Origin of the sequence: Agrobacterium sp. S7/73 (assembly GCF_019355535.1) — a bacterium.
GTDB lineage: Bacteria > Pseudomonadota > Alphaproteobacteria > Rhizobiales > Rhizobiaceae > Agrobacterium > Agrobacterium tumefaciens.
This window is the reverse complement of record NZ_CP072136.1, coordinates 1732980-1846392: the sequence shown is the minus strand read 5'-3', so window position 1 is coordinate 1846392 and position 113413 is coordinate 1732980. Positions and strand designations below refer to the sequence as shown.

General features: G+C 57.4%; 114 protein-coding genes, 3 tRNA genes and 1 other annotated feature (1 of these 118 running past the window's edge). Of the genes, 62 read left to right on the top strand and 55 right to left on the bottom strand.

The window, feature by feature from the left end; translation table 11 throughout:
• Positions 1-88: 88 nt before the first annotated feature.
• Both purN and purM read right to left on the bottom strand, forming a co-directional pair.
• Positions 89-763: a phosphoribosylglycinamide formyltransferase gene (purN, locus tag J5276_RS09125; RefSeq protein WP_065658060.1), complete on the bottom strand. Its 675-nt coding sequence runs from the start codon at positions 761-763 to the stop codon at positions 89-91.
• On the bottom strand, positions 760-1833 hold the full coding sequence (gene purM, locus J5276_RS09120; RefSeq protein WP_003512456.1) for a phosphoribosylformylglycinamidine cyclo-ligase: 1074 nt from the start codon (positions 1831-1833) through the stop codon (positions 760-762). Before purM ends, purN begins: the two co-directional genes overlap by 4 nt.
• A 296-nt stretch (positions 1834-2129) precedes the next feature.
• Here purM and J5276_RS09115 point away from each other — a divergent pair, with 296 nt between their 5' ends.
• The 4 genes from J5276_RS09115 (at position 2130) to ppx (ending at position 7817) form a co-directional block, all read left to right on the top strand.
• Positions 2130-3269 (top strand): AI-2E family transporter, encoded by a 1140-nt coding sequence (locus J5276_RS09115; protein WP_013635868.1) that lies wholly within the window; start codon positions 2130-2132, stop codon positions 3267-3269.
• Positions 3270-3271: 2 nt separating this feature from the next.
• Entirely contained in the window at positions 3272-4000 is a 729-nt protein-coding gene (gene hdaA, locus J5276_RS09110) for a DnaA regulatory inactivator HdaA (protein ID WP_003512460.1), read from the top strand.
• A 98-nt stretch (positions 4001-4098) separates the two neighbouring features.
• Entirely contained in the window at positions 4099-6297 is a 2199-nt protein-coding gene (locus J5276_RS09105) for an RNA degradosome polyphosphate kinase (RefSeq protein ID WP_075807550.1), read from the top strand.
• On the top strand, positions 6294-7817 hold the full coding sequence (gene ppx / locus J5276_RS09100) for an exopolyphosphatase (protein WP_112154961.1): 1524 nt from the start codon (positions 6294-6296) through the stop codon (positions 7815-7817). Before J5276_RS09105 ends, ppx begins: the two co-directional genes overlap by 4 nt.
• 47 nt (positions 7818-7864) lie before the next feature.
• Here ppx and J5276_RS09095 read toward each other — a convergent pair whose 3' ends face one another.
• From J5276_RS09095 to J5276_RS09060, 8 genes are all read right to left on the bottom strand, one after another.
• On the bottom strand, positions 7865-8497 hold the full coding sequence (locus J5276_RS09095; protein WP_112154960.1) for a DapH/DapD/GlmU-related protein: 633 nt from the start codon (positions 8495-8497) through the stop codon (positions 7865-7867).
• 187 nt (positions 8498-8684) lie between these two features.
• Positions 8685-8999, bottom strand: coding sequence for a hypothetical protein (locus J5276_RS09090; protein WP_112154959.1), 315 nt, complete (start codon positions 8997-8999; stop codon positions 8685-8687).
• A gap of 172 nt (positions 9000-9171) precedes the next feature.
• A complete protein-coding gene (locus J5276_RS09085; protein WP_111795778.1) occupies positions 9172-9519 on the bottom strand; it encodes a hypothetical protein in 348 nt (115 codons plus the stop codon).
• Between the two features lie 160 nt (positions 9520-9679).
• Positions 9680-11035: an esterase-like activity of phytase family protein gene (locus J5276_RS09080; protein WP_112154958.1), complete on the bottom strand. Its 1356-nt coding sequence runs from the start codon at positions 11033-11035 to the stop codon at positions 9680-9682.
• A gap of 149 nt (positions 11036-11184) precedes the next feature.
• Positions 11185-12213, bottom strand: a complete 1029-nt coding sequence (locus tag J5276_RS09075) for an adenylate/guanylate cyclase domain-containing protein (RefSeq protein ID WP_003512469.1) — start codon at positions 12211-12213, stop codon at positions 11185-11187.
• 185 nt (positions 12214-12398) lie between these two features.
• Complete coding sequence (locus tag J5276_RS09070; protein ID WP_003512470.1) at positions 12399-13013, bottom strand: hypothetical protein; 615 nt, start codon at positions 13011-13013, stop codon at positions 12399-12401.
• 137 nt (positions 13014-13150) lie between these two features.
• Positions 13151-14311 carry a ribonuclease D gene (gene rnd, locus J5276_RS09065; protein ID WP_003512471.1) on the bottom strand — a complete coding sequence of 387 codons (1161 nt, stop codon included), beginning with the start codon at positions 14309-14311 and terminating at the stop codon, positions 13151-13153.
• Between the two features lie 82 nt (positions 14312-14393).
• Positions 14394-15665 (bottom strand): MFS transporter, encoded by a 1272-nt coding sequence (locus J5276_RS09060; protein ID WP_003512472.1) that lies wholly within the window; start codon positions 15663-15665, stop codon positions 14394-14396.
• A 180-nt stretch (positions 15666-15845) separates the two neighbouring features.
• Here J5276_RS09060 and aspS point away from each other — a divergent pair, with 180 nt between their 5' ends.
• The 3 genes from aspS (at position 15846) to J5276_RS09045 (ending at position 21032) form a co-directional block, all read left to right on the top strand.
• A complete protein-coding gene (gene aspS, locus J5276_RS09055) occupies positions 15846-17633 on the top strand; it encodes an aspartate--tRNA ligase (RefSeq protein WP_003512477.1) in 1788 nt (595 codons plus the stop codon).
• 256 nt (positions 17634-17889) lie between these two features.
• Positions 17890-19344, top strand: a complete 1455-nt coding sequence (gene creD / locus J5276_RS09050; protein ID WP_162632959.1) for a cell envelope integrity protein CreD — start codon at positions 17890-17892, stop codon at positions 19342-19344.
• A gap of 76 nt (positions 19345-19420) precedes the next feature.
• Positions 19421-19476: a sequence feature (sul1 is cis-regulatory element that is thought to sense ions involved in sulfur or methionine metabolism; They are found in Alphaproteobacteria), on the top strand.
• 74 nt (positions 19477-19550) lie between these two features.
• Positions 19551-21032 carry a SulP family inorganic anion transporter gene (locus J5276_RS09045; RefSeq protein ID WP_003512483.1) on the top strand — a complete coding sequence of 494 codons (1482 nt, stop codon included), beginning with the start codon at positions 19551-19553 and terminating at the stop codon, positions 21030-21032.
• A gap of 43 nt (positions 21033-21075) precedes the next feature.
• On the opposite strand, the gene J5276_RS09040 is transcribed toward J5276_RS09045, so the two are convergent.
• The gene (locus tag J5276_RS09040; RefSeq protein ID WP_003512485.1) at positions 21076-22266 is read right to left on the bottom strand and encodes a hypothetical protein; all 1191 of its coding nucleotides are present in this window, start codon (positions 22264-22266) and stop codon (positions 21076-21078) included.
• Positions 22267-22496: 230 nt separating this feature from the next.
• Here J5276_RS09040 and parC point away from each other — a divergent pair, with 230 nt between their 5' ends.
• The gene (gene parC, locus J5276_RS09035) at positions 22497-24749 is read left to right on the top strand and encodes a DNA topoisomerase IV subunit A (RefSeq protein WP_209159379.1); all 2253 of its coding nucleotides are present in this window, start codon (positions 22497-22499) and stop codon (positions 24747-24749) included.
• A gap of 64 nt (positions 24750-24813) precedes the next feature.
• Here the strand turns inward: parC and J5276_RS09030 are convergent, their stop codons facing one another.
• The 5 genes from J5276_RS09030 to hemB form a co-directional block, all read right to left on the bottom strand.
• Entirely contained in the window at positions 24814-25203 is a 390-nt protein-coding gene (locus J5276_RS09030) for a type II toxin-antitoxin system death-on-curing family toxin (RefSeq protein ID WP_065688205.1), read from the bottom strand.
• Positions 25200-25421 carry an AbrB/MazE/SpoVT family DNA-binding domain-containing protein gene (locus J5276_RS09025; RefSeq protein WP_038490623.1) on the bottom strand — a complete coding sequence of 74 codons (222 nt, stop codon included), beginning with the start codon at positions 25419-25421 and terminating at the stop codon, positions 25200-25202. Before J5276_RS09025 ends, J5276_RS09030 begins: the two co-directional genes overlap by 4 nt.
• A 72-nt stretch (positions 25422-25493) precedes the next feature.
• The gene (locus J5276_RS09020) at positions 25494-26261 is read right to left on the bottom strand and encodes an arginyltransferase (RefSeq protein ID WP_065704982.1); all 768 of its coding nucleotides are present in this window, start codon (positions 26259-26261) and stop codon (positions 25494-25496) included.
• Positions 26262-26437: 176 nt separating this feature from the next.
• Positions 26438-26896 (bottom strand): RDD family protein, encoded by a 459-nt coding sequence (locus tag J5276_RS09015; RefSeq protein WP_038490628.1) that lies wholly within the window; start codon positions 26894-26896, stop codon positions 26438-26440.
• A gap of 115 nt (positions 26897-27011) precedes the next feature.
• Positions 27012-28025 carry a porphobilinogen synthase gene (hemB, locus tag J5276_RS09010; RefSeq protein ID WP_003512495.1) on the bottom strand — a complete coding sequence of 338 codons (1014 nt, stop codon included), beginning with the start codon at positions 28023-28025 and terminating at the stop codon, positions 27012-27014.
• A 181-nt stretch (positions 28026-28206) separates the two neighbouring features.
• On the opposite strand from hemB, the gene J5276_RS09005 reads away from it, so the two are divergent.
• From J5276_RS09005 to J5276_RS08950, 12 genes are all read left to right on the top strand, one after another.
• A complete protein-coding gene (locus tag J5276_RS09005; protein ID WP_003512497.1) occupies positions 28207-28644 on the top strand; it encodes a DUF6163 family protein in 438 nt (145 codons plus the stop codon).
• 234 nt (positions 28645-28878) lie between these two features.
• Entirely contained in the window at positions 28879-29388 is a 510-nt protein-coding gene (gene ldtR, locus J5276_RS09000) for a transcriptional regulator LdtR (protein ID WP_025593036.1), read from the top strand.
• A gap of 375 nt (positions 29389-29763) precedes the next feature.
• The gene (locus J5276_RS08995; RefSeq protein ID WP_112154957.1) at positions 29764-31095 is read left to right on the top strand and encodes a murein L,D-transpeptidase; all 1332 of its coding nucleotides are present in this window, start codon (positions 29764-29766) and stop codon (positions 31093-31095) included.
• A 210-nt stretch (positions 31096-31305) separates the two neighbouring features.
• On the top strand, positions 31306-32595 hold the full coding sequence (gene glyA, locus J5276_RS08990) for a serine hydroxymethyltransferase (protein WP_003512506.1): 1290 nt from the start codon (positions 31306-31308) through the stop codon (positions 32593-32595).
• Positions 32596-32607: 12 nt separating this feature from the next.
• Positions 32608-33087, top strand: a complete 480-nt coding sequence (gene nrdR, locus J5276_RS08985; RefSeq protein WP_003512508.1) for a transcriptional regulator NrdR — start codon at positions 32608-32610, stop codon at positions 33085-33087.
• Between the two features lie 2 nt (positions 33088-33089).
• Entirely contained in the window at positions 33090-34226 is a 1137-nt protein-coding gene (gene ribD / locus J5276_RS08980) for a bifunctional diaminohydroxyphosphoribosylaminopyrimidine deaminase/5-amino-6-(5-phosphoribosylamino)uracil reductase RibD (RefSeq protein WP_112154956.1), read from the top strand.
• Positions 34226-34837 (top strand): riboflavin synthase, encoded by a 612-nt coding sequence (locus tag J5276_RS08975; RefSeq protein ID WP_003512512.1) that lies wholly within the window; start codon positions 34226-34228, stop codon positions 34835-34837. The genes ribD and J5276_RS08975 overlap by 1 nt, the downstream gene beginning before the upstream one ends.
• A 262-nt stretch (positions 34838-35099) precedes the next feature.
• Entirely contained in the window at positions 35100-35732 is a 633-nt protein-coding gene (locus J5276_RS08970) for a LysE family translocator (protein WP_065658050.1), read from the top strand.
• A gap of 164 nt (positions 35733-35896) precedes the next feature.
• The gene (gene ribH / locus J5276_RS08965; RefSeq protein WP_025593086.1) at positions 35897-36343 is read left to right on the top strand and encodes a 6,7-dimethyl-8-ribityllumazine synthase; all 447 of its coding nucleotides are present in this window, start codon (positions 35897-35899) and stop codon (positions 36341-36343) included.
• A 4-nt stretch (positions 36344-36347) separates the two neighbouring features.
• Positions 36348-36845, top strand: a complete 498-nt coding sequence (gene nusB, locus J5276_RS08960) for a transcription antitermination factor NusB (protein ID WP_013635887.1) — start codon at positions 36348-36350, stop codon at positions 36843-36845.
• 21 nt (positions 36846-36866) lie between these two features.
• Positions 36867-38090: an MFS transporter gene (locus J5276_RS08955; protein WP_025593088.1), complete on the top strand. Its 1224-nt coding sequence runs from the start codon at positions 36867-36869 to the stop codon at positions 38088-38090.
• Between the two features lie 219 nt (positions 38091-38309).
• Positions 38310-40448, top strand: coding sequence for a sodium-translocating pyrophosphatase (locus tag J5276_RS08950; protein ID WP_035251686.1), 2139 nt, complete (start codon positions 38310-38312; stop codon positions 40446-40448).
• Positions 40449-40523: 75 nt separating this feature from the next.
• Here the strand turns inward: J5276_RS08950 and J5276_RS08945 are convergent, their stop codons facing one another.
• Positions 40524-41054, bottom strand: coding sequence for an outer membrane protein assembly factor BamE (locus tag J5276_RS08945; protein ID WP_065661135.1), 531 nt, complete (start codon positions 41052-41054; stop codon positions 40524-40526).
• A 270-nt stretch (positions 41055-41324) separates the two neighbouring features.
• Between J5276_RS08945 and J5276_RS08940 the strand changes: the two genes are divergently transcribed.
• The 16 genes from J5276_RS08940 (at position 41325) to J5276_RS08865 (ending at position 57197) form a co-directional block, all read left to right on the top strand.
• Positions 41325-41864: a ubiquinol-cytochrome C chaperone family protein gene (locus tag J5276_RS08940; protein ID WP_112154955.1), complete on the top strand. Its 540-nt coding sequence runs from the start codon at positions 41325-41327 to the stop codon at positions 41862-41864.
• Positions 41865-41872: 8 nt separating this feature from the next.
• Positions 41873-42436 (top strand): DUF177 domain-containing protein, encoded by a 564-nt coding sequence (locus J5276_RS08935; protein ID WP_003512527.1) that lies wholly within the window; start codon positions 41873-41875, stop codon positions 42434-42436.
• A gap of 99 nt (positions 42437-42535) precedes the next feature.
• Entirely contained in the window at positions 42536-43597 is a 1062-nt protein-coding gene (plsX, locus tag J5276_RS08930; RefSeq protein ID WP_003512528.1) for a phosphate acyltransferase PlsX, read from the top strand.
• Between the two features lie 4 nt (positions 43598-43601).
• Positions 43602-44573 carry a beta-ketoacyl-ACP synthase III gene (locus tag J5276_RS08925; protein ID WP_003512529.1) on the top strand — a complete coding sequence of 324 codons (972 nt, stop codon included), beginning with the start codon at positions 43602-43604 and terminating at the stop codon, positions 44571-44573.
• Positions 44574-44816: 243 nt separating this feature from the next.
• Positions 44817-45155: an integration host factor subunit alpha gene (locus J5276_RS08920; protein WP_003512530.1), complete on the top strand. Its 339-nt coding sequence runs from the start codon at positions 44817-44819 to the stop codon at positions 45153-45155.
• Between the two features lie 275 nt (positions 45156-45430).
• Complete coding sequence (locus J5276_RS08915) at positions 45431-45964, top strand: MerR family transcriptional regulator (RefSeq protein WP_003512531.1); 534 nt, start codon at positions 45431-45433, stop codon at positions 45962-45964.
• Between the two features lie 116 nt (positions 45965-46080).
• Entirely contained in the window at positions 46081-46809 is a 729-nt protein-coding gene (locus J5276_RS08910; protein ID WP_112154954.1) for a nuclease, read from the top strand.
• A 141-nt stretch (positions 46810-46950) separates the two neighbouring features.
• Positions 46951-47036, top strand: a tRNA-Leu gene (locus J5276_RS08905).
• 247 nt (positions 47037-47283) lie between these two features.
• On the top strand, positions 47284-49788 hold the full coding sequence (locus J5276_RS08900) for a heavy metal translocating P-type ATPase (RefSeq protein WP_162632962.1): 2505 nt from the start codon (positions 47284-47286) through the stop codon (positions 49786-49788).
• Between the two features lie 12 nt (positions 49789-49800).
• Positions 49801-50823 carry a 2Fe-2S iron-sulfur cluster-binding protein gene (locus J5276_RS08895; protein WP_112154952.1) on the top strand — a complete coding sequence of 341 codons (1023 nt, stop codon included), beginning with the start codon at positions 49801-49803 and terminating at the stop codon, positions 50821-50823.
• Positions 50824-50834: 11 nt separating this feature from the next.
• Positions 50835-51323 carry a Cu(I)-responsive transcriptional regulator gene (gene cueR, locus J5276_RS08890; protein WP_013635893.1) on the top strand — a complete coding sequence of 163 codons (489 nt, stop codon included), beginning with the start codon at positions 50835-50837 and terminating at the stop codon, positions 51321-51323.
• Positions 51324-51395: 72 nt separating this feature from the next.
• On the top strand, positions 51396-52340 hold the full coding sequence (locus J5276_RS08885) for an ABC transporter permease (RefSeq protein ID WP_209159380.1): 945 nt from the start codon (positions 51396-51398) through the stop codon (positions 52338-52340).
• Positions 52330-53235: an ABC transporter permease gene (locus J5276_RS08880; protein WP_065658047.1), complete on the top strand. Its 906-nt coding sequence runs from the start codon at positions 52330-52332 to the stop codon at positions 53233-53235. Before J5276_RS08885 ends, J5276_RS08880 begins: the two co-directional genes overlap by 11 nt.
• 141 nt (positions 53236-53376) lie before the next feature.
• Entirely contained in the window at positions 53377-54441 is a 1065-nt protein-coding gene (locus J5276_RS08875) for an ABC transporter ATP-binding protein (RefSeq protein ID WP_065661117.1), read from the top strand.
• Between the two features lie 12 nt (positions 54442-54453).
• Positions 54454-55464, top strand: a complete 1011-nt coding sequence (locus J5276_RS08870) for an ABC transporter ATP-binding protein (protein ID WP_003512539.1) — start codon at positions 54454-54456, stop codon at positions 55462-55464.
• A gap of 239 nt (positions 55465-55703) precedes the next feature.
• Positions 55704-57197, top strand: a complete 1494-nt coding sequence (locus J5276_RS08865) for an ABC transporter substrate-binding protein (RefSeq protein ID WP_112154950.1) — start codon at positions 55704-55706, stop codon at positions 57195-57197.
• A gap of 391 nt (positions 57198-57588) precedes the next feature.
• Here J5276_RS08865 and J5276_RS08860 read toward each other — a convergent pair whose 3' ends face one another.
• Positions 57589-57843, bottom strand: coding sequence for a heavy-metal-associated domain-containing protein (locus J5276_RS08860; protein ID WP_112154949.1), 255 nt, complete (start codon positions 57841-57843; stop codon positions 57589-57591).
• A 107-nt stretch (positions 57844-57950) separates the two neighbouring features.
• Positions 57951-59408 (bottom strand): TrkH family potassium uptake protein, encoded by a 1458-nt coding sequence (locus J5276_RS08855; protein WP_003512541.1) that lies wholly within the window; start codon positions 59406-59408, stop codon positions 57951-57953.
• 79 nt (positions 59409-59487) lie between these two features.
• Between J5276_RS08855 and ilvA the strand changes: the two genes are divergently transcribed.
• From ilvA to J5276_RS08840, 3 genes are all read left to right on the top strand, one after another.
• On the top strand, positions 59488-60762 hold the full coding sequence (gene ilvA, locus J5276_RS08850; protein WP_029658759.1) for a threonine ammonia-lyase: 1275 nt from the start codon (positions 59488-59490) through the stop codon (positions 60760-60762).
• A gap of 75 nt (positions 60763-60837) precedes the next feature.
• Positions 60838-61146, top strand: coding sequence for an HlyU family transcriptional regulator (locus tag J5276_RS08845; protein ID WP_013635901.1), 309 nt, complete (start codon positions 60838-60840; stop codon positions 61144-61146).
• A 117-nt stretch (positions 61147-61263) separates the two neighbouring features.
• Positions 61264-62529, top strand: coding sequence for a diguanylate cyclase (locus J5276_RS08840; RefSeq protein WP_025593206.1), 1266 nt, complete (start codon positions 61264-61266; stop codon positions 62527-62529).
• 42 nt (positions 62530-62571) lie between these two features.
• Here the strand turns inward: J5276_RS08840 and J5276_RS08835 are convergent, their stop codons facing one another.
• Complete coding sequence (locus J5276_RS08835; protein ID WP_013635903.1) at positions 62572-63189, bottom strand: FMN-dependent NADH-azoreductase; 618 nt, start codon at positions 63187-63189, stop codon at positions 62572-62574.
• A gap of 149 nt (positions 63190-63338) precedes the next feature.
• Between J5276_RS08835 and J5276_RS08830 the strand changes: the two genes are divergently transcribed.
• Both J5276_RS08830 and J5276_RS08825 read left to right on the top strand, forming a co-directional pair.
• The gene (locus J5276_RS08830; protein ID WP_112154948.1) at positions 63339-64307 is read left to right on the top strand and encodes a LysR family transcriptional regulator; all 969 of its coding nucleotides are present in this window, start codon (positions 63339-63341) and stop codon (positions 64305-64307) included.
• A 200-nt stretch (positions 64308-64507) separates the two neighbouring features.
• A complete protein-coding gene (locus J5276_RS08825) occupies positions 64508-65059 on the top strand; it encodes a DUF2087 domain-containing protein (RefSeq protein ID WP_111795789.1) in 552 nt (183 codons plus the stop codon).
• A 45-nt stretch (positions 65060-65104) separates the two neighbouring features.
• Here J5276_RS08825 and J5276_RS08820 read toward each other — a convergent pair whose 3' ends face one another.
• From J5276_RS08820 to J5276_RS08810, 3 genes are all read right to left on the bottom strand, one after another.
• A complete protein-coding gene (locus J5276_RS08820) occupies positions 65105-67093 on the bottom strand; it encodes a bifunctional 2',3'-cyclic-nucleotide 2'-phosphodiesterase/3'-nucleotidase (protein ID WP_003512549.1) in 1989 nt (662 codons plus the stop codon).
• A gap of 214 nt (positions 67094-67307) precedes the next feature.
• A complete protein-coding gene (locus J5276_RS08815) occupies positions 67308-67643 on the bottom strand; it encodes a PilZ domain-containing protein (RefSeq protein ID WP_003512551.1) in 336 nt (111 codons plus the stop codon).
• Positions 67644-67741: 98 nt separating this feature from the next.
• A complete protein-coding gene (locus J5276_RS08810) occupies positions 67742-68209 on the bottom strand; it encodes a DUF1203 domain-containing protein (RefSeq protein ID WP_111783150.1) in 468 nt (155 codons plus the stop codon).
• A 162-nt stretch (positions 68210-68371) separates the two neighbouring features.
• On the opposite strand from J5276_RS08810, the gene J5276_RS08805 reads away from it, so the two are divergent.
• Together J5276_RS08805 and J5276_RS08800 are read left to right on the top strand one after the other, a co-directional pair.
• Positions 68372-69256: a DUF4344 domain-containing metallopeptidase gene (locus J5276_RS08805; protein WP_013635909.1), complete on the top strand. Its 885-nt coding sequence runs from the start codon at positions 68372-68374 to the stop codon at positions 69254-69256.
• 54 nt (positions 69257-69310) lie between these two features.
• Entirely contained in the window at positions 69311-69955 is a 645-nt protein-coding gene (locus J5276_RS08800) for a dihydrofolate reductase family protein (RefSeq protein WP_112154947.1), read from the top strand.
• A gap of 138 nt (positions 69956-70093) precedes the next feature.
• On the opposite strand, the gene sseA is transcribed toward J5276_RS08800, so the two are convergent.
• The 4 genes from sseA to J5276_RS08780 all read right to left on the bottom strand — a co-directional run bounded on the left by sseA (position 70094) and on the right by J5276_RS08780 (position 74881).
• Positions 70094-71515, bottom strand: coding sequence for a 3-mercaptopyruvate sulfurtransferase (gene sseA, locus J5276_RS08795; protein WP_112154946.1), 1422 nt, complete (start codon positions 71513-71515; stop codon positions 70094-70096).
• Between the two features lie 16 nt (positions 71516-71531).
• Positions 71532-72269 (bottom strand): alanyl-tRNA editing protein, encoded by a 738-nt coding sequence (locus J5276_RS08790; RefSeq protein WP_003512557.1) that lies wholly within the window; start codon positions 72267-72269, stop codon positions 71532-71534.
• Between the two features lie 12 nt (positions 72270-72281).
• On the bottom strand, positions 72282-73319 hold the full coding sequence (locus J5276_RS08785) for a cysteine synthase A (RefSeq protein WP_003512558.1): 1038 nt from the start codon (positions 73317-73319) through the stop codon (positions 72282-72284).
• Between the two features lie 122 nt (positions 73320-73441).
• Positions 73442-74881 (bottom strand): deoxyribodipyrimidine photo-lyase, encoded by a 1440-nt coding sequence (locus tag J5276_RS08780; protein ID WP_112154945.1) that lies wholly within the window; start codon positions 74879-74881, stop codon positions 73442-73444.
• 189 nt (positions 74882-75070) lie between these two features.
• On the opposite strand from J5276_RS08780, the gene J5276_RS08775 reads away from it, so the two are divergent.
• From J5276_RS08775 to J5276_RS08765, 3 genes are all read left to right on the top strand, one after another.
• Positions 75071-75358, top strand: coding sequence for a DUF982 domain-containing protein (locus J5276_RS08775; protein ID WP_003512562.1), 288 nt, complete (start codon positions 75071-75073; stop codon positions 75356-75358).
• Positions 75359-75489: 131 nt separating this feature from the next.
• Positions 75490-76047: a methylated-DNA--[protein]-cysteine S-methyltransferase gene (locus J5276_RS08770; protein WP_111783320.1), complete on the top strand. Its 558-nt coding sequence runs from the start codon at positions 75490-75492 to the stop codon at positions 76045-76047.
• A 113-nt stretch (positions 76048-76160) separates the two neighbouring features.
• The gene (locus J5276_RS08765) at positions 76161-76604 is read left to right on the top strand and encodes a TIGR02594 family protein (protein WP_025593218.1); all 444 of its coding nucleotides are present in this window, start codon (positions 76161-76163) and stop codon (positions 76602-76604) included.
• Positions 76605-76673: 69 nt separating this feature from the next.
• Here J5276_RS08765 and J5276_RS08760 read toward each other — a convergent pair whose 3' ends face one another.
• On the bottom strand, positions 76674-76913 hold the full coding sequence (locus tag J5276_RS08760; RefSeq protein WP_013635919.1) for a hypothetical protein: 240 nt from the start codon (positions 76911-76913) through the stop codon (positions 76674-76676).
• Between the two features lie 169 nt (positions 76914-77082).
• Here J5276_RS08760 and J5276_RS08755 point away from each other — a divergent pair, with 169 nt between their 5' ends.
• Positions 77083-77475: a DUF2934 domain-containing protein gene (locus tag J5276_RS08755; protein ID WP_112154944.1), complete on the top strand. Its 393-nt coding sequence runs from the start codon at positions 77083-77085 to the stop codon at positions 77473-77475.
• Positions 77476-77681: 206 nt separating this feature from the next.
• Here the strand turns inward: J5276_RS08755 and J5276_RS08750 are convergent, their stop codons facing one another.
• Genes J5276_RS08750 through J5276_RS08735 form a run of 4 tightly spaced genes read right to left on the bottom strand, consistent with a single transcriptional unit; the run spans position 77682 to position 79543 of the window.
• Positions 77682-77894 carry a hypothetical protein gene (locus J5276_RS08750; protein ID WP_112178806.1) on the bottom strand — a complete coding sequence of 71 codons (213 nt, stop codon included), beginning with the start codon at positions 77892-77894 and terminating at the stop codon, positions 77682-77684.
• Positions 77891-78436 carry a hypothetical protein gene (locus tag J5276_RS08745; RefSeq protein WP_112178807.1) on the bottom strand — a complete coding sequence of 182 codons (546 nt, stop codon included), beginning with the start codon at positions 78434-78436 and terminating at the stop codon, positions 77891-77893. The genes J5276_RS08750 and J5276_RS08745 overlap by 4 nt, the downstream gene beginning before the upstream one ends.
• Positions 78433-79335, bottom strand: a complete 903-nt coding sequence (locus tag J5276_RS08740; protein ID WP_112178808.1) for a DUF5131 family protein — start codon at positions 79333-79335, stop codon at positions 78433-78435. Before J5276_RS08740 ends, J5276_RS08745 begins: the two co-directional genes overlap by 4 nt.
• Positions 79328-79543, bottom strand: a complete 216-nt coding sequence (locus tag J5276_RS08735; RefSeq protein ID WP_162632960.1) for a hypothetical protein — start codon at positions 79541-79543, stop codon at positions 79328-79330. Before J5276_RS08735 ends, J5276_RS08740 begins: the two co-directional genes overlap by 8 nt.
• 114 nt (positions 79544-79657) lie before the next feature.
• Between J5276_RS08735 and J5276_RS08730 the strand changes: the two genes are divergently transcribed.
• A complete protein-coding gene (locus J5276_RS08730; RefSeq protein ID WP_174011310.1) occupies positions 79658-82012 on the top strand; it encodes an SGNH/GDSL hydrolase family protein in 2355 nt (784 codons plus the stop codon).
• Between the two features lie 259 nt (positions 82013-82271).
• On the opposite strand, the gene J5276_RS08725 is transcribed toward J5276_RS08730, so the two are convergent.
• Positions 82272-83273, bottom strand: coding sequence for an FkbM family methyltransferase (locus J5276_RS08725; RefSeq protein ID WP_162691740.1), 1002 nt, complete (start codon positions 83271-83273; stop codon positions 82272-82274).
• A gap of 157 nt (positions 83274-83430) precedes the next feature.
• On the opposite strand from J5276_RS08725, the gene J5276_RS08720 reads away from it, so the two are divergent.
• From J5276_RS08720 to J5276_RS08705, 4 genes are all read left to right on the top strand, one after another.
• Complete coding sequence (locus J5276_RS08720; RefSeq protein ID WP_112200516.1) at positions 83431-84432, top strand: glycoside hydrolase family 19 protein; 1002 nt, start codon at positions 83431-83433, stop codon at positions 84430-84432.
• Entirely contained in the window at positions 84432-84686 is a 255-nt protein-coding gene (locus tag J5276_RS08715; protein ID WP_112200517.1) for a hypothetical protein, read from the top strand. The genes J5276_RS08720 and J5276_RS08715 overlap by 1 nt, the downstream gene beginning before the upstream one ends.
• Positions 84687-84833: 147 nt before the next feature.
• The gene (locus J5276_RS08710) at positions 84834-85286 is read left to right on the top strand and encodes a hypothetical protein (protein ID WP_112200518.1); all 453 of its coding nucleotides are present in this window, start codon (positions 84834-84836) and stop codon (positions 85284-85286) included.
• Complete coding sequence (locus J5276_RS08705; RefSeq protein WP_112200519.1) at positions 85270-85596, top strand: hypothetical protein; 327 nt, start codon at positions 85270-85272, stop codon at positions 85594-85596. The genes J5276_RS08710 and J5276_RS08705 overlap by 17 nt, the downstream gene beginning before the upstream one ends.
• Before the next feature lie 83 nt (positions 85597-85679).
• Here the strand turns inward: J5276_RS08705 and J5276_RS08700 are convergent, their stop codons facing one another.
• The 12 genes from J5276_RS08700 to J5276_RS08650 form a co-directional block, all read right to left on the bottom strand.
• Positions 85680-86825: a hypothetical protein gene (locus J5276_RS08700; RefSeq protein ID WP_112200520.1), complete on the bottom strand. Its 1146-nt coding sequence runs from the start codon at positions 86823-86825 to the stop codon at positions 85680-85682.
• Positions 86826-87163: 338 nt separating this feature from the next.
• The gene (locus J5276_RS08695; protein WP_174005635.1) at positions 87164-87334 is read right to left on the bottom strand and encodes a hypothetical protein; all 171 of its coding nucleotides are present in this window, start codon (positions 87332-87334) and stop codon (positions 87164-87166) included.
• Positions 87335-88183: 849 nt separating this feature from the next.
• Positions 88184-88657 (bottom strand): hypothetical protein, encoded by a 474-nt coding sequence (locus J5276_RS08690; RefSeq protein WP_162722907.1) that lies wholly within the window; start codon positions 88655-88657, stop codon positions 88184-88186.
• A gap of 275 nt (positions 88658-88932) precedes the next feature.
• A complete protein-coding gene (locus J5276_RS08685; protein WP_174005637.1) occupies positions 88933-90117 on the bottom strand; it encodes an AAA family ATPase in 1185 nt (394 codons plus the stop codon).
• A 331-nt stretch (positions 90118-90448) separates the two neighbouring features.
• Positions 90449-90976, bottom strand: coding sequence for a hypothetical protein (locus J5276_RS08680; protein ID WP_112200525.1), 528 nt, complete (start codon positions 90974-90976; stop codon positions 90449-90451).
• Positions 90977-91256: 280 nt separating this feature from the next.
• A complete protein-coding gene (locus J5276_RS08675; RefSeq protein WP_112200526.1) occupies positions 91257-92018 on the bottom strand; it encodes a hypothetical protein in 762 nt (253 codons plus the stop codon).
• An 82-nt stretch (positions 92019-92100) separates the two neighbouring features.
• Positions 92101-93314 (bottom strand): IS3-like element IS426 family transposase gene (locus tag J5276_RS08670; RefSeq protein ID WP_219256628.1). Its coding sequence is split into 2 segments (ribosomal slippage): positions 92101-92978 and positions 92978-93314, totalling 1215 coding nucleotides; the frame shifts between segments, so codons are not numbered across the junction.
• A gap of 310 nt (positions 93315-93624) precedes the next feature.
• Positions 93625-94524: a hypothetical protein gene (locus tag J5276_RS08665; RefSeq protein WP_112200527.1), complete on the bottom strand. Its 900-nt coding sequence runs from the start codon at positions 94522-94524 to the stop codon at positions 93625-93627.
• On the bottom strand, positions 94524-95285 hold the full coding sequence (locus J5276_RS08660) for a hypothetical protein (protein ID WP_112993232.1): 762 nt from the start codon (positions 95283-95285) through the stop codon (positions 94524-94526). Before J5276_RS08660 ends, J5276_RS08665 begins: the two co-directional genes overlap by 1 nt.
• An 85-nt stretch (positions 95286-95370) precedes the next feature.
• Positions 95371-95796: a tyrosine-type recombinase/integrase gene (locus J5276_RS30345; protein WP_236761829.1), complete on the bottom strand. Its 426-nt coding sequence runs from the start codon at positions 95794-95796 to the stop codon at positions 95371-95373.
• Positions 95793-96662, bottom strand: coding sequence for a DUF6538 domain-containing protein (locus J5276_RS08655; protein ID WP_236761493.1), 870 nt, complete (start codon positions 96660-96662; stop codon positions 95793-95795). Before J5276_RS08655 ends, J5276_RS30345 begins: the two co-directional genes overlap by 4 nt.
• 157 nt (positions 96663-96819) lie before the next feature.
• A tRNA-Asn gene (locus tag J5276_RS08650) sits at positions 96820-96894 on the bottom strand.
• 176 nt (positions 96895-97070) lie between these two features.
• On the opposite strand from J5276_RS08650, the gene J5276_RS08645 reads away from it, so the two are divergent.
• Positions 97071-97349, top strand: a complete 279-nt coding sequence (locus tag J5276_RS08645; protein ID WP_013635921.1) for a hypothetical protein — start codon at positions 97071-97073, stop codon at positions 97347-97349.
• A 3-nt stretch (positions 97350-97352) separates the two neighbouring features.
• Here J5276_RS08645 and J5276_RS08640 read toward each other — a convergent pair whose 3' ends face one another.
• Positions 97353-97997: an exopolysaccharide biosynthesis protein gene (locus J5276_RS08640; RefSeq protein ID WP_003512591.1), complete on the bottom strand. Its 645-nt coding sequence runs from the start codon at positions 97995-97997 to the stop codon at positions 97353-97355.
• 515 nt (positions 97998-98512) lie between these two features.
• On the opposite strand from J5276_RS08640, the gene J5276_RS08635 reads away from it, so the two are divergent.
• The 7 genes from J5276_RS08635 to J5276_RS08605 all read left to right on the top strand — a co-directional run bounded on the left by J5276_RS08635 (position 98513) and on the right by J5276_RS08605 (position 104257).
• A complete protein-coding gene (locus tag J5276_RS08635; RefSeq protein WP_003512594.1) occupies positions 98513-99100 on the top strand; it encodes a YqaA family protein in 588 nt (195 codons plus the stop codon).
• Between the two features lie 138 nt (positions 99101-99238).
• On the top strand, positions 99239-99793 hold the full coding sequence (locus J5276_RS08630; protein WP_065704727.1) for a dual specificity protein phosphatase family protein: 555 nt from the start codon (positions 99239-99241) through the stop codon (positions 99791-99793).
• A 312-nt stretch (positions 99794-100105) separates the two neighbouring features.
• Positions 100106-101200: an ABC transporter substrate-binding protein gene (locus J5276_RS08625; RefSeq protein WP_035198131.1), complete on the top strand. Its 1095-nt coding sequence runs from the start codon at positions 100106-100108 to the stop codon at positions 101198-101200.
• A 120-nt stretch (positions 101201-101320) separates the two neighbouring features.
• Complete coding sequence (locus tag J5276_RS08620; protein ID WP_065658284.1) at positions 101321-102370, top strand: iron ABC transporter permease; 1050 nt, start codon at positions 101321-101323, stop codon at positions 102368-102370.
• On the top strand, positions 102370-103191 hold the full coding sequence (locus J5276_RS08615; protein WP_112154943.1) for an ABC transporter ATP-binding protein: 822 nt from the start codon (positions 102370-102372) through the stop codon (positions 103189-103191). Before J5276_RS08620 ends, J5276_RS08615 begins: the two co-directional genes overlap by 1 nt.
• Positions 103188-103643 (top strand): pseudoazurin, encoded by a 456-nt coding sequence (locus tag J5276_RS08610; RefSeq protein ID WP_065658036.1) that lies wholly within the window; start codon positions 103188-103190, stop codon positions 103641-103643. The genes J5276_RS08615 and J5276_RS08610 overlap by 4 nt, the downstream gene beginning before the upstream one ends.
• A gap of 116 nt (positions 103644-103759) precedes the next feature.
• A complete protein-coding gene (locus J5276_RS08605; protein WP_112154942.1) occupies positions 103760-104257 on the top strand; it encodes a ferritin in 498 nt (165 codons plus the stop codon).
• A gap of 59 nt (positions 104258-104316) precedes the next feature.
• Here J5276_RS08605 and J5276_RS08600 read toward each other — a convergent pair whose 3' ends face one another.
• The 3 genes from J5276_RS08600 to J5276_RS08590 all read right to left on the bottom strand — a co-directional run bounded on the left by J5276_RS08600 (position 104317) and on the right by J5276_RS08590 (position 105166).
• Complete coding sequence (locus J5276_RS08600) at positions 104317-104520, bottom strand: hypothetical protein (protein WP_013635930.1); 204 nt, start codon at positions 104518-104520, stop codon at positions 104317-104319.
• Between the two features lie 170 nt (positions 104521-104690).
• Entirely contained in the window at positions 104691-104951 is a 261-nt protein-coding gene (locus tag J5276_RS08595; protein WP_003512603.1) for a hypothetical protein, read from the bottom strand.
• 138 nt (positions 104952-105089) lie between these two features.
• Positions 105090-105166: transfer RNA gene (locus J5276_RS08590), tRNA-Pro, on the bottom strand.
• 218 nt (positions 105167-105384) lie between these two features.
• Here J5276_RS08590 and J5276_RS08585 point away from each other — a divergent pair.
• Positions 105385-105921 (top strand): DUF1269 domain-containing protein, encoded by a 537-nt coding sequence (locus tag J5276_RS08585; protein WP_003512604.1) that lies wholly within the window; start codon positions 105385-105387, stop codon positions 105919-105921.
• A 96-nt stretch (positions 105922-106017) separates the two neighbouring features.
• Here the strand turns inward: J5276_RS08585 and J5276_RS08580 are convergent, their stop codons facing one another.
• The 6 genes from J5276_RS08580 to uppC all read right to left on the bottom strand — a co-directional run bounded on the left by J5276_RS08580 (position 106018) and on the right by uppC (position 111902).
• A complete protein-coding gene (locus J5276_RS08580) occupies positions 106018-106698 on the bottom strand; it encodes a hypothetical protein (protein ID WP_111789289.1) in 681 nt (226 codons plus the stop codon).
• A 230-nt stretch (positions 106699-106928) separates the two neighbouring features.
• A complete protein-coding gene (locus J5276_RS08575; RefSeq protein WP_003512607.1) occupies positions 106929-107078 on the bottom strand; it encodes a hypothetical protein in 150 nt (49 codons plus the stop codon).
• Positions 107079-107156: 78 nt separating this feature from the next.
• Positions 107157-108398, bottom strand: a complete 1242-nt coding sequence (gene uppF / locus J5276_RS08570) for a polysaccharide biosynthesis O-antigen ligase family protein UppF (RefSeq protein WP_065661100.1) — start codon at positions 108396-108398, stop codon at positions 107157-107159.
• The gene (gene uppE, locus J5276_RS08565; protein ID WP_112154941.1) at positions 108395-109948 is read right to left on the bottom strand and encodes a polysaccharide biosynthesis glycosyltransferase UppE; all 1554 of its coding nucleotides are present in this window, start codon (positions 109946-109948) and stop codon (positions 108395-108397) included. Before uppE ends, uppF begins: the two co-directional genes overlap by 4 nt.
• Positions 109949-110169: 221 nt before the next feature.
• Positions 110170-111312 carry a polysaccharide biosynthesis type 4 glycosyltransferase UppD gene (gene uppD, locus J5276_RS08560; RefSeq protein ID WP_112154940.1) on the bottom strand — a complete coding sequence of 381 codons (1143 nt, stop codon included), beginning with the start codon at positions 111310-111312 and terminating at the stop codon, positions 110170-110172.
• 17 nt (positions 111313-111329) lie between these two features.
• Positions 111330-111902: a polysaccharide export protein UppC gene (uppC, locus tag J5276_RS08555; RefSeq protein WP_003512614.1), complete on the bottom strand. Its 573-nt coding sequence runs from the start codon at positions 111900-111902 to the stop codon at positions 111330-111332.
• A gap of 209 nt (positions 111903-112111) precedes the next feature.
• On the opposite strand from uppC, the gene uppB reads away from it, so the two are divergent.
• Positions 112112-113413 carry the 5' portion of a polysaccharide biosynthesis protein UppB gene (uppB, locus tag J5276_RS08550; RefSeq protein ID WP_112154939.1) on the top strand. The gene runs 963 nt beyond the window's last position, so 1302 of the gene's 2265 nt are visible here — the first part of the coding sequence; its start codon is at positions 112112-112114; its stop codon lies off the right edge, out of view.

Below are 113413 nucleotides of genomic sequence, written 5' to 3'. Positions count from 1 at the left end.
GCGGGCATTAGAGGTGATTATGGTAAATGTTCGGTTTATTTAGAGGAAATACCACTTTAAGTATCGTTGTAATTTAGTGAAATATTTATCAGTAAACAGAAATCAGGCTGGGATACTCGGATTTACTTGCGTCGCCGCTGGAAATGGCTTTTCCACCTTCCATCCGCACCTTGCCTTCCGCAAGCTGCTTCAGGGCAAGTGGATAAAGCTGGTGTTCGACGGTGAGTATCCGCGCCGCCAGCGTCTCGGCCGTGTCGTCGGAAAGAACCGGCACCGCGCCCTGCGCGATCGTCGGGCCTTCGTCCATGCCTTCGGTTACAAAATGTACGGTGCAGCCGGAAATCTTCATGCCGCTGTCGATGGCGCGCTGGTGGGTGTGCAGGCCGGGGAAAAGCGGAAGCAGGGAAGGGTGGATATTGATAATGCGGCCTTCGTAGGGGGCGATGAAATCCCCTGAGATCAGCCGCATGTAACCGGCAAGACAGATGATATCAGGCGCAATCTCGCCAAGTGCGGCCAGAATGGCGCCCTCATGCTCGGCTTTGCTGGCATAGGTCTTGCGCTCGAAAACGAGCGTGGGAATACCGAACGCCTGTGCCTTTTCCAGCCCGCCTGCCGACGCCTTGTCCGAAATTACACAGGCGATCTCGGCCGGAAAATCCGTCTCCTGACAGGCCTTGGCAAGCGACACCATGTTGGAGCCGCTGCCGGAAATGAAAACGACGACACGTGCGCGGCCAGATCGAGAGGCGGCGCTCATCATAGGCTGAGGGCGCCCTTGTAGATCGTGCCGTGCGCACCCTCTTCGCGGGCGACCATGCGGCCGAGCGGGAACACGGTCTCGCCTTCCGCCGTCAGAGCATCGGTGACCTTGGCGGCATTTTCAGCCGAAACGACCACGATCATGCCGACACCGCAGTTAAACGTGCGCAGCATTTCTTTGGCTTCAACGCCACCGGTTTTTGCAAGCCACGAGAACACAGCCGGAACCTCGATCGCGTCGAGGTCGATCTCGGCGGCGAGATGCTTGGGCAGAACGCGCGGAATATTTTCCGGGAAACCGCCGCCGGTAATATGCGCCAGCGCCTTCAGCGCGCCGGTCTCGCGAATTGCCTTCAAAAGCGGCTTTACATAGATGCGCGTCGGCGTCAGCAGCGCTTCGCCAAGCTTCTTGCCATCTGCGAAGGGTGCCGGGGCGTCCCAGTCAAGACCGGAGATCGAAACGATCTTGCGCACCAGCGAAAAACCGTTGGAATGAACGCCGGAGGACGAAAGTCCGAGAATGACGTCGCCTTCGGAAATATCGCCGGCGGGCAGAAGCTGGCCACGTTCGGCAGCACCCACGGCAAAGCCCGCGAGATCATAGTCGCCATCGGAATACATGCCGGGCATTTCAGCGGTTTCACCACCGATCAGCGCACAGCCGGATTCGCGGCAGCCGGCAGCAATGCCGGAGACGATGGCAGCGCCCTGATCCGGGTCGAGCTTGCCGGTCGCGAAATAGTCGAGGAAGAACAGTGGTTCTGCGCCCTGCACGACGAGATCGTTGACGCACATGGCAACGAGATCGATGCCGACGGTGTCATGGAAATTCGCGTCGATGGCGATCTTCAACTTGGTGCCGACGCCGTCATTGGCGGCCACCAGAACCGGATCGTTAAAGCCTGCGGCCTTCAGATCGAACAGGCCGCCGAAGCCGCCGATTTCGCCATCCGCGCCGGGACGCCGCGTCGAGCGCACCGCCGGTTTGATCTTTTCGACCATCAGGTTGCCGGCGTCGATATCCACACCTGCGTCACTATAGGTAAGACCGTTCTTGCCCGACTGGCTCATCGCTCTCGTCTCCGCTGGTTCCTTTGGCGTCGCCATTCGCACGGGACGGGGCCTGATGCAAGGGTTTGAGTGGCAAAAGCTCCGGTTTTTAACGGCTTTGCGACGGTTTGACGTTTTGTGTGCCTCGGGCCTCTCGACGGCGATATGCGCAGCGCAGACTTGAAAACCCGTCGTCGTTGCACAGACCTGGCAACCGCCGTGTCTATCGCTGCCGGACCACCGGCCTTGACCATGTGCATATGCGCATCCTATCTCCATCATGGGCAATGACGGCACGGCGACAAGAGGATGAACGGATGCAACCCCATGTGAGCGGTACGAGCCTGCGCCGGCAGGTTTTTTTCTGGATTGGCGTGCTTGCCGTCTTTATCTTTTTCCTGATGGTCTTCAGCTCCATCCTCCTGCCTTTCGTGGCGGGCATGGCACTTGCCTATTTTCTCGATCCGGTTGCCGACTGGCTGGAGCGCCGAGGCCTGAGCCGGTTGATGGCCACCGTCGTTATCCTCGTCACCTTCGTGCTGATTTTCGCGCTGTCGCTCATTATCATCATTCCGCTGATTGCCGCCCAGGCATCCGAATTCATCACGCGCATCCCGCAATATATCTCGTCCCTGCAGCAGTTGATCGCCGGTGCGGACGCCAATCTGCTGCCTGACTGGGTGAGCAACCAGATCAATGCAGTGAAGGAGAATTTTTCCAAGCTGCTGACCGAAGGCGCGGGCTTCATCGGCACCCTGCTGACGCAGATCTGGAATTCCGGAAAATCGCTGGTCGATGTCATGTCGCTGCTGGTCGTCACACCCGTCGTCGCTTTCTACCTGCTGCTCGACTGGGACCGGATGATAGACAAGGTCGATAGCTGGATACCGCGCGACTACGTGCATACGGTCCGCCAGATCGCCCGCGACATGGACAGGACGATTGCCGGCTTCGTGCGCGGGCAGGGGTCGCTCTGCCTGATCCTCGGCGTTTATTACGCTGTCGGCCTGTCGTTGGTGGGCCTGAATTTCGGCCTGCTGATCGGCCTTTTCTCCGGCCTTATCAGCTTCATTCCCTATATTGGTTCGATGGTCGGCCTCATCCTTGCCGTCGGCGTCGCCATCGTGCAGTTCTGGCCTGATTATATCTATGTATTTCTGACACTTGCCGTGTTCTTTTCCGGCCAGTTCATCGAAGGCAACATCCTGCAGCCGAAGCTCGTCGGCAGCAGCGTCGGCCTGCATCCGGTGTGGCTGATGTTCGCATTGTTCGCCTTCGGTGCGCTTTTCGGTTTCGTCGGCCTTCTGGTCGCCGTGCCGGCGGCGGCAGCTGTTGGCGTGCTTGTCCGTTTTGCATTGTCGCGATATCTTGAAAGCGATCTTTACCATGGGCACGCCGCCAACCTTCCCTGGGAAGAACAGGAAACGTCCTCCGGCAAGGTTGACTCTCAGGGCTAACGATGACTGACCAAATCAAAAACGACAACGCCCGGTCGAAGGCCGAGCAGCTGCCGCTCGCATTCTCGCACCAGTCCGCTTCCGGAAGGGACGATCTTCTCGTGTCCGACTCGCTCAAGGCTGCCGTCAGCCTTGTGGATGAATGGCCGAACTGGCCTTCGCCCGTGGTGGTGCTGGCCGGGCCTCCGGGTTCGGGAAAATCGCATCTCGCCAATATCTGGAAAAATATCAGCAGCGCGCAGGATATCCACCCGCAAGCCGGTGTTGGCGCTGCGCGTCTTGCCGAAACCGGAGCGGTTCTGTTTGAGGATGCCGATCGCCGCGGTTTTGACGACACCGAACTTTTCCATGTCATCAACAGCGTGCGCCAGCACGGCACCACGCTTTTGATGACCAGCCGGCAATGGCCGGCTGCATGGCCGGTGACCTTGCCGGACCTGCGCTCACGCCTGAAAGCCGTGACTGTGGTGGAGACAGGCGAGCCCGACGAGGGTCTTCTGGCACAGGTTCTGGTGAAACTCTTCGCCGACCGGCAGCTTTATATGGATGACAAACTCATAGGCTACATCGTCAACAGAATGGAGCGTTCACTCGATACGGCGCAGACGATTGTGGACCGTATCGACAGGCTGGCGCTCTCGCGTGGAACAAGGATAACCCGTCCCTTGGCGGCGGAAGTCCTTAACGCGATGGGCGAAGGGACAAGGGGCAGCGGGCTGGAGGTCGATTGACTGTCACAGTTCCGTCGTCAAACTGTTATACGGGCAAGAGGGACGATCGCGGGATGCAGCAGGATCACGGGACGGAAAGTCAGGGGATGGTACAGGACATGGACGCTATTGTGCAGGACGACTTCAACAAGGTTCAGCCGATGACCGAGGGCGAGAACCTCTGGGACAGCCCCGCGCGCTTCATCAACCGCGAATTCTCCTGGCTCCAGTTCAATCGCCGTGTTCTGGAAGAAACGCTAAACACGGATCATCCGCTGTTGGAGCGGCTGCGTTTCCTGTCCATCTCCGCCGCCAACCTCGATGAATTCTTCATGGTCCGCGTCGCCGGCCTCGAAGGCCAGGTGCGCCAGAAGATTACGGTCAAGACACCTGACGGCAAGACACCAGCCGAGCAGCTGGAAGATATTCTGAAGGAAATCGACAATCTTCAAATGGAGCAGCAGGCTTCGCTTGCGGTTCTGCAGCAATATCTCGCCAAGGAAGAAATTTTCATCGTGCGGCCTGCCGCACTTTCCGAAGCGGATCGTACCTGGCTGGGCACCGAGTTCGAGGAACGTATTTTCCCGGTGCTGACGCCGCTGTCCATCGACCCTGCGCACCCGTTCCCCTTTATTCCGAACCTCGGTTTCTCGATGGGCCTGCAACTCGACAGCGTCAACGGCCGCGAGCCGATGACAGCGCTGTTGCGTCTTCCGACGGCGCTCGACCGCTTCGTTCGTTTGCCGGATGAGAAAAACGCCATCCGCTACATCACGCTAGAAGATGTGGTCGGCCTGTTCATTCACCGTCTTTATCCGGGCTATACCGTCCGGGGATTCGGCACGTTCCGCATCATCCGTGACAGCGATATCGAGGTGGAGGAAGAGGCGGAAGATCTGGTCCGCTTCTTCGAAAGCGCGCTGAAGCGCCGCCGCCGCGGTTCGGTTATCCGCATTGAGACCGACAGCGAAATGCCGCAGTCGCTCCGCCAGTTCGTGGTGCACGAGCTTGGCGTGCCTGATAATCGCGTTGCCGTTCTGCCCGGCTTGCTCGCGCTAAACACCATCTCGGAAATCGTGCGCGCACCGCGCGACGACCTGAAGTTCGAGCCTTACAACGCCCGTTTCCCCGAGCGCGTGCGTGAACATGCCGGCGATTGCCTTGCCGCCATCCGCGAAAAAGACATGGTGGTTCACCACCCCTATGAAAGCTTCGACGTGGTTGTGCAGTTCCTGTTGCAGGCTGCGCGCGACCCCGAAGTGCTCGCCATCAAGCAGACGCTTTACCGCACCTCCAACGACAGCCCGATCGTTCGCGCGCTGATCGACGCGGCGGAAGCCGGCAAATCCGTTACCGCGCTGGTCGAATTGAAGGCGCGTTTCGACGAAGAGGCGAACATCCGCTGGGCGCGCGATTTGGAGCGGGCCGGCGTGCAGGTGGTGTTCGGCTTCATCGAACTCAAGACGCATGCCAAGATGTCGATGGTGGTGCGCCGCGAGGACGGCAAGCTCAGAACCTATTGCCACCTCGGCACCGGCAACTACCACCCGATCACGGCCAAGATCTATACCGACCTGTCCTTCTTCACCTGCAACCCGAAGATCGCCCACGACATGGCGAATATCTTCAACTTCATCACGGGTTACGGCGAACCGGAAGAGGGCATGAAACTCGCCATTTCGCCCTATACGCTGCGTGCGCGCATTGTGAAGCACATCAACGAAGAGATCGAGCACGCCAAGCGCGGTGCGCCGGCGGCGATCTGGATGAAGATGAACTCGCTGGTCGATCCCGAGATTATCGATACGCTTTACCGCGCCAGTGCGGCTGGCGTGGAGATCGATCTCGTCGTGCGCGGCATTTGCTGCCTGCGCCCACAGGTTGCGGGTCTGTCGGACAATATCCGCGTCAAGTCGATTGTCGGCCGCTTCCTCGAGCACAGCCGAATCTTCTGCTTCGGCAATGGTTTCGGCCTGCCGTCCGACAAGGCGCTGGTCTATATCGGCTCCGCCGACATGATGCCGCGCAACCTTGATCGCCGCGTTGAAACGCTGGTGCCGCTCACCAACCCTACCGTGCACGAGCAGGTTCTTTCACAGATTATGCTGGGCAATCTCATTGACAACCAGCAGAGCTACGAGATACTTGCGGACGGAACGTCGAGGCGCATCGAGGTGCGTAAAGGCGAAGAACCGTTCAACGCGCAGCACTATTTCATGACCAATCCCAGCCTTTCCGGACGTGGTGAAGCCCTGAAATCAAGTGCGCCCAAATTGATTGCCGGGTTGATTTCTTCCCGCAAGAAACAGGCTGAATGACTCGATCAGAAGCACAGGGGCGGCTGACCGGCCTTGCCCCCGTTTCCGTCATAGATATTGGTTCGAACTCCGTTCGTCTCGTCGTATATGAAGGTCTTTCCCGCGCGCCCGCCGTGCTGTTCAACGAAAAGGTCCTTTGCGGTCTCGGCAAGGGACTGGCCCTCACGGGTCGGATGCATGAGGAAGGCGTTAGCCGGGCTTTGATGGCGCTGCGTCGCTTCCATGCGCTTTCCGAACAGGCGCAGGCGCAGCAACTCTACGTACTGGCGACAGCGGCAGCGCGCGAAGCGGAAAACGGCCCGGATTTCATCCGTGAAGCCGAAGCCATACTTGGTTGCGAGATCGAGGTGCTGTCCGGCGAAAAGGAAGCGCTTTATTCCGCCTATGGCGTGATCAGCGGTTTCCACGACCCGGATGGCATTGCAGGCGACCTGGGCGGCGGTTCGCTGGAACTCATCGACATCAAGGGCAAGAACTGCGGCGAGGGCATCACCCTGCCGCTCGGCGGCCTTCGGTTGTCGGAGCAATCGGATGGCTCGCTGGAGAAGGCGACGACAATTGCCCGCAAGCACGTCAAATCCTTCGCAAAGCTGCTGGCGGCCGGCGAGGGGCGTACCTTTTATGCCGTAGGCGGCACGTGGCGAAACATCGCCAAGCTGCACATGGAGATCACGGGTTATCCGCTGCACATGATGCAGGGATATGAATTGCCGCTGGCGGAAATGCTGAATTTTCTGGAAGAAGTCATCGTCTCCAGGGACAGCAAGGACCCGGCCTGGCAGGCGGTCTCCAAGAACCGCCGTTCACTTCTGCCGTTCGGCGCCATCGCCATGCGTGAAGTTCTAAAGGCGATGAAGCCGGCAACGATCGCCTTCTCGGCGCAGGGCGTGCGCGAAGGTTATCTTTACTCGCTACTGACGGAAGCGGAGCGGGATGCCGACCCGCTGCTGGTCACGGCCGACGAGCTTGCCATTCTGCGTGCCCGTTCGCCCGAACATGCGCGCGAACTGGCCGACTGGAGCGGCCGCACCTTTCCGGTCTTCGGCATCGAGGAGACGGAAGAGGAAAGCCGTTACCGGCAGGCGGCCTGCCTTCTGGCAGATATCAGCTGGCGTGCACATCCGGACTATCGCGGCCTCCAAGCGCTCAACATCATCGCCCACTCCTCCTTCGTGGCGATCACCCATCCGGGCCGCGCCTATATTGCGCTTGCCAATTATTACCGCTTCGAAGGGTTGAACGACAACGGCACCACACAGCCGCTCGCCGCCATGGCGGGTGACCGCCTGCTGGAACTAGGCAAGTTGCTCGGCGGCCTGCTGCGCGTCGTTTACCTCTTCTCAGCCTCCATGCCCGGTGTCGTCGATCACCTGAAATTCCGCAAATCCACCAATCCGGATCTGGATCTGGAATTCGTCGTACCACACGCCTATTGCGATTTTGCCGGCGAGCGTCTGGACGGACGCCTGCAGCAACTGGCGAAACTGACGGGCAAGCGGTTGGCGTTTGTGTTCGAGTAACGGGCAGACGCCGGCCATTTGGCACCGCAGGCAGTTGTGGGGCTATACTAGGACCAGCGCTGACAAACGGAGTCGATATCGCTTGATTGAAAGTCGGCTAGCCGCGCCATGATCGTCTCGAAGGGCCAGTCCCACCACGCGATTTTGGCAAGCTTCCCCGCCACGGTTTGCGAAAACCGCTCGCGAATGATCTTCGCGGGAACACCGCCGACGATGGTGTAGGGCGGCACGTCCTTGGTGACGACCGCGCCTGCTGCAAGCACGGCGCCGTCTCCAACCTTCACGCCCGGCAGCACGATGGCCCCGTGACCGATCCAGACATCGTGACCGATGACGGCGCGATCCTCCTTGCGGCGATCGAAAAAAGCGTCGTCGCGCACCGCCTCTGTAGCGTAATATTCCGGGCAGTAGCTGAAACGGTGCATGGACGGTCGGTCCATTGGATGGTTCGGTGCGCCAATCCTGACGTCCGCGGCAATAGCGCAGAATTTCCCGATTGTCGCATCACCGACAATACAACGGGGTCCGAGGTAGGAGTAATTCCCGAGTTCGACGTTGTGCAGAGAGGTATCGGCCAAAATTTCGCAGCAGCTACCTATGTTCGAGTCCCTTATGCTTGCCGTCGAATGGATAACTGTCTCTGCGAGCTTGGGGCGATTGAGTTGTGTGGTTGAGTGCATGCCTGTCTCCGGATTTCGGCCTGCGTAACCGGGGACTATGAAGGGCATATGACGTGAAATTGCGAAGGCAAGCCGATTAGGCCAGATATCCCTTTGAAATGCAGATCGTGTGCGCGCTTTGCGTGGAACGAAATCTGGCTTCACACAGCGCCGTCAGCCGCCGGAACCATCCGCAGTCGCAGCTTTTTTACTTCCAGTAATGGTCGGATATGTTTTGGGCATTCTGAATGATGTGACGCGCGACTTCGGGGTCTCCGCCCTCGAATGTGTCCGGGTCGGCCCCGCATAACAGCAGGAAAAGCTGCTGGTGAGCGACGGCGGCGAAATAGTCATGTGGCGGGGGCTGTATTTCCGAGCCAACGGCCTGGAGTTCCTCGGCGGCCTGTTTGCTGGCGCGCTCAAGCGCTGCGTGAATGGTGGCCATCATCGCCGCTTCCGTCCGTTCCAATATATCCTGAACTTGCTGCTCAGCCGGTGTCAGAACCGGGCAACTCTCACTCATCGAACGTCTCTCCTATCGGTGCGCCATTTAGCTCACCGATACTATCGCATGGATTGTGTCGGCTTTGCGGGAAAGACTAGATCGCAGTGTTGAAACTACACTCAATAGCTGATCGCCATGCCGGATTCGGTGGGGCAAAACCACAATCGACTGGCGCGCATGGGCAAACGGGTCAGCAGTGCCTCAGCGCCTTCCGGATACAGGCGCTGAGATAGGCATATTGCAGGGGCGTGGCCCTTGCCATCGCTTCCGTGCGGGTGGCGGGCCTGTCCTCGTAACCGACCGGAATATCGAACTGGGTGAAGGTGAAATCCCAGCGGGTGCCGTTGACGATATTGTAGAAATGGTCGGCGCCGCTAACGACGGTTTTGGCGAGGTCGCCACCGAAAATATCCTGCACCACAAGAGCTGTAACGCCGCCTTGCCCCCTGGCTGGGTTTTCTCTCGACCACAGGCTGCTGGTTTCGAGTGACCAGCTTTTCCTCAGGGCGTAATACAGTCGTTCGGCATTGTCCTGCATGACGGGTCTTTCCTGTTTCGGAACCGGGTTCCGGGTCAGGTTGGGTCGGTACAGTAACGGAGCGCCGCGCTTCCTTTTTCAGGCCGCAGGAACGCTCCGTTCAGTTGGAGATTGCGCCGATGCGCTGACGGTGCCGGAACGTATTCCGGCACCGTTTTCCTTACTTCGCGTCGAGAAGGTCCTTGACTTCCAGCAGGACGAACTCGTTGTCGTCAGCCTTGTCCAGCGCACGACCGGCCGAGAAGGGCAGGTTGTTGTCGTTGCCGACGATGATATGGGTGGCGTCGACACGGTCGACATTCTCGATGGTCACGAACGGCATGTCGTAGAAACCGTTGCCGCCGCCCTGACGCTTCCTGTTATCAGGATCGGAGATCTTCAGCAGATCGATATAGCCGATCTTGCGCGCCGCCTTGCCAGCATTGGCGTCGTTGAATTCGATCTTGTAGATGCGCTTGACCTTGGAAGGTACGGCAAAGCAGTTTACGTCCGGCTTTTTCGGGTCGGCGCAGGCCTTGTCGGTGGTGCCGGCGCCATTGTCACGCTCGATGACCAGCGCGGTGCTCTCGTCCAGCATGTTGAAATCGCCGATGGCTTCACCACCTTGCGCCAGCGGGTAGAGCCAGGTGCGGCCTGTCCATTCCTTCTTGGCGGTATCGAGCTCGATGATGCGAAGGGCGGTTGAGCCGTCTTCGGTCTTTTCGACCTGACCTTCGGCGGTGTAGAGCGGGCCTTCGAGAAGGCCGTAGAGCTTCGAGCCGTCCTTGGAGAGCGCCATGCCTTCATAACCACCTGATCGTTTCAGGTTGAAAGCGGGCATTTTCTGCGTGGGGTTGCCGGGCAGTGCCAGGGTCGGATGATCCGGGGACTTCACCTCGATATCGCCGGCCTTGGTGGCGATGACGTCGGTCAGCTTGCCGTCGCGGGTGAATTTCAGGATGTAGGGACCGAACTCTTCGCCCACCCAGAAGCCGTCGGCAACGGGCTGAATGGATTCGACGTCGAAGTCGGCGCCCGTCAGGTAACGTTTGGTCGAACCTTCCATGACGATGGGGAAGGGAGCTTTCTTGTCCGGGTCGGAAAGGAACACCGTCTCCAGCGCGTTGACCTTGCCGGCATCCCAGTCGAATTTGATGTGGTGGAGCATCAGCATGCCATCGCTGGAGTTGAGCTTCGAGCCGAAACCATTGTCGGAAAGGCTCCAGAAGCTGCCGTCTGCCATGGCCTTGATGCCGGAAAAGCCCTGCATGGCCTGGCCGTTGAACGGCATGGAGAGGCCGGTCGGGCGAACGCCATCCTTGCCGGGCACGGTGCCGAGACCCTCGGCGCGCTTGCGGTCGGCCGTCGTGAACTTGGCGGATGTCTTGAGGTATTCCGGCGCATCGGCAGGTGCTGCGATGATGGTGTTGGCGGGCAGAATGGCGTGCGAGACCAGCTTTGCCGGAAACTCCTGCTCTGCATGGGATGCGGTTGCGAGCGCAAGAACGGCGAAAGGTGCGAAAAGAATATGCTTCATGGTGGAGACCCCTCAATGCCTGTTGAAGACAGGACTGAGGCGATAGGGGTGCCACATGACAGGCAGGTGATTGCAGTTTGAAGCTTTGATGAATTTTGATGGCGGGCGGCCTCGGAAAACGAAGCTACCCGTTTGTTTTCAGGGGTTTTTCAGGCGGCTGGGGCCTGATATTGGCTGAGCGTACACACGCCGAGCGTCTGGCCGCGTCCCTTGACAGCATGTTCGCCGAGATATTCGCTGCGAACACCTTTGGGTAGCACCAGCTGATGGGCGAGATCGGCCGAAATCAGCACGGGATGGCCGAGCATCTTGCTCAGTGATTCGAGCCGCGAAGTGGTGTTCACCGTGTCGCCAAAATAGGTGATCTTGTGGTGATCGACGCCGATTTCGGCTGTTATGACCGGCCCGCCATGAATCGCAAAGCGAAGGCGCGGCACTTCACCGAAACGGGCGAGCCACATGTCGCGCTTGTCCTCGATGGTCGCCTGGATATCGAAAACACAGCGCACGCAGGCTGCCCGCCTTATCGCCATGTGATAGGGCCAGGTGATGATGGCCGCGTCGCCGATGTAGTCGTCAATGACGCCGCCATGTCTTCTGACGGGGGCTGCGTAGCTCGCGAAGATTTCGCCCAGAAACTCCTGCGCCTTCAGGTCGCCATGGGTTTCGGCAAACGAAGTGGAGCCGACGAGGTCGATGAAGATGAAGACGCGGTCTTCGCTGACTGGACGGCGATAGCGCCCGAGAATGAGATCGATGAAGATGTCACGGCCCAGCAGTTCGCGCACGCGCATGATGAAAACGATGATGCCGCAGACGATGAGGGTGAAGATCAGTGTCTGCACCTCGGCATGCACCGCCCGTTTCCAGGTGCCGGGAAATATGCCGCTAACCCACAGAATGGTACCGCCAAGCCCGAAGCCACAGAAGACGAGGACGGCATAGATGATGAGGCCCACGGCAATATAGGCCGGTGTCGGCAATGCGCTAACCTGCCGCGACAGACCGGGCAGCACGTAACCACGCTCGAAGGCGAGGATGGGCGCACAGGCGAACAGCGCATAGGTGGCGCCAATGAGCGCGCCGCCGCCATATTCCAGAAACGCGTAGGCCACGCCGCTGCCGGCCACGGCAACGAAGAGCACCACGTAATCCAGAATGGGCAGCAATTTTCTCATGTCGGTTCTTGATCTCGGGGAAGGGAAGCGTCGTGCCCCCGTCAGGCGAAGCTTCTGTTCAGGTCATATGCGACATTAATGTGGAAAATGCGCTGCAAAAAGTGACCATTCGGTAAGGTCACATGAAGGATTGGAAAGGCTGTTGCCCCGTTGCCGCAAAAGGGCTGTGCACCCGGGTCTACTACTTAATAGGATGTTCTGTAATAGACCGTTTCAAGCGGGGATTGCGGACGGTCGTCCGGCGAGCGGTTCGACCATGTGACGGGGAAGGCGGCAAAACGCAGCCGGTTGCCGTCTATCCATGCGCGGTCGAACAGGGTTTCTCCCTTGCTGGCAAAGGTGATGGCCGCGCAGGTCCGGCCATCGACATCGAAGGGAATATTCTCTTTCCAGCCAGTCAACCCGCAGCCGGTACCCTTCGGGTCGCCATTATAATGCTCGACAACCGCGGGGTCGTTGGGTGTCATGGCGATTGAGGTGACGGTATGGGCAAAGAGCATGCTGTCGTTGTCCTTCAGGCCACCATCTAGCGTGCCTTCGTAACGCACCTGCACCGTGGGCTGCTGGCAGCTGCTGCGGGCGTAAATCTGTGAGACAGCATGCATGCGGCCACCGCGTATGGTGATGCGCGTGACGATGCCGTGACGGTCGTTCTTGCCGATCTTAAGGCAATCGGTCGTCCATTCGCCCTGAAGATCGACCTTGCCGTCATCGGCGCGCGCTGACGTGGATGAAAGAGTAGGGAAAATGCCTGCGGCCGCGATAGATGCGGCCAACAGCAGAGCACGGGCAGGTTTCATGGAAATACCCTCAAAGCGAGACCATCTGCAAAGAGATGGACCGCGATGCGGGCAAAATTTGGGTTGGCGCAGGTCCAGTAAAAGCAGAGACGCTTTTGCGTCCGGACAATGCGCAAAACTGCGAGAGACGCGGGCGATCAGGCCTCGCTCACCGCCACATCAACCGCCTCGACCTTCTTGCCGGCGAAACGCAATGCCACTTCGCCATTGATGAGCTTCAGCGCCACATCGCCAAACAGTTCGCGCCGCCAGCCGGTCAGCGCTGCCACGGTGGCAGCCTCGCCCTCGGAAGCGATCTTGTCCAGATCTTCGCTGTTGGCGATGACCTTTGCTGCGACGCCGTGCTTGTCTGCCGTTAGCTTCAGGAGAACTTTCAACAGCTCCACAGCAGCGCCGGAGCCTTCCGGTGCGTGGCTGTGACGTGGCGCCTTCGGCATTTCCTCTTTCGGAAGTGCCAGCGCCGCATTCACGGTCTCGATGATGGCCGTGCCGGAGGAGGAGCGTTCCCAGCCCTTCGGGATGGTGCGAAGCCGCGACAGCGCCTCGGTGTCCTTCGGCTGCTGTTGGGCAATTTCGAAGATCGCATCGTCTTTCAGCACGCGTGAGCGCGGCACGTTGCGCGACCGCGCCTCACGTTCACGCCATGCTGCTACAAATTTGAGGATGGCGAGTTCAGTCGGCTTGCGCAGGCGCGATTTCAACCGCAGCCAGGCATCGTCGGGATGCATGTCATAGGTTTCGCGCGATTCCAGAATGTCCATCTCTTCGGTCAGCCAAAGCGAGCGGCCTTCACGCTCCAGCTGCGCCTTGAGCGCCAGATAGACATCGCGCAGATGGGTGACGTCGGCCAGCGCATAATCCAGCTGCTTTTCCGTCAGCGGGCGGCGGCTCCAGTCCGTGAAACGTGAGGATTTGTCGATCTGCACATTCTTGATCCTCTGGACCAGCTGGTCGTAAGAGATCGAATCGCCGAAACCGCACACCATGGCCGCGACCTGCGTATCGAAGATCGGGTGCGGAATAAGCCCGCCAAGATGATAGATGATTTCGATATCCTGACGCGCCGCATGGAAAACCTTCACGACATCGGGATTGGCCATGAGTTCGAACAGCGGCGTAAGGTCGAGACCCTTGGCGAGCGGGTCGACCAGTACCTCAAGGGTAGGGCTCGCCATCTGCACGAGACAAAGCTCGGGCCAGAAGGTCGTTTCACGCAGAAACTCGGTGTCGATGGTAATGAATTCCGATTTCGCCAGTTCCGTGCAGGCTTCGGCGAGGGCGGCAGTCGTTTCAATCATTGCAAATGGCCACTCGTGAAAATTATCCGTCTTACTTTCCCTTTGCCGGGCGCATGTCAATACAAAGCCCACTTTTGAAGGCTCAAGGATCGTTTTTCTCAGGTGGTTTTGGCGTCGGCCCGTCGTTTTTGGGTGGTGCAGGGGCGGCCAGCTTCTGAAAATAGGCCGAGGTGCGCAAAAGCGGGCGGAACCGCCAGTTCCGCTCCTCAACGGGTACTCCCTCGCGCACCCGTAGCCGGTATATGGTGTAGGCGATGAAAACGATCTGGATCGCGGCCGTGTAGCTGAACAGCGCTTTGGGACCGAACTGGTCGATCAGGACGGAGGCGAGCAGCGGGCCGACGGTTGCACCCACCGACCAGAAGAACAGCAGCCCGGCAGACACCATCGCATGTTCGCCCTCTTTGGCATGGTCGTTGCCATGGGCGGAACTCAGTGAATAGAGCGGCAGGGCAAAGGCGCCGAACACGAAGACGCCGATGATGTTGCTCCATTCGTCCGAGCCGGCGAACAGGGCGAGAAACAGACCGACAATCACGGAGCACGCCGTGGTAGCGAGAATGATGATGCGGCGGTCGTAACGGTCGGAATAGACGCCGAGCGGATATTGCAAGACCACGCCGCCGATGATGCCCGCACTCATGAAGGTGGCGATGGCGGTGACGGAAAGGCCGATCTGTTCGGCATAGATTGGCCCGATGTTGCGAAACGCCGCCATGCTGAGGCCGACAGCCACGCAGCCGACGACGGCAAGCGGTGAGATGCGCCACACCGCGAAAAGATTGAACGGGATCTGTTTCGGCGGCGCGGGGTTGGATTTGTCGGCAATCGAGATCGGCACCAGCGACAGCGTGAGCGCCATGGCGATCAGCGAAAACACCACGGGCCCGTCAATGCCGGCGACGGGAATGATATATTGGGCGAGCGTTACGGAACCGAGATCGACGAAACGATAGATGGACAGCGTGCGCGCACGGTTGGAATTCGTCACCTGCGCATTGATCCAGCTTTCGATCGCGGCGAAAAGACAGGCGACCGCAATACCGATGACGAAGCGCATCAACATCCAGAACAAGGGATGAAGGACAAGCGGCATGGCGATCGAGGCGGCCGATGCGACCGCCGCCATGGTGGCGAAGGTGCGGATATGGCCAATCTTGCGCAGAAGGCGCGTCACCGAAATGCAGCCGAGCGCGAATCCGATGCTGTAGGCGGCGCTGATGAGGCCGATGGTGCTGGCCGAAAACCCTTCGGACAGGCCCCGCAGCGCGATATAGGTTCCCTGCAGACCGTTGCCGCCAATCAGAATGCCGGCGGTGACGAGAAGCGGGATAAGAGGTCTGATCTGGCTCATTGCGGGCCGACTCGGTTTGGCGGGCTGAATAAGCACTATCTAAAGCGAAGGTGCGCGAAAGGACAGGCTGAACGCGACATTGTTGTGCTTTGCCTTGACAAATCGGGCTGGTCATGCGCTTTTCCGGCAAATTTCGACAGTGCCGCCCATCTGGCCCACGACACGCTCCAGGATATTAAAATGCATCGTTACCGCAGCCACACCTGTGCCGCTCTCCGCAAGTCCGACGTCGGCGAAACCGTTCGCCTTTCCGGTTGGGTTCATCGCGTGCGAGATCATGGCGGCGTTCTCTTTATCGACCTTCGCGACCACTACGGCATTACTCAGGTCGTGGCCGACCCCGATAGCCCGGCCTTCAAGGTTGCCGAGACGGTGCGCGGTGAATGGGTGATCCGCATTGACGGTCTCGTCAAGGCGCGGTCCGAAGACACCATCAACAAGGGCATGGCCACTGGCGAGATCGAGCTTTATGCGCAGGAGATCGAGGTTCTGGGCGTTGCTAAGGAACTGCCGCTGCCCGTCTTCGGTGAGCCTGAATATCCCGAAGATGTTCGCCTGAAGTATCGCTTCCTCGACCTGCGCCGCGAAACCCTGCACAAGAACATCGTCAAGCGCACGCAGATCATCTCCTCCATGCGCAAGGGTATGGGCGATCTGGGCTTTGCCGAATATACGACGCCGATCCTCACCGCATCCTCGCCGGAAGGCGCGCGCGACTTCCTCGTTCCCTCGCGCATCCACGAAGGCCAGTTCTTCGCGCTGCCGCAGGCCCCGCAGCAGTACAAGCAGCTTCTGATGGTGGCCGGTTTCGACCGCTACTTCCAGATCGCTCCATGCTTCCGCGATGAAGACCCGCGTGCAGACCGTCTGCCGGGCGAATTCTACCAGCTCGACGTCGAAATGAGCTTCGTGACCCAGGAAGACGTCTGGACCACGATGGAGCCGATGATGACGGCCGTTTTCGAACAGTTTGCCGAAGGCAAGCCGGTGACGAAAGAATGGCCGCGCATTCCCTATGACGAATCGATCCGTAAATACGGCTCCGACAAGCCGGACCTGCGCAACCCGATTGTCATGGAAGCCGTGACCGAACATTTCGATGGCTCGGGCTTCAAGGTTTTCGCCAACATGATCGCCTCCAACCCCAAGGTGCAGGTCTGGGCTATCCCGGCCAAGACCGGTGGTTCGCGTGCATTCTGCGATCGCATGAACGCCTGGGCGCAGAGCCAGGGCCAGCCGGGCCTCGGCTACATCTTCTGGAAGGAAGAAGAAGGCAAGGTTGCCGGCTCCGGTCCGCTTGCCAAGAACATCGGCGAGGAACGCACTGAGGCGCTGCGCCAGCAGCTCGGCCTTGAGGCGGGCGACGCCTGCTTCTTCGTCGCGGGCGATCCCGCCAAGTTCTACAAGTTTGCCGGCGAGGCGCGCACCCGTGCCGCCGACGAGCTGAACCTGATTGACCGCGACCGTTTCGAAATGTGCTGGATCGTCGATTTCCCCTTCTTCGAATACAACGACGAAGAAAAGAAGATCGATTTCGCCCACAACCCCTTCTCGATGCCGCAGGGTGGCATGGAAGCGCTGGAAGGACAGGATCCGCTCTCCATCAAGGCTTTCCAGTATGACGCGGTCTGCAACGGCTTCGAAATCGCCTCCGGCTCTATCCGTAACCAGTCGCCCGAGCTGATGGTCAAGGCTTTTGAAAAGGTCGGCCTGTCGCAGAGCGACGTGGAAGAGCGCTTCGGCGGTCTCTACCGCGCCTTCCAGTACGGTGCGCCTCCGCACGGCGGTTGCGCCTTCGGTATCGACCGTGTGGTCATGCTTCTGGTTGGTGCGAAGAACCTGCGCGAAATCACGCTGTTCCCGATGAACCAGCAGGCGCAGGACCTGCTGATGAACGCGCCGTCGCCGGCAACGCCGACCCAGCTTCGCGAGCTGGCGCTGCGCGTGGTTCCGTCCAAGAAGGACTGATCTCAACCGCCACGGGTTTTGAACAAAAGGGCTGGCGGCGACGCCGGCCCTTTCTGTTTCTGCAACGAACGTGGGAAAGTCACAATTTTACCGCGAGTTTAACGGAATTCCGAACGTAATCAGCCGGAATCCGATCCCAGTATAGTTTTGCGCTCATTTTGGGGACGCAAAGACCATCGGGGATTTTAAACTTGGGACAGCGCCGGCCGAACTTCGCTTGGGGTTGCGGCGCGATCATATTTATAAGGATTTCAGAATGGCACATGAATCGGAAAAAGATCTCGCCCCGGCCGGTGGGCAGATGCCGCCAGCCCCGCCTCGCAACGGCTTCGCCGTCAGCCTGCGCTCACCGGGCGCCAAGTTTCTGATGATCGGTTTCATATCGATGGTTCTGCTCGTACCGCTGCTTCTCGTCTGGGCGCTGACGGAAGAGCGCGCCTCGCGGGCCGAGGATGTTTCGGGCCGTATCGCCAGCGGCTGGGGTGGCGATCAGGTGGTGAACGGCCCTTATCTCGCCGTGCCTTTCGACGTGGAAAGACGCCGCGAGGTGAACGGCCAGAGCATCGTCGATCGCACGACCGAATGGGCGCTGGTCATGCCGGAAACGCTTGATGTCACGGCCGATCTGAAGACCGAGGAGAAGCGGCTGTCGATCTACAGCCTGCCGGTCTATAATGGCGACCTTGTCCTCAAAGGCCGGTTCGGTGCCGGCATCCTTCAGGATATCGCCCGCTTCTCCGGCACGCCCCGCCTCGACAGCGCCATTCTCGTTCTCAGCATACAGGATATGACCGGCATTCGCTCGAGCGCCGGTGTCAGGATCGATGGCGGTTCCGTATTGCCGTTCGATCCCGGCATGCGTGATATCTCTGTCATAGCGCCCCGCACGGGTGCGCAGGACATGTCCATCAGGTCCGATGCCGGCGTGCACAGATCGATCGAAAGAGGCCTTGTCGAGAAAGGCTTCGATTTCGATATAGCCTTCTCCCTGAATGGTTCCGGCAGCTTTGCCGTCGCGCCCGCCGGCCAGACCACCAGTTTGGCGGCCAAGGCCAACTGGCCGCATCCCGGCTTTGAAGGCCTGTTCCTGCCGGAGGAAAAGACCGTCACAGCCTCGGATTTCACGGCCAACTGGACAATCCCCTATCTCGCAAGGGGCATAGACCGCGTGGTCGAGAGTTCGCGCCTGCCGCTGACCGACAGCCTGATGAGGATCAACCTCGTCGAGCCCGTGAAATTCTACCAGATCATCGCCCGGACACTCAAATATTCGATAGGCTTCATCTCTCTGGTGTTCCTGGCCGTCTTCATCGTCGAACTGAGGGGCGGCAGCAGCGTGCACTGGATCCAGTACGTGCTGACGGGGCTGGCGCTGATCGTTTTCTACGTGCTGCTGCTCGCACTTGCGGAACATACGGGCTTCACCATCGCCTATGCTGCGGCGTCACTTCTGACAGCGCTCCTGATCTCTTCCTATCTCGGAAGCGCAACCCGTAGCCGCAAGAACGGGGTAGCCCTGTTCACGGTTCTGGCGGTGGCTTATGGGGTCATGTATCTGGTTCTGAATGAGGATGAATATGCGCTGCTGGCCGGCGCGTTGATATCTTTCATCGCCATTGCTGCCACCATGTTCGCAACCCGCAGGGTCGACTGGTCGGGAACCGGCCCAACCCAGCACAACACCAATATTGGTCGCAGCGAAGCCTCGTAAGGCGCATCGCCAGTATCGAAAGGCGGGCAGACAACTTGCTGCCCGCTTTTTTGCCGTCTATAGGTGGAGCATTCACCACGGACCCGGTGAAATTCCGGGTGGCTCTTCTGGCCGCCGATCCGCCAGACAACGCAAAGCACCGACATTCTTTTTCAATCTACCGGACACGTTTCCGGCCGGTGCGTCATACTTTGCGAAAAAATCAAATGAACAGATTTCAGACTTACAGACGTGAGTGGTTTTCCAATATTCGCGGCGATGTGCTTTCCGGCATTGTCGTCGCACTCGCGCTCATTCCCGAAGCAATCGGCTTTTCCGTCATCGCCGGCGTCGATCCGAAGGTGGGGTTGTTCGCTTCTTTCGCCATTGCCTGCGTCTGCGCCTTCACCGGTGGCCGTCCGGGCATGATTTCCGCGGCAACCGCCGCCACAGCCGTCCTGATGGTGACGCTGGTGAAGGAACACGGCCTGCAATATCTCTTTGCGGCGACCATCCTCATGGGTGTGCTGCAGATTGCTGCGGGCTTTGCAAGGCTCGGGCGGGTGATGCGCTTCGTCTCTCGCTCAGTCATGACCGGCTTCGTTAATGCACTGGCGATCCTGATCTTCATGGCGCAATTGCCCGAGCTGATAGGCGTGCCTGTCGCAACCTACGTCATGATCGCGGCTGGTCTTGCGATCATCTATCTCTTCCCGCTGGTCACGAAAATCATCCCGTCGCCGCTGGTCGCCATCGTCGTTTTGACCTGCGTGGCGGTGTTTTTTGGCATGGATATCCGAACCGTCGGCAATCTCGGCGAGCTGCCCTCGACGCTGCCGGTCTTCGCCCTGCCACAGGTGCCGCTGACTTTCGAAACGCTGCAGATCATCTTTCCCTATTCCGCAGCGCTGGCTGCCGTCGGTCTCCTGGAATCCCTGCTGACGGCACAGATCGTTGACGACATGACGGACACTGGCAGCAACAAGAGCCGGGAATGCATCGGGCAGGGGACAGGCAACATCGCTTCCGCGCTGATCGGCGGCATGGGCGGCTGCGCCATGATCGGCCAGTCGGTCATCAACGTCAGATCCGGCGGCAGGGGCAGGCTCTCCACTTTTGTGGCGGGCGCCTTCCTGCTGTTCCTCATTCTGGTGCTGGATGATCTTGTCCGCATCATTCCAATGGCCGCTCTTGTGGCTGTCATGATCATGGTTTCGATCGGCACCTTCTCGTGGCGTTCGATTCTCGATCTCAGCCGCAATCCACCGTCTTCCAGCATCGTCATGCTGGTAACGGTCGGGACCGTGCTGGCGACCCATGATCTCGCAAAAGGCGTGCTCGCAGGCGTGCTTCTCTCCGGCGTGTTTTTCGCGGGGAAGGTTTCAAAACTCTTCCACGTTCGTCCAGAGCTTGTCGCGGATGGTCGGCACCGCATCTACCGCGTCGATGGGCAGATTTTCTTCGCCTCGACGGAAAGCTTCATTGCCGCCTTCGATTTTGCCGAAGACGTGGAAACGGTCACCATCGACGTCACACAGGCGCATCTGTGGGACATTTCGGCTGTCGGTGCGCTGGACAAGGTCGTGCTGAAATTCCGCAAGACCGGCAAGACGGTCGAGGTGATCGGCGTCAACGAAGCGAGCGCCCATATGATCGACCGTTTCGCCCTGCACGACAAGCAGGATGGAGCGACAGCCCCACTCCACTGACCAGAAGTAAAAAGCCCCGGCGTAACCGGGGCTTTTTGTTGTGCTATTCGTTTGCCGTCACCGTGACGCCGAGCATTGTCGGCAGGGTGTTCGGCGCGCCCATTGCGGCGCCCATGATCATCGGGAAGGGAACCGGCTTTTCCGGTTCGGCCGAGATGGAGAAGCTCTTCGGATTATCGATATAGGCGTTGATCGCAGCCGACACCATGTTCTGCAATTCCGGAACGTTGAGCGAAGCCATCATGATGGGCGCCATGCCCTTGATGGTCTGGGAAAGCTGATCGCTGGTCATACCCTGCTGGCTTGCAGCGTAGTCGATGGCGCGCTTGGTGATGCTGGCATCTTCGAAGCTGATTTCGGCATTAACGAAGGAAAGCTGCTGCATCAGGCCGAGCATGGCAAGGCCCGCTGCCTGTTCCGCCTGTTCCTTGTTCGGATTTGCAGCCTGCGCCTTCACCGTCTCCTGCATCGATTTGATGAAGGCGAGTGTGTAACCGGAGAAACCGAACGACATGTTGAGACGGCCGACCTTGTCGAGGTCGATGGCATATTCCTCGACGTCTACGGTGCCGGAGGCAACTTCCCAGCTTCCGCTCATGGTCATGTTGCCGGAAAGGGCCTGCAGATTGAGCTTTTCAATTGCGTCCTTCGTGGCCGGATCGTTGACTTCGCTGAGATCGGCTTTGAAGCCGGATGCGTCGAGATCGAAGCCGATCGAGGCCTTGTCGTCGCTGACAGACATCGTTGCGCTGCTTTCCTCGAGCGAGAAAGCCTGCTTGCCGTCGATGGAGACGGAAATCGGACCGCTATGCGCCTCGTCGTAGAACATCAGCGCATCGATCGTGCCCGTCGTCGCATCTGCAGGGATGGTGAGACCTGACATGTAGATGTCGTTAGCCTTGATCTCCACGTTTTCCTGCTTGTAATCGACATTGTCGAAGCGCGCGTTCTTGATCTTGTAGCCGCCGTTGTTTTCCTCGACGCCTTCAAGGGTGACGTTGCCGACCGGAATTTTTTTGGCCGGATCGGCAGCCGCATTGAAGGTCACGCCGTTCAGCGTCACCGTGTCGCCGTTGACGGCGACGGATCCGGCGGCGATTTCACCGCCCTGCGCGGCGTAGGCGGCATTGATCTTTTTCAGAACGTCGTTGCCATCCAGTGCGAATGCCGGTGCGGAAAGCGCGAGAAGCGCGGCACTTGCGAAAAGAATCTGCCGGGTGGATTTCAGTCTCATAGTGTTTCTTCCCTCAATGTGCGGATGTGCACCGTGTTCTAAATGTGAATGGTGACATTTATATTCGCGATTATTCAAAGGTCTACAGGATTTAGATCGATTCGTATGACGGCGGCATTGCGGCATTCGCAACGCAGTTAATAAAAATCCTCACAAAAGGCATCGTTTCGTCCACAGCCGAGACCCCCGAATTCCTTGCCGGGAATCGGCATTTCCGCTAGTCAAGCACCATGGGAAAAAATCTTGTACCTCCGTCAGGCGGAGACGATAACATTCATCCGGTCGATTTGAAGGCGGCGCTTGAAGAACGCTACCTCGCTTACGCCTTGTCCACGATCATGCATCGTGCGCTGCCGGATGTGCGCGATGGACTGAAGCCGGTTCACCGCCGCATCATCCACGCCATGAGCGAAATGGGCATCCGCCCCAACTCGGCTTTCAAGAAATGCGCCCGTATCGTCGGTGACGTTATCGGTAAGTTCCATCCGCATGGCGACCAGTCGGTCTACGATGCGCTGGTCCGTCTCGCGCAGGATTTCTCGCAGCGTTATCCGATCGTGGACGGGCAGGGCAATTTCGGCAATATCGATGGCGACGGCGCCGCCGCCTATCGGTATACCGAAGCACGCATGACCGATGTGGCAGCGCTGCTGCTCGAAGGCATCGGCGAGGACGCGGTTGACTTCCGCGCTACCTATAATGAGGAAGACGAGGAGCCGGTCGTCCTCCCTGGCGCGTTCCCCAATCTGCTTGCCAACGGTGCCTCCGGCATTGCCGTCGGCATGGCGACGTCTATCCCGCCGCACAACGCCCATGAACTGTGCGACGCAGCTCTGCATCTCATCAAGCATCCGGATGCGACGGTTGAAAAGCTGGTGGAGTTCATTCCCGGCCCCGACCTGCCGACCGGCGGCGTGATCATCGAAAGCCGCGAGAATATTCTCGAAGCCTATAAGACCGGGCGCGGTGGTTTCCGCGTGCGCGCCAAATGGGAAACGGAAGACCTCGGACGTGGCGGCTATCAGATCGTCATCACCGAAATCCCGTTCCAGGTGCAGAAATCGCGGCTGATCGAAAAGATCGCCGAGCTGCTGCTCGCCCGCAAACTGCCGCTGCTTGAGGATGTCCGCGACGAATCGGCCGAAGACGTGCGTATCGTGCTGGTTCCGAAAAACCGCACCGTCGACGCGACGCTGCTGATGGAATCGCTGTTCCGTCTGTCCGACCTTGAAAGCCGCCTGCCGCTCAACATGAACGTACTGTCGCTTGGCAGGGTGCCGAAGGTCATGGCGCTGAACGAGGTGCTGAGCGAATGGCTGGCACACCGCAAGGACGTGCTGGTCCGCCGTTCCCGCCATCGTCTTGCGGCCATCGATCGCAGGCTCGAGATTCTGGGCGGCCTGCTGGTCGCCTATCTCAATCTCGATGAGGTGATCCGTATCATCCGCGAGGAGGACGAGCCGAAACAGGTGATGATGGCCAAGTGGTCACTCACCGATAATCAGGCCGAAGCCATCCTCAACATGCGTCTGCGCAATCTGCGCAAGCTCGAGGAATTCGAAATCCGCAAGGAGTTCGACGAACTCAGCAGCGAGAAGGCTGAAATCGAGGGGCTGCTCGCCTCCGATGAAAAGCAATGGCAGACCGTCGCCTGGGAAATCGGCGAGGTCAAAAAGAAATATGCCAAGGCAACGGAGATCGGCCGTCGCCGCACGCAGTTTGCGGATGCGCCGGATGCCGACATCGAGGCCATCCAGCAGGCGATGATCGAAAAGGAACCGGTCACCATCGTCATCTCGCAGAAGGGGTGGATCAGGGCGCTGAAGGGGCATATGTCCGATACGTCGGCTCTGACCTTCAAGGAGGGCGATGGCCCGAAGCTCGCCTTCCCGGCGCAGACGACCGACAAGTTGCTGCTGCTGACCACCGGTGGCAAGGCCTACACGCTCGGCGCAGACAAGCTGCCCGGCGGGCGTGGTCACGGCGAGCCGATCCGCATCATGGTCGATGTGGAGAACGATCAGGACATCCTGACGGCCTTCGTTCACGATCCGTCGCGCAAGCTTCTGCTCGTCTCGACTGGCGGCAACGGCTTCATCGTGGCCGAAAGCGAAATGGTCGCAAATACCCGCAAGGGCAAGCAGATCATGAATGTCGCCATGCCTGACGAAGCCAAGCTCGCCGTACCTGTTACTGGCGACCATGTCGCCGTCGTTGGCGAAAACCGCAAGCTTCTGGCCTTCCCGCTGTCGCAGGTGCCGGAAATGTCACGCGGCAAGGGCGTGCGCCTGCAACGCTACAAGGACGGCGGCGTGGTTGATGTGAAATGTTTCGCGCTCGCAGACGGCTTGAGCTGGTCCGACACGGCCGGGCGCCTCTTCACCAAGGTCGGTGAGGAATTGCGCGAATGGCTGGCAGACCGCGCCACCGTTGGCCGCACCGTACCGAAGGGCTTTCCGCGTAGCGGGAAATTTGGCGGGTAAATCCGTCCTCTCTCGATATAAACAGAAGAAGCGCCGCATATCGAAAGACGTGCGGCGCTTCCGTTTAATCGAGTGGGACGACGTGGTCGCGTAGAAAAAGATAAACGCCGTCCTCATCAATGTTGCCGGCAGCGACGTCGAGAACAAAAGCGATGACATCAGCTTGCTCGGCGTGGATTTCATGGCCGTTGATGAACAAGAAGGTGTAGGCCGCTAGAAACGCGGTTCGTTTGTTTCCATCTGAAAATGGGTGGTTGCGGGCTATCCCGTAAAGATAGGCGGATGCAAGCCTTAGAGCGTCTTCCTCACCGTAGGCGGCTTTGTGAAGGGGGCGTGCCAAAGCTGCCTCAAGTGCGTTCTCGTCTTTTAGACCTTGCAGGCCACCATGTTCAACAAGTTGTTCCCGATGTATTATTTCAATGGAAGTTCGGGACAGCCACTTAATTTTTTTCATTTTGCGAGTTCTCTCAGCGCCACATGGTATTTCTTCATGCCGCGCCGGGCAGCTTCAAGCTGCTCGCTCAAATCCGCTTGTTCAGGGACGAGTTCGATGTTCCCGGAGACTTCCCTTAGTTCAAGGGTATCACCCGTCTTGAGACCCATGCGATCCAGGACTTCTTTTGGGATGATAATGCCTTCGGAATTACCGATTTTCCGGATTGTGATGTTCATGACGCCAACTCCTGTTATAACCAAGTTATAACATGGTCGTCACGGTGAGACAATGCCGGTGTTGGACTGGATCTATTCGGCTGTCTCTACCGCAGGCAAATAAACCTCCCACCCACGCGGTGTCAGATGCTCCTGCGGGTGGTAGCGCGTCTTGTAGCCCATCTTTTCAGAACCATCGACCCAGTAGCCGAGATAGACGTGCGGCAGGCCGAGCGCGCGTGTGCGGGTGATGTGATCCATGATCATGAAAGTGCCGAGCGAGCGCTTTTCTAGATCGGGGTTGAAGAAGGAATAGACCATCGACAGCCCGTCGCTCATCACATCGCTCAGCGCTACGGCGAGAAGTTCACCTCGTTTGCTGGAATCGATGCCGGAGCCGGGCTCTCGCACACGGTATTCGATGATGCGGGTGTTGACGTGCGTGTCTTCGATCATGATCGCATAGTCGAGCGCCGACATGTCGGACATGCCGCCTGACTGGTGCCGATGGTCGAGATAGCGGCGAAACAGTGAGAACTGTTCGGTGGATGGCTCAGCGGCATGAACGGTGGCGACGACATCCTTGTTGATGGAGAGAACGCGCCGCATCGATTTCGTCGGCTGGAACTGTTCGGCAAGGATGCGCACGGAAACGCAAGCTCGACAGGTTTCGCACGCCGGGCGATAGGCGATGTTCTGTGAACGCCTGAAGCCGCCCTGGGTCAGAAGGTCGTTCATTTCCGACGCACGCGGGCCGACCAGATGCGTGAAAACCTTCCGCTCCATCTGGTTCGGCAAGTAGGGGCAGGTGGCCGGTGCCGTAAGATAGAATTGGGGAGAGGGCGTCGCCTGCGTGTTCATCGAACCGTGATCGCCTCCTGCGTCTGTTGTGAAAGCGCGCCGCGATTTCACGGGGTGCGGCGACGCTTCAAGCGACATGCATAATGTCACAGAATGGCAAAATGACGGAAAACGTCAACTGCACCATGCGCTATTTGCCTGATATGCAAGCCACGTTTTCGTGGCTTTCCCTTATATCAGTAGGTTCTGACCATGACGGTGCCGAGCAGGAAGTCGTGAACGAGGCGAGAGCGCTCCGTAAAAAGGCCTGCAAGCAGGATAAGCGGCGTCAAAACCGAGTTGATGATCCAGAAAAGCGCAATGTGCACGGTGGCCAGAAGGAAATCGATTCGCCGTCCGTCCATGCGCGCCATCGCGATGCCCATCGCCCGCATGCCGGGTGAGGCCTGCGACGGGCCGCTGAGCGTTACGCCGAAATAAAGCACCGCGACGATGACGAACAAGGCCGGATAGAGGAAGAAGCCGAGACCCAGCGTAATCACGCCGAGAAAGAAGACGATCACGGCGGCTGGAATGCACAGCAGGAGAACGATCGCGTAATCGATCAGGAACGCGAAGACCCGTCGGCTCAGGACGCCGCTATAGGCGCGCCAGTCGTCCGGTGCGACATAGGTAGGGTTCTGGTCGAGGTTCATCGGTCGTTTTCTCCTGAGAAGACATGACAGCTCGAAACGCGCTTTTCGTCAGGCAGCATTCCGTGTCAGCAAACAATATGGGAAGAAAACGACCGAATACAATAAGCGTCGGCTGTCAGCCCTTCGCGAGTTTGCGTGCGGCTTCCACTGCGAAATAGCTCAGAATGCCATCGCAGCCCGCACGCTTGAAACAGAGAAGCGTTTCCATCATCACGCGCTCGCCGTCGATCCAGCCATGCATGGCCGCTGCCTTGATCTGGGTATATTCACCGGACACCTGATAGGCGAATGTGGGCAGCCCGAAATTCTCTTTCAGCCGCCAACAGATGTCGAGATAGGGCAAGCCGGGTTTGACCATCAGCATGTCAGCACCTTCTTCCACGTCGAGCGCTGCGTCGCGGATTGCCTCCATGCCGTTGGCGGGGCTGATGTAATAGCTGTTCTTGTCCCCCTTCAGCAGTCCGGCCGTCGAAATGGCCTCGCGATACGGACCGTAATAGCCGGAGGAGAATTTCGTGGCATAGGCCATGATGCCGACGTTCTGGTGCCCGGCCGCATCCAGGCCGCGGCGGATGGCGCCGATGCGGCCATCCATCATCTCGGACGGAGAAATAATGTCCGAACCGGCATCGGCCTGAAGGATTGCAGCACGAACGACCTGGTCCACGGTCTCGTCATTGACGATTTCGTCGCCGCGCAGAATGCCGTCATGCCCATGGCTGGTGAAGGGATCGAGCGCAACATCGGTGATCATGCCGATATTCGGAACCGCTTTTTTGACCGCGATGGTCGCCTGATTAATGAGGTTGTTGGCCTCGAGCGCATTCGAGCCGGTCTCGTCGCGCAAGTCCATCTCGATATTCGGGAAGGTCGCAATCGCCGGAATGCCGAGATCGGCGGCTTCCTTCGCCGCTTCGACCAGCTTGTCGACGCTCATGCGGTTTACGCCGGGCATCGCCGGTATGGGATCGAGGATATTGCTGCCCGGTACGATGAAGACCGGCCAGATGAGATCATCGACGGTCAGGCGGCTTTCCTGAACCAGACGGCGAGTCCAGTCGGCCTTGCGATTGCGGCGCATGCGGCGATGGCCGGTGATCGCGTCGACCAGATGCGTTTTGTCCTGCATGTAAGAATGTCCTTCGTATCCCACCCAAGTCAGGAAAGCTGCATAACACGAAGCAAGCGCCGTGCGAATGCGACAATGTTTCCCCCTGGACTTCCCCGGTGGGCGAGGGTGCTTTGACAAGGCAAGCCGCCGAATTCAATATGGGCTGGTCGCCCGCCCGTCGAAACCGTATCTTCCGGCCATGGAACCTGATTCTCAACCTCTGCCGAAACGTCCGCTGACGGAAATCCTCTTTCTGGTCTTCATGAGGCTGGTCGCGGTTTCCTGTTTCTGGTTCGGCCTGCAATATTGGGCGATGCTGACGGGATATTCTCTCGGCGGGCATGGGCGGTTCGATATGCTTAACCTGCCATGGCGAGTGGCGGGTAGTGCGCTTGCGGTGATTTTCCCCGTCGCAGCGCTCGGTCTCTGGCTCGGCGCCTCCTGGGGGGCAGTCATGTGGGTCTTGGGTGCCGGCACCCAGATCGCCATGTATAAGGTGTGGCCATATATCTTCGGCGCCAACACGCTTGTACCCGTCATGCACGGTCTCGTGGCAACGATTTATATACTATTCCTGGTCGCTTTTTGGCTCGATCAGCGCCAGAATGAAGAGCGCGCAAGAATTGATTTACCATAAGAATAAAGCAATTCAGCCTGGTTTTCGGTCGAATTTTATTGCTAAGTCTTTGATTTGTAATGCAGGGTGATAAGTCAGTCCCGCTTCGCCACAAGTTTGACCCACTTGGGAAAATGCAGGTAAGCATTTGTTAATCGTAGCTTTTAAGTAGAATTTTATGCGCATTGATTAGGTTCTCACTCAAGGCGGGAGACAAACAAACACACCGCCAAACAAAACAGTGAGGCAGTCATGATCAATAGCAAAGCAAAGCCGCAGGCCGTTGTTGCCGACGCACATGAAGATACCATCCGTTCGCTCTACATGGAGTCGCTGCACCTGGTGGAACGTCTCCACCGCCGCCTCCTCGATGTCATCAAGGACGAGTTCGATCGTCAGGGTCGCGATGATGTCAACGCCGTTCAGGCGCTCCTGCTGTTCAACATCGGCAATTCCGAACTGACGGCCGGCGAGCTTCGTTCGCGTGGTTATTACCTCGGATCGAACGTCTCCTACAACGTCAAGAAGCTGGTAGACCTCGGTCTCATCAACCACCAGCGCTCGCGTGTCGACCGCCGCTCGGTCCGCATCAGCCTGACTGAAAAAGGCCAGGAAATCGCAGAAACGGTTGCTCACCTCTACGAGCGCCACGTCGGCTCGATCGAAAAGGTCGGCGGCATCGGCACCGGCGAGTTCTCCGAAATGAACAAGCTGCTGCAGCGCCTCGATCGCTTCTGGAACGACAGCATCGCATATCGCCTCTAATTCCGCGGCGGTTTCACTGTTAGCGCCGGGGGCATCTGTTTGCCTCCGGCTTGCGGATTCGTGTTCGAGGCGCCGTTCACCTGTGCGTGTCAAGCCCGTTCTCTTAGGTGCGTTTTCGCCCTGTTTTGCAGGCATACACAGCTTCGTGAGAAAAGGTCCGTGACACGAATTGGCCATATTGATATGGGACCCGCAAAGGTGAAGGAGCCGGCGGTTTCTCCTGCTGTCGTGGCAAGTCCCGACTGTTCTGCCAGACAATAGCGCCCAGACCATGGGTATTGAGCATTACCGGCCGGCAGACACGTTGTACGTGTTTGTTAATCATATTGATTTAGGCATTGTTGAGAATGCCGAAGAGAGTGGCTGGTAGGTAGAATGACAAAAAAATCCGTTTCCGAATCCGTATCGCGCCGTGCGCTTCTGCGCTCGGCTGTTTCCGTTGGTGTTGCCGCGCTTGCCGCGCCGGCCCTGGCGCAGAATGCGCTCAACGATCTCATGGGCTCATCGCGCCGCGGCAACTGGGATGACCAGTTCGACGCGAATTCGTCGCGTTCCGCCGTTGGCGTCGTTTCCAACAACCCGGTTCTCGGACGGGAAGCGCCTGTCTACATGCAGCAGGCGATCATGCAATATCAGCAGATCGTGCACAATGGCGGGTGGCCGGACGTACCCGTCACCCAGCAGCGTCTCCAGATCGGCGTTTCCGATCCTTCCGTTCAGGCGCTTCGCCAGCGATTGATGGTTTCCGGCGACTTGCCGCGCGAAGCTGGCATTTCCAGCGCCTTCGATTCTTACGTCGATGGTGCGTTGAAGCGCTTCCAGGCCCGCCACGGCCTTCCCGCCGATGGTGTCAGCGGCGAATACACGACCAAGGCGCTCAATGTTTCGGCCCAGATCCGTCTGGCGCAGTTGCAGACCAACCTCGTGCGCATCCAGTCCATGTCCGGCGATCTCGGCCAGCGTCACCTGATGGTGAACATTCCGGCCGCTGCCATCGAGGCGGTTGAGAATGAGCGCGTCGTCCTGCGCAACACCGCCGTCGTCGGTCGCGCCAGCCGCCCGACGCACGTCATCAATTCCAAGATTTACGAAGTCATCCTCAACCCTTACTGGACAGCGCCGCGCTCGATCGTCGAAAAGGACATCGTGCCGCTGATGCAGAAGGACCCGACCTATCTGGAGCGGAACAACATCCGCCTCATCGACGGCAAGGGGCAGGAAGTTTCGCCGACGGCGGTCGACTGGTTTGCGCCAAAGGCACCGAACCTGATGTTCCGCCAGGACCCCGGCAAGATCAACGCCATGTCCTCGACGAAGATCAACTTCCACAATCCGAACAACGAATATATGCACGACACGCCGCAGCAGGGTCTGTTCAACAAGCTGATGCGGTTCGAATCGTCCGGCTGCGTGCGCGTGCAGAACGTGCGCGACCTCACAAGCTGGCTGCTGCGCGACACGCCCGGCTGGTCGCGTCAGGAAATGGAACGCGTCATCGCCACCCGCGTCAACACGCCGATCAAGCTGGCGCAGGAAGTGCCTGTCTATTTCGTCTACATCACCGCATGGTCGGCGAAGGACGGCGTGGTGCAGTTCCGCGACGACATCTATGAAAAGGACGGCAACGCCGAACTGGCGCTCAACACCACCACCGGCATCGAACAGCCGGCTGGACCCGTCGACGACGACCTGTTGCCCCGCAACTGATCCGGCGCTGCCGTCAGGTTTCTATATTTAAGTGAAAGGCCGCACCCCGTCGGGTGCGGCTTTTTTCATTTTCGCTGCTGGTTTTGAAAAAACAGCTGCCGTTTTTTGTCGCAACGTCGCAGTTTGACGGGCAAATCTCGCTGCCCGTATTGCTCTTGTTCGGGCAGGGCGCTAAGACGCCATCGCATTACTGTTTCAGGAGCCTTCACCATGTCGAACACAGATGCTTTCTTCTCCCGTCCGCTTGCCGAAGTCGATCCGGATATTTTCGGCGCGATCGAGAAGGAACTGGGTCGCCAGCGCCACGAGATCGAACTGATCGCCTCGGAAAACATCGTTTCCCGCGCTGTGCTTGAAGCGCAGGGTTCGATCATGACCAACAAATATGCCGAAGGTTATCCGGGCAAGCGTTATTACGGCGGCTGCCAGTTCGTAGACATTGCTGAAGAGCTTGCCATCGAGCGCGCCAAGAAGCTGTTCGGCGTCAACTTCGCCAACGTCCAGCCAAATTCCGGTTCGCAGATGAACCAGGCCGTGTTCCTCGCGCTGCTCCAGCCGGGCGACACCTTCATGGGTCTCGACCTGAACTCCGGAGGCCATCTGACGCACGGTTCGCCGGTCAACATGTCCGGCAAGTGGTTCAACGTCGTGTCTTACGGCGTGCGCGAAGGTGACAACCTGCTCGACATGGACGAGGTGGAGCGCAAGGCCAAGGAAACCCGGCCGAAGCTTATCCTTGCCGGCGGCACCGCCTATTCCCGTATCTGGGACTGGAAGCGCTTCCGCGAGATCGCCGATGAAGTCGGCGCCTATCTGATGGTCGATATGGCCCACATCGCTGGTCTCGTTGCCGGTGGCCAGCATCCGTCGCCGTTCCCGCATTGCCACGTTGCCACCACGACGACGCACAAGTCGCTGCGCGGCCCGCGTGGCGGCATGATCCTCACCAATGACGAGGATCTGGCCAAGAAGTTCAACTCCGCCGTTTTCCCCGGCCTGCAGGGCGGTCCGCTGATGCACGTCATCGCCGCAAAGGCAGTTGCCTTCGGTGAAGCTTTGCAGCCGGAATTCAAGGATTACGCCGCACAGGTCGTCAAGAACGCCAAGGCGCTTGCCGAAACGCTGATTGAAGGTGGTCTTGATGTCGTCTCCGGCGGCACCGACAACCACCTGATGCTGGTTGACCTTCGCAAGAAGAACGCCACCGGCAAGCGTGCTGAAGCAGCTCTCGGTCGCGCCTACGTCACCTGCAACAAGAACGGCATTCCTTTCGATCCGGAAAAGCCTTTCGTCACCTCGGGTGTGCGTCTCGGCACGCCGGCCGGCACGACGCGCGGTTTCAAGGAAGCGGAATTCCGCGAAATCGGCAAGCTGATCGTCGAGGTTCTGGATGGTCTGAAGGTCGCCAACTCGGATGAGGGCAACGCTGCCGTTGAAGCTGCGGTGCGCGAAAAGGTCGTCGGCCTGACTGACCGTTTCCCGATGTATCCGTACATGTAAGGACGTAAAGAGATGCGCTGCCCATTTTGCGGTTCCGAAGACACACAGGTCAAGGACTCGCGTCCGGCGGAGGATAACACCTCCATCCGCCGGCGGCGCATCTGCCCCGATTGCGGCGGCCGCTTCACGACCTATGAGCGCGTGCAACTGCGCGAGCTGATGGTCATCAAGAAAAGCGGCCGCAAGCTGCCCTTCGACCGGGAAAAGCTGGTGCGATCCTTCGAGATCGCGCTACGCAAACGCCCGGTTGACCGGGACCGGATCGAGCGGGCCGTCTCCGGCATTGCTCGCCGTTTGGAAAGTTCCGGTGAGACGGAAATCCCCTCGGAAGAAATCGGCCTCCAGGTGCTTGAAGCGCTGAAGAGCCTCGATGACGTGGCCTTCGTACGCTACGCCTCGGTCTATCGCGATTTCAGTCATGCCGAGGATTTCGAGAACGTGATTGCCGAAATCAACGCCAAGATCGCCCGAGATACAGACGCCGGAGCATAGACGTGACGAGCCGCGCCGATGACGAAAAATTCATGGCCCGGGCAATCGAGGTTTCCCTGCGTCATCAGGGTCAAACCGAGACCAATCCCTCCGTCGGTTGCGTGCTCGTTAAGGACGGAAAAATCATCGCCGAAGCGGTGACGGCAATTGGTGGCCGCCCCCATGCCGAACGCCAGGCGCTGGAAATCGCCGGCGAAGCGGCGCGGGGCGCAACAGCCTATGTCACCCTTGAACCCTGCTCGCACTGGGGCAAGACGCCGCCCTGCGCCAATGCGCTGGTCGAATACGGCGTCGCCCGTGTCGTTGTGGCGGTTGACGACCCGGACGAGCGTGTTTCCGGTCGTGGTTACTCCATCTTGCGGGAGGCGGGTATTGTCGTGGAAACCGGCCTGCTGCGCGAACAAGGCAAGAGAGCGCTTGCGGGTTACCTCACACGCCAGCTGAAAAAACGCCCGCATGTGATTCTGAAGCTTGCCATTTCTGCCGATGGCATGATCGGCAGACAAGGGGAGGGGCAGGTAGCGATCACCGGTCCGCAGGCCAGGCACGCCGTGCATGAACTGAGAGCGCGCTGCGATTGCATCCTCGTGGGCATCCGTACCGCGATAGCGGACGATCCGGAACTGACCGTTCGAATTGCAGGTCTCGAAGATCGTTCTCCGGTCCGAATCGTGCTTGATCGCAAGTTTGAACTACCGTTGACGTCTAAGCTGGTGGGAAGTGCACGCGAGGTGCCGGTAATCGTCGCGGCGTTATCCCCCTCTGCACTGCCGGGTATCTTGCCCTCACGGGGGGAGATGCTCGGCAGGGCAGAGGGGGGTAGCCCCGACCACCGTCGCCAACAACTGATCGACGCAGGCGTCGAAATCCTTCAAGCACCAACCCTCGAGAACCTCCTTCACATTCTCGCTGAACGCGGCATGTCGGAACTTCTGGTCGAAGGCGGCGCTTTTGCCGCAAAATCGTTCCTTGAAGCCGATCTCGTGGACCGTATCATGCTGTTTGAAAGCCCGGTCGTGGTTGGTGAAGGCGGGATTGAAACGCCGCTCAGCCGTGCCGATATTCCGGGCGATTATGTTTTGGTCAGCGAAACCGCCTACGGGCCGGATCGCTGCTTCGATTATGAAAGGCCGCTTTGATGTTTACCGGAATTGTCACCGATGTTGGAACCGTGTCCGAGTTGGAAGCTCTGGCGGAAGGCATTCGTCTGCGGGTGGCGACCAATTACGATCCCAAGACCATCGATATGGGCGCATCGATCTCCCATGGCGGCGTCTGCCTGACGGTGACCAAACTGCCCGAAGACGGCAGCAACGAGCGCTGGTACGAGGTCGAAGCCTGGGAAGAGGCATTGCGCCTGACGACGATTGCGGGCTGGCAGAAGGGCACGCACGTCAATCTGGAGCGCGCCCTGAAGATTGGCGACGAGCTTGGCGGTCACATCGTTTCCGGCCATGTCGATGGCAAGGCGGAGATTCTGTCGGTCGAGCCGGAAGGTGAGGCGGTCCGTATCCGCCTGCGCGCGCCCGACCATCTGGCGAAATTCGTGGCGCCCAAGGGTTCCATTGCACTCGATGGCACTTCTCTGACCGTTAATGCGGTCGACGGAACGGATTTCGACGTGCTCCTGATCCGCCATACGCTCACAGTCACCACATGGGGTGAGCGCCAACCGGGTGATTTCGTCAATTTCGAAGTCGACACCATGGCGCGATATGCCGCAAGGCTTGCGGAGTTCCCCTCGGCGTAACAACGTTCGGCATCTATTGTGCTGAAATACACTCCCGGCCTTGAGCCGTTATCCAGCCAGCCCAAATCCTTGGGCTGAAAAGACTCTTGCCGCCGCGCAGACGCGCGTTGACTGGATTCCCTCTCAAGGCCAGAATGCCGGATAGACTTTACAGCCCTCCGCCATCGCGACAGATCAGTTGTTGTCCCGCACTCCGCTTTCGATTGACGCGCAAACACTATAAAGACGTCTTTAGGCCCAAACGGGGTAGGGGGATTATGACATGCCGTCTTTCGAACTGCTGACAGCCTTTTTCATCACCACCGCCCTGTTTGCCTATATTCCCGGCCCGGCCATGCTTTATGCTGCGGCGCAGACCATGGCGCGCGGCCGGTTTGCCGGGCTGATGGCGGTGCTTGGCATCCATGTCGGCTGTTATTTCCATATCGTCGCCTCTGCGGCGGGGCTTTCGGTGCTGTTCCAGGCGGTGCCGTGGCTTTATCTGGCCGTGAAGCTGTGTGGCGCGCTGTATCTCATCTGGCTCGGCTTTTCGATGCTGCGCAGCAAGCTTGAAGGTGAGGCCGTCAATCTGACCATCGAACCGAAATCGGCAAGGCGCGCCTTCATCGACAGCATCATCGTCGACGTGCTCAATCCGAAGACGGCGCTGTTCTTTCTGGCGTTTCTGCCGCAATTCGTTGATCCGGCGGCGGCCTTTCCGATCTGGCTGCAATTGCTGATCCTCGGTATCGCCGTCAATTTCATTTTTTCCTCCGCCGATCTCGTTGGCGTGCTTCTGGCGGGCGCGATGGTCGGGCGGCTCAAGCGTTCCAGCAGGGTGCAGGTGCTTGCCCGTCGCACTGCGGGAACGGTGCTGATGGGGCTTGGCGTGCATCTGGCTTTCCAGAAAACCTGATTTTCGTAAGCCTCGCCGGATAAGGCGAAAACCTGCGCAATTGTCTCGTAAACGGGGCCTCTTGCGCGGGTGACACATGAAATTACTTGCCAAAAACGGCCAGCCGTGGTTTGACCGCCGCAAAAGCCGGTATGATCCGGCCCGAACCTTTTCAGGAAAATCCCATGTCCAAACCCCATCTTCTTATCGTGGAAGCACGCTTTTACGACGATATGGCAGACGCTCTTCTCGAAGGCGCGAAGTTCGCGCTGGATGAGGCTGGCGCAACCTATGACGTCATCACCGTTCCCGGCGCGCTCGAAATCCCCGCTGCCATTGCCATGGCGCTGGATGGCGGCGACAACGAAGGCACGGAATATGATGGTTTCGTAGCGCTCGGCATGGTCATTCGTGGCGAGACCTACCACTTCGACATCGTTTCCAACGAATCCTCCCGCGCCCTGATGGATCTCGCCGTCAGCGAATCGCTGGCCATCGGCAACGGCATCCTCACCGTCGAAAACGACGATCAGGCATGGGCGCGTGTTCGCCGTTCTGACAAGGATAAGGGCGGTTTTGCGGCCCGCGCGGCGCTGACAATGATCGAGCTCAAGAAAAAACTGGGTGGCTGAACGCATGTCGGATGTTGAAAATGGCGGCGAACCGCGCCAGCCTTCGGTAAAGCCCGCCAACCAGCGTGGCGCTGCGCGCCTCGCGGCCGTGCAGGCACTTTATCAGATGGATGTCGGCGGCACCGGCGTGATGGAAGTCGTGGCGGAATACGAGGCACATCGTCTCGGTCAGGAAGTCGATGGCGATACCTATCTGAAGGCCGATCCTTCCTGGTTCCGTTCCATCGTGTCCGGCGTCGTCCGCGACCAGACGAAGATCGACCCACTGGTGCGCTCCGCACTTCTGGAAGACTGGCCGCTGTCGCGTCTTGATGCCACCGTTCGCGCTATCCTGCGTGCCGGCGCTTTCGAGATTCTGGAGCGCAAGGACGTGCCGGTCGCCGTCATCGTTACGGAATATGTCGAAATCGCCCGTGCTTTCTTCGAGCACGACGAGCCGAAGCTGGTGAACGCGGTTCTGGACCGCATTGCCAAGCAGGTACGCGGCGAGGCAAAACGCTAAAATACGTTAGGTGAGGAAGATATGAGCGCCGTTTCCGTCCCCGGACTTGAAGTTCAACTGGACGAGGCGAAGCGCAACGTCTTCCTCCTGACCGCCGCACAGGCGATCATGGGCTCGGCAGCACCTATGAGCTTCTCGGTTGGCGCGCTTGCCGGTTACCAGTTGCTCGGGGCTGACAAGTCGCTGGCAACGGCGCCGCTTACCGGTTTCAACATCGGCGTGGCGCTGGGCGCCATCTGCGTTGCCGCAGCATCGCGTTTTCTCGGCCGCAAGGCGGGTTTCATGGTCGGCGCGCTGATGTGCTCCATCGGCGGCGGCATTGCTGCCGTGGCACTCTTCCGCTCCGACTTCTGGCTATTTGCGATCGGCCTGCTGCTGATCGGCATTTCCGGCGGCTTCACGCAGAAAATCCGCTTCGCTGCTGCCGACGCATCCCCCTCTTTCTACAAGCCGAAAGCCATTTCCTGGATATTGGCGGGTGGCATCGTCTCGGCGATCATCGGGCCGCAGCTTGCCATTTTCGGCAAGGATGTCTTCGCACCGGTCACCTTCGCCGGTGCTTTCATCGCGCTGGTGCCGCTCGGCATCATCGCGATTGCCATTCTAGCATTCCTGAAATTGCCGGACCCGAAGGCCGCCTCTATCCACGCGCAGGCGGCACGGCCTTTGTCGGAAATCGTGCGCACGCACCGGTTTGTCACCGGCATGGTCTGCGGCATCGGTTCCTATGCGTTGATGACCTTCATGATGACCGGCGCGCCGCTCGCCATGGTGGTCGGATGCGGGTTTCCCACCGAACTTGCGACGCTCGGCATCCAGTGGCACGTTCTCGCCATGTTCGGCCCAAGTTTCTTCACCGGTATGTTGATTGCGCGATTCGGCGCGGAAAAAATCGTTGCAGCCGGTCTCGTCGTGCTGATGGCCTGCGCCGTCGTCGCCCATATGGGCATCGAATTGTGGAACTTCTGGGCGGCGCTCATTCTCCTCGGTCTCGGCTGGAACTTCGGCTTCATCGGCGCTACCGCCATCATCACCTCCAGCTACCGCCCGCATGAGGCAGACAAGGTACAGGGCTTTCACGATATCGTGCTGTTCGGCACGGTAGCGCTGTCGTCCTTCTCTTCCGGCAAGGTGTTTACAGCCTGGGGCTGGTCGGTCATGAACCTCGTTATCTGGCCGGTTGCGGGGCTATGCCTCGTGCTGGTGGCGTCGCTGTTGCTGACCCCGCGCAGAAACGCCGCGTAAGATCGCCTTCGATCTCTACCCCTTTCATGTTTCAGGCAAATTTGTGGGCTTGACGCCACGCCTTTCGCCAACGCAATCTTGCCGCGCAGGTCATTTTTCCTTGGGAGGGGAAGAATGGCCACGACAGGACAGGCCGCGCATTTGATCGCTCCTGTCCTTGCACATGGTTCGCCACGCCGGGGAGGGAGTGAGACCCGGCCTTTTGGGAGGTAAGTGCGCATGACCGTAATACCCATAGTGATTTTATGTGGGGTCCTGTCCGTGGTTTACGCGGCATGGACGACCAGGAGCGTTCTCGCTGCCGATCAGGGCAACGAGCGTATGCGTGAAATAGCAGGTTTTATCCGTGAAGGTGCGCAGGCTTATCTCACCCGTCAATATCTCACCATCGCCATCGTCGGATTGATTGTCGCCGTTCTCGCCTGGTATCTGCTGTCGGCTCTCGCGGCCATCGGGTTCATCATCGGCGCCGTGCTTTCGGGTGCTGCCGGTTTCATCGGCATGCATGTCTCCGTCCGTGCCAATCTGCGCACCGCACAAGCCGCATCCCACAGCCTTGCCGCCGGTCTCGACATCGCGTTCAAATCAGGCGCTATCACGGGCATGCTGGTGGCTGGCCTCGCGCTGCTTGGCGTATCCATCTATTATTTCATCCTCACCTCGGTGCTCGGCCATGCGCCCGGATCGCGTGAGGTGATTGACGCGCTGGTGTCGCTCGGTTTCGGCGCTTCGCTTATCTCCATCTTCGCCCGTCTCGGCGGTGGCATCTTCACCAAGGGTGCAGATGTCGGCGGCGATCTCGTCGGCAAGGTCGAAGCAGGCATTCCCGAGGACGACCCTCGCAACCCTGCAACCATCGCAGATAATGTCGGCGACAATGTCGGCGATTGCGCCGGAATGGCGGCCGACCTTTTCGAGACCTATGCCGTCTCGGTGGTCGCAACCATGGTGCTTGCGGCGATCTTCTTTGCCGGAACGCCGATACTGGAAAGCGCGATGGTCTATCCGCTGGCCATTTGCGGCGCCTGCATCCTGACCTCGATTGCCGGCACCTTCTTCGTCAAGCTCGGCACCAACAACTCCATCATGGGAGCTCTCTATAAAGGGCTGATTGCCACCGGCGTCTTCTCGATTGCGGGGCTTGCCGTGGCAACTTACGCGACCGTGGGCTGGGGTACCATTGGCACGGTTGCCGGAATGGAGATTACCGGCACAAACCTCTTCCTGTGCGGGCTGGTCGGCCTTGTGGTAACAGCGCTTATCGTCGTCATCACCGAATATTATACCGGCACCAACAAACGCCCGGTCAATTCCATCGCGCAGGCTTCGGTCACGGGCCACGGCACCAACGTCATCCAGGGTCTTGCAGTCTCGCTGGAATCGACGGCACTGCCGGCGCTTGTCATCGTTGGCGGCATCATTGGCACCTACCAGCTCGGTGGCCTGTTCGGCACGGGCATCGCGGTCACCGCCATGCTTGGTCTGGCGGGCATGATCGTGGCGCTCGACGCCTTCGGTCCGGTGACTGACAATGCCGGCGGCATTGCCGAAATGGCCGGTCTCGACCCGGATGTACGTAAGGCGACCGACGCGCTGGATGCCGTCGGCAACACCACCAAGGCCGTCACGAAGGGCTATGCCATCGGTTCTGCCGGTCTCGGCGCGCTGGTGCTGTTTGCCGCCTATTCCAACGACCTGTCCTATTTCGCTGCCAATGGCGATACCTATCCTTACTTCAAGGATATCGGCGAAATATCCTTCAGCCTTGCCAATCCTTACGTTGTTGCCGGTCTGCTGTTCGGCGGCCTCATTCCGTATCTCTTTGGCGGCATTGCCATGACGGCGGTGGGCAAGGCGGCAAGCTCGATCGTCGAGGAAGTTCGCCGCCAGTTCCGCGAAAAGCCTGGCATTATGGCAGGGACGGAAAAACCGGACTACGGCAGGGCGGTCGATCTTTTGACCAAGGCGGCGATCAAGGAGATGATCATTCCGTCGCTGTTGCCGGTTCTGGCGCCGCTCGTCGTTTATTTCGGCGTGCTGCTTATCTCAGGTTCCAAGGCCTCTGCCTTTGCCGCACTCGGTGCATCGTTGCTTGGCGTCATCATCAACGGGCTGTTCGTGGCGATTTCCATGACCTCCGGTGGTGGTGCGTGGGATAACGCCAAGAAAAGCTTCGAGGATGGCTTCATCGACAAGGATGGCGTGCGCCACGTCAAGGGTTCGGACGCCCACAAGGCGTCGGTTACGGGCGATACGGTGGGTGATCCCTACAAGGATACCGCCGGTCCGGCCGTCAACCCGGCTATCAAGATCACCAATATCGTGGCGCTACTGCTATTGGCGGTTCTCGCCCACTAAGGACTTGCAGCATCGACAAAGAAAAAGGCCCGGGGAGCGATCTCCGGGCCTTTGAATTTTCGTTCCGTCTTCCGATCAGGGGGTGTTGCCGCTCTGTCCAAGAATGCTCTTGGCGATGTTGGCGCCCGAGGTGCCGCCGGACAGCAGCTGCTGCAGGAAGGTGAGATCCTTGCCGCCTGTCGGGGTGGTACGCGAAATCGTGTCGAAGACCTTGCCGTCCTGCAGCGCGTAATTGGCCTTACGCTCGATTACGCCGTCCTTGTTGAAATAGATCGCGAGAATGTTCTGTTCGACCAACGTCGGCTTCATGAAAGCGGCGCGGCGCACGCGCTTCTGCGAGATGTAATAGAAAACCTCGTTGCCGAACGTCGCCGTGGTGGAGGGCGTGCCCATGGTCAGCAGAACCTGCTCGCGGCTGGAACCTTCCGGGATCAGCTGAAGCGACTGCTCGTCCATGACGTAGCCGTTGTGGAACACATCGGTGGTGCTGGTGCAGGCGGAAAGCAGGGTGGACGCGACGACGATTGCGATGGCGGTCTTGCCCAGAATTTTGCCGTGACTTGCGGATTTCTGCTTGCTCAACTGCTTTTCCCCGACTGCGATCATGAATGGCACCTTCCGGCATTGCGTGGTGCACAGTGTCTGTGCACATGATTGTGTCAATCCGGGGACGGAAAATCCCGATCACCCCCCAAATTCAACGCTTTCACGGCCTTTGGAAACTCTTCCGGTCTCTTAGACTGTTTCAGCCGAAAGACGAACGTGACCGCGACAGCATTGCAATTCGTGGATGCTTCGGTAAACCAGCTTTGGCGATCATGCAACAAGTGCGATAGGCGGGTGAGCGAATTCACCAGCCCCGTTCGGAAAAAAACGATGATATTCGGGCTGTTCAGACAGAAAAACAACAACCGCGCCATAGTAGACCGGCAATATGCGATCCTGACGGCTGCGGCCCGCACGCCCGCTTTTTATCTTGATCTCGGCGTTCCAGACACGGTGATGGGCCGCTTCGAGATGCTGTCGATCGTCATGATTCTCTATTTCCGCCGCACCAAATCCTCCGGTGTGAGCGGGCAGGAAATCGCCCAGGAGATCGTCGACGCCTTTTTTCAGGATATCGACCATTCCATCCGTGAGCTCGGCATTGGCGACCAGGGCGTGCCGAAGCGCATGAAGAAATTTGCCGGCATGTTCTACGGGCGGCTCGAATCCTACGCGGCGGCGCTGGATGCATCCGACCCCGTTGCCCTTGCCGCAGCGCTCCGGCGCAATATATACCCCCAGACAGATGAGAAAGCACCGGAACTGGACGGGCTTGCGGGCTGGATGATGGAGGCGTCTTCCAACCTTTCCGCAGGCTCCGAAGAAACGATAGCAACCGGAAGCCTGAAGCTGCCTTTGCCTGGACTATGAGGTTTACGATGAACGCGCGACACGCCGCAAATGACGATCTGCCTTTTTCCTACCCCGTAAAGGTAGGTCATATTTCCGCCAATCCGGTGAGGATTGGTCTTGAAGCCAATGCCGAGGAACTGAAGGCACTGGCGAAATTCTGGGATGTGGTTTCCGTCGAATATCTGAAGGCGGAACTGCAGGTTACCCGCTGGAAGAGGGATGGCGTGAAGATCAAGGGCGAGGTGCATGCGGCCGTGACCCAGTCCTGCGTCGTGACGCTGGAGCCGGTTTCCAGCAAGATCGACGAGAGCGTCGAGCATATTTTCGTGCCGGAAGGATCGAAGCTGGCGCGGATGGTCACCAATGAGGAAGGGGAGATCGTACTCGATCCCAACGGCCCTGACATTCCTGACCAGTTCACCGGCGACAGCATTGATGTTGGCGCGACGGTTGCGGAATTCGCGGCCCTTGCGATCGATCCCTATCCGCGCAAATCGGATATCGAATTTACCGATACGACCGAAAATGAGCCTGAAGAAGAAAAGCGTCCGTCGCCTTTCGCCGTGTTGAAAGACTGGAAAAAAGACTGAATGCGCCGCCGGGCTGAAATAATTTTATTGTAACACAGGCCGGAACAGGTATTTTCGCGCAAAATCCGCTTGAGTGGCGGCAAAAAGGATAAGGGACGAGTGATCAGAATAGCGATTGACGTCATGGGTGGCGATTTCGGCCCTGATGTTGCCATACCCGGTGCCGCCAAGGCGCTTGAACGGCACAACGATGTGACTTTTCTGCTCTACGGGCAGAAAAGCAAGTGCGACCCCATTCTGGCACAATATCCCGCACTTCGGGAAAAGTCGGTCTTTCACGATTGTGAAATCTCGGTCGCCATGGACGAAAAGCCAAGTCAGGCGCTTCGTCGTGGCCGCTATGTCTCCAGCATGTGGCGCGCCATCGAGGCCGTGAAGCTCGGTGAGGCGGACGTCGTCGTATCCGCCGGCAATACCGGCGCGCTGATGGCCATGGCCAAATTCTGTTTGCGCACCATGGCGCGGGTGGAACGCCCGGCCATCGCCGGCATATGGCCGACGCTGAAAGGCGAAAGCATCGTACTCGATGTTGGCGCCACCATTGGCGCCGATTCCCAGCAATTGCTCGATTTTGCCCTGATGGGCGGCGCCATGGCGCGTGCGCTTTTCGATATCGACCGTCCGACCGTCGGTTTGCTGAATGTCGGTGTCGAGGAGGTGAAGGGTCAGGAAGAGGTCCGTGAAGCCGGACGGCTGATCCGCGAGGCCGATCTAGGCACCATCGATTACCGCGGTTTCGTCGAGGGTGACGACATTGGCAAGGGCACGGTGGATGTGGTGGTGACCGAAGGTTTCACCGGCAACATTGCGCTCAAAGCCGCCGAAGGCACGGCGCGCCAGATCACCACGCTTCTGCGTGAGGCGATCTCCCGCAGCTTCTTTGCCAAGATCGGTTATATTCTCGCGAAAAGCGCTTTCGATGTGCTGCGAGAAAAAATGGACCCGCGCAAGGTCAATGGCGGCGTGTTTCTCGGCCTGAACGGCATTGTCATCAAAAGCCATGGCGGCACGGACGCCATCGGTTTTGCCTCCGCGGTCGATGTCGGCTACGACATGGTCCATAACGGTCTTACGGCAAAAATTGAAAACGATCTGAAGATTTACCACGCAAGACGGCTTCCGCCCCCGGCGCCCGAAGCTCTCGTGGCTGACGAGGAATAAGGGAATGATCCGCTCTATCGTACGTGGTTTCGGGGCAGCGCTTCCGAAGCGTGTCATGACCAATAGTGAAATCGAAGGGGTCGTAGAGACTTCCGATGAATGGATCGTGCAGCGCACGGGCATTCGTCAGCGCTACATAGCGGGAGAAGGCGAGACCACCGCTTCGCTCGGCGAGGCTGCGGCGCGTGCGGCGCTCGACAATGCCGGCCTGACGCCCGATGACATCGACCTCATCATTCTGGCAACCTCGACACCGGACAATACATTTCCGGCAACGGCGGTAAACATCCAGAACCGTCTCGGCATGACCCACGGTTTCGCCTTCGACATGCAGGCCGTCTGCTCCGGCTTCGTCTATGCCGTGGCCACCGCCGATCTTTACATTCGCGGCGGCATGGCCAAGCGCGTGCTGGTGATCGGCGCCGAAACATTCTCGCGCATTCTCGACTGGAAGGACCGCACCACCTGCGTTCTGTTCGGTGATGGTGCAGGCGCACTCGTAATTGAGGCAGGGGAAGGCGAGGGTACTTCCAGCGATCGTGGCATCCTCACCTCGCAGCTGCGCTCCGACGGTTCGCACAAGGACAAGCTTTACGTCGATGGTGGACCTTCCACGACCGGCACGGTCGGCCATCTGCGTATGGAAGGCCGGGAAGTGTTCAAGCACGCTGTCGGCATGATCACCGACGTCATTGAACAGGCTTTCGAGGCGACAGGCACGACGGCTGATGATCTCGACTGGCTCGTTCCGCATCAGGCCAACAAGCGCATCATCGACGGATCGGCGAAAAAGCTCAACATCGATCCGGAAAAAGTCGTCATCACCGTCGACAAGCACGGCAATACGTCGGCCGCATCCATTCCGCTGGCGCTTGCCGTTGCGGCCAGTGACGGACGCATCAAGAAAGGCGATCTGGTCATGCTGGAAGCCATGGGCGGCGGTTTCACCTGGGGCGCAGTGCTGCTGCGCTGGTAACGGCAAATTTTAGCGTTTACCGGGGCGCTGGCACAAAATCGGTTGTGATTTTTGCGGCAGTACCCCGTTCAAACGCGCTGAAGCGACCCCCGCGTGCGGCAAAACCGCGTCAGTCGCTCTAAGCCATTGCACTGATTGCCGAAAGCCTCAAATGAATCTGGAACAATCCCTTGACCGGTCGCCACAAGGGAAATAATCTCGGCGGCTCCTAGAGAAAAATTCAGACACGGTTTGTGGGGAAAAATGGCCGGGAAGACAGTGACACGCGCAGATCTTGCAGAATCTGTGTTTCGTAAAGTCGGGCTGTCCCGCACCGAATCCGCCGAACTGGTCGAAACGATCATCGACGAGATTTGTAATGCGATCACGCGCGGCGAGGTCGTCAAGCTCTCGTCCTTCGCGACATTTCAGATCAGGGAAAAGAACGAGCGTATCGGCCGCAACCCGAAAACGGGTGAGGAAGTTCCGATTTCGCCACGCCGCGTCATGACCTTCAAGGCGTCAAACGTGCTGAAACAGCGAATCCTGAAGGCGCATACGGCTCGCAAGACCAAGCAAAAGGGTCAGAAAGCCGGGGCGTAAGCCGGCTGTAACACGGGTTTTTTGCCGCATGGCAAGCCTTTATCCCCATTCTTCTTGTGAACATGCTTGAATTTCGACGTGCAAGCCGTTGAAATCTGGTCGACTCACATCATAATCAATTTTAGATAAATGGTATCTTGCCGCCACGGGCATCGGTGCGAGGATCGGGTTCGATTTTTCGCAACACATGATGCACGGTATCGGCTGGTGAAAAGCGTTCTTGTTCAGTGTCCGGCTGGGTGCATGGCGCTCAAGGTCCGGATGGGAGTGGAAGTTTGGACAAAAGCCCCGACGCGTTTCGGACGATCAGTGAAGTGGCGGATGAGCTGAACCTGCCGCAGCACGTGCTGCGTTTCTGGGAAACGCGCTTTCCGCAGATCAAGCCGATGAAACGGGGCGGGGGCCGCCGTTATTACCGCCCTGATGATATCGATCTCCTCAAGGGCATTCGTCATCTTCTTTATGACCACGGCTACACCATCAAAGGTGTGCAGAAACTTCTGAAAACCAACGGAAACCGTTTCGTGGCGGCAATCGCGTCGGGCGATCTTGCTACCATGGAAGCCATCATGGCAGCGAGCGGCGAAAAGGAAGTTGCCGAACCGCGCGTGCTGGATCCGGACGGAGACGAGGTCGTCGGCCGCCCGAAAGCCAAGCCGAGCGGCCGATTTTTCGGCTTCGGTGGCGGTAATAGCGATACCGAGATATCAGTCGGCAAATCTGGCATCGGCAAGGATGACCAAGCGCTGTTGCAGGAGGCGCTGTTCGATCTTCTCGAATGCAAGCGGCTGCTTGATCAGGTTCGCTGATCGTTTATCCACAACTCTGTTCGAGCATTTTCAGGAAAAGCGAAGGCGCTCTGGAATGCCAACCTTTCAGAAACTCTCTTGACCGATAATGCGGCTCCGTAAAAAGGAGTCTGATCGTGAGCAATCGAAAACCGACAACGCGACGCCGTACGGCGAAGAAATCGGCCGGCGGCAGCGTTTGGCCCTGGGTGCTAATGTTGGGCGTCGTGGCCGGCGGCATTCAGGCTTACGAACATCGCGACAGTCTTATGCCGCAGCGGCATGTCGCGAAGGCACCATCCACGACGACAAATTCCCCCAAGATCGCCGTAGCCGCCAAACGCGAGACGGCCGCACCGGAGAAGGTGGCGGCCATCCGCCCCGCATCGCCGGTTTCACCGATCAATGGTCCGGTGCCGCCACGCTCGATTGCCATGCCGCCTGCGGCACAGCAGAGCCAGGTTGCCGCTATCCTGCCGGAAACACGCCCTTCGGTCGAAAAAGTCTCGCTGGGAGAAAAAAGCGGCGCCTTTGCCTTTTGTGGTCGCTCAGGTCTCACCAATTGCGTGGCCGATGGCAATACCTTCTGGATGAAGGGCGTGAAAATGCAGCTCGCCGGCATCGAGGTCCCGCAGATCGACCGGGCGCGATGCATGGAAGAGCGTCAGCGCGGTTTCATTGCCAAGGTGCGGTTGCGGGATATGTTGAATGCTGGCGCATTCGATGTGGCGTCGTCGGCAACAGCCGGCGGGCAAGCCATGGAACGCAAACGGATTTCACGTTCGGGCGTATCCTTTGCCGATCAACTCGTGCGGGAAGGCCTGGCTCATCCGGTCTCGGCAAAAAATCAGTCCTGGTGTGGCTAAGGCCCGGTTGACCGAAACGGTGCGGCCTGTGTAGATGTGGCGCTGTCGGTGCTTGGGGTCAGGGTCTCGTTCGATCCTGCGCCTGAGGAATGACAAGGCAATTTTGTAGCGCCGGGGCCTGTTGGCACGCGGTGCGACAATGCGGACGTGGCGAAATCGGTAGACGCAGCAGACTTAAAATCTGCCGACCATTGGTCTTGCGGGTTCAAGTCCCGCCGTCCGCACCATTTCCATCTCCAATTAAAAGATTTCTCTGCCGTTTTCCTGCGACATGCGGGCATTCAGGATGGATTCTGCGCCGGGATAGTCGATATCCGGGCAATCGATTGCATCATGATGCATGAGTCAGCCTAAAAAATGGGCTTGTTCACGCTCGCGGCATTTCTCCGTGAAAATCATCCAAAAGAGCCTATTGACCTTGCCACGATGGGAAGCCCTATCTTTTTTTTGTAAAGAGAAAAAGAGGTCATGCGCATGTCACAAATCCAGATACAGGCGAACCATTCGATAGCCATCGAGGGAATGACATGTGCCTCCTGCGTCGGTCGTGTCGAGAAGGCTATTGCCAAGGTGCCGGGGGTCGTCAAGGCTTCGGTCAATCTTGCGACGGAGCGCGCCGATATTGCTTTTTCAGGAGCGCCGAACGTTTCGGCCGTTGTCGATGCCGTGCGAAATGCAGGCTATAGCGTCGACGAGAAAACCATCGAACTCGATATCGAGGGCATGACTTGCGCGTCCTGTGTCGGCCGTGTCGAAAAGGCGCTGAAGGCCGTTTCCGGTGTCTCAGACGCGAGTGTCAATCTCGCAACGGAGCGCGCCACCGTCCGCGTCGCCGGCAATGCCGTCTCTGCCGCCAGGCTGGCCGAAGCAATCAGCCAAGCCGGTTACAAGGCAAACGAGATCGTCGCCGACAAGGCCAAGGGTGACGAGCCGGACCGGCGCGAAGCCGAATTGCGCGGTTTGAAAATCAGCCTGGCCACCGCTGTTGCCCTGACGCTGCCGGTCTTCATTCTGGAGATGGGCTCGCATCTGGTGCCCGCCATCCATGATTTCGTGATGGAAACCGTCGGCATGCGGGAAAGCTGGTATCTGCAATTCGCGCTGACCACGCTTGTCCTCTTCGGGCCGGGCCTGCGGTTCTTCAAAAAAGGCATCCCCGCACTTCTGCGGCTGGCGCCGGATATGAATTCGCTGGTGGTGCTGGGCACCGCCGCCGCCTGGGGGTTCTCGGTAGTCGCCACCTTCGTGCCCGAAATCCTGCCGAGAGGCACGGCCAATGTCTATTATGAGGCCGCAGCGGTGATCGTCACGCTTATCCTGCTCGGCCGTTTCCTCGAGGCGCGCGCCAAGGGCCGCACCAGCGAGGCGATAAAGCGGCTCGTCGGCCTGCAGGCCAAGTCCGCCCGTGTGATACGCAATGGTGAAACCATCGATGTGCCGCTGCAGGATGTTGCGACTGGCGATGTCATCGTCGTCCGTCCCGGCGAGAAAGTGCCAGTCGATGGTCTGGTGCTTGATGGTTCTTCCTATGTCGACGAATCGATGATTACAGGCGAGCCGGTGCCGGTGACCAAGACGGCTGGGTCCGAAGTCGTGGGCGGTACGGTCAACAGAAACGGCTCCTTCACGTTCCGCGCCACGAAGGTCGGCGCCGACACGCTGATCGCGCAGATCATCCGCATGGTCGAGGCAGCGCAGGCCGACAAACTGCCGATACAGGCGCTGGTGGACAAGGTGACCAACTGGTTCGTGCCTGCAGTCATGCTCGCTGCACTCGCCACCTTCATCGTCTGGTTTGTTGTCGGGCCCGACCCCGCCTTGACCTTTGCGCTGGTTAACGCCGTCGCTGTCCTCATCATCGCTTGCCCCTGCGCCATGGGCCTTGCCACCCCGACCTCGATCATGGTCGGTACCGGACGCGCCGCCGAAATGGGTGTGCTATTCCGGCGCGGCGATGCTCTCCAGACTTTGCGTGATGCCGATGTCATCGCCGTCGACAAGACAGGCACGCTGACGCTCGGTAAGCCGACACTGGTGCATTTCACCACGACCGAAGGCTTCGATCAGGATGAGGTGTTGCGCCTTGTCGCCTCGCTTGAAAGCCGTTCCGAACATCCCATAGCCGAAGCGATCGTCGAGGCGGCAAAACATGGTGGCCTGACGCTTGCCGACGCGGCCGGCTTTGAGGCGACCCCCGGTTTCGGCGTTGCGGCAACGGTTGACGGCCGCAAGGTCGAGGCGGGCGCCGACCGCTTCATGGTGAAGCTCGGTTACGACATTGCGAAGTTCGCCGACGATGCCGACCGGCTGGGCAGGGAAGGGCAGTCGCCGCTTTATGCCGCTGTCGATGGCCGGCTGGCCGCCATCATCGCGGTTGCCGATCCGATCAAGCCGACGACGCCGGAGGCGATCGCAGCGCTGCATGCTCTTGGTCTCAAGGTCACGATGATAACAGGCGATAACCGCCGCACGGCCGAAGCCATTGCCCGCCGTCTTGGTATCGACGAAGTGGTGGCGGAAGTACTGCCTGACGGCAAGGTCGAGGCCGTTAAAAGACTTGCGGCCGATGGCCGGCGGGTGGCCTTCGTCGGTGATGGCATCAACGATGCGCCGGCCCTTGCGGCGGCCGATGTCGGTCTCGCAATCGGCACGGGTACGGATGTCGCCATAGAAAGCGCCGATGTGGTGTTGATGTCTGGCGATTTGCGCGGTGTCGCGAATGCCATTGCGTTGTCCAAGGCGACGATCCGCAACATCCGCCAGAACCTGTTCTGGGCCTTTGCCTATAATGCCGCACTCGTTCCCGTGGCGGCCGGAATATTGTATCCTGCCAACGGTGTTCTGCTGTCGCCTGTCCTTGCTGCCGGAGCCATGGCGCTTTCCAGCGTGTTTGTCTTGACCAACGCGCTGCGTCTCAAAAGCTTCCGCCCGCCGCTGCTTGACAGATCGACCGGCATGCAACTCGCAGCGGCAGAATAGGGGGCGGATGTGATGACGCCTGGAAACACAGTCTATTTGCCACGTATCGGACGCAGCATTGTGGCAGCGCAGGGCGAGACCGTCCTTCAGGCCGCCCTTGCCGCCGGAATTTCCTATCCGCACGGCTGTCGCATGGGCCGGTGCGGGGCGTGCAAATCGCACCTCGTCTCAGGCGAGATCGACCTTCTCAAGCATACGCCCTTTTCGTTGACAGAAGAGGAAAAGGCGGAAGGGCTGACACTCGCCTGCCGCGCCGTGCCGTTGAGCGACGTGACGATCGGCTGGCTCGACGGTGAGGATGAGTTTGCCGATATTCCGACCGGCCGCTTTGATGGCGTCATCGCGGAAGCGGTAGATGCGACGCATGATATCAAGCTCATCCGCATCAGGCTCGACGATCGCGAACTGTTTACCTTCAAGGCCGGCCAATATGTGCGCCTGCTTTATCCGGACTGTTCGCCGCGTGACTATTCCATTGCCAGCCGCATCGATGAGGACCTGATCGAATTCCATATCCGGCATGTCCCCGGCGGCGTCACGAGTGGCCATATTTTCGCGAACGCCAAGGCGGGTGACCCTGTCGTGCTGGTCGGTCCCTTCGGGTCTTCGTATCTGCGGGAAAAGCATTGCGGACCGATCCTCGGTATTGCCGGCGGTTCGGGGCTGGCGCCGGTGAAGGCGGTGGTAGAGGCAGCGCTTGCCACTGATCGGACCACGGGCCGGCAACGCCCGATCCATGTCTATTTCGGCGCCCGCGCCGAGCGTGACCTCTATATGGTCGACCGTTTCGAAGAACTTGCCGTAAGCCACGGCAATCTGAGCTTCGTTCCGGTTCTCTCGAATGAAGACCATGCGCAGATGCGGCGCGGTTATGTCGGTTCCGCCGTGGCGGACGACTTCGACGATCTCGATGGCTGGAAAGCCTATCTGGCCGGACCGCCGGCGATGATCGAGGCAACGGTGCCGCAGCTCTTGGCAAGGGGCATCCGCACCGCCGACATTCATGCAGACGTGTTTTTCACCCCGGAAAGATAGGAGCAGGATCGATGAACATTGGTACAGCCGCCACCGCATCCGGTGTTTCCGCAAAGATGATCCGCCACTACGAGACGATCGGGCTGATCAAATCCGCAAACCGCACGGAATCCGGTTATCGGGTCTACACGACCAACGATCTGGAGACGCTGCGTTTCATCCGCCGCGGCCGCGACCTCGGTTTCTCGATCGAAAAGATCAGGCAGCTCATGACCCTGTGGCGCGATCCCGGCGGTGCATCCTGCGACGTCAAGCGCATCGTCATGGAACATGTCGTAGATCTGGAGGCCAAGATGCATGCTCTTCGGGAGATGGCCGACACGCTGCGAAATATCGCGACCTATTGCCCTGACAATGGTGAACCGGATTGCCCGATCATTCAGGATCTTGCCCAATCTGAAGATCCCGATTTTACGCCGGTGGCGATCCTACCCAAGCGTTCCGGCATGCTGAAAGGCACGTCCGGTGTGGTGACGGATTTGCCGCGCCTCATGAAATAAACCGCATTTCCCCGGCGGGGACCGATCATCAATTGCAGTGCAATGGCCATTTGCGGCGAAGGAGAACAGGCAATGTGGATACAGATAATACAACGCTTCCTTATTCTGTGCCTTATGCTGATGATCGTCTCCGTCATCGCGTTTCTTTTGCCCTACATGGCCGGTGGCGATCCTGCCCGCACCATTCTGTTTTCGCGCATGCGCGATACGGCGCTCGATCCGCATGCGGTCGAGGCCCTTCGGTTAAGCCTCGGGCTCGACCGGCCGCTTTACGTCCAATATTTCGCATGGCTGTCGGACGCGCTGCGCGGTGATCTGGGCTTTTCCTTCACCAGCAGCCAGCCCGTGGCGGGTGAGCTTTTGCGCTCTCTCGGCGTGTCCGTGACATTGGCACTGACGGCGCTGGCGATTGCGGTCGCCGTCGCCCTGCCGCTCGGCACGTTGGCGGCGATGCGTCCGGGTGGCCGGCTGGACAATTTCGCAACGCTGATGATCCAGACCTTCGTTGCCACGCCGGAATACTGGTTTGCGCCGATGTCGGCGCTCGTCTTTGCGCTTTATCTCGGCTGGTTGCCGTCCGCGGGCTGGGATAGCTGGCGCTCGCTGGTGCTTCCCGCTTTGACGTTGACGCTGCGCCCACTGGCCTATTTCACGCAGGTGACGCGCGCCGCCATGGCTGAGGTTCTGCGCGCGCCTTACATCACGGCGGCCCGCAGCCGCGGTCTCGGCATGCATGGCACGGTCATGCGCCACGGCATTCGCAACGGTTCGCTTCCGATCATCACCTTCTTTGCCCTGTGGCTTGCGGGCCTGCTTGGCGGATCGGTGGTCGTGGAGGTGATATTCGCCATCCCCGGAATGGGCCGGCTTCTTTACGACGCCGTGGTCAATCGGGACATCCCCATGCTGCAGGGCGGTTTCATCTGCATCGTCGCCCTTTCCATCCTGATCAATACCCTGGCCGATGGCCTCTATGTCCTGATCAATCCAGCAATGCGAGGTCAACATGACCATTAGTCACTTCCCGAGCGCGCCGGTAGCCGCCATGCCAATGACCTTGCCCAAGCGCCCGTCGACACTTTTCCGGTTCACGGATTTTATCCGCCGGCGGCACTGGACGTTCTACGCGGGTTCGGCGATTTTTCTCGTCATCATCCTGCTGCTCGTCATCGCGCCGTGGATTTCGCCCTATAATCCCGCGCAGCAAAGCCTTCGCCTGCGGTTGAATGCGCCAAGCGCCGCCTACTGGCTGGGCACTGACCATCTCGGGCGTGATGTCTTGAGCCGGCTGCTTATCGGCGGACGCTTCACGGTCACGATTGCCGCCATCACCGTCATTCTGTCGGTCGCCATCGGAACCTTCATCGGCATCATCAGCGGTCGCAGCCGCGGCGTTCTCGATGAAGTCCTGATGCGGGTGGTGGATCTGCTCATCGCCATCCCTGACGTGGTAATCGCCATTTTCCTCGTCGCCATCTTCGGCCCGGGATATGGAACATTGATCGCGTCGCTGACGATCGTCGGTTGGACACCTTTTGCGCGACTGGCACGCGGGCTGACGCTTTCGATCAATTCCCGAGAATATATGCGCGCCGCCGAAGTGCTTGGATGCACACGCCGCTTCATTATTTTCCGGCATGTCATTCCCAACACGATCTGGCCCATCGCAGCCGTTGCCTTTCTGCGCTTCGGCCACAAGCTGATCACGGTGGGCGGACTGTCGTTTCTCGGCCTCGGCGTGCAGCCGCCTGCCGCAGACTGGGCGCTGATGTTGGCCGATGCGCAGGCCTATGCGGAACGTATGCCCATTCTCGTGATCGCACCGGGTCTGGCGATTTTCCTGTCGGCGTTGAGCGTGACATGGATCGGCCACGGCCTGAACATGGATACCAGGAAACCGAACGGCCATTGACGCCTGCGGTTAGAGCAATGACCGGCGCCCGCGCCGATCAAACATACACAGGGCACGATAGCCCCAAGGAGAGTATTATCGTCTGAAGCCGCTTGAAAATACGCCCATGCCTCCGATGCAATAATAATAAGGGGAACTCTTATGAATATCGAAGGACACACGCATGCCAATACGGCCATCGCCCCGGAGCGGACACCGCTTCTGGAAATCGAGGATTTGCACGTTTCGGTGCCGTCTGGAAATGGCCGCAAGTTTGTTATCTCCGGTCTGACGCTCTCCGTCGATGCCGGAGAGGTCGTTGCACTGGTCGGCGAATCCGGATCCGGCAAGAGCATGACGGCTCTGTCGCTGATGCGGCTGTTGCCGCACGGCGCGGAAATCAACTCCGGCCGCATTTCCTTTGCCGGGCGCGACATTCTCGCTCTCTCGCCCTCCGAGCTTGATGCGTTGCGCGGCGCCGATATCGGAATGCTTTTTCAGCAACCGCAGGCCATGCTCGATCCGACCAGCCGGGTCAGGACGCAGGTCGCCGAGCCACTGTGGGTCCACCGCAAGATGAGCCGGCATGCGGCACTGGGCCGGGTTGTCGGCATGCTCTCGGACGTTGGAATTCCCGATCCGTCGGCGCGGGCGCAATGCTTCGCACATGAACTCTCAGGCGGCATGGCGCAGCGCGTCATGATTGCCGCGGCACTCTCCGGCAATCCGCAACTGCTGATCGCCGATGAACCGACGACGGCACTCGATGTCACCGTCCAGGCACAAATATTGCGCCTGCTCGACGATGAGCGTCGGAAGCGGCGGCTCGCCACGCTGCTCATCACCCATGACCTCTCGGTCGTTGCCGCTTTCGCGGACCGGATTGCGGTGATGTATGCTGGTCGCATTGTCGAGGAGGGGCCGACGCAGGCAATCCTCAAGGCGCCGCAACATCCCTATACCAAGGCGCTCATCAGCTGCTCGCTTTTGACGACCGACAGCGAGGGGCAGCTGCTGACGATCCCCGGCTCCAGCTCGCAGGCCCATGACATGTCCTGCGGTTGCCGTTTCCATCCCCGCTGCGCGCTTGCCCAGTCGGCCGGCATGGGCGGCCGTTGCATGGCAACGGAGCCGGATCTGAATGCCTTGCCGGAAGGTCGCAAGGCGCGGTGCTGGGCGGTCGACGACGACCATGCCGGCAGCCATGCCAGTCACACAGTCTGCTGAAGGAGGGTTGCGATGCTATCGACAGTGAAAACACCGAACCAGCCTCAGGCGGCTGGCAAGATCAAGCCCTATGTGGTCGCAAACAACCTGTGCAAATATTATCCGATATCGGGTTTCGGCAATCGCGTGGTCAAATCCGTGGACGATGTTTCCCTCACGATCGGCGAGGGTGAGGTTCTTGGTCTCGTTGGCGAATCCGGCTGCGGCAAAAGCACTGTCGCCGGGCTGATAACGCGGTTGACCAACGCGACGAAGGGCGAGGTCAGCATCGGAGACCACGATATTCTGCACATGCAGGGCGAGACGCTGCGGCGCATGCGCCGTGTCGTGCAACTGGTGTTCCAAGATCCCTATTCCGCGCTCGACCCGCGCATGCGCATAGGGCAAAGCATGGAAGCGCCGCTTGCCCAGCACGGCATCGGCACGCGCGAAGAACGCATCGCGCGCGTGTTCAAGATGCTGGAGGAGGTCGGCCTCGATGCCTCCTATTATGACCGTTATCCGAGCCAGTGCTCCGGCGGGCAGTTGCAACGCGTGGTTATAGGCCGCGCGCTTCTTCTCAATCCAAGCTTCCTTGTGTGCGACGAACCGACATCGGCGCTCGATGCCTCCATGCGTACGCAGATCCTGAACCTGCTGATGGACATGAAGCGTCGTCATGGTTTGACGGTGCTGATGATTTCCCATGACCTGCGCGTGGTGCGTTACCTCTGCGACCGTATCGCGGTGATGTATCTCGGGCGGATCGTTGAAATCGCCGACCGGGATGAGCTTTTCCGGGCGCCTAAGCATCCCTATACGAAGGCTCTTATTGCCTCGTCGATGCTTGATGAAACCGGATTATATGCGCCGGAAATGCTTCTGGATGGTGATCTGCCAAGCCCGCTCAATCCTCCAAGTGGCTGCAAGTTTCACACCCGCTGCAAATATGCGACGCAGATTTGCAGCGAACAGGAACCGCTTCTGGAAGACGTTGCCGGGGAGCATTTCGCTCGTTGCCATCACTGGCGCGAATGGGGCTGAGGAGCAGCGCAGTTACAGTCTTCTGGTTCTGTAAAAACAGATGAATTGTGCGTTTGTGAATTAATATCGGAATTAAATTCCGAGTATAAAAACATAAAATGAATGATATTCAAACGGATGTTCGTGGGGCGTCCGAAGGATATTCTTATGTCTTTCGAGATCTATTTTGTGAAGATATTAAATCTCGTGAGACGACTGACTTTTGAGCGTTGTCATCAAAAATAAAAGGGGAATATTCAATGATAAAGCACGTACTTTTGGCGACAAGCGCCATTGTGGTCTCTTTTGGAACGCAAGCGGCAACGGCCGGAACGATCACCTATGACGATTATACCGGCGTCAAGACCGGCTGGCAGATGGCTTCCGACGATGCCTATCTCGGTTCGCGCGCAGGGTGTTTCGAAAGCATGGTCCGCGTCGGCTATGACACCGCACTGGAGCCGGGCTTGGCCGAATCCTGGACACAAACCTCACCGAAGGTTTGGGAGTTCAAGTTGCGCAAGGGCGTGAAGTTCCAGAACGGCGAGCCGCTTAATGCAAAAGCCGCGGTCAATGCGCTCACCAATCTTCTGAAAGCGCCCGTTCCGGCCCGGGCCTTTTCGCCTAAGCTGGTCGCTGCCGTCGAGGTTGGTGGCGACGATATCGTGAAGATCACGACCATCGAGCCATCGGTGCTGCTGCCGGCGCAAATGGCAAGCCCGGCGACTTCGATCCTCGCGCCATCCGCCTATAAGGACGGCAAGGTCGATCCGATCGGAACCTGCACCGGACCGTTCAAGATCACCAAGGTCGATGCCAGCCAATATATGGAACTGACGGCGAACCATGACTATTGGAACGGTATGCCGAAGCTCTCGGGCGGCCGTGTGAACTTTATTCCGGATGCCGATACCCGCGCCACCCAGATAAGAAGCGGTGAAGTGCAGATTTCGCGCGTGATTCCACCTTGGGCGGTAAAGACCATTGTAGCCACGAAGGGTGTCAAGGTTGCGCCAATTACCGTGCCCCGGATTACGGAAATGCTGCTCAATAATTCGAAGCCGCCGTTCAAGGACATCAAGGTTCGGCAGGCGATCCGGGCCGCCATCGACACCGCCGGTATTGCCGACAGCATCTATGAAGGCATGGTAAAGCCCGCAACGATGCCCTTCGCACCGGGAGAGCCGTGGGTGCCGCAAAACGTCACGCCCGCTTATGACATAGAGAAGGCAAAGGCTCTGCTGAAAGAGGCGGGCATTGCCCCCGGCAGCCTCAAGCTGACACTTCTGGCCTATACTGAAAGAACCGAACTCAAGGATGTTGCCGCCGTTATTCAGGCCCAATTGCAGGAAATCGGCATCAAGGTCGATGTTCGCGTTGCTGATTACACTGCGATCGAGCCCGATCTCCTGTCCGGCAATTTCGACATGGTCCTTCTGTCACGCGGTTATGCCACCGATGTTGCAGAACCGATCGGGTTCCTCAACGCCGACTATACCTGCGGAGGCGGCTACAACATCTCGCATTATTGCAGTGAGGAGACGGACAAGCTGATCAAATCTGCCTATATGGCGGCTGAGCCGGCAAAACGTTACGCCATCTATGCCGAGGCGGCGAAGCGGATTTACGACGAAGCCGTCACCGTCTACCTCGTCCATGAGACCGCTTTCGATGCCTATTCGGACAAGGTCGAAAACTTCAAGCCGCATCCGATCAACTACTTTATCATGACCAAGGATCTGGCAGTGAAATAGGCCAATGTGACATTGCTGACGAGATATGGCCCGGCTCGAAAGAGCCGGGTTTTGCCTGTTGACAGGCCATCGCCCACACTCAACGTCATCCTCGTCCTGAGGATCTTTCCACCTATCGTAAAATCAATAGGTATCAGATGCCCGGACAGGCCCGAGCATGATGAAGGACAGGTTTTCAGACCTTGTCAGCCGTTGAAAATATGAATTTCAGGAACCGGGAAAACCTCCACTGTCATCCCCGGTCGAAAGGGAGAGTCACTTGCCGCGGGAGGTATGGAGAAGGACGAACGTTGGTATCGTCCAGCGGCTGTCACGCAAGCTCGGCGTGAAGCGGGGGCAGGCAGGTCGATCCGGCGGCAGGGATGAAGGCCGCCGCCGGCATCTCGTCAAATCAGGCGCGCGCTTCTGGCGTATAGCCTGCAGCGGTGATGATTTCAGCAATACGTGCCGCGTCGGAGACGCCGCCAACCACAACCGTGCGGCTTGCCGGATCAGCATGAACGGCGGCGCCGGGGACGGTCTTTTCGATTGCGCCCTTGATCACACCGGCGCAGTGACCGCAGGTCATGTCTTCAACGTAGAAAGAAAGGTCGGCATCAACAGGTGCGGCAGCGGTTTCGGGGTGATGCTGGTGGGCGGTGCACATAGGCGGTTCTCCTTGGGTTGGAACTCGTAACAGCAGGAGCCTGGACTATTCCAACGTGGGAAGGTCAAGCGCTTTATTAAGGCAGCCAAAATAAGCGCACCGGCATTTTAGTTGCGCCAGAAAATCGGCATCAGCAGCACGAGAACGGTGAGGATTTCAAGACGTCCAAGCAGCATCAGGACAGACAGGAGATAGAGCGCCGGATCACTGATCGTGGAGAAATTGCCGACAGGCCCGATGATCGGGCCGATGCCAGGGCCGACATTGGCAAGTGCGGTCGCAACGCCCGAGGTCGCAGTCAGGAAATCGTAACCCATCAGGCTCATGGCAAGGCTGCCGGCGATCCAGAGCGCGATGAAACAGCTGACGAAAAGGAAGATCGTCCGGATCGTGTCGGGATCGACCACCTGCTGCCCGTAACGGACCGAATAAACCGCGTTCGGATAGATCAGCTTTTTGAGGCCCGCCCGAACGACATTGAACATGATCAGAAAACGATAGGCCTTGATACCACCCGCCGTCGAGCCGGAGCAGCCGCCCATGAAGGTTGCGAAAAAGGCAACGACGACAACGAACGGACCCCACAGGGTGTAGTCGTCGCTTGCAAAGCCACCGGTCGAGAGGATTGATGTCATGTTGAAGAAGGAATGGCTGAGCGCAGTATCCAGCGGCACGCCGTTTCTAAGGTGGTGATAAACGCCGACTGCGATGGAAATCGCGCAGAGATAGCCAAGGAAGACGGCTATCTGCGGGTCGCGCAGCGTCTCCAGCCTGCGGCGCACCGCAAGCAGGATCATCACCGAGAAGGGCAGGCTGCCGAAGATCAGGAAGATGGTGGCAATCCAAAGCAGCGCCGTGTTGTTGAAATAGGCAAACGAGGCGTCGTGGGTGGAAAAACCACCGGTCGCAACCGTCGACATGGCATGGTTGAGGGCATCGAAATGCGACATGCCGGCAAAATCGAAAGCCACCGTGCAGGCGATGGTCATGATGATGTAGATCGCCACGAAAGCGCGGGTGAAGCTTGCCAGCCGCGCGAAGGGCCGGTCATTGCCGGTGTCGGACGATTCCATGCGGAAGAAGGTCATGCCGCCAACGCGCAAGAGCGGCAGGATGAAGAGGCCAAGCGCGACAATACCGATGCCGCCGAGCCAACAGAGCAACGACCGCCACAGAAGAATGCCCTGCGGCGCATTATCGAGGCCGGATATGGCGGTCGATCCCGTCGTCGTGATGGCCGATACCGATTCGAAAAGGGCCTGACCGGGCGTCAGGTCAAGCTCGGACAGATAGAGCGGAACCGCTCCGACAATGGAAAATACAAGCCAGAGCACGTTGACGAGCAGGAAGCCGAAACGTTTGTTGAAGGACGCGATCGGTGCGCGCGTGGCCAGCGCACAGGCAAGTGCAAAGCCGCCGCACATGAAGCCTGAAAGCGCAAACACCGTCCAGTCGTCATTGCCGTAATAAAGGTCTGTCAGCGCGGGCAGGAACATGGCCGTCGCGAGATAGAGCCCGAAGATGGACGCCACATATATGACCGAGCGCAGAAGATTGCTGTTCAAGAAATGAAACCCAGGGTTCGTGGCAGCGTGAAATGAGTCTTTGTCTCTGACGCCTTCCTATGGCATAGCGGGTGCCATTATGAATTTCAATGGATTGACAATCGTGGACAAGCAGCTTGTGGAGGCAGCGCGGCGGGAAGTGCGGGAGATATTCCCGGAAACGCCGTTGCAGTTGAATGAACATCTCAGCCGTCGGTATGGCGCGTCGATTTGGCTGAAGCGTGAGGATCTGTCTCCGGTTCGTTCCTACAAGATTAGAGGCGCATTCAACTTTCTCCGCAAGGCTGTTGCGAAGGCTGGCAAGGACAAGGTTTTCGTCTGTGCTTCGGCTGGCAACCATGCGCAGGGCTTTGCTTTCGCCTGCCGCCATTTCGGCGTTCACGGTGTTGTTTTCATGCCGGTGACCACGCCGCAGCAGAAGATCGACAAGACCCGTATCTTCGGTGGTGAATTCATCAGCATCCGTCTGGTGGGCGATATTTTCGACCAATGTTACGCCGCCGCGCGCAAATACGTCGAAGACAATGACGCCTACATGGTGCCGCCCTTCGACCATCAGGATATCATCGAAGGCCAGGCGACGGTTGCTGCCGAAATCATGGACCAGCTTCCCGAAGGCACCAAACCGGATATGGTTGTCATGCCGGTAGGCGGCGGCGGGCTTTCGGCAGGTCTTACCGGCTTTCTGGCGGGCACCGTTGAAAAGGGCAACTTCGTGTTCTGCGAGCCGGAAGGCGCGCCGAGCCTGAAAAGGAGCCTTGAGCGCGGCGAAGCGGTAACGCTCCCCAAGGTCGACAATTTCGTCGACGGCGCCGCCGTTGCCCGCATCGGCGATCTCAACTTCCAGGCGCTGAAGGATTTTCCGGCCGAGCAGGTTTTGCTCATCCCCGAAAACGCCATCTGCGTGACCATCATCGAGATGCTGAACCTCGAAGGCGTGGTGCTGGAGCCAGCGGGTGCGCTGTCCATTGCCGCTCTGGAGAAGCTCGGTCGCGAGAAACTGGAAGGCAAGACGGTTATCGTCGTCGTCTCCGGCGGCAATTTCGATTTCGAGCGCCTGCCTGACGTCAAGGAACGCGCCATGCGTTACACCGGCGTGAAGAAATACTTCATTCTGCGCCTGCCGCAGCGCCCCGGCGCGCTGCGCGATTTCCTCAATCTGCTTGGCCCGGACGACGATATCGCGCGTTTCGAGTATCTGAAGAAATCGGCACGCAATTTCGGTTCGATCCTGATCGGCATCGAAACCAACGCGCAGGAAAACTTCGCAGGGCTTCTTGAACGTTTCGAGGCTGCGGGCCTCGGCTATGAGGATATTACCGAAAACGAGATCCTGTCGAACCTGATCATCTGATCGGGATAAGAGCGACGGCAAGGGCGGAGCATATCCGCCCTTCGAAATGCGAGACAGATTAAGGGAGTGAAAGCCATGGCATCGTTTTTTTCCAAAATCCTTTCGGCCTTCGGCTCCGGCCAGTCCGCGGATGCGCCGCAGAAGGCAGCGCAGTCGGAACCGCATGTGCATGGAGACTATCTGATCTATGCGACGCCGCTGAAGGAAGGCGGCCAGTTCCGTTTGGCGGGCCGCATCGAGAAAAAGGACGGCGAGGAAACGCTCGTGCATGAATTCGTGCGCGCCGATGTCTTCACCAGCATGGACGATGCGGTTGAGTTCACCATCCGCAAGGCAAAGCTGATCATCGACCAGAACGGTGCATCGCTTTTCCCAGGAAAATGATGGCGGTTTCTTCTGCTGGACATTAAGATTCCGTTGGTTGCTTCGGCCTATCGTCTTCAGAGGGCATGAAGTCGCGCCGATGAACCGGCGCGATGTGGATCGATAGGGCGTATGCCGATGCAATGGGCAAATCTGGCCCTCTTCGTGGCGGAAGCCATAGTCTATTTTTCGGTAATGACGGCATTCCTTCATTACCGGCATATTCTCGGCATCGGTGTTTTTCTCACCGCGCTTGGCGTCATGCATTTCCTGGAAACCTACCTGGCGGCGGTCTTTTACGTCGAGCTGCCATTTGGCGTAGTATCACCCGGCTCCTCGATCCTTTTTGCCGGCAAACTGATGATGATCCTCATGCTCTATATGCGCGAGGATGCGGCAGTCGTCCGCCAGCCGATCTACGGCCTGTTTCTCGGCAATATACTCACCATCATCATGGTGCAGATCATCCGCTTCCATCCGACGGTGGCAATTGTCCCCGGACAGTCGGTAGATACCGGATTTCTGGATGAGATGGGCGTGCTGATGGTCTGGGGAACCAGCCTGCTTTATATCGACGCCATCGCCATCATCCTGTTTTACGAAAAGCTGGGACGCTATTTGCAGCGCCATATTGTCCTGCGCTTTGCAATCTGTGGCGTGGTGATTTTGAGCCTGGATCAGGCAGGCTTTTACGCGGCGTTGCGATATATGCTGAACGCGCCGGTCGATGTCTTTTACGATGGCTGGAAAGCGAAGATGGTGGCCGTTGCCATCTATGCTCTGCTCTTTGCCATTTATCTGAAGTTGACGGCGGCGAAAGGCCGCTTCCTGACGCGCCGTAGCGTTGCCGATGTCTTCAACGACCTCACCTTCAGGGAACGCTACGAGGAGCTTTTGTCCCGGTCTGGCCGCGACATGCTGACCGGTGTGTCCGACCGCGCCCGCATGGAACTCGATGCGCCGTCCGTCGTCGTGGAATGTCTGGAAAAGAAACGTCCCGTCAGCGTGCTGATCGTCGATATCGATCACTTCAAGACCGTCAACGACACCTTTGGGCATTTGCAGGGCGATGAGATATTGCGGGAATTCGCCGCCGTTCTGAAACGCATCGTGCAACCGCACGGCCATCTCTACCGGTTCGGCGGCGAGGAGTTCGTCGCCCTGTTACCGACGATGACCCATGAGGGGGCACTTGCCTTTTCAGCAGGTCTGCGGACGGCGATATTGAAGGATCTGCAACGGCCAGACGGTTCGCCGCTGACTGTCAGCATCGGCGTCGCCACGGCTTTCGAGGACGGGCAGCTTTTCCGCGCGCTGCTATCGGAAGCCGATGCGCGGCTCTATGCGGCAAAAAATAACGGCCGCGATCAGGTGCACGGCCGTTACGGAATGTGGGTCGGCTGATACCGGCAATCGAGCCGGCATCACCACGTGTCAAATGGCGCCTCAGGCGGCCTGCGCCAGTTCGGCAACCTTTGCTTCGGCTGCCGCAACGGCCTTCTCAACGGCTTCCGGTCCGAATGCCAGACCTTCGACATAGATCACTTCAACATCCGTCATGCCCATGAAGCCAAGAACGGTCTTGAGGTAGGGAACGGCGTGGTTCATCGACACAGCCGGGCCTTCGGAATAAACGCCGGCGGCGGCCAGCACGATGTAGACCTTCTTGCCGGTGGCAAGACCAACCGGGCCGGTTTCGGTGTACTTGAAGGTCTGGCCAGCGCGGGCGACGTTGTCGATCCACGACTTCAGGCCGGAATAGATATTGAAGTTGATGAGGCCGGTGCCGATGACGACAGTGTCGGCGGCCATAAGCTCTGCAACCAGCTTGTCGGAAAAATCGGCTGCAACCGCTTCTTCAGCGGTGCGCTGGTCGGGAGCCTTGCGGATCGCAGCCGTCTTGACGGTGTCGAGATGCGGAATGGGGTCGGCAGCAAGATCGCGGTGGACAAGGGTATTGGAAGCCGACTTGGCCTTCAGCTTGTTTGCGAGTTCGCCGGAAAACTTGTTGGAAACCGATTCGTCGCCACGCGGGCTGGAGGTGATGAGCAGAATGTTGGACATGGTCTTTCCTTGCATAAGCGATGAATTGACGGGCGCCTTGGGGGGGCGGGAGAGCACGATGCCCTTCCTTTGCCCCCTATATGACCAATTGATGCCATCAAGAAAACTGTGATAATGTGGAAGCGACCTATCGATGAAATGGATGGAACATGGACGCGAACCCGACGCTCGACCAATTGCAGGTGTTTTTGACGGTTGCCGAAACCGGAAGTTTCTCTGCCGCGTCACGGGCGCTCAATCGCGCCCAGTCTGTTGTCAGCTACACCATCGCCAATCTCGAGGCGCAGCTTGAAGTCAGCCTGTTCGAACGCAATGGCGTACGCCAGCCTCGATTGACGGACGAGGGTCGCGCCATGCTGGAAGATGCAAGGCGCATCGTGGCCGGTCTGCAGGAAATGCGTGCGCGCGCCAAGGGTTTGAAGCAGGGGCTGGAGGCCGAGCTTTCTGTCGCCATCAGCACCATGGTGCCGGCGGAAGCCGTCGTTGCGGTGCTTCGCGATTTTCGAAAGGAATTCCCCACCGTTACCCTCAGCCTCAATGTGGGTGAGTTGGGCATGGTTATGGATATGGTGCTCTCCCGCAAGGCTGGGATTGGCATCGGCGGGGCGCTGTTGCGCCAGGATGACGAACTCGTCGTCGAAAAGGTCGGCCATTCCTTCATGCTGCCGGTCGTCGCCGCCGATCATCCACTGGCACAGATCGAGAGGCCGCTGGTTCTGGGCGATGTCCGCGAGGAGGTCCAGCTCGTCGTCACCGATGCGTCGGGGCTGACCAAGGGGCGTGATTTCAACGTGCTGTCTTACAAGACATGGCGGGTCAGCGACATCGCCACGAAATACCAGCTCATCAAGGGCGGTCTCGGCTGGGGCGGTCTGCCCGCATCGATCGTGCGCAGCGACCTGACCAATGGCAGCCTGAAGGCACTTGATCTTGAAGCTTATGAGCAGGGCGAATATCCGATCTTTGCGCTGCGCCGGGTGGATTCACCCGCCGGTCCCGCTGGCCAGTGGCTTGCCACGGCCTTTCAGCAGCGTCTGTCGGCATGCCCGAACCAGAAGGATTTCAACAGGATAATTGCCGGAGGCAAACAGCGGACTATTTCCGTCGCCGCCGAGTGACATGGGTTGACTGAGTGACCAATTGACGAAGGTGAATGGCCTGCCTTATACAGGAAACACGGTCAGCAGTTCACCGAGGCATCGCCGTCCCGCAAGGGAAGCTAAACCTGCATTTTGAAAGATTGACAGCACTTATCCCGTGCCTAGTCGGAAGCCGGCGATCAGCGACACCTCTTCGGAATGGCACTCGAGGGTAAGTCATGCCACGTTCGATCTTTTCCATTGATATCGCCGACCTCTCCACCTTTGCCAAATCGCTACGCGAACAAATCGGCAGGCTGGACCGCCAGCCAAGCCATGTGGAGATGCTCAATCTCCTGAGCCGGGCTGCCGGGTTTCGCAACTTTCAGCATCTGCGCGCCGCGCGCACGCCACCCGTAGCAAGTGGCTTGCCGCCACCGCAGACACGACCGGAGACAATGCCTGCCAATGAGGGCAGGGTGCTGAAGACCGCGCGGACTTTCGATGCTGCCGGTAGATTGGTGCAATGGCCGGCCCGCCGCTCCCAGCAGGAACTGTGCCTCTGGTATCTTTGGGCAAGAATCCCAGCCGGTCGCAGTTTCTCAGAGCGCGAATTCAGCAGCTTTCTCGATGGTCTGCACCTGTTTGGAGATGCCGCGATGCTGCGGCGTGACATGGCGGGTCTCCGGCTCATCCGCCGTAATCGCGATGGCAGCGACTATCAACGCATCGAGCAGAAGCCACCGCCGGAACTGCCACTGTTGTTACGTATCGTCAGTGACCGCAATTGAGTAAATGCCCTCCCGGCCGATGAAGCGCCGGGAGGGCTGCAAGCTCTAAAGAACGAGGCGGAACTTTGCGAAACCTTCGGCGCCGTCGCCGGCATCCTCGATTTTTGCGCCCTTGATGTCAGCCGCGTAATTGCGACCCTTTGGACCAGTCTCGAAGATGGCGGTCGTATTGGCAACTGGGGCGAAGGACCAGTTGGCATCCGCCGACGGGTTAATGGTGCCCTGATCGATGATATAGCGCACGATCACGTCGCGGTTGGTGTCGGGCGCCACGAAAATCACCTTGTCGGCGGCGATATCGGGGAATTTTCCGCCGCCGCTTGCACGGTAATTGTTGGTCGCCACCACGAATTTCTGCTCGGGGTCGATCGGCTTGCCGTCGAATTGCAGGTTGACGATGCGGTTGCTGTCGGGATTGACGGCCTTGCCATCCTTGTCGAACTTTGCCGGTTTGGAAATGTCGATCTGGTAGGTGACACCGTCGATGACGTCGAAATTATAGGACGGAAAATCCGCGTTTAGGAGCGGCGCATCCTTTGCGCCGGCCTCGACCGTGTTGAACATGCCGGCGGACATTTCCAGCCAGTTCTTCACCTGCGCACCGTTGATCAGCACCGCCTGCACCGTGTTGGGGTAGAGGTAGAGATCGGCGACGTTCTTGATGGCGATGTCACCGGCAGGGACATCGGTGTAATAATCCGCACCACCGCGACCGCCAGACTTGAATGGCGCTGCTGCCGAAAGCACGGGCAGATCCTTATATTGCCCTTCCTTCAGCATGTCCTTGATGTACCACGTCTGGGCATTGGAGACGATCTGCACGGACGGGTCGTCGGCCACCAGCGCGAAGTAGGAATAGAGTGGCGCCGACGTCTTGCCGACCGGGCGACGCACATAGGCGAGCGCCGCTTCGTGATCTGCCTTGGCGGCGGCTATGACCTCCGGTTTGTCCGTGACATCTGCAACGACCTTGCGATTGTCGTCGCGGTGGTAGATCGGCCGAGCCTCGGAGGTGAAATCGACGATCTTCCAGCTTTTGCCGTCCTTTTCGAGCAGAAGGTCAATGAGGCCCATATGCGAGCCCCAGAAACCGGCCATCACGGCCGGCTTGCCCATCAGCGTCCCCTTGACCGCATCCGCACCCTCGATGCCGTCCCATGTCTTCGGACCGGGGAAGACCAGATGCTGGTGACCAGTGAAGATGGCGTCAATGCCTTCCACGCCCGCCAGATAAAGCGAGGCGTTTTCCATGCGATCGGTCTGGCCCTTGCCATCGATGCCGGAATGGGAAAGCGCGATGACGATATCGGCACCTTCTTCCTTCATGACCGGAACCCAGGCTTTAGCCGCCTCGACGATATCGCGCGTCTGGGCCTTGCCCTCCAGATTCTTGGAATCCCACATCATGATCTGCGGCGGCACGAAACCGATGATGCCGACCTTGACCGGGCTGGTTACGCCTGCACCATCGCGGATCTGTTTCTCGAGGATGACGTAAGGCTTGAAGAACAGCTCATCCTGCTTGGGATCGGAAGCCAGCTGACCCTTGGTGAGGTTGGCGCAGACATAAGGGAAACCGGCGCCCGCCAGCGTATTGGACATATAGTCGAGGCCGTAATTGAATTCGTGGTTGCCAAGCGTGCCACAATCATAGCCAAGGACATTCATGGCGTTGATGACGGGATGCTTGTCGCCGGCCTTCATGCCGCGCTCATAGGCGATGTAGTCGCCGAGCGGATTGCCCTGCAGGAAGTCGCCATTGTCCACCAGCATCGAGTTTCCGGCCTCGGCACGGATGGCGCCGATGATCGAAGCGGTGCGCGCCAGACCCATCGTGTCGTTCGGTTTGTCGGCGTAATAATCATAGGGAAAGACGTGAACGTGGATGTCAGTCGTTTCCATGATGCGCAGATGCGCCTGGTTGGCTGCGGCGCGTGCGGCGAAGGGATGCAACAGCACCAGAGCCGAAGAGGCGGCGATGCCACCCAGAAGCGAACGGCGAGTGATGGGGTGGAGAGCGAGAAGCGACGACATGGGAACTCCTTCGTATGAAGCTTGCTCTGTCAGGAAAACGACAAGGTAGAAGCAATCCCCGAGGAGTCCATCATCAAAATGACAAGCCCGTGACGGACGGGCCAGTTTTCAACCGTTTGATAAATTTTTTGCCACAAGGTGGCCGCGCGCGCATGGCCCGCTTCGGGAATGCGCTATGTCCGATCTGCGCATTCCCCTTGTCGGAAACGTCTGCTTAGCGGGCGAGAGTCGGTTTTACTTCTTCGTGGAAGAAGCGGAAATAAGACGATAGTTGTGCCAGCGTGTTGGTGGAAAGTTTGAGTTGCAGGCCGAGCCGGTTCATGTGCTGCCATTGCACGACACCCTCGATGAAACCCAGATCTTCACTCTGCACCTTCACCCGGCTTCCCTTGGCGGCAGCGAAAGGTCCGTCCAGTTCGAGCGCCATGCCGGTGGCGGACAGGTCCACCACGCGGCCTCGGGTCGACTGGCTGAAATAGTGCACGGTCGCGTAGATCCGGGTCTTGCTACGGGTCGCAGTGCGGGTCGCCATATTGAGGTTGTTTGTCATTTCGCTACTCAAATCAATTGTTTCCGATGCTTGCATCATGACGTAGAAAGTTTGAGAGCCGTTTAGCCGTTTGCTTAAAATTGCAAGTAATCGCGCGATTATGCTGTGTCGATACGGCACTGGTAGCAATTGTTGCGGGCGGAGCGCACATGCACATAAGCGACGTCTGCCCGCTCCAGAATATGCGCTGCGCGTGAAAGGATTTCGTCCGTCGCCGTCACCGCGCCGGTGCCGTAGACGATGCGGTCGTCAGTGCCATAGCCGCGAACGATATAATCGGGGCTGTTAAGCATCGGGGGAAGGGCATCCGTCTGCGGATAGTGCTCACAGGCCTCAGCGTGAAGAAAGACTGGCCCCGTTTCCGCATAGGGCTGGAGCGAAGGGAAGGGCCGGTAGGCGAGGATCAGCATTCCTTCGCCTTCATTAATCTGGGAAAGGCAATGGCGGCACGGCATGCCGCCTGGAGAAACGGCCTTTTCCGGCGGGTTGCCATAGGCGTCGGCGGCTCCCGCCCGGAAAGCTTCAGCTTCCTTAGCCGGCATTGCTGTAAAGACGAGATCGGTCATGGCGAGGTCCTTCTGTTGGGATCGGCGTTGCTTCTTTGCAGCTATGATCTCGAAACAGACCTCTATCCACCCGATTCTTGACGGGTGATGCAACCAGCCCATTGCGTGACTCGTTAGCATCGGGAATCAGTGGCGCTCCTCGATCCCGGAAGGTCTGATTTTATGTTCCGTCGTTTTCTGGCCGCCGTTCCGCTGGCTTTCGTTTCTTTGACGGTTCCGATCGACACGCAGGCGCAGGTCGCCTCCGGTCTCGATGGCCTGTCCGACGATCAGCTCCAGCAGGCGGTCAATTTCGTCATCGGCAATGCGATCTTCTCGCTTTATCACGAGGGTGCACGCATGCTGATCTCGGATTTCGGCGCGCCGGAGACCGGCAGCGCGCAAGCACCTGCCGATCAGCTGGCGGGTACGCTCATCCTTCAGGCCAACGAGGAATGGCTTGATACCGCACTCGTCAACGCTACCGACAGCTGGTATCTGGCGCGCGAAACGGAGGCTTTGCCCCAGCACGAAGCACCGGTGTTTTCGGCGCTTGTTCCCGACAGGAGCCGCGATCGCAACATGGCCTGCCTGATGGTCGGCCGCGACAAGGACGGCTATGGCGATCTTGCCACCATGATGGGGCTTGCCAATGACGAATTTGCTAAATGTGGCGCCGCCTATCCGCGTATCGCATCGGCGTGGGAAGATTTTCTGACGCCCCACCGCGCGCAGACACCATCCAGATTTACTGTGAGCTACGTGCCGCCGCGCGATCCGGAGCTGGAACCTTACGCCATCATGGTCAAGGAATCGAAGGTTCTCGATCTTATCAGCCGCAGTTTCGGCGTTTACGGCTTGAAAGGCGAGGTCAAGTTGACGGCGAAGTCCTGCGGGCGTCCCGATGTCTACTGGTCGGCCGAAAAACGTGAGATCACCTATTGCTACGAGCTGGGTAAATTCCAGGCGGAGCTGATTGCCGATCATCTCCTCAACAGCGTTACCGAAGACAAAGGTTCCGCCGGCGGGCATACCCCGACGGCCGTCACTCTGGAAAGAGAAATCTGAGGCCAGTTACCGGATGCACGGCAACCTGTCCTCTTGAAACGGGAGGATATTGCCATGCCGAAGGTTGTCGTTCGAAATTTCGCCATTTCGATTGACGGATACGGTGCCGGGCCGGATCAAAGTCTTCAGAACCCGCTGGGTGTGAATGGCGAAACCCTGCATCAATGGGCGTTCAAGACCCGCACCTTTCACCGCATGTTCGGCAAGCAAGGCGGCTCGACCGGCACGGACGAGCAGTTTTCCGAGAAGAGTTTCGAAAATATCGGCGCCTGGATCTTGGGCCGCAACATGTTCGGCCCTATCCGCGGTGCCTGGCCGGATGAACACTGGAAGGGCTGGTGGGGGGAAGAGCCGCCCTATCACGTGCCGGTTTTCGTGCTGACGCACCATGCGCGCGCCTCCTTTGCGATGAAGGGCGGCACCGTGTTTCATTTCGTCAACACGGGCATCAAGGCCGCCCTTGACATGGCGTTGGAGGCGGCAAACGGCAGGGACGTCCGGATCGGCGGCGGCGTTTCGACCATTCGGCAATATATGGCCGGAAGCATGATCGACGAACTGCATCTGGCGCTGTCCCCGGTGTTTCTCGGCAAGGGCGAAAACCTCTTCGACGGGCTGGATTTGCCTGCGCTTGGTTATCGCTGCACCGCAACAGTGGCCGGCGAGGGCGCTACCCATTTGATTATCGACAAAGCCTGAGTCGCAAACTGCACAATGGTTTCATGTGCGATTGCCTCCCACTCCCTCATTCCTGTGACAAGCACAGGAATGAGGGAGGAGTAGTCGGATCTGCTCTACAGCCGGGGAATAGCGCGGACCATCCCCGACGTGACGAACTCAGTTGCGCAGCGAGATTTCCAGAAGCTCTGTATCGGACAGCGGCTCTACCCAGGCCTCATAGGTACCAACAGGCGAAAATCCCATCATCTGGTAGAGTTGCAGCGCGCGGGGATGGTCAAGCGTGTTGGTGGTCACCGTCACGCGCTTCGGATTGTCCTGCCAGGCGGCGTAGAGCGCCTGCAACAGGAACCACTTGCCGACGCCAGCACCGATCGCCTCTTCGAGAAGCCCGAAATAGGAAAGCTCGGTTACCTCGTCGCTTGCCTTGTTCAGCTCGAAGAAACCGGCAGGTGCACCGTTCATATAAAGGACGGTGACGCTGTTCTTCGGGTCCTTGAGGACGGCGGACAGTTCCGCATCGCTCATGCGCACGCGTTTCTGCCAGTGCCAACGTTTTCCCACCCGCCAGTACATGTAGCGGTAGAAGTGCAAGGGAATATCGGTGACCCGCATCAGTGCCGTCTGGATGTTGACGGGGATAGCAAGGCTGACCTTCGGCGGCGCCGTCATTTCAAGCTGCGTGACATGCGCCTTCAACGGCCCATGTGACACCACGGGAAGAGGTTCGGCAGGGCCGGTGACAACAGGCGTGTCTTCCAGTCCACCCCATTCCGACCACGAACCGTCATATAGCGAATTATCCTGGTGGCCGAGCGATTCCAGCGCCAGCGTAATGACGGCGGCGGTAACACCCGAGCCGCAGCTCGTCACCACTGGCTTGCCAAGATCGATACCGGCATCCGCCACCATCTTGCGGATGGCGGTGAGGTCCTTGAAGTGGCCGTTCTCGGAAAATGCGGTGGCGGGCAGGCTGCGAGCACCAGGCATATGGCCTGAACGCATGCCGGCACGCGGCTCGGCCTCGTCGCCGGTGAAACGTCCCGCGCCGCGGGCATCGGCAATCTGCTTTTCACCACTGTCAACGATGCCGCGCATGGTCGATAGCGAGGTCACGCGCTTTTCGTTGAAATCGGGTGTGAAGGTGGCGGGTTCGATCTCCGGCGTGCCGGTTTCTAGCGGCCGGCCTTCGCGCTTCCAGCCGTCAAGACCGCCATCCAGCACGTAGGCCTTGCGCACGCCCATCACCCGCAGCATCCACCACACGCGCGGTGCGGAAAAGAAACCGGGGCCATCATAGACCACGATGGTATCGGTGTCGCTGAGGCCAAGCTCTCCCGCCTGTTCCGCAAAGAACTCTGGCGAGGGCAGGGAATGCGGCAATCCGGTTGCATGATCGGCGATCTTGTCCTGATCGAAGAACACGGCACCGGGCAGGTGACCCGCCGCAAATTCTTCCGCACCGTTGCGTTTATGCGCCGGCAGATACCACGAGGCATCAACGAGACGAAACCCGGCCGTGCCGAGCTGCTTTTCTACCCAGTCCGCCGAAACGACGAAACGGCTCTTATCCGTGCTCACGATGTCTCTCCTGATTTCAGGCAGCAGCTTCAGGCGTGCCGAAACGAATGCGGAACCGCCTGTTCTCCTTGCCCTTCTTTTCTATCTTGGCAATGTGAATATCGCCCACTTCCTGCGTTTCGGAAACATGGGTGCCGCCGCAGGGCTGGCTGTCGATGGTGGAATTTTCGCCGATGCAGACAAGGCTGACCCGGCCAAGGCCGATTGGCGGGCGCACATTCTTGGATTTGACGATGCCCGGATTGGCCTGAAGTTCTTCGTCGGTAATCCATTGCAGGAAAACGGGATGGTTGGCTTTCACCAGTTCCATCAGCTTTGCCGTCACTTCATCTTTGTCGATGGTTTCCGACATGTCGAAATCGACGCGCGATTCGTCTTCGCCGACGGCAGCACCGGTGATTGGCCACTGGCAGACGACGGATAGCAGATGGCAGGCCGTGTGCATGCGCATCAGCTTGTAACGGCGCGGCCAGTCTACATGCAGGGTCAGTTTTTCACCGACCTCGGGGGAAGGCTGACCTTCCAGCGGCACATGGATGATAACGCTCTTGTCGGCGCCATTTTTGGTAATGCCGAGTTCGATGCGCGAACCATCGGCCCGCTCGAGAAAACCGCTGTCGCCCGGCTGGCCGCCGGACGTGGCGTAAAAGCAGGTCTGGTCGAGCTCGATGCCGCCATCCTCATGCACCGCCGTGACGATCGCTTCTGCGGTGGAAAGATAAAAATCGTCACGGAACAGGGCATTCACAGGCATTTCGGCATGTCCTCAAACGGTTTCGTACGGAACCGCAATCTCGCTTTTCGTTGCCAGCCACTGCGGAACCGGAAGCCCCTTGGAGCGCAGGAAATCCGGATTGAACAGCTTCGACTGATAACGATTACCGTAGTCGCAAAGTATCGTCACGATTGTATGCCCCGGACCAAGCTCGCGGGCAAGGCGGATTGCGCCGGCAATGTTGATGCCGGAGGAGCCACCGAGGCAAAGACCCTCTTTCGTGACCAGATCGAACAGCACCGGCAGGGCTTCCGCATCCGAAATACGATAAGAGAAATCCGGCGCGAAGCCTTCCAGATTGGCGGTGATGCGCCCCTGTCCGATGCCCTCGGTGATAGAGGAGCCTTCCGACTTCAGGACGCCATGCTTGTAAAATTCGTAGAGGGCGGCGCCCTCAGGGTCGGCAAGGCCGATCTTGATGTCGGGATTGAAATCGCGCAGGCCGTCAGCCACGCCCGCAAGCGTTCCGCCGGAACCGACGGAGCAAATGAAACCATCAACCTTGCCGTCCGTCTGGTCCCATATTTCCGGTGCCGTTGTCTCAATATGGGCCTGACGGTTGGCGATATTGTCGAACTGGTTGGCCCAGATCGCGCCGTTTTCATCCGTCGCGGCCAGCTGTTTTGCCAGACGGCCGGAAACCTTCACGTAATTGTTCGGGTTGGAATAGGGTGCCGCCGGAACCTCGACCAGCTTTGCGCCGAGAAGCTTCAGCGCATCCTTCTTTTCCTGGCTTTGCGTCTCGGGAATGACGATGACAGTCTTGTAGCCGAGCGCATTGGCCACCAGCGACAGGCCGATGCCGGTATTGCCTGCCGTGCCTTCCACGATCGTGCCGCCCGGCCGCAGCTGTCCGCGCCGTTCCGCATCGCGGATGATGTAAAGCGCGGCGCGATCTTTCACCGATTGGCCGGGATTGAGAAACTCCGCCTTGCCGAGGATTTCACACCCCGTCGCTTCAGAGGCAGCTTTCAGACGGATAAGCGGCGTGTTGCCGATAGCACTGAGCGCAGAGGGATGAATGGTCATGATTGAGCCTTCTTGTCTGAGCGGAAATTAGGTGCCGTTATGTCCCGTTACAACCGCCTCAAGGCAAGAAATTATCTTCCCGCCTTAGGCTTCGCCACGCAAAATTTTGCCGATACCCAATTTTATGCGTTGTTCTTCACTGCGGCATAGGCTGCAAGTGCTCTTTCCCGTGCCTTCCCATGGTCGACGATCGGCAGGGGATAGGTCTTGCCCAGCTCGATACCCGCCTTTTTAAGCACCTCTTTCGGTGCTTCAAACGGCTTGTGGATGTATTTTCGCTCAAGCTTTTCAAGCTCCGGCACGAAGCGGCGCACGTAGTCTCCCTCGGCATCGAATTTCTCCCCCTGCAATATGGGGTTGAAAATGCGGAAGAACGGCGAGGCGTCCGCGCCCGAACCCGCCACCCACTGCCAGTTGGCAGCGTTGGAGGCCGGATCGGCATCAACAAGCGTATCGCGAAACCACTTCTCGCCTTTGCGCCAGTCGATAAGTAGATGTTTGATGAGGAAGGATGCAACTATCATGCGCACCCGGTTGTGCATGGTGCCATGTTTCCACAATTGCCGCATGCCGGCATCCACGATCGGATAACCCGTCAGGCCACGCGTCCAGGCGTTGAAGGATGTCTCATCGTCCCGCCAGCCGAAGGCGTCGAAACTGTCGTTCCAGTTTTTCTCGTCCAGCTCGGGAAAGTGGAACAGCAGATGGTAGCAGAATTCCCGCCAGACGAGTTCCTTGCGGAAACGGCTGATATCGTTGGACGGGATATGGCGTGATAGCCCCTTCGTCGCATGCCACACGGCGGCGGGCGATATTTCGCCGAGCGCCAGATGCGGCGCAAGAAGCGACGTGGCGTCCTTCGCCGGAAAATCGCGGCCTTCCTCATAACCTTTCAAGGCACCATCGATGAAATCATCGAGTTTTTCCCTCGCGACATTTTCACCGGGTGTCCATATCTCGCTGAAACCCTTGGCCCAGTCCGGTTTGACCGGCAGAAGCTTCCAATCATCGAGTTTCTCCGATTTTGGCCATGTCTCAGGTGCCTTCAGGCTCTGCGGTGCATCCGCCGGCGTATGTGGCTCCTCGCCGCCCTCCAGAGCCCGCCAGAAGGGCGTGTAGACCCGGTAGGGACCGCCGGATTTGGTCTGCACCCGGGATGGTTCATGCAGCAGGTGTCCGGCAAAGCTGCGAACTGTCAGGCCGTCGTCCCCAAGCGCCTCTTTTAGTGTCTTGTCCGTTGCCATGCCGGTCGGCTCATAGCGACGGTTCCAGAGGACTGCATTCGCGCCGGTTTCGGCTATCAGCCGGCGCAGCGTCTCCTCTGCGTTGCCGCTTCTGAGCAGTAGACGGCTGCCGCATTTTTCCAGCGCCGCGGAAAGAGAGGCAAGCGAATGGTGAAGCCACCATTCCTGCGCGCCGCCAAGCGGGCCGCTGGATGTCTCACGGATATAGATCGGTATGACGGGGCCGCCATGCTCCACCGCTGCGAGAAGGGCGAGATTGTCCGCAAGGCGCAAGTCCTTGCGGAACCAGACGATAACAGGAGAGGATTTTGTTGGCATGAAGGGATCCGGTTCACTTCCGCTTGAACGAGTGTTGAAACGCTTTGTTCCTCAAATCGCGTAGAATGGAAAGCTGGAGGCACATGGTTTTTCGAGGGCTATTTTTTCGACCTTGAAACCGAAAGTGAAGGGAACCAACTGGAGGAGCCAGCGTTTTTCGCTGGTTAATAGAGCATGGAAGTACAATCAATGTTGCTGAAAGACGTTAAGTGGGAAAAGCCTGTTACCATATCCTTGGAAAACGGTGCTCCCCGGATTTTCAACGGCGTTTACGAGGCCTTCGATTTTCTCCAGCATGAATGGCCACAACGCGGTGACAAGGCGCATGAGCAGGCCCTGCGTCTGTGCCGCGCCTCGCTGATGGGGGACGTGGCTGGAGAGATTGCGCGCGCCGCCTTCGTTACCGCAAGCCGGCAGGCGCAATGCCTCCTGGAGGCCGGAAACAAGGTGGAAGATCAGGGTAAACTTGCATCCTGACAGCGTTGCCGGATTGAGATGTGAAAGGCCACCCGTAAAGCCGGGTGGCCTTGTTTTATCCGCCGCCAGAAACGGGTTGTGTCGAACGCAGGATATGGCATCGTGCGCGTGCAAAGCGGATGAATACGGCAATGACCAACCACTACGGCTATATTGTTTTCCCGACAGCTCTCGGCCATTGCGGCCTCGCATGGGCAGAGCGCGGTATCGCCCGTCTGCAATTGCCCAGCGCAGATGCCGGTGAAACCGAGAAACTTATCCAGAAACGCCTGCCGTCATCTTCCATTGCTGTACCCGACACACGCGCCCGTGAGGCGATTGCGATGGTTACCCGCTATTTCGATGGTGAAGAGATTGATTTTACGCCGGTGGAACTCGATCTTGCCGGGCAGGAGCGGTTCTTTCTAGATGTCTATCAGGTGGCACGGCATATCGGCTGGGGCCGCACGACGACCTATGGCGGTATCGTAAAAACGCTGGGCCTCTCCATGGAAAAGGCCCGCGACGTCGGGCAGGCCATGGCGAAAAATCCCGTGCCGCTGATCATTCCCTGCCACCGTGTTCTGGCGGCTGGCGGCCGGCTGGGTGGCTTTTCCGCGCCGGGCGGAACGAACACCAAATTACGTATGCTGGATCTCGAAAATGCCGGCCGCAGCCGTGCTGACGATGCACAGGGCAGCCTGTTTTAAAGCAATGACAGATCAGTCCACATGAATAGCCGTCTGATTTCTGCCCTTTTCTCGTCAAATTGTCGCTAAATTGTCACAATACACGGACGCCCTCTAACATAAGGGCGAGACGTTTGAGAGTATCCGCGTTAATTCTATCCGCTGCATTGGCTTTTACAGTCGTGGCACCCGCGTCGGCTGGCATGCTGAACCAGGCTGAAAAATACACCGGACTGCATGAATCCAAAAACAACAAGAGCCTGAAGAATATTCTTGGGGCAAATCCCCGCAGCACACCGTGGTGTGGCCTGTTCCTGCATGCCGTTGCCAGCAAGGCCGGGCGCGCATCGCCCAAATCCTACGGATTTGCAAAATCCTGGACGTCATTCGGTTATGCCGTTCCCGTCGCCGCCGCCAAACCGGGCGATGTTGTCGTCATTCGCAACGGCCGCGGTTATCACGCCGGAATATTGAAGAGCATGAGCGGCAAGACAGCGCAAATTCTCGGCGGCAATCAGTCCGGCCGTGTGCAGGTGTCGAACTTCAACCGCAAGGCCATCGTTTCCGTGCGTCGCTGAAGACCGGACCAATTTTACGACGATCCTTATAAAGGCGGGCTGTGGCCCGCCTTATGCGTTTTAAGGCCCCTATGGCTGTTCCCTTGTGCCGGGTGCCGCATCGCGCTGGTCGTCATCCTCAAGGTCTGTGGCGACGATGAAGGCATCCTCGTGTTGCCGCGCTGCCTGCCGGCGTGCGCGCAGGCTTATGGATTCATCGGGGTAAATCTCACTTTCTTTCGATTTGAGTTCGCTGTCGGTTTCAAAACGCGGCAAATCTTCGTCTTTGATATCGAGAGGTTCGTTTTTCTTCTGTTTCGGATCGCTCATGGATGGTCCTCCTGCGGGTTCCTGCCGGACAAACGATCCTGCAGTGAGTAGGGTTCCCTTTTTTCAGGGAAATGCGCATGCGCAATCTCCGGACGCGGAACAATTTCCGGCCATTTCTGTTTTTCAATTGGCACAGTCAAAGCCGATGCGACGCAAAGAGGAGGACGTTATGAACCATGATCGCGAAGCAGCAATCCGCGAAAAAGCCCGCGCAATATGGGAGAGGGAAGGCAGGCCGGAGGGACATCACGAACGCCACTGGATGGAGGCGGAACGGGAGGTCTCGGCAAGCACGGAAACCGGAAAGACCAATGGCAAAAATGGCGCGAAGAAACGCGCTGCCGCCAAGCCCTTGGTCCAGAAGAAGGTGACTGCGGATAAGGCTTCGGCAAAAAATGCCAAATCACCAGCGGTAAAATCTCTTCAGAAAGAGCAAAAAGCGGAGACCAGCCGAAAAGACGACGACCTGACCGAAAGCCTGGAGGAAAGTTTCCCGGCAAGCGATCCGCCGGCACTCACCAACGCGTCTACTTCGACGAAGCGGGTGGCGAAGAAGACCTGAGGTCAATAACGCCCAGCTACGCGCCTATGCCAAGATCGATATAGAGCGAATGCTGCGGCATCTCGCTCGTCATGCCATATTTTGGAAAAAATGGCTCCCCGGGCCGGTGTAGGATCCAACTAGGCCAGGTCGCCTGTATATATTAAAATCAGATAGTTAAAGCGTTGACGCTGCGTAGCGTCAGCGCCGTGTAGTCATTTTTGTATCTAAATTGTAGCCCGATTGGCTCCTATCAAATTCCTGATGCGGTCACTCTGAGTGCCGCGTTTTTTTGCTTCGATAGCCGCCAGATACTCACGCTCGACACGATCAAGCAGCGGCTGTGCAATGGGCCCTTTGACGTCAACGACCTTGGCGGCAAATAAGAGCATTTCCTCAAGTCTCTCAATGGTGACACCCTGATGCGTAAAGACGGTCATCGGCCGTCCTTCCATGCGTAATAGTCTCGGCGCAGTCGCTTCCAGCGTGATGCGGCCTGGTGGTCTGCGTTCAGTTCGGCGCGAGACCGGATGTTCAGGATATGACGGACACGCGTGTTGACGCGCTCGTCGTCGGCGGCGTCTGCGAGATCGTGGCATTGCATAAGGTATCGGCGAAACTCCTGGCGTCCGCACAGCATCGCGCATTCCGCAGCTAAGTCTTTTTGCTTGGGCTGTTGCGATGGTTGTGATGGTGATGGTCGCGGTTGCGCTTCCAATCTTCGGATCTTTGCGAAAGCTTCATCGATCACCATCATCAGTGCGCGGAAATACGTCAGCGATTTTTCGACGAGCTGGCCGTCGTGGTATGGGCAATCCGGGCGGATGATGACTATCGGGAAGATTTCGCCGGTCATGTCATCGCGCTGGCAGATTTCGGCTTGGCTGCAGGCGGGATTGTACGTCCGCTCCCAGCTCTCGGAAACGAGGGGCAGAAGCTCTTTCGCTTCTCGATATGTTTGCTTGGCTTCGTCGAGGTTCAACGGTCGCCCTCCTCCCTCGTTTCGGGCGGTAGTATCTGCTCCTTATGCACATCGATTTTCGTTGTGTTCGGCAGCGTACTACCCGAAATCCAAGAGCTGCCCGCACTTGGGTCACAAGCTTTAAGTCCGTTTTCGCGCGTGGTTCCGTAGCTGGTTGATGGACGATCTTTCAACCCATGGATGGCTCGGATACCGCGAAAGTTGAAGTAGCTACCCCTGCCACCAGAGTCATATCTTGACCGCACAAAATCGATTAGGAGGCTGTGATGACTAGACGAGTAATTATGGCAATTGTAATAATATTTTCTGGTCTTTATTCCAACGCGAGCGCTGATGTTGTCTGTAGAACCGCGTTCATACTTCCAGCCGGAGATGTAGCTTACTTTGGTTCTGGTCGCGACAACGCGACCGCGATGCAAAACGCCGTGAACCAGTGCAAGAGCGAGCATCCAGGCGGCTACGGCACGGGCTGCAGTGTGGGGTCTACGCGTTTCCAGGAATGCAATCCGTATGACGGATGCCGGGTCAGACGAGTCTCTGGGCCGCTCGATCACCACACTAACAAGTGCCTGCAGGCTGGTTTTAAAGGGTATGACGCTGAGCCGGAGAAAGGTCCTCTTGGCGTTGGGGTGTGCTACCGTCAAGAAGAATGCAGCAGGCGCCGTCCAGGCATTGACCCATACTGATATCCTTGTGCCTTCCAAACTAGGCCAGTAGTCCTCGGACATGAGGCTGCGGGTGCCTTTACCGGAACCCGGTGCACCCCACTCGGCGCGATGCATGCGCGTGTCCATCAGCTGCGCGGCATAGCATCCGTCACATGCGGGGCTGATGCGGGCGCAGTCGGTCCAAGGCGACCCGGTGTAATCCGTCCACGAGATTGCCGTCGTCTCAGCCATGGGGATTCTCCAGAGCGGCGGCATAGATCGCAGGGCAGGGCAGGGTGATGCTGCTGCTGAAACGGCGGACAACAACGGTGTCGAATTTGAACCGCGCCTCGCGCCATGTCTTGCCGTAAAGCGGTGCGTCGACGCCCAGCTCGCGCAGCCGCGTCGTCACGCGCTTGATGCTGGCGCCGTAATGGTCGGCAATCTGGGTGCGACCCATGCCCATCTGCGCGCAGCGAATAAGCATCACGGCGGACGGAAGCTTTGCGCCGCCAGGGCGCCGAATGCTATTCGGGCAACCACGAGCATCCCGGTTAGCAGCTCCGCACTCATTTTGCTTGAGATCGCAGAGGATTATACTGGCGTATCCGCGACTGTAAGCTTCAATGGCGGCCCGCCACTGGCGATCAAATCAAACGCCGGTGAAGATGTTGCCCACCTTGAGGCGGGCTCCGTTCTCTACGGTGTTATTTCGGGCAGCACGTTCCGGCTGTCCAACGATGAAACGATTGCAAGCCTTATCTTTGATGCGCGTGACGAAGCTGAAGAGGCGCGCGACGCTGCCGTTCCTGCGGCTCAAACAGCTACCGTGAAGGCGTCGGAGGCTCTGGCGAGCGCAACTGTCGCGGCTGGCTATGCCGCAGCGGCTGGAATTTCGCGCGTGTTTTCCACCAAGGCAGAGGCGGATGCAGGCCTCTCCTCTGTTGCAGCAAATGCATTTGTCAAAGTGTTGGTTGACGAAAGCCAGGCAGACGTCGAGACCATCTATCAAAAGGTCAGCGGGTCTTACGTCCTAAAGGCGAAGGCCGGGCAGAAAGAAGTCCGCCTCGAAAACTTCGGCGCCATGCTTGATGGTAGCTCCGACGACAGCGCGGCTGTTCTTTCGGCAATCTCGTGGGTTTCTGCGAACGGTGGCCGCATCATCGGCACAGGCGGTAAGACCTGCTATTGCGCATCATTGATCGACCTGACGGGCGTTGATTTTTTCTCAGAGCGAGACTTCAAATTTCGCGGCAACATTGATCTATCTAAGGAGAACAGCACTCTCCTCGCTGATCTGAATGTCGATATTGACTCAGCAGGCGTCAAATACCCATACAAAATGCCACGAGGGTTTAAGAAGCCTTTCGCTGAAAAGGGCCTGTGGCTTGGTGCCGGCGATCTGATCCGCGACAACTATACGCGGATTGATCCGGGCTCGCTGAACAAGGTCAAGGTGGCTCATCCCGCTAGTGATGACTTTGTTGCCGACGCTCTTCCCATTGCAGCGGATCAAACAATTTCATGGAACCTCACCTCCGCCGGCGAGTGGCATTGTGCGCTGCGTCCGGCTGTTGGTGGACGCGAGTTGTCCTCCGTTTTTTCCGCGGGCGATTATCAGCGCGCAGCATTCTTTGTCTGGTCTGGCGGATGGATCGCCATTGCGGCAGGAGAGTCATCGATCGGCGCGAATGTCTATAAGAAAGCCATTGGTGTGGCGATCACCTCGTCAAATATCAACTGGCGCGGCACGGCTAATCATCCGCAGTGGCTTGCAGTGAACAGTGAATGGACTGTTCGGCTTTACGACGAGCGAACAGCAGCTATCCTGATGAATGGCACAGAGGTATATCGCTTCAACCTGCCTCAGGGCGCTATCATTACCGAATATGGTTTCGGCGTTTTTGCTTCAGGTCCTGCCATCAACGCGGGTATCTCGCGGTGGACGGAAAGACGGGCTTCCGCGTTCGGCGGTCAAAACCAGACCGCCGTTGCAGTCTTCGGGGATAGCAAATCGTCACCGTTCTACGGCGTCTGGTTGGATGCGTTCCGTGAGGCGCTTGACGCTACCTACGGCATCCGGTGCGTCAACGTCGCCAACGACGCGGTCGCCGGAACCAATAGCCTTTCCGTATTGCAGAGGATGCAGGCGCTTGGGCTCGGTGTCGCGAACTACATCGTCATTTATTGCGGTGTGAACGACATTCAGGGAGGCTCGCCGCTCTCAGCCTCAATCCAAAACTTGAGCGATATGCTCGATATTGTGATCAATGAGGGGAGGGTGCCGGTTGTCGTAATCCCGACGCTATGGCTGAACTCCAGTCAAACACCTGACGGATTTGCTACAGCGAACGCGGAAAAGGGGGCGGAGCTTCGCGCGGCGTACAGAACACTGGCTGCTTCACGTGGGGCGCTTATTGTCGATGCCCAGCAGTTGACCGGGCAAATCCTGTCCGACTTCATTACGTCGCCTGATCTGTCTGATGCCCGCGTTCGTGACCGCATCCATGATACTGCTTTCGTGTATCGACTGGTAGGTCAGATGATTGCCCGCGTCATCGCTGGGGACATCGTTCTGGAGTCAACCCCACGGATCACCGCAATACCCATTCCAGCGCGCTATTTCTCTAACATGTGGTATTTTACCCTACGTGCTCCACATGTTGCAGTGGATCAGAATCGAACCGTGCAGATGGAGGGAATACTTGAGGCCGGCACCAAAACGGATGGCACTACGATCATTACGTTCCCGACAAACCTCCGTCCTGCTAGGTCAAAGAGTTTCCCCTCATACAGCGTTCGATCTTCCGACGGACGACGGACGGGTGTTCTCTTGGAGATCACATCGGGTGGTGATCTGAAAATTTACGGGATGCCTTCAGATGACAACTACGTTTACCTCGACCCCATTAAATATGAGGCAGCGTAATGGATAATTGGCGCGGCCCTACCAGTACCTATATGACTCAAGGGTGGGATAGCGCGAGCTCGCTCTGTCAGGAATGTTACAATATAAGTTTCGCGCGGTGGTCTAAAAGACGGGAAGATGCCGCCGAGGAAACGAGAGGGTCTGCTAACGTCACCGCTCAGATAACTCGGAGATATCAACCCGCCGACACAGGTATGCCTTGGTCGGCTAAAATCATGCTAGTCATTGCGCTAATTGCTTTCACGGCAATGATGCTCGGCTACTGATGATTGAAACGGTGAGACCGCTTTTCACTCTGTCCATGTCGCACAAAGTGTTCCACCGCTTCCATCCCGGATTCTGCCACGTCAGTATTGATCGCGAGATAATATTCGGCGTCAAAGCCTTTTCTGTTGAGCCGGGACTTGCTGTGCGCAATGAGAAAATCTGAAACTGATCTCGGCCCGCGCTCGATCATTATGCCCCTGAAAAATGTGGCAACGCGGGTTGCGAGAGAGTTTACAACATTCGGTGTAAGGCTCTTCGTTTCGCTTGCGTGATCTGCCTCTGCGACTCTATCTCTTGCTGCGACAATCGCTTGATTGATTAGAATCCTCATATCAGCTCTGCTCGGCAGGAATTTTACAGGGTCATGAACTCCCCTGGCGAATGCCACTACGTTTGCTGGTGTGATACCCATATTAGATGGCGCCATTGAAGCTACTTGATATCCGAGATTGTTTAAAAGCAGCTCAATCTCGATCGTGTTGCTCTCGAATACTATAACGGGCTTTGACCTGTTTATCAGTTGGAGCATGCCAGTAATTGCTTGGTATTCGTATCTCTCAACATCGATCTTTATAAAGCTGGGCATTACGTCGCTCAACTCCTCGATCTGGTCGATTGGCACTTGGGGAACAGTAAGCAATCGGGTTGGGATGTCGCCCACGAACTCTCGAGCGTCCACCAGCGAGCCGACTTCAGAATTGTCTACGGGTAGAAAAAACGTTTCGAGAGACAGGCGATTGCCGACCGCAACAGGCCAGACGCGCACGTTGGGGATAGTTGTCAGATAGCCGAATAGTGACGGATTAGGCTCGAATGCGTGGACTTTCCCACAATCTCCGACCAGCTTTGAGAAAGCTGTCGTGTGTAATCCAACGTTTGCGCCTAAATCAAGCACAGTATCCCCTGATTTTACTGATTTGGCGGCTATGAAAGCCGTCAGCGCCTCATTCAAATAATGAGCTTCCAACGGCGATAAAGAATATTGCTCTTCCAAGTTTATTCACCCCAATCTGCAACTCAGAGTTATGAGTGAATGAGCGACTTGTGAAAGTCAATATCATTTGAGATTTGTCCGCATTGCTGTGCTTTGGGGCACCTTTTTACTCCGCCTTAACTTTAGGTACATGCAACCCAGAATCAGGAGAATGTCGATGACGGCTGTAACTGCCGCGCAGGTGCGCGCGGCTGCAAAAACGCGCGTGAATGAAAGCAACCTCAACTCGGTGATGATGGCGCTAAGCAAGTACGGGTCTGAATTCGGCCTTGATCTGCCTCACCGCGTCGTCGCTTTCCTCGCGCAGCTGATGCACGAAAGCGGTTCGTTCAAGTACGATCGCGAGATCTGGGGCCCGACGCCGGCACAGGAGCGATATGATACCCGCTCCGAACTCGGCAATACGCCTGCAAAAGATGGTGACGGCTATAAGAACCGTGGTCGCGGCCCTATCCAGGTGACCGGCGGATATAACATCCGAGCCTTCTACGAATGGTGCAAACGGAAGGACCTTAATCCGCCCGACTTCGTTTCCAATCCGGATCTCATCAACACAGATCCGTGGGAGGGTCTTTCTGCCATCTGGTACTGGGATGAAGGTAACCCCGATCGCAAGAGCCTCAACCGCTATGCCGACCGTAACGATGCGGAGATGATCACGCGCCTCATCAATGGCGGCCTGAACGGTTTTGCCGACCGGCTCGATTATTATACCCGCCTCGGTCTCGTGGTACTGGGCTTTGATGTTAAGGACATTCGGGGGTTTCAGGGCGCAGCAAAGCGGGCAGGGAAGTATGCCGGTAACCTGGATGGTCTCGATGGACCGCAGACGCGTGCTGCCATTCATCTGACGCTGGTCGATCTCGCGTCGAAAGCGCAGGTCGCGCAAGCTCAGATCAAGGCGGCTCCGGTGACTGAAGAGAAGCCGGTTGCGGTCACCCCACCCAGCCTCGATGCGCCCTGGTGGAAATCGAAGGAAGTTATTGTACCTGTCGCGACAGGCACTGGCCTCTCTTCCGCGCTGGCGGCGATTGGCTCGATGCCGTGGCAAAATCTTGCCCTTGTGCTTCTGGCTTTCGCCTTGGCCGGCGCATTCCTGCTGTGGCGCAAAAAGTCTGACGCAAAGGCGGTGTCTGACCAGGTGCGGGAGATGGCCTGATGTGGAATCTTATTCCCCACTGGCTCAAGATCGGGGCAGCGACTGTTGTTGGCGCTACCCTGCTTTCCGCCGGGTCGTTTCAGATCGGAAAGCGCGAGGGCAAGTCAGTCACCCAGGTCGAGGCAGCAAAAGCTGCCATTGCGCGCATCAACACTCTGGAGAAAAACAATGCCTCTTTCCGTAGTCTGTCGGATCGTCACCGTTGCCTTATCTTCATGCGCGATAGCGGCCTGTCAGACAGCGCCTGCGATTAACGGTAGCGGGTATCAGCGCATCCAGTTCGCGGACGCAGAGGCCGCACGCCTCGCTTCACAGGATCCGACAGCCGGTCCCGCAATCTATTCCAACAATCGCCAGTGCAGCCAAGACGCTGCCTGCCGGAAATGACGGCGGTGGCGACAATGGAAAGCGGATATCAGGGCACGGGCATGTGGGTGCGGATCCAGAATCGCTTCGGGCCGCGCATGATGGAATGGTTCATGGCTGGGCATCTCATCGCCTTCGGCTGGGTTCTTCTTCTTCCATCGCAGACCTTCAATCAACCGGCGTTCATGGGTTTTAACGAGATCGTGCCGTCGGAGGATTTTCTTGGCTGGATTATGTTTGTCGTCGGGTGCTTGCGTATCATTGGCCTCGTCATAAATGGCGCAAGAAAGAACGTCACACCACAGATACGGCAATTCTCGGCAGCAGCCGGGTGCATGATCTGGTCAGGCATAGCATACGCTTTTGCATCTTCCGGAGTCATCAGTACGTGGATTGCCATCTATCCGCTCTTCGCCATTGGAGAGCTGATCAACATCCACCGCGCAGCGCATGATCAGGGAGAAGCTCGCAATGGAAAAACTGGCTGATCTTCCGCCGCTGGCGCTGGTTGTGTTTGGTGTGACGCTGGCTGTGATTTTTGCAGTGAGGCACTTTGGGCTTTCGGCTGGTGCGAACACGTCTCCGCAAAAAAGTCAGGCGTCTGCACAGGTTGCCGCCGTTATCGTGGATCCCACTGCACTTAATAATGCCGCCGAGGCGGTCAGGGCGCATACGGCTGAAGCCATCAACATGCGAAAGTCGTTTGAGCGCGGGACAGACAAGATTTGCGATGCCATCGATCGCCTGAGTGACCAGGTGGACGATCTCCAAAAGGAGATGATCAGGCGAGGTGGATAAGGCGTCGTCTAGTGGAATTCTCCAACCTCGCAACTTAACGCAAATACCCCGCCGACTGCCTTGTGCGGTCGGCGGATTTGTTATCAATGGTCAGAGCGTGGGATGCTTATATCCTGCCTGGCCCATGTCGTTGATATCGTACGTTCCGTAGCAATGTGGACGATCACATCCGGCTTAACCATTTCCATGAACGACGGATCATAGGTGTTTTCCCAATAGAAATGACAGCGTCTAAAGTTTGCAAAAAACTCCCGCCGACTAAAGTACGCATTCGATGTCCCGAAGAGAACACATGTCAAGTCGAGTCCGCCTTGATTTTCATGGTACATCGTACTGCCTCTCAGCCTCCCACCGTTCATGACTATGTTACTAGTGCGATCAACAATTTTTGAGGTGCTGATCTTGGGGTCCCGTACCTCGTAGGCGATGCTCGCGGCTGGGGATAGTTTGCTACCTAGGTCACCTTGGAAATTCTCCTGAATCCTCGACTCCCATTCTACGCAACTCTCAAGGCCTAGAAGATTCATAATTTCGGGGAATAGTCCAACGCGCCCGACATCCGATAAGTGTGTGTCTGTCTTGGTATAAGCGGAAAGCGGGTCGGAAAGCCGCTCGTGTAAAGCTTCTAGGCCGTACACGAAGTGATAGGGAACCAACTCGGCGAGCTGATTAGCTGGTCGGTTAGGCGAAATTGGCACAAGACGCCCGCGCTTTTCGCTGCAGACTATATTTTTCTCCGGAACTACAAATGTCAGGTATTTTGCGCCCAACGACGAGGATCTCTCGATCCTGCGTCGAAACTCATCGGAAATCATTTCTAAATCTTCAGGAGAGAGTGACCTTTCCCCTGCAATAATTTTGTCGGTTTCGTTGACGTCATTCTGTAGAAAAAGCCAGCCATCCTCACCGACTTCCACGAAGCTTTCTTTGTCTCGGTCGTCGATAATCGACTGAAACCCATCAAAATCGAAGCTATCCCCTAGAACTCTTATTTGGACGACATTTTTGCCGCTCGACAGGTGCGATGACATCCCAAACGAGAATCCACAATTTGCTGCCTCGGGTGGGCGGCCAAGATCCTCCCTATAGAGGTCTACAGTCTCGATCCGGACTTCCACTCCATTCACTATTAGTAAAATCTTCAAAGGCGCCGTAGGATTAAGTTCGTTCGCGACCCACCCCGAACACACGTTCGCGTTTAATACTTCAACTTTCCCCGAATAAGCCACCGCCTTTTCCCTCCAAACGTGTAGAATGGTCTTTACCTACATAAGCTAGCCCTAATGCACAACTGGCTATTTTGGAGAATGTAACAAAAACGTCGCAATCACTCTTAGTGCCAAGGAGTGTTGTCCCAGCAGGGGTGACGGCGGACGCTAGCATCAGTGATCTTTGTGGATGCCGTCACTGCTCGGCGGCAAGGCGCTCTCAACTTTTAACGCCAACGTGTCTTATGTCGCGTGACGAAAGAGAGGACAGGTGACACGCAGCATTGAAATTCCTTTTCGTTCTCGAAGCTTCCCAAGCTGAATATCTGTGAGAAGCTTCGCACCCCAGTGTGAGGTGGTTACGAGGCCTTGAACGTATCCCGCTGCGGATAGTGTTCCCAACAATGCCAGGATGACCTCTCGGCCTTGGACCGACTGAAACCGAAGCCTCCCCACTTCTTGCAACCGGGATGCTCGCACCAGTGGTTCTCGTGGATGCCGTCGTCGGCCTTGCTGGCCTGATCGCTCATGGATGGATCTCCAATTCCCGTAGCTTCCAGCCTCCGGAAGGCGGCGAAGCCTGTAGCTTGGCAGCCCGCTGTGTAAGCTTCGTCGAGGCGATAATCTTTGCCTCACGTTTCGATGTCGCTTGAACGTTAATGACCCACCGGCCGGATTGAAATCGATACGTTTTCGGCTTGGCGCCCTCGACAAACCGGCACACTGCGACGAACGCAAGGCGCATTCTCGCTTTGTTCTGCTCGGTTACGCCCCTCACAGTCTTCCACCAATTTTCAAAATTTTGATCGACCGCACTCTTAAGCATGTTCTTAATATGTTCTCATGCGCGCAAGAGTCAATATAGCGCCAACTCCATCCCGCTCTGGGTTTTTTGGTTAGCCGGGCCGGACAGAACATTACGAGAAAATGTGTGGCTAACTCTTCGGTTAACCAATTGATTTTAGGCCGGTTTGCCAGTCTCTCCGGGGCTGGCATTTACCGGGAAGCTATCGTCGTTCGGGAGGTTGGACGCGGATGTAGATCTTTGGGAGGTCGGTCATTTGATGCGAGCGGTGTTTCGTTATTGGGAAGGAATTCTTTGATCGCGCGCTTCAAGGCAATCTGCCAGTTTCCAATTTCAATAAGCTGCGGATGTCGGTGATAGAAATCTGAACGGTCTCCCGCTACCATACGCCGCCCCGCCATTAGCGCTCTTGCATGTGCCTGCGCCCAACGACCCTACGCGAATAGGGTTCGGCACTTTAATGTGGTCTTTCTGGACGCATTTGCCGGTCGGTATGGCGTGGCGGCTGGGCAGATCTTTCGGAAGTAGGGGGCTTCTGAAGTTGCGCATAACGTTTACATCCAGATCGCTCACCTCAAGCAGCGATCTCCCCTAGAGCGGCCTGCAAAGCGATTTTATGGAGTTCTTCCAGGGATGATGTCCACAAATTGCGCGCTGTTAGCCGTTCCTTCAGATACTTGAAATCCAGGCTTTCTGCGAGGACAGTCGCCGTCGTTGCCGAGTATTCCTTCGTAGGGCCGGCTTCGCTTAGGAGCTCCTCGATACCCCGCAAAATCCTACGTTGCAGGTTAATATCAGATGATTGCTCGTAATCCGTGTAAAGCTCTCTGATTTTTTCAAGCGCTTTCAGTGTTCGTTCACCGACATTGAACCTCGCTTTGACGAGGCGATCACTTTGGTTGAGATAAACGACTTCAATGGTCTTTTGGCCAAGCGAAGTTAGTCCACGTAGTCGGTAATTTCTCATTGTGAGGTGGTCTTTCGGACTGATCAATGTGGGGTCTATGATCATTCCTTGGGTGTCGACGTTGTGCGTGCCCTTGTTCACATTACATCTCTTGCATGAAGGCAGGAGATTGCTCCACGTAACAACGTCGTCTGGAAAATCTTCTTTGAACCGAAAGTGCTCGACCTCCATATATTTTGATTCTACAGAAATGTCGGTTTCGCAGTAACAGCACTTCGAATGAGACATCGCTAAGAGCGTCGAGCGAATAAACTTTCGGTTCCAAACTTTTGCGTTGCTCTCCTTAAATTTGGCTACGAGTTCACGCTGTTTTTCTGAAGTCAGATCAGCAGGAGCAGCACATCTGTAGACGCGTATCAAGATTCGCCTCCTAAGTACGGGGCGGCCTGTATTCGAAGTAGTTTACGCATACTACTGTCTGGATGGAGCATTTGCTCTAGGATGTGGAGCGCCTCTCTGACGGATTTTGGTTCGTCGCGGTCTATTGCAGCATCGAATGCTCGCATCGTCTTACGGTATTCTTCGGAAACAACCCCTTCTAGGCCCATCACCTCTTCAAGGATTTCTTCCAGCGTCCAACCTTTGAACCCGTAAGGACCTACCGATGCCGCTCTAACGACGGGGCCGTCTGGGCCCTCAATCAGGCTTATAACTTCATCACCATTACAAGATTGGATAACGTGCGGTGAGTGCGTTGTCACAATGATCTGAGCCGACTTGAATAGGTCTTTTAATACACCTACTACCGCTCTCTGCCATGTCGGGTGCAAGTGCAACTCGACTTCGTCGATTAATATTACGCCTGCGAAATCTTCGGCCGCTATTTCCAATCGGCGGTATTCGATTTCCTTAACAATCCCAAGGATCATCGCGTATATCGCCCTAAACCCAGATGAAAGAAATTCATATGGGATCAAACCGGCTGGAGTGTTCACCATTATGTCAAAGGTGGTGGTATCCACAGTCGCAAGTGAAACACGGCTGTCGAGCCTGCTAAAAGTTCTTATGGCTAGATCGAGGTTCTCTTTTCTGAAATCAGGCCAGCTATCACCCATGTGCTTGAACAAATACCTGTTCGCTAACCAATCCTTTATTTCATGAACATTAATCCCATTTGAGGCCTGAACCTGGTGTTCAGTATCATTTCGAGAAGGATCGCGCTTAATGCTTTCGTTTTTGGTGTAGAAAATGTCTCTTGCTGTCTTGATGTACAAAACATTCAAAGAATGATCTTGAACCCCGAAAGGAAGCGATTGCTCTGTTACGTTTTTGTTCGCAACTCTACCTTGATGCTGTAAGGCGATGCCATCTACCTCGTAAGTGAGCCTTACATTAGAGATTAGATCACCCGCATCAGCACGTTTACGCACGTTAACATAGCTTCTGGATACAAAGACAGCGGCGGCAGCGTCCAAGATGGTGGTTTTACCTATCCCATTTGTTCCGCAAATGACGTTCAAGCCGTCCTTAAAATCGATCTTTGTGTTGCCAAACCGAGAAACGTTTTCTAGGTGCAAACTTTTGATCCGCAGAATGCGCATTCTTAAATACCCGCGTAGATAGTCACACACATTGCTCGTACAGGTTTATTAGTGTCCTGCCAAGGAGTGCATCCGACTGGAACTGAGGCATTTCAATAATCGCTCTTCGTCGCCGTTGCCTTAAATTGGTTTTGCCATAGCGGTCTCATCCACCACCTTTTCCACACCTGTCGTTTTCTGTGGATTTCATTTTACAATTCGATATTGAAATAACTGGAATTGTTGAGTGTTCTCGGGCAACATTTTCCCGACTAGCTTATCCCACGCTCTTGAAATCATTGAAAGTGCGATGGGATTTGTAATCAAGTGCTCGCGCTCAACCCGCGATTTTTCACGGCCGATTTATTATTAACATCTTTGGTTCGCGGCCTATATCCTCAGGTGGTCTGGGCGTAAATTTGGTATCGGCTAGTTTTAGTGCTTCTCCTACATGTTCTACCGCGTGAGTGACATCATCAGTGAGAAGTCCTAAGCCTTGACGGAAGTCGGGATAACTGCTGATCGCCATGTAGCCAGCGACGGCGTAGGCTAGCCACTTTGCATCGACTTCGAGTTTGCCGCCGCGATACCTCAGCGACCCATAAGATGCCGTCCCTCCCACAATCCTCGGCTGATTCCCATCGAAGAAAGTGGCAATGACCGCCGAGAGCACGCCATTAATCGCTTGCAAAGCTTCGTATTCGCGGGGGTAGTTTTCTCTGAACTGCCGGCTATCAAAGGTGATGTTTGTGAGTATTGGGTTCGCGCTCATAGCGTAGCCAATATTTATCGGAGGCTCAAACTTCGCGATCGTATAATCGATGTATCCGAGTGTAATAAAATCCTTCCCAGGTGGGGGAGAACGTCGCGCAGAGTTCATTTGAGTGCCTCGTTACTCAATGTCGACCGATAGCTAGTCGTTACTTTTTTAAATTTTGGTTTCCAAAAGACGTCTAACTACTTTTAATATTCTGCACGGCACAAGCCGCGAGGGCTCTGAGGCCGTGCCGCATTTAAGTTGCCGGTTAGCCCGACAGGACAGAACATTGAAAGAAAATTTGTGGCTAACCGACCGGTTAACCCATTGAAAAAGCCTCGGTTTGCTGGGCTCTCCGGGCCTAGCTCTGGAAGAGCTGTTGTGCAAATTCAACGATACGAAATCACGGGCGCCTCTTCAGCGCTAGATCCCACTCATCCTTTGTTCGGTAATCCCCGGGGAAATAACTGTGAGTTTCCTTGCTTGGTATGGGAAGGTGGAGGTCTCGATAGGAATCATATCGCTCATTGAAGAAGAATGAGATTTCGAAAAGATCCGGAGAAGGAGGGAGGCTGTCGACAGTAAGAACGTAACCAAAAGGAACAAAAGACATCTCAGAAAATACCAAGGGCCGATGATGACCGGTCACCATCATTGCGACAATTCCGCTAGCTCGGAAGGCGTGTGAGTTTTTGGACGTTAGGAAGCAATACAGTCGAAATTTCTCTGGTAGGCCCACTTCATTCTTGTTGAGTACGTACTTTTGTAGCTCTGGATGGCGTTGGAAAAATCCACTTCCATTCAGCGTACCGAACATAGCGACAATTTGCTTGGCCACTCGTCCCGGGAATATATGATACGGCATCGCCAATGCGCCTGATGAGCCGAGGAAGCGGACACCTTGGTAGGCCCATGCGACGTATTCCGACCCATACCACGCTCCAGTTAGATTATTGCATTTCTCACATAGCGAGTATTTTCCAAAACCTTTCCTGCTCTCTCTGTGCCGGATCTTCCTGTCATCCTTCTCGGAGTCCAGATAGTCCTGCACTGACGCCACCAATAGGCCATGATTGTTGAACGCGCTTTTGGGAGGGATATGCTCGAACGTTAATTTGCCATGCGTTCCGCAAATACAACACGCCCCTTCTTTCGTACCAATCATTCCATTCTCCAATGTCGCCAGCCTAAGCCGTCCGTCCCTGAGCAACGCTCTGGAGTGCACCCCATTTCACCGGACAAGTCGGCTAGATTGATTTAGCCCTGATGAACTGCCGAGGGGAAGCCATCTTGAGCGCGGAATGGGGATGGATTTCGTTGTAGTCCTCAATCCATCCGTCGATGAGCCGGAGCGCTGTTTGGGCGTCCGGTAGAGCTGATATCCGAATATAGTCCCGCTTCAACGTTTTGACGAAGGCTTCCGACATGCCGTTCGACTGCGGGCTGGCGACCGGCGTGAAGCAGGGCGTTAGATTGAGTGCTTGCGCAAACAGCCTCGTGTCCCGCGCCGTATAGGCTGAACCATTGTCAGACAGATGCTCGATAGCATTCGGGGCTCGGGTTGCATGGAAGCGTTTCTCGACCGCCTCCAGCATCATGTCGCGGACGTCCGAGCCGGATATTCCGGCATTGGCGAGCGCCGTCCAAGCGATGATCTCCCGGTCGAAGGCGTCGATGATGAAGGCGAGACGAATGACCTCGCCATTCCAGCAGGCGAACTCCAGGCCGTCCGAGCACCAGCGCAGGTTGGAGCGCATGACCATGACCTTGCCATCGTGGAGGCGGCCCTTGCGAACGGCTGTGTGCTTCTCCAGTAGCATGGCGTGGTTACCCATGATGCGATGGACCCGTTTGGCGTTGACGACAGGCTGATCGGCGGCTCGCCTTTCGCGATTGAGGAGCGCGGCGATCCGCCGATAGCCATAGGTTGGCCTTTGATCCACCAGCCTGCGGATGGCGGGCAGAAGCTCTGCATCCTCGGCCTTGTTGTATGGCCCACGCGGCTTTGATCTGCCTTTCAGCCGCTCGATGAGGTTGGAACGGGAGACGCCCAGCGTGTCTGCGACGGCCTTCATCGCGAACCGTCCTTCGGCAACAAGATCGGCCGCGATATCCGTTTTTTTGAGTCCGCTTTGGAAAGGGCTTCGCGGAGGATTTCGACCTCCATCGTCTTGCGACCGAGCATGCGCTCCAACTCCCGGACGCGATCCTCCAGTTTCTTCACTTCCGAATTTCCGACAACCGGCTCGTCAGAATCCACGGCTGCAGCACCTCCCTCGCTCAAGAGCCTGCGCCACCGATAAAGCAAATTGGGCGCGACGCCATGACGGCGAGCGGTCGAAGATACCGTCTCGCCGGGTTCGAAACTCTGCTCAATGATTGTCAGCTTTTGCTCGGTTGTCCACCGCCCGCGGCGAACATCACCCGTCAGCAATTCAACGTGTCGATAGTCGTTAGACATAAGCCTATACCCAAGCCTGTGCTTGAGCCTTTCTGCTTATGCCGACTGTCCGGTCGAAATGGGGGGCAGTTCACGCTCTAAGACTAGGCTTCGTTTCCGGCTTTAGGCAACCGGTTAATACTGGTGTGGTGAGGGATGCGCGCTGGGTTTTACAATGAAATCAATGGCCGTAGAGGGCGTGTCGTTGAGGGGGGTGCAGCTCTGTATCTAGCTATTTTAAGTATATTAATCAGTATCTTAGCAGAAAAACACCGGCAGGATTTTGGTCTCCACGAGAGGACTCCAATAACTTCCAACCTTTCACTCGCGGTCACAAGTTAAGCGTTCCGATGTAATATTGGGTGTCGCGCTGAGTGGTAATATTTGGCTCATATTCGTCATGAAGCCAGTCTCGCTGGCCGTAGCTTGGGTTTGATGAGTAGCACTTCACTTTACTGCCCTCAGGTACGAAGGTAATGTCGAGTGCTCTTGTCTGGGTTATCTTTTGATATCCTGAGTAGTGATGGAGGTGACGTTGTTTTGCCTCACCTATGACGATTATTTCTGGCTGTAATTTGTCGAGCCATATGTTTGGAAGCTTTCCAGACTTTCGCCCATGATGGGGAGCAAAAACGATATTCGTCTTACGAAGATCAATATCGTCGAAGATGTCTTCCATGAACTGCGTTTCAAGATCACCGATCCACATGAACGACGCGCTGTTCTCGACTGAATAACGCGCAACGAGAGAGATATTGTTAAACGCCTTCGCTTCCTTGGCGAGTTGCAGGGCGTTTTTATAATGGGAGTTGGACGTGTCAGGCCATAAGATCGAAATACCAGACGTCTGTCTCACGTCATCGGAGAGATTCATCCACTTCCGTGAGCAGTTCTTATGAACATAGTACGCCTTGTCACTATCGCGTAACTTACAGTAATGTTTAAAGGATGGAGTCTCCAAGCTTTTTTTGGCTTCGTTTTTTACGGTGTAAAAATTCCGGATTGGCATTTTTTCATCCAGATACTCGATCCCTTGGATGTGATCTTCATCTGGGTGGGTAGATATAAACCGCGTTAGCCCTTTGTGTTTCGATTCTGCCTTGAGTTCCTGAACTAGCCACTCCATGTGTTCACCAAAGAGCTGGCAATCAATAATCGTGAAGTTATCGCTGTTATGTTTGATATAGAACATGTCGCCAGCGCCTACAGTGTATGATTTAACAACCGCCATTATGCTTCACCCTTGTTGGCGCGCGCTGCGCGACTGTGTTTCATCAGTGTTCCGCAGCTAAGTATAAGCTGCTTTCCGTATGCTTCAGACGCCTCTCGCAGTGGTCCCTCCCGTACAGCCAAAAGCATGTAGATCGAGTGGACGACTACGACGAGGACTACAATGGACAGCTTTTCTTGGATGTCTGATATTCTCTGGAAATAGCTTGGCATGAAATATAAGATCGAGCCGGCTATCGCTCCGATGATTAAATTCAAAACTATCGATAAAGTCCTGAGTCCAAGGAGGTTCCTGCGGAAGCCATAGGAAACAAGTTTGTCGAACAAGATCACAAATTTCTTCGTGTCGCGTGTTTCGTCGCGCAACCAGTTTCCGGCGCCCGCATAAAAATCGTCTGCTAGTTCTGGGTTGTTCGTCTCGTCTTCAACGGAAGGGACCGATCGCTTTATCTTGGTGGAAATGAAATTTCGATATAGTTCTTTCGAGCTTTCCGGAAGCTCTTTGTTGGATCTGTACCAAAGATAAGGGGTGGAGCGAGTTCCGAGCTTTCTTTCTATTCTTCTACCGTTCCACTGGGCAAAATCAGCTAAAGCATAAAATAGCACAATGCTCATGATTGTTACGACGATATTGGAGAGACCAATGCGGTCCCATGGTACGATCATGAACGGTAAGGCGAGTACCGGAAGTCCAGCTATTAACGATGGAAAAATTCGTGCCCTTATAGTGTATGCATCAAAAAGTTTAAGTACACCTAGCATGCCCATCCCCCGATAACACTTCGTGTGATATATTTTAGAGGGGCGGATATCAACTACTAATTGCGTTATATTATCTTGATACTCGTCAAAAAATGCTGCCTCCTTCGCATTTCGGCGCCGTCCCATATGTAGGGCGTCCGAATTCATGACCCATCAAATCGGCCTGCATACGGTCGGATGCGCCAGCGTTTTCAATGCGATCTTGAAACGTATGACGCAAGGAATAAACGGTGTGCTTCTTGGTCGGCCGTAGTCCAGCGTTCCAGAGAAATTTGTTGATGTTGGCGGACGCCGAGTCGGATTTGTCCTGATAGATTGGGAAGCCTTTCGGATGGCGTTTCATTGCTGTCAGTGCGACCCCTACGAGCGGGACGCGTCGGACGGAATAGTCGGTCTTGTTTCGACGATCATCACGCTCTGCGACCTCAACATGAGGAACTTCTCCATTAAGATGAATATCCTCCGGCCGCAAATTGCAAACCTCGGTGAGGCGCATGCCTGTCTCGATCATGACATGATGATTGCTTTGCCCTCATCGTTCAATCCATCTAACGCGCCGTCTGCCAAGATCTTCTCTTTAATCCACGCAACGGGGAACGGCGGTCGCTTGCCAAGCTTCGTCGCGTTGGTCTCCTTGATCCGCAGTTTTTCCCATGGCTTGTGAAACTCGGTCTGCAGGGCATCATCAATGACGCTCAGCATTCCGGCGATATCGGTAATGCTGCGATTGGCACTGTACGCCTTAAGTTTCTCACTTTTGATCTTCTGCACCCACCAGTCGCGAAAACGGATTGAACCGGCACGCTGGATGGCTGATAGTTCGACGTCGCCGAGAACCTCCCTGGCATAGCGTAGCGCGCGCTCTCGCGAGACCTTGTGCTTGCGTAGCTGATTTGGTGACATCCCGGTCAGTCCGGCCTCGTTGTGATGCGTGTAGGGCTTCCACACGTCACTTATGTGCGGCCTAGGTTCGGAGGCGGTTCCAAGGACGCCGTCGGTAATGGTCTGCGATATGTCGAAATTCTGCTCAGCAATTTTGAAGCGGCGCTCTAGTTCAGCGATGTCGATCTGGGCAACATCTCCGACCGGCTTGTATGTGAAGCCCATTGACTGTGCAGCTCGCACAGCCGCCTCGTACTCCTCGGTTGCACCAACGGCGCCTTTGCCCTCCAGCAGCGCACGCCAGAACGCTTCGGAGGCCTTGTGAATAGACTCGGCTCGCTCAAGTGCGTCTTTATGGTTTTTCGTCTTCAGGCTTTTCTTCACGTGCGCGCGTTTGTCGAGGTGAGAAACCTCCATAGGGACGCGCCGGTAGTACCGATAGATGCCACTCGATGGATCTCTCAGCACATATTTTGAAACATCTTCTGACTTCATTCGTTTACCCGCCTGTAGACGGAAATGTAGCCAAAAAGTATCCGAAATAGCAAGAATGGGAGTAGGCGCTTGCGCCCCTGAAAGCAGCGGTAAATTGTAAGCAATTGTTTTTGCTTGGTTGTTTTGCGGTATGTTACTTTTCTCTTCTAGAGAAAAATGGCTCCCCGGGCCGGATTCGAACCGGCGACCTGTCGATTAACAGTCGAATGCTCTACCGCTGAGCTACCAGGGAACGTGCGCTGCTTGGCGCGGTGTGAGCGGGGTAATACAAATGCTTTTCCGATTTGCCAAGCGCTTTTTTCAAAAAAAACGCATTCATCTTGTTTTATCTCGCCGGAGTCCCGATTTTCCGGGCTTATCGACGGTGAAAAAATTATCCACAGGCCAGATGTTAAAGGGCAGTATGGAATGAAATTTGGAATGGACCACAGAACGGGTCGTCTCAATCTCGGAAAATGGAGCGTTGCCATGCCGCGTTCGCGCGTCGGCAGGATCGCCACCGGCTCGGCGCTGGTGGTGGGCGGAACGCTCGGGTTTTTGCCCATCCTCGGTTTCTGGATGGTCCCGCTTGGTCTTATCGTGCTTTCCCACGATTTGCCGGCGGTTCGCCGCAGGCGGCGGCGGCTGGCAGTCTGGTGGGCATCGCGACGCAATGGTCGCAACACCCGCAATAGAGGTGGACAATAAGTCTCAGCCGCCCATTGAGCTGCTGAGGCCCTGTCCAGCCCAGAAGGCGGCATAGGCGAGTGCTGCAAAATAAATCGCCGTCAGGATGAGAAACAGATATCCGCCGAGAACGGTCACGCCGTCCCTCTGGATCATACCCGCCGAAAAAAGCAGGATGGCGACGCCCGGCAGGGTGTTGGAGAAGGGAATGAAGCCGAGCGGCATCATCAGCAACACGCCAGCGGTCATCAGCGCAAGTCCATTCACTCTATTGGCGACGATGCCCGCCGTCAGCGCCGGAAGGCGCGGGCGGATGAAGCGATCGAGCCTGGAGACGATGGCGACGCCTTTCTGCAGTGCCGGTACCAGCTTTGCCGTTTCCATCTGCCGGTCGAGAATCCTGGCCGGCAGCCATGGCAGACGGTTGAGGGTGATGGCCAGACTGACGAGAATGATCGCTGCGCCAAACACGGTGCTGACGCCGGGGATGGAGACCGGAATGAGGAAGGGCAGGGAAGCTATGGCACAGATGAGCAGCAGGCCCTGTTCGCCGATTGCCTCCATCAGCTCGCGCAATGTGATCGTCTGACCTTGCAGTTTCCCAATCAGCTTTTCGAGCGTGGTGCTGAGCTTTTCAGACGTATCAGTGAATGCGAATTCGTTCGACATCAGGCTTCCCGGAAGTTGCTTTAACTCCGGGTTTGATAACATTCATCAGGCCGAATGCCTACCGCCGATGGAAAATCAGCGTCTTTTCGGACCGGTGCTGCCGCCCGCCTTTGTCAGTGGGAAACCCAGCTGCTGTAGGCGCCTGCGAGAAGAACAATCAGCAGGATGACAAGTATGACCGGATTGATCGACGTAATGAAGCTTACATAGTCCATGATAACTTCCTCCTCTTTCCGCCACACCTTATTCTACCGCGAAAAGGCCAGTTTATCTACCTGAGGATGAAATTTCGCATCGCAGCAACCATCCGCCGCTGCGGTCTGGAATTGTTTGTTTTTCTCGTTTGCCGCAACGCAAAAAATAAATCTTCCAACATTTGCCATTCTCTTGCGTTGTCTCTAATCCTGATTTGGCGGCGGTCGATAGTCAGACCGTCCGCCGCTGACAAACCGCCACTGAGATGCCTTGGCTCCCGCCTTGCCTTCGGTCTAAAACGATCTTCCCGAGGACATTAAATGCTGAAAAACATCTATGCCTGGACGATGGCGCTTGCCGCGCGCAAAAGCGCCGTGTGGTGGCTGGCGATCGTGGCCTTCGTCGAAAGCTCCGTCTTCGTTGTGCCGGCGGATGTGCTTTTCCTGCCCATGGTGCTGGCAAAGCCAAAAAAGGCGATGTTTTATGCGCTCGTCGCAACGGTCGCTTCCGTTCTCGGTGGCATTGCCGGCTGGTTTCTCGGCCACTATGCTTTCGAGAGTATCGCGCGGCCAATTCTGGAATTTTACGGCAAGCTGGACAGCTTCGAGCAGCTCAAGAATTCGGTAAATTACGAGACCATCATTCTCCTGCTGGTGACATCTGGCTTTGCGCATCTGCCGCCGATCAAGGTTGTCACCATCCTCTCCGGTGCGGCCAATATCAGCCTAGGCCTTTTCATTCTCTCGGCTGTCGTCACGCGCGGCGCGCGCTTTTTCATCCTCGCCGGGTTGCTGCAAAGATACGGTGAACCGGTGCGCCACTTCATCGAAAAACGCCTTGGTGTTATTGCCGCCGCTGTGGCCGCAGCGCTCATCGCCATCTATGCGGTCTACGTTTTCGTGCGCTGACGAAACGCAGTTTTTCTACTCTTACAATACTGTCGCATAACTTTCAGCCTACTGTCAGAATCCAGCTGTATCGGTTGTCTCGTCCAATGAGAGAACCGATTTATTATGCGAAGATTATGGAAGTGCTCCTTGGGGGGCATGGGTATTGCTGTGCTTGCCGCAGGCGGTTATCTCCTGGCCATCCAGCTTCTCGGCAACTTTCACGAGGTGGTGGCAGGGCAGCTTTACCGCTCCAACCAGCCAAGCAGTGAGCAGCTGGTCCGCTATACCAGGGACAATGGCATCAAGACGGTCATCAATCTGCGCGGAGAGAATGAATCCGAGGACTGGTACAAGGATGAGATCAAAACCTCGCGCGAGCTTGGGTTGACCCATATCGATTTTGGCATGTCAGCCCGCCACGAACTCGACATGACCAAGGTGAACCAGTTGGTCGCGATCATGCGTGATGCGCCGAAACCCATCCTCATCCATTGCAAGTCCGGTGCGGACAGGACAGGCCTTGCGACCGCGCTTTATCTCGGCCGCGTCGCGTATCTCGGTGAAAAGGCGGCTGAGAGTCAGCTTTCCGTCCGCTACGGCCATATCGGCATCCCCTATCTGTCTGAGACCTATGCCATGGACCAGACCTGGGAAAATGTCGAACACATGTCGATCGCCGACGACTTCACAATTGCTTCAAACGAGTTTTGAAAACGGTCGGGCATAACATCCGCAAAATTGCTGATCGATCTCCTGAAGCGGGATTTTGCGTTCTGTTCTGATCGCGCAACGGTCGGGACGGGACCCAAACGCTTGGTTTCTTAACTGTTGAGTTCTCAACGACGCAGCCTGTCTTTCATCAGGCGACCCGATTTCTCCCTCTCAAGGTTCGTCGGAAATCACATTTTCTGTCTATATATTAGTAACTTATGCGATCCAACAATTAAGTTGACTCCTTTAATCATCTTTTATAGAGCGACGTTGTTTCAACTTCTGGATCGCATCATGACACCAAAATCATTTATGAGCGGCCTTGCCGCATCGCTCTTGTCTATTCTCTTTACCGCCCCGTATGTAATGGCTGAACAAAAGACCATCACAGATGTCATCGGACGCGAAGTGAAGGTTGACCTTCCAGCAAAGCGCGTTGTTCTCGGTTTCTACTTCGAGGACTACATGGCGGTCGGCGGCGAGAAAGCCTATGATTCCGTCGTCGGCATTTCTCGCGAAGCCTGGGAAGGCTGGGTACCCGCCAACTGGAAGATGCACCTCGCGCATCGCGCCTCGCTTGCCGACATTGCCGATGTCGGTGAAGTGGAAGCGCAGACTTTCTCGGTCGAAAAAGTGTTGAGCCTCAATCCCGATCTGGTGATTCTGGCGGACTGGCAATACAAAGCGCTTGGTCTCGATGCCGATCGTCTGGAAGAAGAAGGCATTCCCGTCGTCGTCGTCGACTACAACGCCCAGACGGTCGAGCGGCACGTCGCCTCGACCCGGCTTTTTGGCGACCTGACCGGCCAGGAGAAGCGTGGCAAGGAAATTGCCGACTTCTATGCCGGTTCGCTGAAAGAGGTCGCTGACCGGGTCGCCAAGTCCGGAAAGCCGAAACCGAAGGTCTACGTCGAGTTCGGCAACAAGGGCCCGGCCGAATATTCTTTCACCTACGGCAAGAACATGTGGGGCGCCATGTCCACGGCGGCTGGCGGCGACAACATTGCCGCTCCCTTCGTCGAATGGTGGGGACCGATCAATCCAGAACAGGTTCTGGCGTCCAAGCCTGACGCCATCTTCATTTCCGGTCGCGAAAACAACAAGAACCCGGCAGCGCTGCCCATGGGACAGGCGGTGAAGGCGGCAGACGCAGGCGAGAAACTCAAGGCATTTGAGGCCCGCCAGGGCTGGAGCGAATTGCCCGCCATCAAGAACGGCCAGCTGTTCGGTGTCTACCAGGGTGCGTCGCGCACGCTCTCCGATTTCGCCATGGTTCAGTACATCGCAAAGCAGCTATATCCCGAGCAGTTCAAGGATGTCGATCCGATCGCCAACTATCTCGGCTATTACAAGAAGTACCTTCCGGTAACGCCTCAAGGCACTTTCGCCATCGCCGTCAAGGATTGATATCGCGCTTGCCTGTGGCGGCACGGAAACGTGCTTTCTTCGCCGCCACAGTGGCGAAATCTCGCGAACGCCGCCGTTGCGGCGTCCGCTTTTCCAGACAGTCCTTTCAGGCAGGTTTTCATGACAATTGCTGCCCGCAACGCCGAGGCCATCGGTGCGCACCGGCTGCGCGAGCGCCGTCGCTGGCGTGTCGTCTCTATCTTCTTCGTGTTGATGGCGGTGAGCCTCGTTCTCGATATCGCCACTGGTCCTTCGCTGCTGTCGCCCGCCGAAGTGGTGAAGTCGCTGACCGGCCTTGGCGAACGGGCCGCCATGACCGATTCTATCGTGCGCGGCCTTCGCCTGCCCATGGCGTTGATGGCGCTTGCCGTCGGTGCGGCACTCGGAGCAGGCGGCGCGCAAATGCAGACCCTGCTCAATAATCCCATGGCGAGCCCCTATACGCTCGGTATGGCCGCAGCGGCCGGTTTCGGTGCGGCGCTGGTGCTGGCGCTTGGCGGTCTCGGGCTGGATGCCATGATTGCCGTTCCGCTGGGCGCGTTCGTCTTTTCCATGCTCGCAGCACTTTTTCTCTTCACGCTGGCCTCCATGCGGCAGATGACGACCGAAACCATCATTCTCGGCGGCATCGCGCTTCTTTTCCTTTTTCAGTCGCTGCTGTCGCTCATCCAGTTCCTGTCCTCACCGGAGCTGTCCCAGCAGATCCTTTTCTGGCTGTTCGGCAGCCTGACCAAGGCGACCTGGCCGACGCTTGGCCTGACCGCTGCCGTGACCGCCCTCTGCTGCGCCCTGCTGATGGCGGATTGCTGGAAGCTGACCGCGCTCAGAATGGGGGAGATGCGGGCGGCAAGCCTCGGCATCAATGTCCGCTGGCTGCGCATGAAGGTTCTCGTCATCGTTGCCATCATGACCGCGACGGCCACCAGCTTCGTCGGCGTCATCGGTTTTATCGGGCTGGTCGCGCCGCATATCGCCCGCATGACCGTGGGCGAGGATCAGCGCTTCTTCCTGCCCATGTCGGTGCTGAGCGGCGCGCTGATGCTGTCGGCTGCCTCGATCCTCTCCAAATCGATCGTTCCCGGTGCGCTGTTCCCGGTTGGCATCGTCACGGCCATTGTCGGCGTGCCGTTTCTGATGTGGCTGATTTTCGCTCCGAAGAGGCGCGGCTGATGATGGTTCTCGATTCTATTTCCGCCGAGCGCGGCGGACAGACTGTTGTGAAAGGGCTGTCGGCGCGTCTGGAGGCGGGGCATATTCATGCCGTCATCGGCCCAAACGGAACGGGCAAGACGACCCTTCTGAGAGCGATCTTCGGCGATCTGCCACTTGCTGCCGGTTCGATCAGCCTCGGCGTCCGCCGTCTTCGGGCCGGGGAGCGGGCGGGGCGGTATATAAGGCAGTGGCGCGATGGCTTTGCCTACATGCCGCAGGACACCACGGCCGATATTGCGCTCAGCGTGCTGGAGGTGGTGGCACTCGGCCGGTTCGGGCGTCTGTCGTTGCATATTGACGACGAGACGCTCAACCTGGCCATGACACGCCTGCATCAGGCGGGCATAGCGCATCTGGCGCGCAGGGAGATCGCCTCCCTCAGCGGCGGGCAGCGGCAGATGGCGCTTTTCGCGCAGGTTCTGATGCGCGAGCCGCAGGCGATGCTGCTGGACGAGCCGGTCAGCGCGCTGGACCTCAAACATCAGGTGGCGCTTCTCGATCTGGTGCGGCATGAAACCCGCGCCAATGGCTGGGTAACGCTGGTCGTGCTGCATGATCTCAACCTCGCCTGCCAATATGCCGACAACCTGCTGGTGATTTCCGGTGGCGCATTGAAGGCGACCGGCGCGCCGGGAGATATCGTCACGCCGAAACTCATTTCCGAGACCTACGGGGTGACGGTGGAAGTTTTGCGGGACAGGCGCGGCAATCCCGTCATCCAGCCGGCTGGCGACCCGCTGCCCGAACATTTGAAAACCCTTGAAGGAATAATTGCATGAAACGATTTTTGATGACGTTTGCCGCGGCTTTGGCCGTAACCTTTTCTGTCGCGCCGTCCTTTGCTGCCGAACACAAGGTGCTGATGCTCAATTACGGCACGGACGGCAGCATGGTGTTTGAGCCTTCCTATGTAAAGGCAGAGCCCGGCGACACCATCACCTTCGTGCCGCAAAATTCCAGCCATTACGTGCAGTCCTATGCCGTTCCGGAAGGCGTAACGCCCTGGAAAGGCAAGCTCGATGAGGCCTTCACCGTTACCGTCGAGAAGGAAGGCGTCTATCTCTATTATTGCCCGCCGCATCTGATGATGGCGATGATCGGTGTGATCCAGGTCGGCAAGCCCGTCAATCTGGAAGCGGTCAGGCAAAAGGCGGAGAAGCTGCGCCCCAAACTGGTCATGAAGGGCGAAAGGCTGGACGCGGCTCTGGCACAGCTAACGCCGGCGCAATGACGCCATCTCCGTGCTCGACCGGATGGGACGCTCGATCCCTCAAATCTCGCTCGCCGGGTGTGTGAAGCAGCCCACACGAAAAAATTGGCTGCAATCACCATAACAAGGATAAACCAATGGCAAATAAACTAGTCGAAACGACATTGAACGACCTGCTCAACGGCGAATTGCGCGCCCACCACGCCTATCTTCAGGCAGCCGCCTGGGCGGCTGAGCGCAATCTCGATGGTTGCTACAAGTTTCTGCTTGGCCATGCTGCCGAAGAGCTGGAGCATATGCACCGCATCTTCAGCTTTCTGAACGATCTCGGAGCTCCAGTTATTTTCACCGAGCTGCCTGCCCCACAGGTCACTGCAAACGATATCAAGGGGTTGTTTGCAATTGTCGCGCAACACGAATCGCGTGTCACCGCCACCATCAACGCGGCGGTTGATCTCGCTCGGTCTGAAAAAGACCATGCGACCACATCCTTCCTGCAATGGTTCGTGAACGAACAGCATGAGGAGGACAGCCTGTGCCGCACGATAATGGGCAAGATCGAGCTGATCGGTGACGGTCCCAATGCGCTTTATCTGATTGACCGCGAAATCGGCGAACTGGCTGAAAAGGCCTGAAGGCTGCGCAGCATTTACTGATATTCCACAAGCTGCATCAAACGCAGCTTGTGGCTGGTTCAGTCACTTCCCAAATCCGGCGTCCATCCACGCGTATAGCCTTTTCCCATGATGGCAACCGCAAGGGAAAGCTGTTCCTGCAAATGTTCGATTTCGCCCAGCAGCGTTTCAACAGCCGCCTTCGCATCGCCATCATGACACTGGATGACATATCCAGCTATGTCGTCAGGCCGTACAGGGGTGATTTTTTCCGCATCGGGCATATCGGTTGACCTCTCGTTTGTTCACTAAATGTTCTAATTTTAGCAGAGAGTCAACAAGGCAAATGTGTGCCGTCTCTGGACGGTCACAGGCTTTGCAATAAGAGTATATTTCTGGAATTATCGTTGAATGCACTCGCGCCCGCCATGGCCTCGCACCGCAGTGTCAAGCGTCAATGAACGGATGGATCTTCGCCGTCCAGGAAGCTGCGAATTCCATCTTTCTCACAGGTGGCCAGGAATTCTTCCCAGGCGTCCTTGTCTGTCGTGAAAGGTTCTTCCCAGGTGGTGACATCATCATGCTCGCTGATAACCTCGAGCGTCCAATCCTGCTGGGTGCCGGCCGGCCGGTAGATATCAACCAGAACCGTGATACCGTCGTCTTCAAATTCGCCTGAGAATTCCGAGTGTTCAATTTTTGTTTTTTTGACCATCACAGCACACCTCGTTCTCAGGCTTGGATAAACGCACACCCAGACCGCATCTTGTCAATTCGCGCATGGCGCCGGCGAGAATGTGGCTGAAAAAATTATAGCCAGCTCTGGGGGAACTGGCTATCTATCTGTTTTTAATGGTCGGAGCGGCGGGATTCGAACCCACGACCCCTTGACCCCCAGTCAAGTGCGCTACCGGGCTGCGCTACGCTCCGAACCTGAAAGCCGTTTATATATAAGCCTGTTAGGGCGCAAGCGGAAAATAGCCTTTTCTTGAAAAAAGGAACAAAGGCTGTGGACGGTGGGTAGGGACTATCTTCCCGAAGATGTTGCCCGTCAAACGCGTGACACATCATCCTTCCATCATGGCGGGAACCTGCCGTGTTCTTTGGCGTTCCAATCTAAGCGAAACTAAAATTCAGGGAGATGAAACATGTCCGAACTCGTCGTTGTCGGTTTTGACGGAACGGAAGAGGCCGACCGGGTCCTTCTGAAACTTGCTGGAATGAAAAAGGAATATCTAGTCGATCTGGAAGATGCCGTCGTCGTCGTTCGCGATGAAAACGGCAAGGTGCACCTGAAGCAGAGCGTCAATCTGACGGCGATCGGTGCAAGCTCCGGTTTTCTCTCCGGTGGTCTCTGGGGTGGCCTCGTTGGCCTGCTGTTCCTCAATCCGCTCGCGGGGTTTGCGATCGGCGGCGCGATCGGTGCGGGAACGGGTGCGCTTGCGGGGTCGCTGACGGATTACGGAATCGACGACGATTTCATCAAATCTCTGGGTGAAACCATCCCGAATGGCTCTTCGGCGTTGTTCGTGTTGATCCGCAAGGTGCAGCCGGAAAAGGTGATGGCGGAACTGGAAGGTCTTCGTGGGCGGGTCATCAAAACCTCGCTTTCGCCAGAGCAGGAAGCACAACTGCAAAAGGCGCTTTCCGGCGGAACGGAACAAGCGGCAGCACCTGCCGTCTGAACGATGCAGGGAGAAGATGCTGCGGCATGATTCATGTCGCAGCAGATCTATGAAAGTGCGGCGGCGCTCTTTGCGACCCTCACCGGAAACGTTGGCTTAAACCGTCAGCGTTCCGGTTTTCGCCTGCGGCCAGGTCAGATAATAATACCGACTGCCGACATTGCCAAAAAATGCGTTGTCGCCGGAAATACTGTCGACATAGGCGCCACCGGTGGTCTTTGCATAAGCCGAACCGTCGCGCTTGAGATGGTCCTTCAGAAAATCGCTCCAGCCGGTCGTGGTGATCTCGGTTGCCGGTTTTGAGGTGGTTGTCTTGTCGGCCTCGACGTCCCAGGCTTTTATCTTTGCGCCTTCGGTCGGATCGGAGACGGTCAGCGTTCCAGCGGCCAGCGCTTCCAGCATTGCCTTGGCTTGCGTAGCTTTGCTGGGGTCCTTGGAGAGTTCTTCCAGCGTCGTCTTCAGGCTTGTCATGAAACTGGCCTGTGTAATGTCGCCGGATGGCGCCTGTGTGCTGGTGTCGTCGGTCTCCGCGTCAGGGCCGGAGACTTGCGCATATTGCGCCAGAAGCTGTGTCAGCCGCGTATTGGTGGAGGAGGGCGAGGTGTCGATCCCGTAGGAGTCGAGGATCGCAGTTCGTGGTGAGGAGGTCGAAGCGGAATTGTCCTCCTGCTCCTTGATGGCCTTGAGTGCGAGTTTGGTGGAGTTGATGCGTGTGGACAGGTCGACGGAGGAGACCATTGCGCTCACTGTTTCCATGATCAGGCCGATACACGTCATGCATACCGAACCGGCTCGGCGAAGATTCTCGATCCCGCCTTTCGTCTCCTCTCATAAGAAGACCGGGTGTATCCCCAGCCGTCTCAAGCTTGGGATGCACCCGGTCTAATAGCCGAACTTTGCGCGACGCTTGCGGACATATAGTGCGTCTCTAATGAAACGAAGCGTTGGACGCACTCAATGCCTTGGTTTCAGTCATGAAACCGCTACGCATTTTTTACTGGAAGTGCTCAGTTTTCCTGCACGGAAACACCGTTCGGGCCGATATTCATCTCGATCCCCTTCGGTTTGCTTTCTTCGTGCCAGACATAGGCTCCAAGCCCGACAAGAACCACCAGGAGTGCGCCAATGATGAAATAGAGATTGTTCGTCTGCGTCATAGGATGTCTCCCCGTTTGACAATCATGATCGCGGGCTAAACGCATGAAATAATGTAAGGTTCCGTAAGGGTAAGGACTTTATGTGGCACTTCTGCTTTGGCGCAGGCTTTCGCGCTTTTCCAGAGCCATGCATCCCCACAATATGCCGAGCAGCAGGAAGAAATGCCGCCAGTGGTCGGTGTCAATGACGTTGCCGATCATCACATGCCCGACAAAGGTTACCCAGGAAATGATGAGAAACGGCTGCCAGGGCCGCTGGCGCAGCAGCAGTTTGAAGCAGGCGGCAATGGTCCAGCAGATCAGCGTGAGATAGATGACGAAGCCGAACCAGCCATGCGTGGTCAGGCTCTTCAGCCAGATATTATGTTCCGCGGCGGGAAAGATGTCGTCGAACACCATGGGGCCGATGCCGAGCGGATGTTCCATCGCCATCAGGAAACCGAGATAGTGGCGGGCAAAACGCCCGAGATGGCCGCCATCATAGGATTGCACCGCCGAGGCGCGGCTGGAGAACAGGTCTGCGACCTGCTTGAATTGCAGGGCGATGATGACGGCTGCCACCATCAATGCCACGGCGACGAGAAACAGAACGAGGATTTTCAGCCGGAATGCCGCCGTGCGCTCTTTCAGCAGCATGACGAAAACCAGAAGCACGGCCGAAAACAGGAAAAGGCCCCATGCGGCGCGTGAAAACGACAGGAACACGGCAAGAGACAGAATGAGCAGGCCGAGAATCCGCCATGGCGCATGCATCGCCTTGCCGGAGAGCAGGCCGTAAATCAGGTACAGCGACGGCGTCACCAGGAAGGGGCCGAAGACGTTCGGGTCCTGAAAGGCGCCCTTGGCGCGATCGTAAAGGGTAAAGACCTCGAAACCGGGAATGGCGTGAAAATATCCGATGATGCCGAGCAGGGAGGTAATCAGCGCTGCAGCGAGCCAGGCCCGGAAAATCAGCAGCAGCCGCTGGTGCTTGTCCTCGATGATGGCAGCATAAAAAACCGAGGTCAGCGCCAGAAAGGTCGATACGGCGAGATAAAGCGGCCCCTCGTCGAGATTGGCCATGGTGGTGAGCGAAAGATAACCGCCGACATTGAAGGCAAGCAGCAGGCACAAAAGCAGGACGACGGTGCGCGAAAGGCGCAAGCCCAGCAGGAACCAGATGGCCACTTGCCCCACCATCATCAGCTCATAGGGCGCCGGTTCGGAAATCACGAAGCCGGAAAGAAAGACGCCGAAGGCAATGAAGAACGCGCCGACCAGCCGCATGGCGGCAAGCGGTGCGTCAAAATCCGGTGCGTGCTGGTAACCGGTGTGGGTCAATAGGCATTTTCCGATTTGAGCAGCCGGATCGGCGTCAGGAACAGGATCTTGAGATCGAGAAGCAGCGACCAGTTCTCGATATAATAGAGATCGTATTCGGTGCGGAACTTGATCTTGTCGCCGTGGTCGATCTCACCACGCCAGCCATTGATCTGCGCCCAGCCGGTAACACCGGGCTTGACCTTGTGCCGGGCGAAATAATGCTCCACCACCTCGGTATATTTCAGGTCGCCCGTCTGGGCGTGCACGGCGTGCGGGCGCGGCCCGACCAGTGAAAGATCGCCGTAAAGAACGTTGAAAAGCTGTGGCAGCTCGTCCATCGAGGATTTTCGCAGGAACCGCCCGACCGGCGTGACACGCGGATCGTTTTTCGTGACGGCCTTTTTCGCCGTGGGGTCGCTGAGTTCCGTATACATGGAACGGAACTTCCAGACATTGATCGTTTCATTGTTGAAGCCATGACGCTTCTGCTTGAAGAACACCGGGCCTTTGGATGTCGTCTTGACAGCAATCGCCGCGCCCAGCATCACCGGCCACAACAGAACGATGCCGATAATGCTGAAGACGATGTCGAACACCCGTTTCCCGACCGAATCCCAGTCGCGTATCGGCTTGTCGAACACGTCGAGCATAGGCACTGCGCCGACATGGGAATAGGCGCGGGGGCGGAAACGCAATTTGTTGGCGTGGGCCGCGATACGGATATCGACGGGTAGCACCCAAAGCTTGCGCAGGAGCTGGAGGATACGCGCCTCGGCACTGAGCGGCAGGGCGATGATCAGCATGTCGAGCTTCGTCAGGCGGGCGAATTCCACCAGTTCCGCGAAGGTGCCGAGCTTGGGGTAGCCGGCAACCACATCGGGCGAACGCTCGCTTTTCCGGTCGTCGAAAATGCCGCAGATGCGGATATCATTGTCCGTTTGCTGTTCGAGCGAGCGGATGAGGTCCTTGGCAGCATCGCCGCCGCCGACGATCACGGCGCGACGCTCCATCACGCCGTTGCGGCCCCAGTGGCGAATGGCGAAGCCGAGGATCAGCCGTCCGGTGAAAATGGCGATTGCGCCGGTGGCGTACCAGATGGCAAAAGTCTGCCAGGAATGCAGCGCTTCTGGCAAAAACAGGAGAAGGATGCCGGCGACGGTGACGAAGGACAGGCAGACGGCGCCCTGAATGCGGGCAAACATTTTCAGCGGCGCGCGCAGCGTCGGCAACTGGTAACAGTCGCCGGCCTGCAAAAGAAACACGCAAACCGCCGCGCCCAGCACCCCAATGCCGAAAACCGCAAGAAAGGTTTCAAGCCCCTGCCGCGCAGCGATGGCGTTGACGATGGCCGCGATGATCGCAAGCATCGAAAATTCGAGAAGACGCAATTGGCCGATGACCATGTTTGGCGAATGGTTGCCGGCGCGAAGCTGGTTGGCGATCTGCCGTGCAAGCGGATTGAGAACAACGCTTTCCGATACGGAAGGCTCACCCGCATCGCGCTCGGAGATTTGCTGGCGCAACGTCGCCAGATCGAATTCAAGTCTTCCCTTGTCAGCCTTGGTCATTGCTTTGGTCCGCACCCTCCAGCCCATCGGCCCGAAAACCGGAATCGATTTTCGAAGGGAACGATGCGCAACTTCAAAGTGGTAGAGCACAGTTTTGGCATCCGTGCGGATACGTGCGCTCTACGAGCAGGAAACTAGCCGAAACATGCTAAGAAACGTTTATGATGAGTTTCTACAGGACGACGGAATATACAATTAAAAATCGTGTTTTTGAAATGTTTCTAGAGCGAAAGCAGGTGACGATAGAGCTTCATCATGTCGTCGGCCATGACAGGCGTTGAAAATTTCGCCTTGAAGCTGTCGGGGCGGGGCATCACTCGTTTCCCCCAGTCCGGGCTCTCGGCAGCCTTGACCATTATCTTTGCCAGCGCATCGGCGTCTCCAGCCGGAACGAGCGCCTCGCTGTCTTCTCCCAGAACCTCAGCTATGCCTCCAACATGCGAGGCGATGACGGTTTTCCCCGCAGCAAGCGCTTCCAGCACGATGTAAGGCATCGCCTCGGCGCGTGAGGGAACCACCACCGTGGTCGCCAGCGCGAATGCCTGTCTGGCGGGCATGGCGGCGTGCATGGAAATGCGCTGCGAAAGTCCGGTCTTGACGATCATATCAGCATATTTGTCCCTGTCCGGCCCATCGCCCACAATGACGCCGGACATGGGCTGGCCGATGCTGCGTTCCATCTTGGCGAATGCCTTGATGAAGATGTCGGGGCCCTTCAGGTCACGCAGCATGCCGATATAGAGAAAGCGCGCTGCCCCTTCGCGGGCGGGCACGGTTTCAAACTCGCTTTCCTGCACGCCGTTATAGATCATCGCCGTGCGGGTGCGTGGTTTGCCGACCTTGGTTTCGTAGGTTTCCTGTTCGAAATTGCAAACGAAACACAGGGCGTCCGTGAAATGCTCCTGAAACCGCTCGATACGCAGGAACAGCTGCCCTTTAAGGCTTTTGCGATCGTAATGCAGGCTGCCGCCGTGCGGCGAATAGAGGCGGGCTACGCGATACTTGTTCACCCGCAACAGTGAGCCGATCAGCCGGGCCAGAGCGCCACCCTTGGCGCTGTGCCCATGCAAAATATCCGGCCGCAAACTTTTGATATGGTTGTAGGACTTAACGAGCGCCCACAGGTCGCCGGGGCTTATCGACCGCTTGATCGGCAGGCGGGTCAACCCTAGCTCCAGCATCGGGGCGATCTGCGCGAAAAGCCGTTCCTCATGCGCGCCGCCGGTCGAACTATCACAGACGATGCCGACCTTGTGGCCCTGCTTGACGTGTTCTTCGATCAGGTCGCGGACATGGCGGAACACGCCACCGACGGGAGAGCGGAAACAGTGAATGATGCGCAGGGGAGGACCGTCATCCGCCATGTCAGCCGCTCCGTTTTTCAGAAGAAGCGTTCACGCACATAGACCGTATCGCCCGCAAGAATTGGTGCGGTGATCCCGATCCGGCCGGTCATCACCTCGGTATTGATCTTGCGGGTGATATCGACATCGGCCTGATTGGCGCGTGGCGTGAAGCCGCCGGCGATGGCGATGGCGTTCTGCGCCGTCATGCCCGGCACGTAGGAATATTGGCCGGGACGGCCGACTTCGCCCATGATGAAGACGGGGCGATAACGATCGATCTCGATCGTGACGTCGGGATCGCGCAGATAACCCTGACGCAACTTGGCGGCAATGGCGGCTTCGAGTTGCGGCAGCGTCTTGCCTCGGGCGGGAACCTGACCGACAAGCGGGAAGGCGACATAACCAGCCTGATCGACCGTATAGGTATTTGTCAGCCCGGTCTGTTCGAACACGTTGATGCGCAGCCTGTCACCGCTATCGACATGATAGGGCTGCAGGGCGCCCTCGTGAAACGCCTTGGGCGCAGGTTGATATGCCGCGCAACCGGAAAGGGCCGTTAGAACGGCAAGCGTCAGTGCGGTGACATGTCGTGATCCGGCGAGCGGCATCTCATCTGGCTCCGAGTCGAACTATGAGCATTCTTATCGTTCTGTTAGGGTTAATGGGCGGTAAACAGCCAGTCGCAAGGATGGTAATATCGGCTTTATTTCGTCAGCTTCGTCACAATTAACTGTTGTGTTACCGGAAAGACTTAAACTTCGCGAAAATTGGCCTCTATATTTGAGCGCCCGAGGTGTATCTCGGTTACGGAGCCCGTATGAACGGCGATCGCATTGATGACAGAGATGTGGATATCGATCTCGCGCGGCTCGTCGCTGCCATATGGCAGCGCAAGGGCAGGATAGCGGCGATCACCCTGCTTGCCGGGGGCGCCGCCTTCGTTGTCGCAAGCATGATGTCGCCCGCGTACAAGGGCGAGGCGCGCGTCCTCATCGAATCGCGCGCGGCCTCCTTCGGTGCGTCGCAGCAGTCGAATGCGCCCGCCGAACCCGTGCTCGATGAGTTGACCATCTCCAGCCAGGTGCAGATCCTGCAATCGGTTGACCTCATCAAGCAGGTCGCGAAAGATATGAAGCTTTATGAGCGGCAGGAGCTTGACCCGGCGGCGCGTCCTTCTCTCGTCTCGAAGCTGCTGGTTGCTGTCGGCGTCAAGAAAGATCCGCAGCAGGTGCCGCCAGAGGAACGGATACTGAAAGCGTTCCAGGAGAGGTTGCAGGTCTACCAGGTCGAAAGCTCGCGCGTCATCACGGTCGAGTTCTCGTCCGAGGACCCCATGCTTGCGGCAGCAGTCCCCAACGCGATGATGAAGGCCTATATCGCGCTGCAGAGCGGCGCGAAACTGGACACAAGCACGGAGGCGGCACGCTGGCTGGAGCCGGAAATCGCCAGTCTGCGTGAGAAGGTTCGCGATGCGGACAGGAAGGTCGCGGATTACCGCGCCTCGTCCGATATTCTGTCGGCAGGGCAGGGCGAAACGCTCGCCACCCGGCAACTCAGTGATATCTCGACCGAACTTGGCCGTATCCGCGGCGAGCGGGCGAATGCGGAGGCGCGGGCAGAAGGCGTGCGCAACGCGCTTTCGAGCGGCCGCCCGCTGGATACTTTCCCCGACGTCGTCGCCTCGCCGATGATCCAGAGACTGAAGGAAAGCGAGGCTGCCATGCGCAGCCAGATTTCCGATCTGTCTTCCTCGCTGCTGGAAGGCCATCCGCGTATCAAGGCGCTGCGCAGCCAAATTGACGGCATACAGCGGCAGATTCAGGAAGAGACCCGCAAGGTGCTCGCAAGTCTCGAAAACGAGGCCAATGTGTCCCGCCTGCGGGAGCGGCAACTGGTTCAGCAGTTGAACGTGCTGAAAACGGAAAGTGTACGCGCCGGTGAGCAGCAGGTTGGCCTCAACGACCTGGAGCGCGAGGCTTCGGCTCAGCGCCAGCTTCTTGAAACCTATCTCGCCCGTTACCGCGAGGCGACGTCGCGCGCCGGTTCAGCCGAATCCACGCCCGCCGATGCCCGCGTGATTTCAACTGCAGTGGAGCCGCGCGAACCCTATTTCCCGAAG

Bases quoted from the DNA above. Each gene is read 5' to 3' on its own strand.
- J5276_RS08655 (WP_236761493.1), bottom strand. From the start codon at position 96,662: ATGAAGTCAGAAGATGTTTCAAAATATGTGCTGAGAGATCCATCGAGT.
- J5276_RS09085 (WP_111795778.1), bottom strand. From the start codon at position 9,519: ATGCAGGACAATGCCGAACGACTGTATTACGCCCTGAGGAAAAGCTGG.
- J5276_RS08620 (WP_065658284.1), top strand. From the start codon at position 101,321: ATGACAATTGCTGCCCGCAACGCCGAGGCCATCGGTGCGCACCGGCTG.
- J5276_RS08800 (WP_112154947.1), top strand. From the start codon at position 69,311: ATGCCGAAGGTTGTCGTTCGAAATTTCGCCATTTCGATTGACGGATAC.
- J5276_RS09115 (WP_013635868.1), top strand. From the start codon at position 2,130: ATGCAACCCCATGTGAGCGGTACGAGCCTGCGCCGGCAGGTTTTTTTC.
- J5276_RS08970 (WP_065658050.1), top strand. From the start codon at position 35,100: ATGCCGTCTTTCGAACTGCTGACAGCCTTTTTCATCACCACCGCCCTG.
- hdaA (WP_003512460.1), top strand. From the start codon at position 3,272: ATGACTGACCAAATCAAAAACGACAACGCCCGGTCGAAGGCCGAGCAG.
- J5276_RS08760 (WP_013635919.1), bottom strand. From the start codon at position 76,913: ATGAGCGATCCGAAACAGAAGAAAAACGAACCTCTCGATATCAAAGAC.
- J5276_RS08920 (WP_003512530.1), top strand. From the start codon at position 44,817: ATGGCCGGGAAGACAGTGACACGCGCAGATCTTGCAGAATCTGTGTTT.
- uppD (WP_112154940.1), bottom strand. From the start codon at position 111,312: ATGGCGGATGACGGTCCTCCCCTGCGCATCATTCACTGTTTCCGCTCT.
- J5276_RS08710 (WP_112200518.1), top strand. From the start codon at position 84,834: ATGGAAAGCGGATATCAGGGCACGGGCATGTGGGTGCGGATCCAGAAT.
- J5276_RS08865 (WP_112154950.1), top strand. From the start codon at position 55,704: ATGATAAAGCACGTACTTTTGGCGACAAGCGCCATTGTGGTCTCTTTT.
- uppC (WP_003512614.1), bottom strand. From the start codon at position 111,902: ATGCCGCTCGCCGGATCACGACATGTCACCGCACTGACGCTTGCCGTT.
- J5276_RS08665 (WP_112200527.1), bottom strand. From the start codon at position 94,524: ATGGCGGTTGTTAAATCATACACTGTAGGCGCTGGCGACATGTTCTAT.
- J5276_RS08825 (WP_111795789.1), top strand. From the start codon at position 64,508: ATGCCACGTTCGATCTTTTCCATTGATATCGCCGACCTCTCCACCTTT.
- J5276_RS09060 (WP_003512472.1), bottom strand. From the start codon at position 15,665: ATGAGCCAGATCAGACCTCTTATCCCGCTTCTCGTCACCGCCGGCATT.
- J5276_RS08870 (WP_003512539.1), top strand. From the start codon at position 54,454: ATGCTATCGACAGTGAAAACACCGAACCAGCCTCAGGCGGCTGGCAAG.
- J5276_RS08895 (WP_112154952.1), top strand. From the start codon at position 49,801: ATGACGCCTGGAAACACAGTCTATTTGCCACGTATCGGACGCAGCATT.
- ilvA (WP_029658759.1), top strand. From the start codon at position 59,488: ATGAATTTCAATGGATTGACAATCGTGGACAAGCAGCTTGTGGAGGCA.
- J5276_RS08995 (WP_112154957.1), top strand. From the start codon at position 29,764: ATGACAAAAAAATCCGTTTCCGAATCCGTATCGCGCCGTGCGCTTCTG.
- J5276_RS08750 (WP_112178806.1), bottom strand. From the start codon at position 77,894: ATGACCGTCTTTACGCATCAGGGTGTCACCATTGAGAGACTTGAGGAA.
- J5276_RS09030 (WP_065688205.1), bottom strand. From the start codon at position 25,203: ATGAAAAAAATTAAGTGGCTGTCCCGAACTTCCATTGAAATAATACAT.
- J5276_RS08580 (WP_111789289.1), bottom strand. From the start codon at position 106,698: ATGACGTGTATCGGCCTGATCATGGAAACAGTGAGCGCAATGGTCTCC.
- J5276_RS09090 (WP_112154959.1), bottom strand. From the start codon at position 8,999: ATGAGTGAGAGTTGCCCGGTTCTGACACCGGCTGAGCAGCAAGTTCAG.
- J5276_RS08695 (WP_174005635.1), bottom strand. From the start codon at position 87,334: ATGAGCGATCAGGCCAGCAAGGCCGACGACGGCATCCACGAGAACCAC.
- J5276_RS08945 (WP_065661135.1), bottom strand. From the start codon at position 41,054: ATGATCGCAGTCGGGGAAAAGCAGTTGAGCAAGCAGAAATCCGCAAGT.
- J5276_RS09045 (WP_003512483.1), top strand. From the start codon at position 19,551: ATGAACAGATTTCAGACTTACAGACGTGAGTGGTTTTCCAATATTCGC.
- nrdR (WP_003512508.1), top strand. From the start codon at position 32,608: ATGCGCTGCCCATTTTGCGGTTCCGAAGACACACAGGTCAAGGACTCG.
- J5276_RS08835 (WP_013635903.1), bottom strand. From the start codon at position 63,189: ATGTCCAACATTCTGCTCATCACCTCCAGCCCGCGTGGCGACGAATCG.
- J5276_RS08630 (WP_065704727.1), top strand. From the start codon at position 99,239: ATGGGTATTGCTGTGCTTGCCGCAGGCGGTTATCTCCTGGCCATCCAG.
- J5276_RS08840 (WP_025593206.1), top strand. From the start codon at position 61,264: ATGCAATGGGCAAATCTGGCCCTCTTCGTGGCGGAAGCCATAGTCTAT.
- J5276_RS08925 (WP_003512529.1), top strand. From the start codon at position 43,602: ATGATCCGCTCTATCGTACGTGGTTTCGGGGCAGCGCTTCCGAAGCGT.
- J5276_RS08875 (WP_065661117.1), top strand. From the start codon at position 53,377: ATGAATATCGAAGGACACACGCATGCCAATACGGCCATCGCCCCGGAG.
- J5276_RS08600 (WP_013635930.1), bottom strand. From the start codon at position 104,520: ATGCCCGATGCGGAAAAAATCACCCCTGTACGGCCTGACGACATAGCT.
- J5276_RS09080 (WP_112154958.1), bottom strand. From the start codon at position 11,035: ATGAAGCATATTCTTTTCGCACCTTTCGCCGTTCTTGCGCTCGCAACC.
- J5276_RS08610 (WP_065658036.1), top strand. From the start codon at position 103,188: ATGAAACGATTTTTGATGACGTTTGCCGCGGCTTTGGCCGTAACCTTT.
- J5276_RS09075 (WP_003512469.1), bottom strand. From the start codon at position 12,213: ATGAGAAAATTGCTGCCCATTCTGGATTACGTGGTGCTCTTCGTTGCC.
- J5276_RS08575 (WP_003512607.1), bottom strand. From the start codon at position 107,078: ATGACGCAGACGAACAATCTCTATTTCATCATTGGCGCACTCCTGGTG.
- J5276_RS08675 (WP_112200526.1), bottom strand. From the start codon at position 92,018: ATGATTGGTACGAAAGAAGGGGCGTGTTGTATTTGCGGAACGCATGGC.
- J5276_RS08955 (WP_025593088.1), top strand. From the start codon at position 36,867: ATGAGCGCCGTTTCCGTCCCCGGACTTGAAGTTCAACTGGACGAGGCG.
- J5276_RS09025 (WP_038490623.1), bottom strand. From the start codon at position 25,421: ATGAACATCACAATCCGGAAAATCGGTAATTCCGAAGGCATTATCATC.
- J5276_RS08705 (WP_112200519.1), top strand. From the start codon at position 85,270: ATGGAAAAACTGGCTGATCTTCCGCCGCTGGCGCTGGTTGTGTTTGGT.
- nusB (WP_013635887.1), top strand. From the start codon at position 36,348: ATGTCGGATGTTGAAAATGGCGGCGAACCGCGCCAGCCTTCGGTAAAG.
- hemB (WP_003512495.1), bottom strand. From the start codon at position 28,025: ATGCAGGACAAAACGCATCTGGTCGACGCGATCACCGGCCATCGCCGC.
- J5276_RS08770 (WP_111783320.1), top strand. From the start codon at position 75,490: ATGACCAACCACTACGGCTATATTGTTTTCCCGACAGCTCTCGGCCAT.
- J5276_RS08715 (WP_112200517.1), top strand. From the start codon at position 84,432: ATGTGGAATCTTATTCCCCACTGGCTCAAGATCGGGGCAGCGACTGTT.
- J5276_RS09015 (WP_038490628.1), bottom strand. From the start codon at position 26,896: ATGAACCTCGACCAGAACCCTACCTATGTCGCACCGGACGACTGGCGC.
- creD (WP_162632959.1), top strand. From the start codon at position 17,890: ATGGCACATGAATCGGAAAAAGATCTCGCCCCGGCCGGTGGGCAGATG.
- J5276_RS08625 (WP_035198131.1), top strand. From the start codon at position 100,106: ATGAGCGGCCTTGCCGCATCGCTCTTGTCTATTCTCTTTACCGCCCCG.
- J5276_RS09040 (WP_003512485.1), bottom strand. From the start codon at position 22,266: ATGAGACTGAAATCCACCCGGCAGATTCTTTTCGCAAGTGCCGCGCTT.
- ppx (WP_112154961.1), top strand. From the start codon at position 6,294: ATGACTCGATCAGAAGCACAGGGGCGGCTGACCGGCCTTGCCCCCGTT.
- J5276_RS08685 (WP_174005637.1), bottom strand. From the start codon at position 90,117: ATGCGCATTCTGCGGATCAAAAGTTTGCACCTAGAAAACGTTTCTCGG.
- J5276_RS08935 (WP_003512527.1), top strand. From the start codon at position 41,873: ATGAACGCGCGACACGCCGCAAATGACGATCTGCCTTTTTCCTACCCC.
- J5276_RS08975 (WP_003512512.1), top strand. From the start codon at position 34,226: ATGTTTACCGGAATTGTCACCGATGTTGGAACCGTGTCCGAGTTGGAA.
- J5276_RS08845 (WP_013635901.1), top strand. From the start codon at position 60,838: ATGGCATCGTTTTTTTCCAAAATCCTTTCGGCCTTCGGCTCCGGCCAG.
- purN (WP_065658060.1), bottom strand. From the start codon at position 763: ATGATGAGCGCCGCCTCTCGATCTGGCCGCGCACGTGTCGTCGTTTTC.
- purM (WP_003512456.1), bottom strand. From the start codon at position 1,833: ATGAGCCAGTCGGGCAAGAACGGTCTTACCTATAGTGACGCAGGTGTG.
- J5276_RS09020 (WP_065704982.1), bottom strand. From the start codon at position 26,261: ATGAACACGCAGGCGACGCCCTCTCCCCAATTCTATCTTACGGCACCG.
- J5276_RS08885 (WP_209159380.1), top strand. From the start codon at position 51,396: ATGTGGATACAGATAATACAACGCTTCCTTATTCTGTGCCTTATGCTG.
- uppE (WP_112154941.1), bottom strand. From the start codon at position 109,948: ATGACCAAGGCTGACAAGGGAAGACTTGAATTCGATCTGGCGACGTTG.
- J5276_RS30345 (WP_236761829.1), bottom strand. From the start codon at position 95,796: ATGATCGAGACAGGCATGCGCCTCACCGAGGTTTGCAATTTGCGGCCG.
- glyA (WP_003512506.1), top strand. From the start codon at position 31,306: ATGTCGAACACAGATGCTTTCTTCTCCCGTCCGCTTGCCGAAGTCGAT.
- J5276_RS08820 (WP_003512549.1), bottom strand. From the start codon at position 67,093: ATGTCGTCGCTTCTCGCTCTCCACCCCATCACTCGCCGTTCGCTTCTG.
- J5276_RS08605 (WP_112154942.1), top strand. From the start codon at position 103,760: ATGGCAAATAAACTAGTCGAAACGACATTGAACGACCTGCTCAACGGC.
- J5276_RS08755 (WP_112154944.1), top strand. From the start codon at position 77,083: ATGAACCATGATCGCGAAGCAGCAATCCGCGAAAAAGCCCGCGCAATA.
- J5276_RS08815 (WP_003512551.1), bottom strand. From the start codon at position 67,643: ATGACAAACAACCTCAATATGGCGACCCGCACTGCGACCCGTAGCAAG.
- J5276_RS09005 (WP_003512497.1), top strand. From the start codon at position 28,207: ATGGAACCTGATTCTCAACCTCTGCCGAAACGTCCGCTGACGGAAATC.
- J5276_RS08615 (WP_112154943.1), top strand. From the start codon at position 102,370: ATGATGGTTCTCGATTCTATTTCCGCCGAGCGCGGCGGACAGACTGTT.
- J5276_RS08790 (WP_003512557.1), bottom strand. From the start codon at position 72,269: ATGCCTGTGAATGCCCTGTTCCGTGACGATTTTTATCTTTCCACCGCA.
- J5276_RS08775 (WP_003512562.1), top strand. From the start codon at position 75,071: ATGTTGCTGAAAGACGTTAAGTGGGAAAAGCCTGTTACCATATCCTTG.
- J5276_RS08635 (WP_003512594.1), top strand. From the start codon at position 98,513: ATGCTGAAAAACATCTATGCCTGGACGATGGCGCTTGCCGCGCGCAAA.
- J5276_RS08810 (WP_111783150.1), bottom strand. From the start codon at position 68,209: ATGACCGATCTCGTCTTTACAGCAATGCCGGCTAAGGAAGCTGAAGCT.
- J5276_RS08880 (WP_065658047.1), top strand. From the start codon at position 52,330: ATGACCATTAGTCACTTCCCGAGCGCGCCGGTAGCCGCCATGCCAATG.
- J5276_RS08830 (WP_112154948.1), top strand. From the start codon at position 63,339: ATGGACGCGAACCCGACGCTCGACCAATTGCAGGTGTTTTTGACGGTT.
- rnd (WP_003512471.1), bottom strand. From the start codon at position 14,311: ATGATTGAAACGACTGCCGCCCTCGCCGAAGCCTGCACGGAACTGGCG.
- J5276_RS08740 (WP_112178808.1), bottom strand. From the start codon at position 79,335: ATGGCTGAGACGACGGCAATCTCGTGGACGGATTACACCGGGTCGCCT.
- J5276_RS09070 (WP_003512470.1), bottom strand. From the start codon at position 13,013: ATGAAACCTGCCCGTGCTCTGCTGTTGGCCGCATCTATCGCGGCCGCA.
- J5276_RS08660 (WP_112993232.1), bottom strand. From the start codon at position 95,285: ATGCTAGGTGTACTTAAACTTTTTGATGCATACACTATAAGGGCACGA.
- cueR (WP_013635893.1), top strand. From the start codon at position 50,835: ATGAACATTGGTACAGCCGCCACCGCATCCGGTGTTTCCGCAAAGATG.
- J5276_RS08805 (WP_013635909.1), top strand. From the start codon at position 68,372: ATGTTCCGTCGTTTTCTGGCCGCCGTTCCGCTGGCTTTCGTTTCTTTG.
- J5276_RS08860 (WP_112154949.1), bottom strand. From the start codon at position 57,843: ATGTGCACCGCCCACCAGCATCACCCCGAAACCGCTGCCGCACCTGTT.
- J5276_RS08950 (WP_035251686.1), top strand. From the start codon at position 38,310: ATGACCGTAATACCCATAGTGATTTTATGTGGGGTCCTGTCCGTGGTT.
- J5276_RS08595 (WP_003512603.1), bottom strand. From the start codon at position 104,951: ATGGTCAAAAAAACAAAAATTGAACACTCGGAATTCTCAGGCGAATTT.
- J5276_RS08645 (WP_013635921.1), top strand. From the start codon at position 97,071: ATGAAATTTGGAATGGACCACAGAACGGGTCGTCTCAATCTCGGAAAA.
- J5276_RS08735 (WP_162632960.1), bottom strand. From the start codon at position 79,543: ATGGGTCGCACCCAGATTGCCGACCATTACGGCGCCAGCATCAAGCGC.
- J5276_RS08680 (WP_112200525.1), bottom strand. From the start codon at position 90,976: ATGAACTCTGCGCGACGTTCTCCCCCACCTGGGAAGGATTTTATTACA.
- ribH (WP_025593086.1), top strand. From the start codon at position 35,897: ATGTCCAAACCCCATCTTCTTATCGTGGAAGCACGCTTTTACGACGAT.
- J5276_RS08785 (WP_003512558.1), bottom strand. From the start codon at position 73,319: ATGACCATTCATCCCTCTGCGCTCAGTGCTATCGGCAACACGCCGCTT.
- J5276_RS08900 (WP_162632962.1), top strand. From the start codon at position 47,284: ATGTCACAAATCCAGATACAGGCGAACCATTCGATAGCCATCGAGGGA.
- J5276_RS09095 (WP_112154960.1), bottom strand. From the start codon at position 8,497: ATGCACTCAACCACACAACTCAATCGCCCCAAGCTCGCAGAGACAGTT.
- J5276_RS08720 (WP_112200516.1), top strand. From the start codon at position 83,431: ATGACGGCTGTAACTGCCGCGCAGGTGCGCGCGGCTGCAAAAACGCGC.
- J5276_RS09105 (WP_075807550.1), top strand. From the start codon at position 4,099: ATGGACGCTATTGTGCAGGACGACTTCAACAAGGTTCAGCCGATGACC.
- J5276_RS08780 (WP_112154945.1), bottom strand. From the start codon at position 74,881: ATGCCAACAAAATCCTCTCCTGTTATCGTCTGGTTCCGCAAGGACTTG.
- J5276_RS08640 (WP_003512591.1), bottom strand. From the start codon at position 97,997: ATGTCGAACGAATTCGCATTCACTGATACGTCTGAAAAGCTCAGCACC.
- aspS (WP_003512477.1), top strand. From the start codon at position 15,846: ATGCATCGTTACCGCAGCCACACCTGTGCCGCTCTCCGCAAGTCCGAC.
- parC (WP_209159379.1), top strand. From the start codon at position 22,497: ATGGGAAAAAATCTTGTACCTCCGTCAGGCGGAGACGATAACATTCAT.
- J5276_RS08585 (WP_003512604.1), top strand. From the start codon at position 105,385: ATGTCCGAACTCGTCGTTGTCGGTTTTGACGGAACGGAAGAGGCCGAC.
- J5276_RS08940 (WP_112154955.1), top strand. From the start codon at position 41,325: ATGATATTCGGGCTGTTCAGACAGAAAAACAACAACCGCGCCATAGTA.